Raw genomic sequence first — 115,343 nt, 5'->3', positions numbered from 1 at the left:
GAGGTTAAAGGTTTTATACATCAGGAGTTTGGATGCCCGATAAGCCCTTACGTTCTTTCTTCGATAACTTGCAAAATAAAGCCCAGGAAACGGCCAGTCGACTGGCGGATAAGCACGTCAGACTGGCAGTCACGGGCTTAAGTGGAGCTGGTAAAACGGCCTTCATTACGTCTTTGGTGAATCAATTACTTGAATCTGGCAGTACCGCCAGCCTGCCATTTTTTTCGGTGGTCAAAGAGACACGCCTGATGGGCGTGAAGAGAGTGGCGCAACCCGATCTGCGCTTAGCCCGGTTTGCTTACGAGCAAGGGATGGGCGCGCTGAACAACATGCCACCAGCTTGGCCAGAGCCGACTCGCGGGGTAAGCCAGATCCGTTTGCACATAAAATATCAGCCTGCTGGCGGTTTGAGTAAGCTGTTGTTCGAACATTCTACTATGGTGCTGGATATACTGGACTACCCCGGTGAGTGGTTGCTGGATTTGCCTTTGCTCAGCCTGGATTTTGGCCAATGGAGTGAATTTTGCGTCAGTCAAATGCAGCAAGGTGTTCGTCAGTTATTGTCAGCCCCATTGCGGGAAGCGTTACTGACATTTGACTGGTTTGCCGCTGGTGACGAAGTGAAACTGCTGGCTTTATCTGAACAATTCCGTCTGTACCTCAAGGAGTGTAAAGCAGCCGGTCTGGAACTGGTGCAACCGGGGCGTTTTGTGCTCCCTGGTGAACTCGAGGGTGCGCCGGTCCTGCAATTTGTGCCCTTCTTGGGCGACAAGGCTGACTGGGAGCAGGTTCCAGCCGGCTCTAATCTGGCCCTTCTGATAGACCGATACGAACAATACCGCGATAAAGTGGTCAAGCCCTTTTACAAAGCGTATTTCAGTGGCTTTGATCGTCAGATTGTTCTGGTAGATTGTTTGTCGGCTCTGAACAGAGGCGAACAGGCATTTGATGAGTTGCAGCAGTCGATTAATTGGATTTTGAAAAGCTTTGACTATGGTCAAAACTCCTTACTGAGGCGGTTGTTTTCTCCACGCATCGACAAACTGATTTTTGCTGCCAGTAAGGCCGATCATGTGACACCGGATCAGCAGGACAACCTGATTAGACTATTGGAATCCATGGTGCATCACGCCAGGCAGGACATGCGTTACCAGGGGGTGAAGATTCAAACGACGGCATTGGCATCCGTTAAGGCCTCCAAAGTCGGACAAACTCAATATCAGGGGCAAAAACTCAGTGTATTGTCCGGGCATGACATGCATGGACAGACACTCAGTCTGTATCCGGGGGATGTACCGGCCAGGCGACCTGCTCCCACTTTTTGGCAAACACAGGGATTTGAATTTCCACAGTTTTTGCCACCTCGTCGTGACCCATTGACTGCGTTACCACATATTCGCATGGACCAGATGCTGGAGTTTATGCTGGGGGATAAATTGCAATGAAGGAACAAGGTGCTGTGACCAACCTGATGCCGAGAATTGAAGTAACACTCGCAGGGCATGATGAACTACAGAGCGCTGAAGCTCTGCGCAAGGCCATCAAACTGGATGGTGATGTTGATTTGGAAGAAATGCAAGCTTGTGAGCAGGCAGATATTGCAGCGGACGTTAAAGAAGCCAGCAGACCTGGAAAGTTGTTCTGGCTGTTTTGTGCGTTCTTACTGCTAGGGGGAGTGCAACTGGCGGTAGACATCTGGAACAGTGTGCAATCCTTTGATTGGCTGTCTCTGGCCTGGGCAGGATTGTGGAGCCTGAGCCTGGCTGGCGTTCTGTTTTTACTCGCCAAAGAATGGCGAAGTTATCGCAAACTGGACAAGCGGGAGCATCTGCAGCATTTGTCCGCATCACTCAGCGAAAGCCCGGCGATAGGTGAAGCTCGCGATTTTTGTGAGAATCTGCTGCGACAAATGCCTGCATCGGTTCATCAAGACGCTCAACAATGGCAAACTGCTCTGCAGCAGCATTATTCTGATCAGGAAGTCATGCAGCTATTTGAGCAGTATGTACTGGCACCGGCTGATAAAAAAGCCTTAGCCGAGGTTAGCCGGGAATCTGCCGCTTCTGCCGCTTTGATTGCCGTCAGTCCCTTTGTGGTGTTGGATATGTTTTTGGTGCTTTGGCGAAATCTGCGGATGGTAAATCGATTGTGCGCCTGTTACGGGGTAAAAACCGGTTATCTGGCCAAGGTCACTTTATTGAAAAGAACGGTTCGCACCATGCTATATGCTGGAGCGACAGAGCTTTTGGCTGAAGCCTCGGCCTGGGCATTGGGTGGAAGTCTGACCGCCAAGTTATCCACCAGAATGGCGCAGGGCGTCGGGGCTGGGGTATTGACTGCCAGATTTGGTGTGCAGGCTATTCGAATATGTCGGCCTATGCCATTTATCCATCAGCCAGCACCCCAGGTCAGCCAGATTGCTGCCTCAATTGTTAAACAACTTGGCAGTACCGCGCGGGAGTAACTGATGGACTTCCCACTCCCGCACCCATGTAAAACTAATGTTACAGTTGAAACTATCTGGTAAGAGCGCTGTGGCTTTTTCTTTGCCACTATTTGGGTAGACTCACGTCCAAACTACAGGCCCGGTTATTTTTACATGGGCTGATGAATATAAGCGACAGAGTGTATGAGTAAAACTACCCAGTATGTTTCCCATCAGGCTGATGAGAATGGGGTGATCCATTGGAGTGATGAGGAAAATCAGGTGTGGCACGACTTGGTGCTACGCCAGAAAGATATTATTAAAGATCGGGCTTGCGATGAGTTTATGCATGGACTGGAACTGCTGAATTTACCCAGAGACCGTATTCCACAACTGCATGAAGTCAATGAAGTGCTGGCCAGGGAAACCGGCTGGCAGGTTGCTCAGGTACCGGCGTTAATCAATTTTGATGAGTTTTTTCGTCTGTTGGCCAATAAACAGTTCCCGGTTGCTACTTTTATCCGTACCCGGGAAGAGTTTGATTATCTTCAGGAACCGGACATTTTTCATGAGATATTCGGCCATTGCCCGCTTTTAACCAATAAAGCCTTTGCCCACTTCACCCACACCTATGGAAAACTGGGCTATGCGGCGAATAAACAGGACCGCGTATATCTGGCCAGATTGTATTGGTTCACGGTGGAATTTGGCTTACTTAGGCAAGCCGGTAAGTTACGTATCTATGGGGGCGGGATCCTGTCTTCTCCCGGAGAAACGCTCTATGCTCTCGAGAGTGACGAGCCTGAACGCCATGACATGGAGCCTCTGGAGGCATTCCGTACCCCATATCGCATCGATATCATGCAACCTGTTTACTATATTCTGCAAGAATTGGATGACCTGTTTGGTTTGGCTGAAATGGATATGATGGCATTAGTGGAACAAGCCAAAACACTGGGGTTGCATACACCGAAATTCCCACCTAAGCCACAGAAGATGGCCGGTTGAGAACCTTATTAACGAAATGGAGGAAAATCTTAGTATGACCGAACTTAGTCAACAGAAATGTGAAGCCTGTCGTGCTGATGCGCCTAAAGTGTCAGAACAGGAGTTAGCCGAATTAATTCGTGAAATCCCTGACTGGGTGCCTCAGGTTAGGGACAACGTGATGCAACTTGAGCGTGAATTCAAGTTTAAGAACTTCAAGTTAGCGCTGGCATTTGCCAACCGTGTAGCCGAATTGGCTGAAGCAGAGTTCCATCATCCCTCGATTCTGCTGGAATGGGGGAAAGTGACAATAACCTGGTGGACGCATGCTATTAACGGGTTGCATAAAAATGATTTTATTTGTGCCGCCAAAACCGATGCCTTACTCGACTAAGTAGCGTGCCACTTTAATGTTCGGGGGCCGTTGCCCCCAACATGTCATCACCTTCTACATTCCCTTATTGTAAGACCAGATTTCACTGTTCTCATCACGGCGAATGTCATAAAATGTTTACAACCTTGTCATATTGGATTCGTCTATGCGTCTGGAGATCAGCTGTAAGGATCGCCTTGGGATTACCCAGGATGTGCTGGATATACTGGTTGAATATGAGATTAATCTACGCGGTATAGAAATTGACAGCAGTGGGAAAATCTTTTTGCACTTCCCCAATGTTGAGTTTGCTGAATTTCAGCACTTGATGCCAAAGATTAGGCGCATAGAAGGGATAGAAGACGTAAAAACCACGCCATTTATGCCAATTGAGCGAGAGCAAAATCAACTTAGAGCCTTACTTCGTACCTTGCCAGACCCGGTTTTTTCCATAGACAGTCGAGGCAATATTCTGTTGGTCAACGAAGCCGTGGTATCCAGTCTGGAAAGTTCTTATGAAGAAATCGCCGGCAGGGAAATTACTGACCTGGTCAAGGGATTCAACTTCAGCCGCTGGTTGGATGGTAAGCAGGTTTTAGCACAAACCCAAAAGGTGAAATTTATTGAACAGGATTTCCTGGCTGATATTTTGCCAGTGATGGTGGCAGATGGTGATGCAGATGCTGTCCTGGCAGGCGCGGTGTTGTTACTTAAATCAGAATACCGCTTGGGGCAGCAATTAACCGTGTTTCATCAGGCCAGTAACGATTCCTTTAATGAAATCCAGGCCACCAGTAGTCAGATGAAAAAGGTGGTGCGTGAAGCCAAAAAGATGGCCGAGCTGGATGCACCAATTTTATTGGTAGGCGAGACCGGTGTCGGCAAAGAAATGATTGCCAGAGCGTGCCATCGTGCCAGCCGTCGCAGTAGCCACGAGTTTGTGTTGCTGAATTGTGCGTCTATTCCTGATGACATGGCCGAGCAAGAGTTGTTTGGCTATGGACCTGGGGCCTATGGCCAGAAACAAAGTAAGAGTGGGTTACTGGAGCAGGCCGAAAACGGCACGTTGTTTTTAGATGAAGTAGGGGACATGTCAATGTCCCTGCAAGCAAAATTATTGCGGGTACTGCAAGACGGCTCCTTCCGACGGGTTGGTGATGCCAGGGAAGTGGTGGTTAATGTGCGGATCATTGGCACCACACAAAAAGATCTTGCCCAGATGGTGATGGAAGGGCGCTTCCGCGAAGATCTTTATTACCGTCTGAATGTGTTGAGCCTGGTTGTGCCGCCACTTCGGGAACGTAAAGCTGATATTATTGGTTTAGCAGAGCATTTTCTTAAAAATCAAAGTACTAAACTCGGGAGACGGCCGCCAAAACTCAACAAGTCTTGCGTGGAGTTTCTGCAAAATTATCCTTGGCCGGGTAATGTCAGACAGTTGGAAAATACCTTATACAGGGCTCTGACATTGCTGGAGCGGGATGAGCTGGGTAAAGAAGATATTCAACTGCCAGACAGTGCTATGAGCTCTGGCTATTTTTCGGATGAGCTTGAGGGCACATTAGATCAAGAAGTTAAGCGATTTGAGAAAGATCTGTTACGCCGATTGTATCCGAGTTATCCCAGCACCAGGCAATTGGCCCGGAAGCTGGGGTTAAGTCATACGGCAATTGCCAACAAGCTGAGGGAGTACGGGATCAGTAAGAAGACCGTAAAGGTTTGATGCCATCACTTTATCAAATGACGTAAATTCAGTGTTACGCCTTAGTGGACAGCAAACACGAGCCTGTTTGCAAGGCTAGGCTTTTCATTTGAGGCTGGCTATTGTTTATTAGCAGCATAGATATAAAGCTTAATTGGATAGATAAGAATATTTCATGAAATTAGCAACGTTAAAAAATGGTACACGCGACGGCCAGTTGGTCGTGGTCAGCAAAGATCTTCAATCTGCAGTAGCGGTAACCCATATAGCGCCAACTATGCAGGCGGCTTTGGATAACTGGGATACCGTGTCCATGCATTTGCAAGCAACCTATCATGCGTTGAATATTGGCCAGTTGGACGATGTCATGGCGTTTGACGCCAGCCAATGTGAATCTCCATTGCCGCGCGCTTATCAATGGGCTGACGGCAGTGCCTATGTGAATCACGTGGAACTGGTCAGAAAGGCCAGAGGCGCTGACATGCCTGATACATTCTGGACGGATCCATTAATGTATCAAGGTGGTTCCGATGATTTCATCGGTCCGGAAGATGACATTCTGATGCCAAGCGATGACTGGGGCATCGATTTTGAAGCCGAAGTTGCCGTCGTTACCGGTGACGTGCCAATGGGGGTTAGTGCACTGGAAGCGGGAAATCATGTACGCCTGCTAATGCTGGTCAACGATGTATCGTTGAGAGGCCTTATTCCCGGTGAGCTGGCCAAAGGATTTGGTTTTTTTCAGTCCAAACCGGCCTCCGCGTTTTCTCCTGTCGCCATCACGCCGGATGAGCTCGGTGATGCCTGGCAGGGCTTTAAGGTCGCATTGCCGTTAATGTCCACCCTAAATGGTGAATTGTTTGGTAAACCCGATGCTGGCGTGGATATGACGTTTGATTTCGGCCAATTGATTGCCCATGCAGCCAAGACCCGAAATTTGGGGGCGGGCGCGATCATTGGTTCAGGTACAGTGTCTAACAAGCAGGGTACCGATCATGGTAGTGCTATCAAAGACGGCGGTGTTGGCTATTCCTGTATTGCTGAGGTGCGTATGATTGAAACTATCCGAGATGGCAAGCCCAGCACACCTTTTATGAAGTTTGGTGACAAAATTCGCATCGAAATGCTGGATGCTCAGGGTGTCAGTCTGTTTGGTGCCATTGATCAGCAGGTTAAAGAGTACGGAAAATGAGTATCAAGCTATATGGTTACTGGCGCTCATCGGCCAGTTACAGAGTGAGACTGGCACTTAATTTAAAAAAAATATCCTATCAGTACATACCTGTGCATTTAGTCAAAGACGGTGGTGAACAACATCAGCAAGCTTATTTGGGTTTAAATCCCGCCGAGCTTGTGCCGACGCTGGTGGACGAGGATGAAGATATTATCCTTAATCAGTCGCTGGCGATTATTGAATATCTGGATGAGAAGTACAGCTCTCCGGTAAGGTTGCTTCCAGAGCACAAACTTCAGCGAGCAAGAGTTCGGGCATTGGCACTGGATATCGCAGCAGACATTCAGCCGCTGGCCAACCTACGGGTGCTGCAGCACTTGGAGTCAGCTTATCAGGTGGACACCCAGGGCAAGACAGATTGGAGTCGGCACTGGATTGAGAAGGGCTTTGCAGCCATTGAACGGCGGTTGCAAAATACAGCAGGTAAGTTCTGCTTTGGCTTTGACTTAACCATGGCGGATGTGTGTTTGATTCCACAGGTTTATAACGCGCAACGCTTTGGTGTGGACATGAGCCAGTTCCCACTGATACAGCGCATTCAGGAAAACTGCAATAAGTTACCTGAGTTTGCCAGCGCGCTGCCTGAGAATCAGCCGGACGCGCAATAGGCAGAAAAGGGCTGTCAAATCAGCCCGTCTATTGGTTTTTAATCGGTAATTCAGTGGTGTTCTTAACCTGTTTTAGGGCAAAGGTTGAACTGAGATGATCAACGCATGGTAGGTGTGTGAGTTTGCTTTTCAGCAGTTGTTCGTACTCTTCTATGCTCTCGACCACCACCTTGAGCAGGTAGTCTTTTTCGCCGCTGGTGGTATGACACTCTACTACCTCGGCAATATGCTGGACCGCTGCTTCAAAGCCATTAAGAGATTCTTCGTCATGGTTTTTGAGCGTGACATAGATGAAAACACTGACACCTAAATTGAGCTTCTTACCGTCCAGCAGCGTCACTTTGCGTTTGATGATACCGTCGCTTTCCAGGCGTTTTACTCTTCGCCAGCAGGGGGTGTGCGACAGCCCCACCTTTTGGCTGAGTTCTGCCATTGAGACGGTCGCGTCTTTTTGCAGGACCCGAAGAATTTCACGATCAAATTTGTCTAGTTTCATAAATCACAGTGGGTTTACAAAGTGGCACAAGGATGCTGAAAAACAGAGGGTTTTTCAACTGAATTTACTAGGATGAGCCTCCTATTGAGGTTCGATTTTTAAGATTACTGTTGCGCACGGGTAGGGATGTAGCCTGAAAGTTAGCAAGACATGTCCTCTGGGCGATGCGCTACCATGTGCAACAATTTCCTAACATCCCGCATATTTTAACAGGGTAACGATATGTCTGTTTTTGATCACAAGGCCTACGACAACCACGAAAAAGTGGCGTTTTTCCATGATGCCAAATCTGGCCTTAAAGCCATAATTGCCGTGCATAATACAAACCTTGGTCCTGCCCTTGGCGGATGCCGTATGTGGCCTTACGCAAGCAGTGAGGAAGCCCTTACGGATGTATTGCGTTTATCTAAAGGTATGTCTTACAAATCTGCCATGGCAAATTTGCAGTTGGGCGGCGGAAAATCTGTCATTATTGGTGATCCTCGTAAAGGCAAGTCTGATGACATGATGTTGGCGATGGGGGATTTCGTGCAAAGTCTTGGAGGCAAGTACATCACCGCAGAAGATTCCGGCATTGCGGTGCGCGATTTGCAACTGATGGCGCAGCGCTGCGAGTATATCGCTGGCACTCACGCTAAGTTCCGTTATGACGGTGGTGCAGCAGACGGCAATCCGGCACCGTCAACTGCCTATGGGGTATTTGTTGGCTTACGTGCTTCCGTGCGTCACGCCCTTGGCTCAGATTTAAACGGTGTTTCAGTTGCCATTCAAGGGCTTGGCCATGTTGGCTATCGTTTGGCAGAGCATTTGTATAAAGAAGGTGCCAAGCTCTATGTTACCGATATCTACCCGGACAATCTTGACAAAGCGGTGCAGGAGTTTGGTGCGACAGTGGTATCGCCTGATGAGATTTTCGCATTAGATGTGGATGTATTCGCGCCTTGTGCACTAGGTGCCATTATTAATGACAACAGTTTATCTTTGTTGAAAGCCAAGGTGGTGGCTGGAGCGGCCAATAATCAACTGGCTGAGGAACGTCATGGTCAGATGCTCAAGGAAAAAGGCGTACTCTATGCACCTGACTATGTCATAAATGCCGGTGGCGTTATTGATATTTATCACCAGAAAATGGACAGTAGCGCCGAGGCCATGCGTAAGCATATAGAAGGAATTGGTGACACGCTGCTTGAAATCTATCAGCGTGCAGATGAGCAGGGACTGCCGACCAATCTGGAAGCCAACAAGATGGCTGAGGAGCGGTTTTCTTGATCGGTGCTCCATCCGTGACGAGCACCTAAATCGCTATGGCGAAGTGAATTCGCCTTCGCTTCGCCACAGGCGCACGGTACGTCCATGTACCTTGATCGGTACTCCGTCCGTGACGAGCACCTAAACCGCTGTGGCGAAGTGAACTTGTCCGTATACTTGCCTTGCAAGGTGACGGGTTATCAGGGATAATGCGCGCCGCCTAAGGGTGGCGATGTCATACCTGAGCTTTCTATGGTGGTCCCGTCGGTCCTCCCGCAATGATACTTTATGAACCCGGTCAGGCCCGGAAGGGAGCAGCCGCAGTAAAGGACTCATGTGCCGGGATGTGGCTGGCAGGACCGCCACCTTAATCCGGCCATTTTTAGCAGGGTCAGGATGTTACCGTTATCCCGCCTTTTTCTTTGCATCATCTGACTGCAAATATTTCAGTGCTTTGTCCATAGCTTCCGATACATTCATTTCCATTTGCTGCCGCTCACTTTGTGAAATGTAAAAGGCCATATCTACTTCGAACCGAATGTAGCGGGCTGGGCACTGGTTCAAGGTCAGGCAACTGAGGTCGGCTAGAAAATCATCATCTTGACTGTTGTGCAGCCCTAACTTTTCAATTCTTTCCAGCACCAGATGTTCATAGTAGTTATGAATGTCATCATCCAATTTCATTTTCTGTCCTGTTTGCTTCACGTTTTCAACAGGCTAGTTGAAGTTTGTCCCTTAGGCCAGAGGCTTCTTTGATTTATTGGACTTGAGTACACTTAACCTGTGTCATCAAGCGATTTGTCAATGCGTATGGCCGCTAAGAAAGGGCAAATCCGCTGAGCTCATTTTGTTTAGAAAATGGATAACTTTAATGAAAAAAAATATTGAACCCTGCTATTACGGTGACTACTTACAACTCGACAAGTTGTTAAGCGCGCAAAAGCTGCAAAGTGCCAAGTATGGGCAGGCAGCACACGAAGAAACCCTGTTTATTATCGTGCATCAGGTGTATGAGCTGTGGTTTAAACAGATATTGCACGAACTCTCCTCCATCATAGATGTGTTTTCCGAGCAGGAGGTGCGCGACCAGCAACTTACAACTGTCGTGCACAGATTGAAAAGGGTGATCAGTATTCAGGAATTGCTGAACGATCAAATAAGTGTGATGGAGACCATGAGCCCTCAGGAGTTCTTATCCTTCCGTGATTATTTGGTACCCGCCTCCGGATTCCAGAGCATTCAGTTCAAAATGCTGGAAATCTCGCTTGGATTAAAACGTGAGTTTCGCATTGATTTTGACAAGCAGTCTTTTTATAACCGGCTTGAAGACAGTGATAGAGCGTTTCTTGAGCGCCTGGAGAGCAAAGATAGTTTGTTTGAACTTACACAAAAATGGCTGGAGCGTCTGCCGTTGCTGGAGTTTGATGATTTCCGGTTTTGGCAGCTATATCGCCAGGCCACAGATAAAATGTTGGCAAGTGACGAGGAAATCATTCGAAATAACCCGACCTTATCAGATAAAGAGCTTCGTCAGGAGCTCAAAGAGCTGCAATCTACCCGGGATACATTTGAAGCATTGTGGGACGAAAATGAATACGCAAAGTGGCAGTTGCAAGGGCAATTTCGTTTATCGCAAAAGGCGCTTTTGGCCGCACTTTTCATTAATCAGTATAATGAGGAGCCATTGTTTAATTTGCCCTATCAGTTTATTACCTGCCTGACCGAAGTGGATGAGAAACTAACCATCTGGCGTTACCGTCATGCCATGATGGTACAGCGGATGCTGGGCGGCAAGATAGGTACCGGCGGGTCATCAGGGCATGAGTATTTGAAACGGACTACTGAATCTAACCGCATCTTTAAAGACTTCTTCAACATGGCCACCTTCTTGTTACCCAAAGCGGCTTTACCTGAATTACCGACTAAAGTTAGGCAAAAATTGGGTTTTGCGTTGAGTGACATATAAAAAATCTGTCTCAGGGTTTAATTATACTGGCATCTTCCTGTTACATAGCCGCTGGGAAGGCGTCAGTAAGCCTCTGGATACATTTTCTGATGTGTCCTGCAATCCATAAAAAGTTCCATTCGATTGTTATTTTTAGTGTCTTTTTGTTTTTGTTGTGTACACTAAATGTTACATGTAGGTGCTTTTTTGCTCGTTGTGAGCAGTGTTCAGGCGGGTTACTAGCTAACATCGGTTGACCAGATTAAAGCCCTATGTATATTATCGAATGAGAGGCTCACTACCTCTCATGAAAAATAACCGCTAAAGCGGATAACAAAAATCACTAGATAACAAGTTAGTGGTCCAGGGAGACAAAACATGTATATGAAATCCAGACTAGCTGGAGCTGTGCGCATGGCGCTGGCTCTGGGAGCTACTTCTGTTGCGTTTTCACCCGTTGCCTTTGCTCAAGAAGGTCAAAACACTGAAGGCGCCGAAGCCGTTGAAAAAATCTCTGTAACAGGTTCTCGCATTAAGCGTACTGATATGGAGTCTGCCAGCCCCATTACTGTTCTGACGGCTCAGGACTTGGAAGCAGCTGGTGTACCTACTATCGAAAAATACATCCAAGCGCTGCCAGCGGTGAATGGTTCTGCCCAGGGTTCTAACGTGAACAACGGCAGTAACGGTTCTGCCACTGTATCTCTGCGTGGCTTGGGTTCAGGCCGTACTCTGATTTTGGTGAATGGTCGTCGTACCGCGTTTAGTGATCTGAACTCCATCCCAATGTCATTCGTAGAGCGTGTAGAAGTTCTGCGTGATGGTGCTTCTACTGTATATGGTTCAGACGCTATCGCTGGTGTTGTGAACTTTATTACCAAGCGTAATTTTGAAGGTGCTGAGTTTGTTGCTCAGTACGACTTGTCTGGCAAAGGTGATGGCGAAACATCGAAAGTGGCCGCTACTGTTGGTACCTCAAATGACAAGGGCAACGTGGTGCTGTCATTGGAATACACCAATCGTCAGCCAATTGGTCAGAAAGACCGTGATTTCTCTGAATGCCCTCTTCAGGATGATGGTGCTGGTGGTGTTGAATGCTGGGGTTCTGGTACTACAGCAATGGGCACCTGGACATCATTAACACCTGGTACCACCTTAAAGAGCATGGTGGTTGATCCAAACACCGGTGAAATTCGCAAACTGAACGGCGCAACAGATGCCTATAACTTTGCAACTACCAGCTACATGGTAACGCCGCAGGAAGTGTTCAGTATCAACGCTGCTGCCAGCTATGAAGTGTTTGACGAAACCACGGTATTTCTGGAAGGTGGTTTTACCAACCGTCAGTCAGACCAGTTGATGGGCCCTGAAGGTACTTTCTGGGGACAAATCGTTACTGCTGATCACCCGGACAACCCTATCGGCGAAGAGTTGGTAATCAACCGCCGTTTGACCGAGACCGGTGGTCGTGCCTTTACGCAGGATTTTTCTGATTACCGCATGGTATTCGGTTTCGAAGGCTTCCTGGACAATGGTTGGGCCTGGGATGTGTCCTACAACTACGCGCGCTTCGTAGATGCGCGGGTTGATTTTGGCCGTGCCAACCCCAAACGTTTCGGTAACCTGACCGACCCCACTAAGTGTGCCGCTGATGCGCTGTGTCCTGGGTTGTGGAACCCCTTTGTTATGGACAGTCTGACTCAGGCCCAGCTTGATTATGCGTTCCTGCCTAACTCACCTGTTGTACGTGGTACTACCAAACAGTTACTGGCTAACCTGACTGGCGACCTGGGTGATTTCGAATTACCTGCAGGCCCAGTCGCCTGGGCTGTGGGTATTGAAAAGCGTTGGGAAGACTATCTGTTCCAACCTGATGGTGCAGCACTGATTGGTGAGATTTACTCAGTAGCCGGTGAGAAAACCGAAGGTCAATACGACGTAACGGAAACTTACCTGGAACTGAGCGTGCCTCTGCTGGCCGACCTGCCTGGAGTGGAGTCTCTGAACCTGTCTGCTGCAGTACGTCGTTCAGACTATAACTTCCTGGATGCACAAACCAACACCAAAATTGGTCTGGAATATACCCCGTTTGACGGTTTGTTAATTCGTGCCACTAAGGCGGATGGTTTCCGTGCACCGAGCATCAGTGAACTGTTTGCACCGCAGCAGGAATCTAACCTGAACTACAACGAACCTTGTACTAAGTACGCAACCGGTACTCAGAGTGCTACCGTTAAGGCCAACTGCGCGGCAGACGGCTTACCGGGCGACTTCGAGCTGACCTCTAACCAGTCCAGTTCTATCGTCGGTGGTAACCCTGACCTGCAACCTGAAGAGTCAGAAAGCTTGACCGTAGGTTTTGTGTATACACCTGATTTCATTGAGAACTTCAGTGTTGCAGTAGACTACTTTGATATTGAAATCACCAACGGTATCGGTACCGCAGGGACCAGTAATATCATCAATGGCTGTTATGAAAGTGCCAACTTCAGCAGCCCATTGTGTAGTTTGATTGTTGGTGCAGCAGCTGTTGACCGCGTACCTTATCCAACTTCACCGCGTCGCGATGTGTTAGGTGCCATGGCTGGTATCATGGTAACTAACGCTAACCTTGCGACCTTTGAAACGGCTGGTGTGGATTTTGACGCCAGCTACAGCATGGATATGGGTGAAGGTAGCCTGAAAATGCGTTTAGATGGTACCTGGTTGGACAAATACAACTATGTTCCATTTGATGGTGAAGAGATGATCCATCTGGCTGGTTACTATGGTGAAGACCAGTGGGAGAACAACGTCGCAGCGTTCTCTGAACTGCGTACTAACTTTACCGCCACTTATACTGCAGGTGATTACTCATTCACGTGGATGGCCCGTTTCATGATGGGTACTGACGATGAGACGGTAGAGGACCTGGCTGCCAGTGATAACACCAGTAACCATGCCGGTTCAGTGGTTTATCACGACATTCAGGGTAGCTACTACATGGATAACTACACCTTTACCTTGGGTGCAAGAAACCTGTTTGATAAAGAGCCACCTTACACCACCAACAATGATGATATGAATACTCTGTCATCTTCATACGATACCGCTGGTATGTACTGGTATGCTCGTGTGACTGCCAAGTTCTAAATCGAACTTGCTTAAAGAACCAGCCGAAAGGCTGGTTTTTTTTTGTTAGTCTAATGTGATAAGACTTTTGTGGGTCATAAGGTGAAGTTATGTCTGTTAACGCACAAAAGCTGATGCAACAAGCCGTTGCACTTTATCAGCAACAAAATTACCTGGCTGCGGAGCAAATGCTGAGGCAGTTAATCGGTGTGGGTAATGTCCATCCACTGGTGTGGCATATCTATGCCCTTAGTTTACGTAAACTGGGTCGGCTGCATGAGAGTGAGAGTGCATTCAACCAAGCCATTAAAATTGCGCCTAATGACCCGGAAGTGCACAATAATTTTGGCAATCTGCAAAAGCAAATGGGTAACGTTGAAAAAGCGTTAGCGCTTTTTCAACAAGCGTTGGACCTTAAGCCGGGTTTTGCTGATGCATCCTACAACGCCGGATTATTGCATTTTGAACAGAAGCGGTTTGCTTCTGCATTAGCACTATTTGGTCATGCCTTAGACGCCAAGCCTGCTTTTGTGTCGGCCGCTGTAATGTTTGCCAGTTGTTGTATGGAGTTGGGGCAAATTGACATGGCGCTGGAACGCCTGACAAAGCTCATTAACCTGGTATCAGACAAGGATCGAATACTGTTGTCGCTTGCGCAATGTCACCGAGCGAAAGGGCAGTATCAACTGGCGATAGAGTGCTTACGGGAAAGTCGCTTATCTGCATCCTGCTGCAAAGAATTAGCAACCAATCTGTTTCTAAATGGGAAGTGTGAAGAGGCCGAACAAATTTTACTCGATGCACTCAAACAGGAACCCGGCAATCTGTCCCTACATCAGGGATTGTCAGAAATACGCTGGCTCAATAATGACACTGCGTGGTTGAAAAGTTATGAGGACGCACTGCGTGGTTCGCCTGAAAATTGGGCGCTGCGCTGTGATTTAAGCAACAAACTGCTAAAGGCGGGATGTTTGCCACAGGCCGAAGCCGTGCTGAACGCGACTTCTGCAACGGACTGGCCAACTCAGGCCTTGCTGTTAAAAGGCCACATATTGCGTGAACAAGGTCAACTGGCGGCGGCCAAATCCACGTTGGAAATAGCGGTGAGTCAGTCTAAGAGAGAGGCTCAGGTGCTAAATGAGTTAATGCTTTGCTATTTGGCAACCAAAGATTTTGATGAGGCAAATCAGCTATGCACAGAATTAACGGAAAGGTACAGCGAAAATCAGGCGTGGTGGTCAATGCGGGCGGCCTGTTTGAAGTTATCCGGCAATTTGACCGCATACCGACAGCTTTATGACCTGGACCGATTTGTTAAAGCTTATGAGCTTCCTTGTCCTGACGGTTTCACTGCTATTACCGACTTTAATCTGCAATTACTCGATGATTTGGAAAAGTTACACAGCAGCCGGAATCATCCGCTTGTGCAGTCGTTACGAACGGGCACACAAACCGAAGGACATCTATTTCGCCGTGACGAAGGCAGTATTAAGTTACTTGAACAGCAGTTACGTTATGTCGTTGAGCAACATATCGACACCTTACCTAAAGACCATACGCATCCTTTTTTACAACGTGTCAGCCGGGAAGTCATATTCAGTGGGGCCTGGTCGGTCAGGCTGAATAAAAGTGGATTCCATCGTAACCACTATCATAGCGAAGGGTGGATCAGTGGCAGCTATTACGTTTCGGTTCCTAATGCGGTCAACCAGCAAGGAAACGGCTGGATAAAATTTGGTCAGGCCGAACTGGGACGTCAGATAAGCATGCAGGCTGACTATATGATAAAGCCACAGGCTGGCACTGTGGTGCTGTTTCCCTCCATGATGTGGCACGGCACCGAACCTTTTGATGACAATCAATACCGCGTGACAGTTGCCTTTGATATCGTACCAATTAAAAAATAAATGGAGACCAGCATGTTTTGGGGAAACTTCAGCAATGCACAAAGCAGTGATGATCGTTTAAAGCGCCATCCTGGTGCCATAGAAATGTCTAAAAGTGAGATGTTTCTTGCTTCCTGCAGCAATATTTTACGTAACGCCTACGGCTTTTTTCGTTCCACGGAGCAAGGTGTTGCCGTGGATGAACAGGGCAACTACCTCCCTCTTTACACTTACCCGGCCATTGAGTACCTGATTCAGTTTGACTATCGAAATAAGCGTATTTTTGAATACGGTGCAGGTATGTCAACTTTGTTTTGGATGGAAAGGGCGGAAATAGTGGTCAGTGCCGAGAATAATGCTGAGTGGTACAACAGCCTGATTCCAAAACTCAATGACAAGGTTAAGCTTATACTGGCTCAGGGGGATATGTTTCCTTTCGTTTTAGAACAACAGCAAGGCGAGTTCGATCTTATTGTGATAGATGGCGCTGGATATAGATTTGACTCGGCAGCTGTTGCCTTAACTAAGTTAGCCAGAGGGGGGGCAATAGTACTGGACAATGCTGACTGGCACCCCAATACAGCAAGATTATTGAGAGAGGGGGGGCTGATTCAGGTCGATATGAGTGGTTTTAAACCTTGTGAATGTCATACATCAACGACGTCTATTTTTCTGCATCGAGACTTTAATTTCCCTACCTTGGATAGCAGGCAACCAGCTTATGCAAAAGGCGCTAAGCTTATTCACTCTGAAGATTGGGACAAGCCATATGCCAAGCGTGGATAACCAAGAGGTATCCGAGTACAAAAAAAGAGCTGCACTATGACATCATCACTTTTGTTAACCCAAGCCAGGCAAGAAAGGCAGGCAGGGCGTGATCAGAACGCTGCCGGTTATTATCGGCAATTGCTTGACGTGCCGGAATGGCGTCAGGAAGCACAAGATTTTTTGCTCCAATTCGGCATGAAGTCCGGTAACTATGCTGATGTGGTTTACTTGCTAGAAGTCATGATAAGTGGGGCAAACGCTAAAGTTCAGCTGCATTTATTGTTAGGACAAGCGCTGCAGAAACTGACCGATGCTGATCCAACTGGGACAGCGTTATCAGATATTGTTAAAGGTTTACCTTTCGCCTATTCCAGCCGACTTATTCTGGGGCGGCTTAAGGAAGTGCGCGGTGATGTTGCACAAGCCATGCGCGATTATCTGGTTGCCATCAATACGGCGAATGGCAAAGGGTATTGGCATAATGAGGCTTCAACTCCACCTTGGTGTCGTCCGTTTGTCAGCCACGCTTTGGTCGCCGTTCAGCAATACCGGCAGGAACTTTTTCATACCTGGCTTGAACCTGTTTGGCATCAGTTTGGCCGACAGGACATGAGCAGAGTAGAAAAAGCAGTAAAAATGTACAGCGGCGAGATTCCCAAAGTCCTGGCGGATAGCAGACAGGTGCCGTCTTTTCTCTATGTACCTGATCTACCCATTTGCCCGGTGTTTGAACGGCAAGAACTTGTGTTTGCTGAAGAATATGAAAGTCAGGCGCAGCTCATAAAAGAAGAATTACTTAACTTGCTGAATTCTGGCAATACGTTCAAGCCATTTCAGGAAGGCAAGGCGGGTGAAGGGTTAACCAAAGGAGGCGAATGGAATGCATACTTCTTCCACCGCCATGGGCAGGACTTCGACGTGGCACACCAGCAATGCCCCCACACATCAAAGGCCTTGTCTGGATTGCCTTTAGTTAACATACAAGAGCATGCTCCGGAGGTGTGCTTTTCTATTATGCAGCCAGGGACACATATCCTGCCTCACCGGGGGGTAACCAACAGCCGGGTTGTGCTTCATCTCGGCTTGGTAATTCCGCAATATTGTCGGCTGAATTTATTGGATGTGCAGGAAATTACCTGGCAAGAAGGGCGAACCTTTGCATTTGATGATACATACTTACATGAAGCTTGGAATCGAAGTAATGAGTACCGGGCTGTTTTGTTGGCGGATATCTGGAATCCACATTTAACCGAAGAAGAATGTCTGGCACTGACGACCCTGATTGAGAAAATAGGGGTGTTCAATCAGGAAACTGCCGCAGTTGATAGCGATTGACCAGAATGATCAAACAGTTATATGCTGCTGGTAGTTGAGCAGGCTGTTCTACTCTGTTATCAATCAGGCCGCATCAGGATAGTATCCGTGGTGGAAGCTTGGTTGTTCACCGTGCCTGACCTTGACATATTCGGGCGTTCCATGTGAACATTCGGCGTTCGAGTCTTTGCGGCCTGCCGGTCGCATTGGCCGCAATCCAAAATAAGAACCGTTTTTAAGCCCCTCGCAGTCGGCTAGACCAGGCTGGCTTCGGGGATTCAAGATAAGAAAATTGGTTGGGAACTATGTCCAAAATGAGCAAGAGAAATCTAATTGCTTCTGCCGTTATCGGTGCATTCGCACTAGGTAGCAGCCAAGTTGTCTCTGCAGACCCTCTTAAAGATTTGCAAAACGAAGAAGCAAAGATCCACGCGGCTGCAGCGCAATCCCAAAAGAAAATCGACAAGATTTACGAGCAAACCCAGGAACTGCTGTTTGAATACCGCGGTGTTATTGACGAGACCGAAAACCTGAAGGTTTACAATGATCACCTGGCTCGTCTGGTTGCTTCTCAGGAAGAAGGTATCGCATCCCTTCAGCGTCAAATCGACGGTATCGAAGGTATTAAGCGCGGCGTAGTTCCTTTGATGTACCGCATGATTGATGCGCTGGAGCAGTTTATTGAGCTGGACCTGCCTATCAATTACGAAGAGCGTAAAAACCGTGTTGCTCACCTGCGTGACCTGATGGCCAATGCCAACGTGACGGTTTCTGAACAGTTCCGTCAGGTACTGGAAGCGTACCTGCTTGAGAACGAGTACGGTAACTCTATCCGTGTTTATCAGGAACAGTTGCAATTTGAAGGTCAGAACATTGCTGCCGACTTCTTCAACCTGGGCCGTACTGCCCTGTTGGCACTGTCTCTGGACCAGAAGCAAGCCTGGGTTTGGAATAACAGCAGCCGTAATTGGGAGCAGCTGGGTGACGAATACCTGAGTTCCGTAGTTAAAGTCATCAAAATGGGCCGTAAGCTGGAGCCATTTGACCTTATCAAACTGCCAATTAAAGCTGCGGAGTAATCAGAATGAAAAACCTATTCAAATCTGCCCTGCTTGCCGCTGCGATGGCTGTAAGCGTTGCACCTGCACAAGCTGCAACCAGCTTAGATCAGTTGCTGGAACAAGTTAAGAAAAATCGCGTTTCTGAAGCACGTATTAATGCCCAGCGTGAAGCCGAGTTCAATTCAGCTCGTGCCGATAAGCAGGCGTTGTTGAAAAAAGCCCAGGCTGACCTGAAAGCTGAGCAAGACCGCGGTGATCGTCTGGCTAAACAATACGCTAACAACGAAGTTCGTCTGGCCGAAAAAGAGCAGGAGCTGAAAAATGCTACCGGCACTTTGGGTGAAATGTTTGGTGTGGTTCGTCAGGCATCCGGTGAAGCGTATGGCGTAATCTCCAGCTCTATTGTCAGCGCCCAGTATCCAGGCCGTTCCGCCTTCCTGGAAGGTATGGCATCTGAAAGTAAAGGCTTGCCAAATATTCAGGAACTGGAAGAGTTGTGGTTTGCGCTGCAAACTGAAATGACTGAGTCTGGTAAAGTAGCGCGTTTCGAAACCAACGTTATCAGCCTGGATGGTGGTTCAAGCCGTCAGGAAGTGGTGCGTGTTGGTACTTTCAACCTGGTAAGCAAAGACGGTTACCTGACGTTTAACGCTGAAAAAGCACAGGTTCAGCCATTGGGACGTCAGCCAGACAGCTATATGGTTGATGACGCGTCCAGCTTTATGGATGCCACTTCTGGTTTCAATCCTTTCTATGTGGATCCAACCCGCGGTACCATTCTGGGCCTGCTGACTGCTAAGGCAACTTTGTCTGAGCGTTATCATGCCGGTGGTGTTGTAGGTTATGTCATTACCGCTATGCTGGCTTTGGGCTTCCTGATTGCCATTTACAAGTTTGTTACTCTGACTGCTATCAGCGCTAAAATGCGTTCACAGTTGAATAACACCAGCAATCCTTCCAGCTCTAACCCTCTGGGTCGTATCCTGAAAGTGTATCAGGAGAACAAAGGTGCCGATGCTGAGAACCTGGAATTGAAACTGGATGAAGCCATTTTGCGTGAACTGCCAAGCATTGAGTCTGGTATCAATATCATCAAGATTTTTGCTGCGGTTGCCCCGCTGCTGGGTCTGTTGGGTACCGTACTGGGTATGATCGCAACCTTCCAGCAAATCACGCTGTTCGGTACCGGTGACCCGCGCATCATGGCTGGTAGTATCTCTATGGCGTTGGTGACAACCGCGCAAGGTATTATTGCCGCATTGCCTTTGATTCTTCTGCACAGCATTGTGTCTGGTCGCAGCAAATCCATTGTACATATCCTGGATGAGCAGGCTGCGGGTATCGTAGCGGCTCATGCCGAGGTGGAGAAAGCTTAATATGCTATACCTGATAGAATTATTGGAATCTGTCAGGGATTTTATCGCTACCGGCGGTGACGTACTTTATGTAGTCGCTGCCGCGCTCTTCCTCATGTGGATATTGATGATTGAGCGCTACTGGTACGTCACCAGCGTTTTCCCTAAGGTGATGAAACAAATCATCACCGACTGGGACGCTAGGAAAGACACCACATCCTGGTATGCGCATAAGATTCGTGATGCATGGATTTCGCAAGCATCTGACAAACTCAGTGAGAGAATGTTGTTGATTAAAACCTTGGTTGCCATGTGCCCACTTATCGGATTGTTGGGCACTGTTACCGGTATGATTACGGTATTTGAAATCATGGCGGTACAGGGGACTGGTAACCCTCGCTTAATGGCCGGTGGTATATCCATGGCCACGATTCCCACCATGGCGGGAATGGTTGCGGCGCTTTCAGGTGTGTTCTTCAGTACGCGTCTGGAAGCTAAGGTTAAGATCTCCAAAGAGAAATTAGTCGACAGCTTGCCTCATCATTAAAGAGAGAATTATATGGCTCGTAAACATCGTGCAGAAGAAGAAGAAGCAACGATCGACATGACCCCCATGTTGGACATCGTGTTCATCATGTTGATCTTCTTTATCGTGACTACCTCCTTTGTGAAAGAGGCGGGTATCGAAGTAAACAAACCTAAGGCCGAACAGGCAACCAAGCAGAAGTCTGCCAACATTTTTATTGCCATCAATGAAAATGGTGAAGTATGGATGGACAAGCGAATGGTTGATGTGGAGCGTGTGGCCGCCAACATCGAACGTTTGCTGGCAGAGCAGCCTACTGATGTGGTTATCGTGCAGGCTGACGTTGAAGCCAAACATGGTGTGGTGGTTGAAGTAATGGATCAGATCAAGGCTGCTGGCATTGATAGGATATCGGTAGCAGCAAAGGATAATTAATATGCTTCGTCTAATAGTATCAATACTAGTAGGTGCGGCCATTACCTTTGCCTTGTTTGTGATAATGGCAAAATTGATTGCCAACTCTTCACGGCCTGCTGACGAAGTACCGGAGATTCCGGTTATCGACGTCGTTATGAGCGAGCCTGAAGACAGCACACAAACTCGTTCCAGGGTGCCGCCGCCGCCACCGCCGCCGCCGCAGCAGCCGCCTAAAATGCAGCCTCAGGAGCCTGAAGCTGCAGATCCTGACACTGACAGCATGTCATTTAATCTGCCTGGTGTAGATGTAGGTGGCGCTGACGTGAGTATCGGTGGTCCGGGTGCCTTAATGCGGGATGGTGAAGCGACGCCTATCGTGCGGATTGAACCTAAGTATCCCATTGAAGCTGCCCGTGACGGGAAAGAAGGTTGGGTTAGATTGTCTTTCACCATTAATGAGGTGGGTGGCGTTGAAGATATCGAGGTACTTGATGCAGAACCTAAGCGTATCTTTGACCGCGAAGCTCGCCGTGCCTTAAGCCGCTGGAAATACAAACCAAAAGTGGTTGATGGTAAGCCTGTGAAGCAGTTTAACCAAAAAGTACAGTTGGACTTTAAGTTGGAGCAATCGTAATGAAAATGACGAAAAATCCAATCAGTAAGCTGATAGTGCTCTCCTCTTTGGTGTTGTGTTCTTACTCGGGGACGGTGCTGGCACAGCAGTCAACACCACCCGTGATGTGTCCTGGTTATAAACAAGGGCCGTCCAATATCCCCAGTGAGCGGGTAGGTAAGAAGATTCAGAAGGCATTCGAGGCATACAATAATGACCAGATAAAAGAAGCGCTGGACATTTTGTATGAAATCGATACCTCCGATGCCTTTGATCGTGCTTTTACCGATAAATTTATTGGTCAGTTGCTGGCGGTTCAGGAAGGACAGGCTAAAAAGTCACTGCAATATTTGCGGAACTCGGTCAAGGATAAGCAGCTTACCGATGCCGATCATGCCTCCATTTTAAGGGTGGTAGCTGACGTGAGCTTGCAGGATCAGCAATTCCAGAACGCTATCGACTACTATAAGAAGTGGATGGAGTTCACCTGTAAGGAAGATCCTGAAGTTTATCTTCGTATGGCAAATGCCTATTACGAGTTAAAGCAATGGGACAACGTTATTGGTCCAGCTGATAAAGCGATCGCTTTATATGATAAGCCCAATAAAAACCCTTACGTAATGAAGCTGTCTGCTTATTTTGAACGTAAAATGTGGCCTCAGACTATTGCTGTAGCCGAGGATTTGGTCAGGGTTTTCCCAGACGATCCTCAATGGTGGTCGCAATTGGGTATGTTTTACGCTCAGGTAGAAGACTACAAGAAAGCGTTGGCTATGCTTGAAGTAGCGTATAACAATGGCTTTTTGAAAAAAGAGTCTGAAATACGCGTCTTGTCGCAGTTGTATGCATCCAATGATATTCCTTACAAAGCTGCCTCTATCATGGAAAAACACATGAAAGAGGGGTTGCTGAAGCGTGACGAGAAGAATCTCGCCAGCCTTGCTAACGCCTGGCATTCGGCTAAGGAAATCAAGAAGGCTGCGAACTACTACGGTCAAGCAGCAGCACTGAGCAACGACCCAGACTATTTGCGTAGGCAAGGGACATTGTTGCTTTCCGCTGAGCAGTACAAGGATGCTGTAGCGACACTGGAAAAAGCATTGGAGGCGAATAAAGACGCCAAAGAAGCTGGCAGATTGCATATGGCAATTATGGAAGCCAATTTCTACCAGGGTAATTTCAAAGAAGCTTATAAGCATGTCAAACTGGCGATGAACGACAGTGCGACAGCGCGTAGCGCCAAAAGTTGGGAGCCCTATATCAAAGAAAAGGCTCGCAATCGCGGAATTAAGATCTAGTTAGCTCGATCTTTTAACAGAAGCCCCTTTACAGGGGCTTTTCTTTTTCTGGCCCACCAAGTTATTTGTCGCATTTATCCACATGCCAGTCTAAATTGGCGTTCTTTAATAAGTTGTGAAATATATTTTTCGATGCCTTGGTCTACATTCAGTAGTGCCGTTTGGCCTATTTCACAACGTACAAGCATTGTTTGCATAGGAACTGAATATGAAACAGATTAACAAAACCGGAATCGCCACCGCCTTGGGTGCTGTAGTTATTGGCTCACTTTCAACTGTCAGCATGGCCTCCGAGAATGGTGCCTTTGCTATGCAGACACTGGACAGTGGCTATATGCAATTTGCCAGCGAAGGAAAGTGTGGCGAAGGTAAATGTGGCGAAGACAAAAAAGCCAAAAAAGAAGGTAAATGTGGCGAAGGCAAGTGTGGTGAAGCCAAAAAGGCCATGAAGGAAGGCAAATGTGGCGAGGGTAAGTGCGGTGAAGACAAAAAAGCCATGAAGGAAGGCAAATGTGGTGAAGGCAAGTGCGGTGAAGGTAAAAAAGCCATGAAGGAAGGCAAATGTGGCGAAGGCAAGTGCGGTGAAGGTAAAAAGGCCATGAAGGAAGGTAAGTGTGGTGAAGGGAAATGCGGCGGTGATAAAAAGGCCAAGAAAGAAGGTAAATGTGGTGAAGGTAAATGCGGGGGGCTGCAATAAGTCTCTCTGAGGAGAGGCCGAGTAGGCCTCTCTCCGCCACTACTGAAAATACAAGGAAAACCATGTTGTTGAATACCCCAGGTGTGGGCTTGGGTTTACGCCGTGAAATGCTCGATGAGGTACTGGCTTGTCCATCTGTGCCGGTGGACTTTTGGGAAGTAGCACCGGAAAACTGGATGACTTTGGGGGGGCGTTACGAGAAGCAGTTAACTGCACTGACTAAGTGTTACCCCTTTAAGACGCATGGGCTTTCGCTGTCTATTGGTAGTCCCGATCCCTTGGATACCACCTTTGTCAAAAATGTCAGAACGTTTCTGGACCAGCATGATATTCAACTGTACAGCGAACATCTAAGCTACTGCTCCGCTGCGGGCCACATGTATGATTTAATGCCAATTCCTTTTACCCCCGAAGCTGTGCGGTATGTGGTGGAACGGATCAAGCGGGTACAGGATATTATTCAGCGACCATTGGTGCTGGAAAATGTCTCTTATTATGCTGCGCCCGGTGCGCAAATGAGCGAATTAGATTTTATTCTCAACGTACTCGAGCAAAGTGACTGCCAACTGCTACTGGATGTTAACAACATCTATGTTAACTCGGTCAATCATGGTTACCAGGCCGAACACTTTGTTAAGGCACTGCCAACTAAGCGTATTGCCTATGGGCATATCGCCGGACATTACAACGAAGCCGAAGACCTGATTGTCGATACTCATGGCGCGGACGTGATTGAGCCGGTGTGGAAGTTGCTTGAGCTGGCCTATCAGGTTCATGGTGTTTTCCCGACTTTGTTGGAACGGGATTTCAACATTCCTCCACTTGCGGAATTATTGCTTGAGGTGGAACGTATCAGGGGGCTGCAACAACAATCCCTGCAACTGCAGGAACGTATCGCCTGATGCAACATCAGAAATTACAAATGCAGTTTGCCAGCCATCTTCGCGATCCTGACAACTGCCTTGCACCGGAGGGGCTCGAAGATCGCCGTATGGCGATATACCGCGACCTGTTTTTCAATAATGTGAAAGGCTTTCTGACCAATGGTTTCCCGGTGCTATACAGTCTTTATGCCGAAAACGACTGGTTGATGTTGTGCCGTAGCTTTTTTAAACAGCATGCCTGCCGTTCTCCCTATTTTGTCGATATCAGTAAGGAGTTTGTGGAGTATCTGGCCAACGAATATCAACCCAAAGAGCAGGATCCGTGCTTTCTGGCAGAACTGGCGCATTATGAGTGGGTTGAGCTGGCCCTTAGTATCGCCAAGTGTTCTGGCGAAATTGGCGATGACCAGGCCGATGATAATCTGCATCTTTCCGCCCTAGCCTGGGTATTGAGTTACCAATATCCCGTGCACCAGATAAGTCGTGACTTCCAACCAACACGGCCATCTGGGCCACATTATCTTGTGGTGTTTAGGAATAGTCAGGACCAGGTGAATTTTATTCAGATTGATCAGGTAAATGCCTTTTTATTGAGTACCTTAGAGACACAGTCTATGCGGGCAGATGAATTGATTAGAACCTTGCAGCAAGCTATGCCGCAGCTTGAAAAAGATCAGGTGGAAAGCGGTTGTCTGCAAGCTTTGCAAGCCTTTATCGCGCAAGGTATTGTAGTTCGAAGCTGAGTCTCAGCGGTTTCATCGATATAGGGCGCTGTTAATCCGGGTCACTTTGGATTAAGATTTGCGGCTTCCGGCTAGAAGAGATAGCACTATGCACCACGATGAAAATTTCAAAGATCCCTTTAACGTTAAGTATCTGTTGGCAGCTGTAGTCACCGCTGTTGCATTGCCACTGTTACATGTGGTTTTGGGCTGGTTTGTTTATTATCTTTAAAGAGCTCAAATAGCGTGACAGAAGCAATTATTAAATCTGCCATCAAAACCGTGCCTGATTATCCTAAACCAGGTGTTCAGTTTCGGGATGTTACTTCCCTGATGCAGGACGGTAAGGCATTTTCCACCTGTATTGATATGTTGGCGTCTCACTATCAGCATCATGGCTTTGATAAAATTGCTGGCACTGAAGCCAGAGGTTTTATCTTTGGAGCGCCTTTGGCCAAGGAATTGGGTTGTGGTTTTATCCCGGTTCGCAAGTCGAATAAGTTACCCAGAGCGGTAATTCGCCAAAGCTATCAACTGGAATACGGCGAGGATGTGCTTGAGTTACATCAGGATGCCATTAGCCAGGGTGAGAAAATTCTTCTAATGGATGACTTGCTGGCAACCGGCGGTACGATGTTGGCAACAGCGCAGTTGGTCAGGCAATTGGGTGGGCTGGTTGATCATGCCGCCTTTGTGGTAAATCTTCCTGACTTAGGTGGCCACAAGCGGTTAACCGAGCAGGGTATTCTATGCCACTGTCTGTGTGAATTTGAAGGGGATTAGGTGAGCTACCAGGTTCTTGCTCGCAAGTGGCGGCCAGCCAACTTTGCTCAGTTGGTTGGTCAGGAACATGTGGTAGCAGCCATATCCAATGCCCTGGATAACGACCGGCTGCATCATGCCTATTTGTTTACTGGCACCCGTGGTGTAGGGAAAACCACCATTGCTCGTATTTTCTCGAAGAGCCTCAATTGCGAACAGGGAATGGGTGCGACACCTTGCGGTCAATGCCCCACCTGTGTGGAAATTGACCAGGGTAATTTTGTTGATTTACTGGAAATTGATGCCGCGTCCAGAACCAAGGTAGAAGACACCCGTGAACTGCTGGATAACGTTCAGTACCGTCCCACCCGGGGGCGTTATAAGGTCTACCTGATAGACGAAGTGCATATGCTGTCTAAGCACAGTTTTAATGCGTTGCTTAAGACCCTGGAAGAGCCGCCGCCTCACGTTAAGTTTTTATTGGCGACCACTGATCCCCAGAAGCTACCTGTTACGATACTGTCCCGCTGCCTGCAATTTAACCTCAAGGCCTTGTCCCGAAGCCAGATTGCCCAGCAGTTAACCCATATCCTGCAACAGGAAAGTATTGCTGCCCAGCCTGAGGCCCTGGCTCAGTTGGCCAGAGCCGCGCAGGGCAGCATGCGGGATGCCTTAAGTCTGACGGATCAGGCGATTGCGCAGGGTAATGGACAGGTTAACGTTAAGACCGTGGTAGAGATGCTTGGTTTGCTGGATAAGAATCAGGTATTGAAATTACTTCACGCCCTGCTGCAGGGCGATGCTAATGAAGTGATGCTGCAGGTTGAACAACTTGCCTGTCAGGCACCGGATTATGCTCAGCTGCTGGCAGAACTATGTAGTCTGCTGCATCAAATGGCACTGACTCAGTTTGTGCCTGACAGTTGCAAGTTAGAGACGGTTACCGCTAAGGCCATTTATCAACTGGCAAAAGTCGTTTCCCCCGAACAGGTTCAACTGCTTTATCAGATTGCACTGCAGGGTAGAAAAGACCTTCCCTATGCTGCTGACGGGCGCAGTGGTCTTGAGATGACCTTGCTAAGAATGTTGGCATTCAGGCCTGCGGCGGAAAAAAAAACTCTGGCGCAACTGTGTGAGCTAGCAGAGCAAACTCCCCAACATGAGTTAACAACGGATAGCTCCGATGATCTCTCTGATGAACTGATACAACTGGAACAGAATCAGGCGCTGATCTGGCAACAGGCTGAAGCATTACGTCCTGAGCCTGTTGAAGTGCAGGGTACAAATCCTAATACTGTCTTGCCAGAGCCAGAGCCAGAGCCAGAGCCAGAGCCAGAGCCAGAGCCAGAGCCAGAGCCAGAGCCAGAGCCAGAGCCAGAGCCAGAGCCAGAGCCTGCCCCCGTCACGGAACAACCCATGCGCAGTTCCACCGAAAGTCTGTTGGCACTTAGGCGCAAGTTACGTCAGGACACCCTGAGTGACACTGTGGTTGTGAAAACAGAGGAAAAGCCCCCATCATTTATGCCGCCGCTTGCGATGGAAGCGGAACAAATACAACAACTCCAGGATACTGAGGTTGTTGTCACCGCAACCAATGAGTCTCTTGTGCCACAACACAGCAAGAGTGCACAAGCCGACGATGACGATTGCCCACCCTGGTTAGATGATGAAGCCTATCTGCAGGCTGACATGGAAGACACTGGCCATTTTGAACCTGATCAGGCCTGGTCGCCAAACGAGGTTGTGCCCTGCCAACAGAATCCGGATTTAACGCCGTCAGTCGAAGATGATGCGTCAGACAGTGCGATAAACCAAGGAATGGGTACTGAGTGTCCGGCCGAGCCTCAACCTGCCGTTGATAGCAGTGCTGAAGAGGGGCAGGAAGATATTCTGGCCGCGATTCAGGAAGAAGATCCAGCAGTACTGCTGGTAGACCGGCAAGTACCGGCCTTTCTTGAAAATGGCGATAAAGTATTGCAGGCCGGTCAGCTGGATAAATGGAGTCGGCTTATCGAGCATATGGGTATCAACGGGTTGATCAAGCAATTAGCTTTGCACGCAAGCTGTCAGGTGCAGGATAATGAAGTCAGGCTGCTATTACACGCCAGTAAAGAACACTTGCTTTCTGATTCAGCGCAGCAGCAACTTGAGCAACACTTAAGTGCCGCTCTGAAAAGGCCTGTAGAACTAAAAATCGAATTGGGGTCACCAGTGAATACGCCTTTTGCCCTGGCCAACGCAATACGCCTGGCCCGTCAGGCTCATGCTCAAAAGGTGATTGAAACCGATCCCGGCGTGGTGATGCTACGCAATGAATTTTCCGCGTCGGTCGTGGCGCAAAGTATCAAACCAAGATAGGACAACGCCCTGCGTTGCCTGATAAGTGAAAGAGGTGACTATGTTTAAAGGTGGAATGGGCAACTTAATGAAGCAGGCCCAGCAAATGCAGGAGCGCATGCAAAAGGCGCAGGACGATCTGGCCCGCATCGAAGTGACCGGCGAGGCGGGGGCAGGCATGGTGAAAGTTACGATGACCTGTAATCACAACGTACGTCGGGTGGATATTGATGAAAGCCTGATGGAAGATGACAAGGACATGATTGAGGATCTGGTTGCCGCGGCAATCAACGATGCGGTGCGCCGTGTACAGGAAACCAGCAAAGAGAAAATGGCCGGTGTGACTGGTGGTATGCCATTGCCGCCAGGGTTTAAAATGCCATTCTGATTGGCCTAATGCATGGGGTGGTGTTCACCGCCCCTTTTATTCCCCCTATATAATCGGCATGTGTTGTTATGAAATTCAGCCCGTTACTCAGTGAACTGATCCGCACCTTAAAGTACCTTCCCGGTGTTGGCCAGAAAACCGCACAACGTATGGCGTTTCAGTTGCTGGAACGCAATCGTGAAGGTGCCAAAGAGTTGGCCGGCGCATTGTACAATGCCATGGAGCATGTTCAGCATTGTCAGCAATGCCGCAATTTTACTGAGTCTGTCTTGTGTGAAATCTGCGCCAGTCCTAAGCGTCAGGAAAAAGGTGTCCTGTGTATTGTTGAAAGCCCGCAAGATGTGATGGCCATAGAGCAAACCGCAGAGTTTCAGGGGCTGTACTTTGTATTAATGGGGCATCTCTCGCCTATTGATGGGATTGGGCCTGCTGATATTGGTTTGGACAGTCTGGGGGAATTACTGGATAAGCACCAGATTCAGGAGGTCATACTGGCCACCAACCCCACGGTGGAAGGGGAAGCAACTGCCCACTATATTGCGCAAATGTGTCGAAGCCGCGAGATTAAAGCCAGCCGCATTGCCCACGGCGTCCCTGTGGGAGGCGAACTGGAGTATCTGGATGGCTCCACCCTGATGCATGCTTTCAGTGGTCGTCGGGAACTCTAACCGTAAGCCTCTGTGTCCGCATGATTTGCAATAATTTTCGGCATTCGTCGTTGAATTCAGACAATCCGTCCCTATCTTCTAGTTCGACTTAATTGAAACCACGGCCCTTCTAAAGGGCCTGCAACGATCACAGAACCAGGAGATGTCCGTTTATGGCAGAAGCAGCCCATAAAGAAACCCATGGCTTTCAAACTGAAGTAAAAAAACTGCTTCAGTTGATGATCCACTCCCTTTATTCCAATAAAGAGATCTTTCTGCGCGAGCTGGTGTCAAACGCAGCTGATGCGGCTGACAAACTGCGCTTTCGTGCCCTGTCAGATGACAAGTTGTATGAAAATGACGGGGAACTTCGGGTTCGCCTGATTGTGGATAAAGAAGCCGGTACCCTGACCATTTCCGATAACGGCATTGGTATGAGCCGTGATGAAGTGATTGAGCATCTGGGCACTATTGCCAAGTCAGGCACCGCTGAGTTTTTCAGTAAGTTGTCTGGAGATCAGGCCAGAGATTCGCAACTGATTGGCCAATTTGGGGTTGGTTTCTATTCCGCCTTTATTGTTGCCGATAAAGTCACGGTACGCACCCGTGCTGCTGGTCAGGATGCATCTCGCGGTGTTGAATGGGAAAGCGCCGGGGAAGGTGACTTTACCGTGGCTGATATTGAAAAGGCCGGTCGTGGTACCGATGTGATTCTGCATCTGAAGGATGACGAGAAAGAATTCCTGGATGACTGGCGCCTGCGCTCCATTATTGGCAAATACTCTGACCATATTAGTGTCGCGGTGCAGATGTATAAAGAGGAAGTGCCCGAACAGGATGGTGCAGACGGTGAGAAAACCCCGGCCGTACCTGGGCATTGGGAAACCATCAATAAGGCGACAGCTTTATGGACTCGCGACAAATCCGAAGTCAGTGATGAGGAATATCAGGAGTTCTATAAGCATATTTCCCACGATTTTGGCGATCCTTTGCTGTGGTCGCACAACAAAGTAGAAGGTAAAACCGAGTATACCAGCCTGCTGTATGTGCCCACTAAAGCGCCATTTGATCTGTGGAACCGTGAGCAGAAGCATGGTCTGAAACTCTATGTACAGCGTGTTTTTATCATGGACGATGCCGAGCAGTTTATGCCGGTCTACCTGCGTTTTGTTAAAGGCGTGCTGGATTCCAACGATCTGCCATTAAATGTGTCCAGGGAAATACTGCAGGACAATAAGATTACCCAGGCGATGCGCCAGGGCTGTACCAAGAAAGTGTTGCAGATGCTGGAGCGCCTGGCATCCAATGATAAGGAAAAATATCAGAGCTTCTGGAATGAATTCGGCAATGTCCTGAAAGAAGGCCCGGCCGAAGATTACAGCAATAAGGAAAAAATAGCTGGCTTGCTACGCTTTACCTCCACCCACGAGGACAATGGAGCCCAGTCAGTGTCTCTGGATGAATATCTTGAGCGCATGAAGGAAGGTCAGGATAAAATTTACTACATCACCGCCGATAGCCACCAGGCTGCCAAGTCCAGCCCGCATTTGGAAATTTTCCGTAAGAAGGGCATTGAAGTTCTGTTGATGTCTGATCGTATCGATGAGTGGTTGATGTCGCATCTGAGCGAATACAAAGACAAGTCTTTCCAGTCCATCACCAAAGGCCAGTTGGATCTGGGTGAACTGGAAGATGAAGACAGCAAGAAAGCCCAGGAAGAAGCCGAGAAGCAGGTTGAAGGCCTGACCGAGCGGGTTAAGAACGTACTGGGTGAGCGGGTTAAAGAAGTAAAACTCAGTCACCGACTGACCGACTCGCCTGCTTGTGTGGTGGCCGATGAATTCGGTATGAGCACACAAATGCTGAAGTTAATGCAGGCGGCTGGTCAGACCGTGCCGGAAATGACGTATCATTTTGAACTGAACCCCGAACATGGTCTGGTGAAAACCCTGGCAGACATGCAGGATGAAGTGAAGTTTGCGCAGTTGACCGAGGTCTTGTTTGACCAGGCTGCACTGACTGAACAGGGCAGCCTTAAGGATCCGGCTGCTTATGTGAATCGCCTTAACAAGCTGTTAATGGAACTGGTTAAGTAAGTTTTCAGCTAATCCAACAACAACGGGCCGGCAGGCCCGTTGTTGTTTGTTCAAAACCGCTAACACTATGGTCTGACAACGGCTAATTTCGGCGGTTTTCGGCTTGTATCGCCAGGGCTTAATGTGTAAAGTTCGTGGCTCATTCATCCAATTGTCACAGACCAGATAGAGGACCAGGTATGCGCATTATTTTGCTTGGCGCTCCCGGAGCAGGGAAGGGCACCCAAGCCCAGTTTTTGATGGGTAAATTCGGGATCCCGCAAATCTCCACCGGCGATATGCTAAGAGCCGCCATCAGTGCAGGTACTGAACTGGGATTGGCCGCCAAGAAAGTCATGGACGAAGGCAAACTGGTGTCCGATGAGATCATTATCGGTCTGGTCAAAGAGCGTATTGCTCAGCCAGATTGTCAGAACGGCTTTTTGCTGGACGGATTCCCCCGTACTATTCCTCAGGCAGATGCCATGAAGGAAAACGGGGTGGTGGTGGACCATGTTATCGAATTTGACGTGGCCGACGACATTATTGTTGAGCGTATGAGCGGACGCCGTGTACACCCCGCTTCTGGTCGTGTTTATCACGTGACCTATAATCCGCCCAAGGTAGAAGGTAAGGACGATGTCAGCGGTGAAGACCTGGTTATTCGGGCTGACGATCAGGAAGAGACTGTACGTAAGCGCCTCGGGGTTTACCATGAGCAGACTAAGCCTCTGGTAGATTACTATCGTAATGAAGCCCAGTCTGGTAACTGCGCGTATCACAAAGTTGACGGCACCAAAGCTGTGGATGCCGTAAGTCGCGAACTGGCAGAGCTATTAGCCTGAACGCGTTAAGATTTTAAAAAAGGAGCGTAAGCTCCTTTTTTTCTGTCTGTTTAGAACCCGTTAAGCCGTTGAGTAGTTGATTATGCAAGGTGTTTATATCAGTGGTAACCCACAAGGACCTGCGGTGGTGCTATTGCATAGCTCCATGAGCAGTGCCAGGCAATGGCGTGAGCTGGCAGGCCAGCTCGAACAAGACTTCTATATACTGAATATTGATTTATTGGGCTATGGGCAGGCTCCAAAAGTCAGTCAAACCGGGGCGTTTAGTCTTGCCACTGAAAGCGAACGCATCCGGCAGCACTTGCATGAACTTGGTATAACACGCTTTCACTTAGTCGGACATTCTTTTGGCGGTGCCATTGCGCTTAAACTGGCCTACGAACTGAAACAGATGGTCATGTCTCTGGCAGTGTTTGAGCCAGTCGCCTTTCATTTGCTGGATAAGCAACATCCTGGCTTTTTAGAAGTGCAGGCGCTGGGTAACGAAGTGAGCCAACTCAGTGCCGAGCGGGCTGCCGCCCGCTTTGTCAATTACTGGAACGGCAGTGGCTATTTTAGTGCGATGCCACAGCAGGTCCAGCAAGGCTTTAGCATGCAGGTGGAGAAAGTGCGGCTGGATTTTGTTGGCCTGATGGGTGAGCCGTATGGATTAAATGACTATGCGAAAATTTGCTGCCCCGTACTGCTGTTAAGCGGACGCGATACCCGTGATTCAGCCAAAGCCGTGGCGCAAAGCTTACGCGGCGCATTGCCCCATCTGACCTATCAGCAAGTCAGCGGTGGGCATATGGCCCCAATCAGTCATAGTGCAGAAGTGAATATACATTTACATGCATTTTTAGCTAGTCAGTTGCAATAGGTGTGGCGCATCGCTGATGGATCATTCTTTCAATGTCAGCAAAACGTCCATCCCTGCACAAAAAAGCGGCCACGCGGGCCGCTTATATCCAGGGAGAATGAAAGTTAGGCTTTGTTTTCCAACAGGCTGTTACCTATTTCAATCTTACGGGGCTTTTTCGCTTCAGGGATAACCCTTTCCAGCTCGATATGCAGCAAGCCGTTTTTCAGGTCAGCGCCCAGCACCTTGACGTGGTCGCCAAGCTGGAACTTGCGTTCAAAGTTACGTTCGGAAATGCCCTTGTGCAGGAAGTTTCGCTCTTCTTCCTTGCCCGGTTTATTACCCGTCACATGCAAGGTGTTTTCTACTACCTGGATTTCCAGTTCTGATTCCTCAAATCCTGCAACGGCCATGGTGATACGGTATTTGTCTTCGCCCAGCAATTCGATATTGTAAGGCGGATAAGATGGCTGTTTTTCGTTGCGGCTGGCTGCATCTATCAGAGATGCCAGGTGATCAAAACCGATGAAAGAACGATAAAGTGGAGACAGATCGATATTACGCATAGTCATATCCTCAATTAAGCAATATGGTTTAATGTTGCCCCGTTAATCGGCGGCGTGATTGTCAACCCGTTTGGCGTCGACAACTTCTATGTAGGGTCGTACAGTTTTCTTTCAATGTTTTATCTTTAAAAATATTAGAAAATTTTGTAACCATAAGATATTAAATGATTTTATTTTTATGAAAGGGAGGGCGAATGGCGATAAGCGCGGAACAAGTGAACGAATTCTGGTTTGGTCAAATAGTGAATGAGTTGGCTGAGCCGGGGCGGGAAAGCATCTGGTATGCCGGAGGCGAAGCCGTGGATAATCAGATTCGTCAGCGTTTTTCTCAGGCGCTGGAGATGGCGGCGCGGGATGAGCTTAACCACTGGCTGGAAATGCCGCGGGGAAGGCTGGCGATGATCCTGCTATTTGACCAGTTCAGTCGCAATATTTATCGCGGTCAGGCGCAGGCCTTTGCTTATGATGACAAGGCGCTATGCCTTTGCCAAGAAGGTATCGCTCTGGGACAGGATGTCGCCTTGAGCCTGGTCGAAAGGCTGTTTTTTTACCATCCACTGGAGCATGCCGAAGATCTGAATTGTCAGCAGGACGTGGTGAATAAATTTACCGCCCTTGCTCAGCAATATCCACGGGGACAGCAGCATAACATCGCCCAAAATGCGCTCAAATATGCCGTGGAGCACAGAGATATTATTGCCCGGTTTGGCCGTTTTCCTCATCGCAATGAGATTTTGGGCAGAAACAGTACTGAACAGGAAAAACATTATCTGTCGTCAGGGGGCAAGCGCTTTGGTCAGTAAGCGGGGCTGCGCTGTTGCAATTATTTACAACCACAAAGATTGAGCTTCAGCCTGACTAAGGGTAAATTGGCGCGCTTTCGTATTGGTTGAAAATGCTGTTTATGGATACCTTTGCCCATATCCGTCCTTATCAGGATAACGAAGTCCAGGTTGTATTGCAGCGCTTGCTGAAGGAGCCAGAGCTGCGTGACGCTCTGGTACGCTTTCGCTTTGCCAATTGTCCTAAATGGCTGCGTCGTCCATTGGCCTGGGGCCTGAGTTTCCACCTTAAGCGGCGAGTGGCTGGCATCCGCACGGTACGCGACTTTCAGCGTCAGTTGGAGCCTTTTATTCAACATATGATTGAAACCAGCACCGCAGGGTTGACGGTTAAGGGACTGGAACAGTTAGATCTCAGCCAGCCCTGTTTGTTTATTTCCAATCACCGCGATATCGCTCTGGACCCGGCTTTTGTGAGCTGGGCCTTACACCTTAAGGGGCAGGATACCGTGCGCATTGCCATTGGCGATAACCTGCTGACTAAATCCTGGGTGTCTGATTTAATGCGCCTGAACAAAAGCTTTATTGTGAAACGTTCAGCCAGCAGCAAAAAAGAAAAGCTGCAGGTCAGTAAAGAGCTTTCTGCCTATATTTATCATTCCCTGGTAGCAGAAAATGCCCATATCTGGATAGCACAGCGGGAAGGGCGTGCCAAGGATGGTGTGGACAAGACCAATCCGGCGATTGTATCCATGCTGATGCTGAATAAACCCAAAGAACAAGATTTTGCTGCTTATCTTGCACAGCTTCGCATTGTGCCTGTGGCCATTGGCTATGAATATGATCCCTGCGATCTGGCCAAAGCCAATGAACTGCATCAGCAGGCCCTCACAGGTCAGTATGAAAAACAGGACCATGAAGATGTAGCCAGCATATCCCGCGGTATTACAGGCTATAAAGGCAAAGTCGTGTTGTGTTTTGGGCAGGTCATCCAAGGTGATGCCTTTGCGTCAGCCAGGCAGGTTGCCGACGAAATCGACAGGCAAATTCATACTCTTTACCCTGATATGATCACCACCCGACTGGCGGCTGAAAAATTGGGTATGCAGCCCTGTGCCATAGATAACGGAGTCAGTCGCAATATGCTGGAACAGGAGCGGAATAGATTTGAACAGCGCCTGAATTCCGTGCCGGATGATGTTCGTCAGCGGGTGCTGGCAATGTACGCCGCGCCTCTTTTGCCAAGAAGTCCATCTTTACCCGAATAGCTAGCGGGCCGGATCGATGGCGCCGCCTATACTGGTATTAACCCTGAACCAGCCTGCGATGCTGTAGCGGTCACGCTTTGCGGCTAACACCTCATGGGGAAAACGCTCGCTGAGAAACACCACCATCTGGCCAAACAACGGGGTGATTTTTAAGAAGGCTTCTTTACTGCGTTTCTCATACATCAGTAATTCGCCACCATCCTCACTGGTCCACCCCGGATTCAGATATAACACTGTACTGAGGATGCGGTTGGTGCGACCTTTAAAGGCATCAAGGTGCTTTTTATAGAAGTTTCCGGGCCCGTAATGCGCAAAGTGGCATTCGTAATCGAACAGCCCCATAAACAACCGTCGATTCAATCCCAGCCGTAATTGCTCCATAGTCGCTAAAAAAGCCTGCTGGGCATTACTTTGACCGTTTAGCCAGCGAATTTCATCGGTGCGTACAAATTGGTTTTGTTGTTGCTGCTGTTCCCGGCCAATGCCAGCCTGCTGAAACTGCTGGCTGTTGTATTCCGTCACCTCCAATAACAAGGCCTCTGCGATGCCCATTGGCAGCAGATCAGGTATCACCATAAAGCCTTTGTCAGCCAGGTTATCGGCGAGGTTGTCCAGGCTATGTGAGCTGAGTTCAGACTGAGGTTGGATTAGGGCGCTCAAGGGGGTCTCGACGCAAACAAAAACTGGCGCTTTTTACTCCGTTTTTGTGTTCTTGTCATCTGTTTTTATGCACAAGAACAAGAAAAGGCAGACCAGGGTCTGCCTTAAGCTACGAGCTACGAGCTACGAGCTACGAGCTACGAGCTACGAGTTGATTATTTGCGAATGCCTTCCACATGCAGCTCAAGTTCTACCGTATCGGCCAGGTCGCCAAGTTTATGCTGAATACCAAATTCACGCATGCTGATGGTAGTGCTACCTTCAAAACCGACGCGGTAGCCGCCCCAGGGATCTTTGCCTTCACCGACTTTCTCGACTTCAATCACCACGGGTTTGGTTACGCCGTGCAGGGTCAGCTCACCGTGAATATTCAGTTCGTTGTCATCGTCTTTTACCACTTTAGTGCTGACAAATTTAGCGGTGGGATACTGACCGACATCCAGAAAGTCGCCACTGCGAATGTGCTTGTCACGCTCTGCATGGTTGGAATCAACGCTGGTGGTGTCAATATTCACTTGGATACTGGAGGCTTCAGGTTTGTCAGCGTCATAGCTGAATTGACCATCAAACTTGTTGAAACGGCCAGTCAGCCAGGAAACACCAATATGCTTGACCTTGAAATTGACAGAGGCGTGAGCGCCTTTCGTGTCAATGGTATAGTCAGCAGCCTGAGCCAGTGGTGCAGCGCCCATCAATGCCAGCAAACTGGCGGCAACTAAGTGTTTCTTCATATCTATAATCTCCTTATTTTCAAGGTTTAAGCATTCGGGTTAAGGTTTTGTCTTTGTCTATTACATGGTGCTTAACAGCAGCAACAGCATGCAGGGTGACAAGCCCGATCAATAGCCAGGCCAGCCACTCATGAATTTCACCGGCAATATCTTCCTGGTTGGTGATCCACTCACCAAAACCGGGGACGGCGAACCAGTTAAATACATCAATTGCACGTCCGTCGGCGGTGGAAATCAGATAGCCACTGGTAAAAATGGCCAGCAGCAGTACATACAGCACGCCATGAGTAAGGTGTGACAACCTTATCTCCCAGCTTTTGCCTATGGCAGCAGGCCTTTTATGGCTGACTCGCCAAAGCAGGCGGAATACTGTCAGCATGGCCAGTAATATGCCAATACTTTTGTGAATATGCGGAGCATCCCGATACCACTGGCTGTAGTAATCCAGGTCCACCATCCAGATACCTAAACCAAACAGGCCTAAAATGGCGATGGCGCTGCCCCAATGCAGCAGCACAGTTGTCCAACCCCAACGGGTTGCCGATTCTTGCATACTCTCTCCTTGCTACGAAGCAGCGAACAGTCCGGCTAGCTTATAGCTAATATATAAAAATTAATATGCCTGAATATCGAGAGATTATATCGAAAAAATCGAAGTGTTAAGCCGGGGGGAAGTGTTGAATGAAGCCGGAGTTATTCCGGCTTCTGGTGCCTGCTTTGCAATACCTGAATCACGTCATGTAATGACAGGTTACTGGCTTGCAGTAAAACCAGCAGATGGTAGAGGAGATCGGCGCTTTCGTTTTTTAGCTCATCCAAATCCCCCACCGTGGCGGCCAGCGCCGTCTCAACCCCTTCTTCGCCTACCTTCTGGGCGATTCTCTTGATACCTTTGGCGTACAGGCTGGCAGTGTAGCTGCTGTCTGGCGCAGCTGTCTTACGGGCTGCTATCAGTTGTTCCAACTCTGCGACAAAGGTCAGGCTGGCGGTGGCACCCTGATGCCAACAGCTTGGGTCGCCGGTATGGCAGGTTGGGCCGTTTGGTAAGGCCAGCGCAATCAGGGCATCCTGATCGCAATCACAGCTCAATTCCACCAAATCCAGGGTATGGCCTGAGCTTTCACCCTTGGTCCACAATCGTTGTTTGGAGCGGCTGAAAAAGGTCACGTGACCGGTATCCAGACTTTTTTGCAAGGCAGCACGGTCCATATAGCCCTGCATCTGAATTTTACCCGAGATGGCATGCTGCACTACGACCGGCAACATGCCTGCCATTTTGTCCCAGGCCAGAGTATCAATATTGTCTTGGTTGATAATCATAATTGTCTCATCATTATTAAGCTACGAGCTACGAGCTACGAGCTACGAGCTACGAGCTACGAGCTACGAGCTACGAGCTACGAGCTACGAGCTACGAGCTACGAGCTAGTTTATTCATTAATGCGCCGAGCATTTTTGCTATTTGTTCGGTTTCTGCAGACATTGTGTGGACTATCTCTGAATCAATATATCCAATTTCTGTGGCTATCAGTAACTGGGTTTTTAACTCGCCACAAGAGCCTTTGGCAAAGGATAAAAACCGAACTTTTTCTTTGTCAGTGACTCTTTCCCATCCTTCGGCAATATTACTGGGAATAGAGAGAGCACTCCGAGTGATTTGGTCTCTAAAACCATAATCCTTCAGAGAGCTAAACTGCTTAAAAACACAGACTGTTAGCTTAAAACTGCGTTGCCAAACTTCTAGTTTCTCGTATGTCATAGATACTCACTCTCGTTTGCCCGCAGCTCGAAGCTCGAAGCTCGCTACTAACTCCTCATAGGGATTTGTTGATCACGTAGATACTGTTTTAATGCGGGAATAGCGATAATGCCTTTGTGAAAAACCGAGGCGGCCAGCGCACCGTCCACATCTGCCTGTTCAAACACCGCCTTAAAGTGCTCCATGCTTCCCGCGCCGCCTGAGGCGATCAGCGGCACTTGGCAACTGGCACGAATCGCGGCTAACTGGGCAATGTCATAGCCCTGACGCACCCCGTCCTGATTCATGCAGTTGAGTACAATTTCACCGGCGCCGCGCTGCTGCACTTCCTTTACCCAGTCTGCAGTTTGCCAGCCGGTGGTCAGAGTACGTTTTTCATCACCGGTAAACTGCTTGACCTGGTAAGTATTGGAGGACTGATCAAAATAACTGTCGATACCAATAACCACGCATTGCTGGCCAAATTGGTCATGCAGCTTTGTGATAAGACTGGGATCGGCTAGGGCCGGAGAGTTGATGGAAACCTTATCGGCACCCATTTCCAGTACCTTGCCGGCGTCTTCTACCGATTTAATCCCGCCAGCCACACAAAATGGGATATTAATGACTTCGGCAATCCGGCTTACCCAGCTTTTGTCCACCACCCGTGCATCACTTGAGGCGGTGATATCGTAAAACACCAATTCGTCAGCGCCAGCTAATGCATATTGCTCAGCCAGCGGTACAATATCACCGACAATTTCATGGTTGCGAAACTGCACGCCTTTTACCACTTTACCGTCTTTTACATCCAGGCAGGGGATAATACGTCTGGCCAGCATCAGTTTTGCTCCCATAGTGCAATGGCTTCAGCCAGTTCAAATTTGCCTTCCAGCAGGGCGCGGCCCAAGATCACTGAGTCGACCTGGGTGCCTTTGAGTGCCTGAATATGCTCAAGGTTGCCTATCCCGCCGGATGCCTGCCAGATAATTTGCGGGAAGGCGGCTTTCATTTCCAGATACAAGGCCTGATTGGGGCCTTGCAGAGTGCCGTCGCAGGCAATATCGGTACAAAGTACGTGTTTGGCACCGGCCTCTAAAAAACCATCCAGCAAGGGGGCCAGCTCCACACCGCTGTCCTGTTGCCAGCCGTGCGTGGCAATGCACTTCTTGCCCTGGGTATCAATATTGATGTCCAGGGCCAACACTATGGCATCGCTACCGTATTCACGCAGCCAGCCCTTGACCAGTTCTGGCTGTTTGGCCGCCAGTGAGCCAATTACCACGCGCTCAATTCCGGTACTGAGCAAGTCCTTCACATCTTGTTCGCTGCGAATACCGCCGCCGGCCTGAAACTTCATTAGTTTGCTGTCAGCCAATTCGCGGATAAGGCCAAGTTGGCGTTTGGCCGGGTCTTTGGCGCCGGTCAGATCAACAATATGCAGCCAACTCGCGCCAGCGCTGGCATAGGCTTTAGCTACATCCAGTGGTTTTTGGGTGTAACGGGTTTTTTGTTGGTAATCGCCCTGATAAAGGCGCACCACTTCACCATCAATCAGGTCTATGGCTGGAATTATCATGTTTTCTCTCGCTTTGTTCGGGCCAAAGCCCGATTGACCAGCGGCTGTGCCTGCGGTCGAGTCTGGATCAGCACTGGCTGATGAAATTGTGTAGCAATCGGCTGCCTGCCTCGCCGGAGCGCTCAGGGTGAAATTGCACACCCATAAAATTGCCCTGGCCGATACTGGCACTAAATGGCATGCCGTATTCGCAGCGCGCCAGGGTATAATCACCTACCGACACGGCAAAACTGTGCACAAAATAGAAATAGCTGCCATCCGCAATGCCATCAAATAGCGGGCTGTCTGGATTGGCTGTGATGGTATTCCAACCCATATGAGGTAAACGCAGGTTGCCGACCTGCATGCGTTTAACCTCACTGGCAATCATGCCAAGGCAAGCCACATGACCCTCTTCAGACTGGCGGGTCATTAGCTGCATGCCCAGGCAAATGCCCAGAGTTGGCTGGGTAAGCTCTCTGACCACAGTGATCAGTCCCTTGGCTTCAATTTTTTGCATGGCAGCCGGTGCAGAGCCAACGCCGGGTAGAATGACCTTGTCGGCACTTTTGATAACCTCGGGGTCATCTGAGACCGTCACCGGACACCCCAGGCGTTCAACAGCAAAGCGTACCGAGGCAATATTGGCGCAGCCGGTATCTACAATCACCAGTTCCACTAGAGCGCCCCCTTGCTGCTCGGCAGTACATCACCTTGTTTAGTGATGGCCTGACGCAAGGCCCGGCCGAATACCTTAAACAGACTTTCTACCTGATGGTGGGCATTGCCTTCGGTGGTAGACAAGTGCAGGGAGACCCCCATGGAGTCAGCCAAGGAGCGGAAAAAGTGCGATACCATCTGGGTCGACATTTCACCAACCCGTTCCTGGCTAAACTCAGCATCGAACTTTAAATAAGGGCGGGCCGAAATATCTAACACACACTCGGCGCGGCATTCATCCATCGGCAGGGCAAAGCCAAAGCGACCTATACCGCGTTTATCACCTAGTGCTTTACGCAGCGCATCACCCAGAGCTAAGGCGGTGTCTTCCACTGAGTGGTGGTCGTCAATGTGCAGATCGCCCTTTACCTCAACCTGCATGGTAAAGCCGCCGTGGGTGGCAATTTGATCCAGCATATGGTCAAAAAAGCCAAGGCCAGTGCTAATTTGCGATTTGGCCTGATTGTCCAGGTCCACCTTAATACGGATATGGGTTTCCGAGGTGGTACGAATAACCTCGGCGATGCGGCCCTGACCTTTTAATTGTTTCTCAATGGCCAGCCAGTTGTTGTCCTGCCTGTCATAGCGAATACCGACAATTCCCATATTGTCTGCCAGTTGGATATCGGTGGGGCGATCACCAATCACATAGGAACGGGTAAAATCGATTTTGCCTTGTTGCAAATAGTCTTTAACCAGCCCCAGCTTAGGTTTGCGGCAACTGCAATTGTCTGCATCAAAGTGCGGGCAAATTAACACGTCGTCAAAGGTCACTCCCTGACTGGCGAACAGTTCCATCATTTTATTGTGCGGCGCATCAAAGTCCGCCTGCGGGAAACTATCGGTGCCAAGGCCGTCCTGGTTACTGACGATCACCAGCTTAAATCCTGCTTGCTGCAGACGGGTTAACACTGGAATCACCATAGGTTCAAACACCAGTTTTTCCAGACTGTCTAACTGTTTATCAATGGCCGGTTCTTCTACCAGCGTACCGTCGCGATCGATAAATAAAATAGCTTGCTGGCTCATCTGGCCTTCTCCTCAAAAAAGCGTTGCATGGCGGCCACGAGCCGCTGATTTTGTTCTTCTGTGCCGATACTGATACGCAGGCAATTTTCGAGCCCCAACTGCTTGGACTGGTCACGGATCAAAATACCCTGAGCGACCAGATCATCCATCAGCCCTTGTTTATATTGGCTGCGCAGTAAAATAAAGTTGGCCTGGCAGTCGCCAACCTGGACAAAGTCGCCCAGCGTCTGCAACTGATCTTGCAGCCGTTGTCTTAGCACATTCAGGACTTCGACTTTCTCCTGCATCCATGCCAGTCCTTGTGCTGACAGGGCCTGGGCGGCAATCTGGGCGACAGGCTCAGCCAAAGGATAGGGGGCGATGGCTTTAAGTAGCACCTGAATAATCGCCGGGGAGGCCAGGGTAAAGCCGCAGCGAATGCCCGCCAGACCAAAGGCCTTGGATAAGGTGCGCAGTACTACCAGATTCGGGTAATTGGCTAACTGCCCAGCCCAGCCCTGGCCTTGCGCGAACTCAATGTAGGCTTCGTCTACCGCGACCAGGGCAGAACCGGCAAAAAGCGCCAGCGCCTGCTCGATTTGTTCAGGCGCCACCTGTGTACCTGTAGGATTATTCGGCGAACAGATAAATACTATTTTGACCTTACCGACAAATTCGGCCATGGCATCAAGGTTGAGGCTGAAATCCGCATTAAGCGGGGCTTTATTTACCTTAACGTTAAAGGTCTCGGCGCTGATGGCATACATGCCATAAGTGGGTGGACAGATAAGAATACTGTCCTGCCCGGCATCACAGAAGGCCCGAATTAAGAGTTCGATACCTTCATCGGCACCGCGACTGACCAGTACCTGCTCGCGTGTGACACCAGCGTATGCGGCATAGGCCTGTATAACGGCTTTAGGCTGGCAGTCCGGATAGCGGTTTAGTTTGCGACTGTCCAAGCTGTACTCGCCGACAAAGGGCGATTCATTGGCATTTAACCAGTCTTGTCCGCCTGAGAATAAGCGGCGTGCCGACTCATAAGGCTTTAGATCTCTAAGGTGTTTGGCTTGTAAAGCGTCAATCAGGCTATCGGTCATTTTAAAGCATCCAATCTAAGGGCTACGGCTTGTTTGTGCGCATCCAGTCCTTCGGCATCGGCCATACACATAATGGCTGGACCAATCTGCTTGAGGCCTTCCTGGCTTAGTTCCTGAACGGTATAGCGGCGCAGAAAATCCAGCAGGCCCAGGCTTGAGGTATTTCTGGCATAACCATAAGTCGGCAACACATGGTTTGTGCCGCTGGCATAATCGCCGGCCGATTCTGGCGACCAGGGGCCAACAAAAATGGAGCCGGCATTGGTGAGTTTGTCCAGCCAACTGCGTGGATTGTCCATCTGCAGAATTAAATGCTCGGGGCCGTATTGATTTGATACTTCAACCGCCTCGGCCATATTCCGGGTTAGGATGTAGCGGCCGTGCTGCATACTTTGCCGGGCAATCTCGGCCCGCCCTAAGCGACTAAGTTGCTGCTCAACGGCTTGTTTTACTGCGCAGATTAGCGGTTCTGAATCACTCACCAGCACCGCTTGTGAGTCAACCCCGTGTTCGGCCTGAGAGAGCAGGTCAGAGGCAACAAAAGCCGGATTGGCAAACTCGTCGGCGATAACCAGCACTTCAGAAGGCCCCGCTGGCATATCGATGGCAGGACCGCCTGGAATTCGACTGACCTGCTGTTTAGCCTCGGTGACATAGCTGTTGCCCGGACCAAAGATCTTATCTACCTTGGCAATGCTTGGCGTGCCCAGGGCCATGGCGGCAATGGCCTGGGCGCCGCCGCACAGATAAATTTCGTCTATTTCACAAAGAGTGGCGGCATACAGTATTTCAGCGGCCAGCGAACCTTGCTTGTTCGGCGGGCTGCACAGCACTTTACGCGGACAACCGGCTACCTGGGCAGTTACGCCCAGCATTAATACCGTAGAGGGCAGGGGCGCTGTACCGCCTGGTATGTAAAGGCCCACCGCAGCGATGGGCTGGTGTTTAAGCTCGCAGATGACGCCGGGGCTGGTTTGTACCCTGACATCCTGAGGGCGCTGCGCTGCATGGAACTTACGTATGTTCTGATAAGCAAGTTCAATGGCGGCTTTACGTTCATGGCTGAGTGTAGCGATGGCCTGCTCGACAGCGACATTGGATAACCGTAGCTCGGTGAGTTCTACCCCATCAAAGCGCTTAGCCAGGCTGAATAATGCCTCATCGGCCTCATCGGCAACCTGCTTGATAATATCCGCCACCGCCTGGCTGAGGCGTTGATTATCGGCCAGTGCCGGGCGGGATAATAACTGTGCTTGCTGCTGCAGGGTTAATTGATTCCAGTCTTGCATGCTTAACCCAACATTTTTTCGATAGGGAGCACCAGAATACTGCTGCAACCCAGGGCCTTGAGTTTTTCCATGGTTTCCCAAAACAGGGTTTCGGTGCTGACTACGTGCACGGCGACACTGGTTTCATTACCAGCCAGTGGTAGCAGCGTAGGGTTTTCTGCACCGGGTAGCAGCTGTTTTACCTGCTCAATTTTATCTTTAGGCGCATGCAGCATAATGTATTTACTCTCCCGCGCCTGCATCACGCCATTGATACGGGTCAGCAATTTGTCGATAAGTTGCTGCTTACTGGCGGGCATATCGCCGCCGCGCTGAATCAGCACGGCCTTGGATCGGAAAATGACGTCCTTTTCTACCAGACCGTTAGCTTCCAATGTGGCACCGGTACTGACCAGGTCGCAGATGGCATCGGCCAGTCCGGCACGCGGGGCGACCTCAACCGAACCATTTAACATCACAGCGTTGGCATCCACATTCTGTTCGCGGAAGAAACGCTCAAGCAAAAAGGGGTAGGTGGTGGCGACTTTCTTTCCTTGCAGCGATTGTACGTTCTGGTAATCCATTTCGTTGGGCACTGCCAGAGACAAGCGGCAACCACCGAACTCCAGCCTTTCCAGGGTCTTATACTGAAACTGCTTACCCTGGGCCTGTCGCTCCAGCATTTTCTCTTCCAGCTCATTTTCACCGATAAAGCCCAGATCGACGACGCCATCCATTACCAGGCCTGGAATATCATCGTCACGCACACGCAACAGATCGATCGGCAGGTTGGTGGCATGGGCAATAAGCAAACGGTCGCGAATAGAAAGTTTTACGCCAATCGCTTTAAGCAGTTCCATGCTGCCTTCGCAGAGGCGGCCGGACTTTTGTACGGCAATTCTGAGTCTGTTGCGGTCTGTCATGATTCCTACCTTAATTTTTCACGCGCCCTAAAACGAAAAACCCCCGGAAGTTTCCTTCCGGGGGTATCTAAATCTGGTTCGAGATGCCGCTGGAAGGTAACAATAACCTTCCAGCACGAACCTGAAAGGTTATGCTGTATGGTGATGGTGGTGAACGGCTTTCAGGCTTTGCTTAATCATTTCGTTTGTTAGTGTAATCTCTGTGCGGCTATTAACTTACTGCAAGGCCGGGGCAAAACGCAAGAGTAAATTTTTGAAATATTTAGAGCGTGTTGATCTTTTGAGTATAGATTTTGTTCAAATCCAGCCCCTTCTGGTCACGACGCCGGGCTGCAGGCCTAGTGGGCCTAAGTCAAAGGCCGGCAACACCGAGGCAGGAGGGGCTGGGTTGAACCCTTCGGGCAGCGCTTGTGGGCCCTTTCTACGGCGTTATTACTCACTCATGTAGAATCACTACACCACGTTCGCGCTGCCTTGTTTAAAGGGCCCACAAACTGCTGCAAAATCATACTCAAAAGGTCAGCACGCTCTATTTTTAGCTAAAGCAAAATAGCATTAGGGCTTTATACGGAATGAATGGGCGGAGAGATTGTCCAAGATTAAAGTTGGTTGAAATTTGTACGATATAATATCGAACTGATTAAGCCAGTTAATTTTCGTTGATAGCTGTAGTGAATGGCATACAACAAGGGATCTTGTCTATGGTGAGTGATTTATTGTTTCCCATTTTGCCCAAACAGGGGAAGGTAAACCCCGTTCAGGATGAACAGCGTATTGAACAGGTCAGTAAAGAGGCCAAGTTGCGTTCTTTGGAGGAAGATGAGAAGAATTTAACCGCCGAAGAGCGTCAGCAACGGGAAAAGCAGGAACAAAAGCGTAAAAAGAAAAAGGCCGCTAAAGCGACCTCAGATAAACCTGTAGAAGGTGAAAATCGTGCGGCCCCTGGTCATTTGGATATTTATATTTGACTCAGGTTGTGGCGCATTAAAAACCTCTGAACCTCGCCAGTCTCGCTACCAAGTTGATGACCAACAACGCTGTATAAACAGCAAAAATAATGATCATCCATTGTGGCATGCTCATATCCAGAAGTGACCAGTCTATATTGCCGCAGTCGCCGGTTGCGGCAAATACTTGTGGGATCCATTCGTGCAAAGGTAGCCAGCTTGGGAAGTTGGGTACAATTTCACACACCGTAAAAAATGGATTGGCCGCAGTTTGAATGTCTACATGTTCCACTGCAATCAACAGTCCCCAAACAGCAGAAACTGCCCATAAGGCATAGGATAGCATGCGGCCTACCGGGTAATTATGCAGCAACATGCCCGCCATACCGGCGAACATCAGGCCGAACACTGCGTTACGCTGGTAAATACACATAATACAAGGCTCAAGGCCCATGCCGTATTGGAAGTATAAGGCGGTGGCCTCAAGCAGCACAGAGGAAATAAATAACAAGGCCCAGGGCCAGCGTTTAGCGGGCCATTCGGCCATCCGGGAAAACAATTGCATTGGCATCTCGTATTACAACAGGCGCCTCGAAAGAGGCGCCATTTAAATTAATCGTGCGGTACTTCGCTAGGACTATGATGACTAATCCATTCCATATGGTATAGCCAATCGGTCATTTCCAGCAGGCCGAAGTAAGTGGCGGCCAGACCAATCAAGGTCAGCACAACGGTATAAGGCAAGGCCATATACACCATTCGACCGTATGAAAGTCGTAGTAATGGCGCGAGGGCTGACGTTAACAAAAACAGGAAAGCTGCTTGTCCGTTAGGCGTTGCCACACTGGGCAAATTGGTGCCGGTATTAATGGCTACGGCCAGCATATCAAACTGGTCACGGGTAATATGACCATGTTTTAGTGCAGCACTTACCTCAGTAATATACACAGAACCCACAAACACATTATCGCTGACCATGGATAGCAAACCATTGGCTAAATAAAACATCACCAACTGGGTTTTACCTTCAAAGGTCAGAACCCATTCGATTACCGGTGTAAATAACCCCTGATCGATAATGACCGCCACAACAGCAAAAAACACACACAAAAGTGAAGTAAAAGGCAGCGCCTCTTCAAATGCCTTACCTATCTGGTGCTCGTCGACCACGCCGCAAAACGCAGTGGCCAGTACAATAACTGACAGGCCAATGAGTCCAACAGCCGACAAATGGAAAGCCAGGCCAACCACCAACCAAACGGCAATCAGAGACTGGATGTACAGCTTAGCTGTGTCTTTCTTGGTGCGTTGCTGGTCAACATAGTGGCTATAGTCTGACAATATCGTTCGTACTGTATCCGGCAACTGTGCACCGTAGCTAAACAGCTTGAACTTTTCTAAGAGCACCGTGGTAAGCAAGCCGCCAATCAGTACCGGGAGGGTAATTGGGCTCATACGCATCAGAAACTCGACAAAGTTCCATCCGGCCTTATCGGCAATAATCAGGTTTTGCGGTTCACCCACCATGGTGGTTACCCCCCCCAGGGCGGTACCAATGGCAGCATGCATCATCAGGTTACGCAGGAAACTGCGAAAGCCTTCCAAGTCTTCACGGCTGGGCACCGGCATACTCTCATCAGCAGTATGGTCGTGCTCATGATGGTAATCTTTACCGGAAGCCACTTTGTGGTAAATGGAATAGAAACCTGTCGCCACACTGATAATCACCGCAATTACGGTTAAGGCATCCAGGAAGGCGGACAGCAAAGCGGATGACAACGTAAAAGCCAGAGCCAATGCTACTTTACTACGCAACCGGATAAGTAGCTTGGTGAACAGAAACAGCAGCAGGTCTTTCATAAAGTAGATACCCGCCACCATAAAAATCAGCAGCAGCAACACCTCGATATTTACCACCACCTCATGCTTGATATGCTCCGGGCTGGTCATTCCGATAAATACCGCTTCGATGACCAACAAGCCTCCGGGTTGCAAGGGGTAACACTTAAGCGCCATGGCCAGGGTGAAGATAAATTCCAGTACCAGCGCCCACCCTGCCATGTAAGGGCTGAGCTGAAACAGCAAGGGGTTGATAATTAAAAATGCGATGATGGTTTTTTTATACCAGTCAGGCGCATTACCGAGAAAATTTCTGAACAGTGCGTCGACCATGGATTGTTGCATGCTAAGTGGTCCTTTCGGTGTAGTGGGGTGGATCACCATCGGCCAGCCAGTCGGAGCGCTTTGCCTGCGTCCTGCTCCACAGTTGTTAGTAGGCCGCTGGGTTCTCGATGAGGAAACCGACTACTGTTGTTTTAATGAGAAGTGCCGAAAAAAGCAAGCCAATTCTGATGTTTACCCCTTCTGAGTGCGGGATAATCTGTCATATTCAGTATGGCGAAAGAGGTGAATTGGCGCCACCATGGCCTCTGCAGTAATTTGGTTTAATTAGCATACACATCTGGTACAATCAGTTTGATAACAAAAACTAATCGGTATTAAGCGAGCTTTTGCATGATCTATAAGTCCCAGAGTCCAGCAGGATTTGCCGAAGAATATATTGTTGAATCTATTTGGAGCGGCAGATTTCCACCCGGAACTATCCTGCCGGCTGAGCGGGAATTATCTGAACTTATCGGAGTGACCCGTACTACTTTACGGGAAGTGTTGCAGAGGTTGGCGCGGGATGGTTGGCTAACTATTCAGCATGGCAAGCCCACGAAAGTGAATAACTTCTGGGAAACTTGTGGTCTGAATATTCTGGAAACTCTGGCGCGTCTGGACCAGGATGGTATTCCAGAGCTTGTTGATCATCTATTGGCTGCACGTACCAGTGTCAGTGCGGTATTTATTCGCGGGGCAATTAAAAACTCGCCGGAGCAGGCTGCTGAACTCCTTAAAGGCTATTCGGATGTGCCTGAAGACGGTCAGGCTTTCGCTGATTATGATTACCGCATTAACCATGATCTGGCGCTGGCGTCTGGCAACCGGGTTTATGTACTGATGATGAACGGCTTTCGCGGCTTATACGCCAGAATTGGCGGTTATTATTTCTCTAATAGCAAGTCCCGTAATCTGGCCCGTGATTACTACGCACAGTTATTACAACTTGCACAAACGGGGGCCCATGAGCAGGTTCCAGGCCTGATTCGCAAATACGGGATTGCCAGCGGCAAGATTTGGCATGAAATTCGCGGTGATATGCCGCAGGACTTAGTGGACTGATTGTCTTAGACATAAAAAAAGCGCCAACAGGCGCTTTTTTTGTTTTTGCTGAGATTACTTGGCAAAGTTCTGTGCTGCGAAATCCCAGTTGATCAAAGCCCAGAAACCTTCCAGGTACTTAGGGCGCAGATTGCGGTAATCAATGTAGTAGGCATGCTCCCATAGATCCACCGTCATCAGCGGCGTTACGCCTGCTTCAGTGATAGGCGTACCAGCATTGCTGGTGTTTACAATATCCAGGCTGCCATCGGCCAATTTTACCAACCAGGTCCAGCTTGAACCAAAGTTATTGACTGCCTTGTCATTGAAGGCTTCTTTGAATGCGGCAAAGGAGCCCCATTTTGCGTTGATTGCATCGGCCAGTGCACCGGCTGGTTCACCACCGCCATTTGGACTCAGGCTGTGCCAGTAAAAAGTGTGGTTCCAGATTTGTGCAGCATTGTTAAATACGCCACCCTGAGAACTACGTACAATGTCTTCCAGAGATTTGTTGGCGAATTCTGTGCCTTCAATCAAGCCGTTCAGCTTCACCACATAGGTGTTGTGGTGCTTGCCATAATGGTAATCCAGAGTTTCAGCAGAGATATGCGGTTCCAATGCATTTTTTTCGTACGGCAATGGGGGAAGTTCAAAAGCCATGTAAATTCTCCATGTTAGTCATAAGGTCGACGACGTGGTTGTCATCGTAGTTTATAAAGTTATTGGTTTATTTATTAGTCTAAAGCCAATGCAAATAAATAGCCAGCCAGACAGCTTATATAGATGCGGCCCATCGCAGCAAAATCAAGTTATGTGAACAATGCATGAGTCAAGCCTTGAAAACACGTATAATGGCCGCAAATCCGTTTAACCCTAATTATGAGGCAGTTATTGTGGAAACGTTGGAAAAAATCAAACAGCAAATCGCTGAAAATCCCATCCTAATTTATATGAAAGGCTCACCTAAGCTGCCCAGTTGTGGCTTCTCTGCCCAGGCGTCGCAGGCGCTGATGTCCTGTGGCGAACCCTTTGCTTATGTAGATATTCTGCAAAACCCGGATATTCGTGCAGAACTACCCGCTTATGCCAATTGGCCCACCTTTCCGCAGCTTTGGGTGGAAGGTGAACTGGTCGGCGGCTGTGACATTGTCCTGGAGATGTTCCAGCAAGGTGAATTGCAGCCCTTAATCAAAGAGGCCGCCGCCCGTGCTAAAGCCAATAAAGGTGAAGAGCAGGGCAGCGCTGAATAACTGACACAAAAAAGGGGCGCGTATCGGCCCCTTCTCAATTAATCATCATGCATTTGTGATTGGTTGTAGTTTTCAATGCCCAGTTTGCTGATAAGCTGTAACTGAGTTTCCAGCCAGTCTACATGCTCTTCCTGGCCATCCAGAACGTTGCCGAGTAAGTCGCGACTGACATAATCCTGCACGGATTCTGCACACTGTATGGCACTGCGTAAATCCGGCAGGGCTTTATGTTCAAAGCTCAGATCACAGTTGAGCATCTCTTCGGTGTCTTCACCGATATGCAATTTGCCCAAATCCTGTAAGTTAGGAATGCCGTCTAAAAACAAAATGCGTTCAATCAGATCATCGGCGCGTTTCATTTCCCGGATTGACTCGTGATATTCCTTGTCGGCCAACGCCTTCAGTCCCCAGTTCTTAAACATACGGGAATGCAGGAAATACTGATTGATTGCCACCAATTGATGGCCGAGCACCTTGTTAAGGTGTTTGATAAGGGATTTATCGCCTTTCATCGCCGGGCTCCATGGTAAGCCATTTTTGCCAAGCAACACAAAAACGGCGGGCTAAGATTCATTCATTATAGAGAACAAATACTTATGCGTCACCGGCCAATTTATTCAAACTGTGTTTAGCTGACGTCCTTAAATAAGGACTCATCAACTATAGTGTTATCTATGACCTGTTGGGCCAGTTGTACACATTTCCCGCATTGACTGCCAACACCCAGCTGTTTACGCAGCTCACGCATATTTCCAACGCCTTCCTCGCGGACGGCTTGGGCAATGTGCTTATCGGTAATTCCGTGGCAAAGACAAACGAACAAAGTACAACTCCTATAACACTACAAATGATAATAATTGTTATTAGGTGTTTTGCCAAGAAATTTGTTTGAGATTGATAAGAAATCTCACTTAAATTTAGGTGAAGTCAATGAAGGCCAGTGCAGTAATTCGACATTTAGTGCAGCAATTTTGTTTTTGCTCTTGGTTTGCACTGCATGTGCCCTTATCTTGTGTTCTAGTTTTTCTGAGACTTATTGCGCAGCAAACGCAGTAAGCAAAACATCAACCAATAAATGGAGAAGATGATGAGTGTATTAGTTGGTCGTCCCGCCCCGGATTTCACTGCCGCTGCCGTTCTGGGCAACGGTGAGATTGTTGACAGCTATAACCTGAAAGAGGCCATTAAAGGCAAAAAAGCCGTGTTGTTTTTCTACCCACTTGATTTCACTTTTGTTTGCCCTTCAGAGCTGATTGCTTTTGACAAACGTTACGAAGAATTCCAAAAGCGTGGTGTAGAGGTAATTGGTATCTCTATTGACTCCCAGTTCAGCCACAACGCATGGCGTAATACGCCGGTAAATCAAGGCGGTATCGGGCCTGTGAAGTACACGCTGGTGGCAGACGTAAAACATGAAATCTGCCAGGCCTATGATGTTGAGCATCCTGAAGCTGGCGTGGCGTTCCGTGGCTCTTTCCTGATCGACGAGGAAGGTAATGTACGTCATCAGGTGGTTAATGATCTGCCGCTGGGCCGTAATGTAGACGAAATGCTGCGTATGGTGGATGCTCTGAATTTCCACCAGGAGCATGGTGAAGTATGTCCAGCTGGCTGGCAGCAAGGTAACGAAGGTATGCAGGCAAGCCCCGAAGGTGTGGCCAAGTACCTGGCGGAAAACAGCGACAAGCTGTAAGTCTTTAAGCTAAAACGAAGCCGCGATTATCGCGGCTTTTTTATTTTAAGGCTGAATTGCCATCACATCGGTTTTAAGCAGGGTCAGGATTTGTTCCGCGGTATTACCCAACAGTTTTCCTTTTAGTCCTTTGCGGCCCACGGTGCCTATGGCGACCAGGCCCGCATTGACATCAGCCGCCATACTGGGTAACACCTTGTCTGGTTCACCGGCCTTAATGTGCAGCTGCTTTTCGGAAATAGGGTAGTCACCAGCCATTTCCTGAATCAGCGGCAGATATTGCTGTCTGGCCTGAGTGGCGATTTTCTTGGCGCTTAGCCCCATCAGATCTTTCAGCATGGGGGACATGGGCAGGCAATAAGCCACATGTAATTCGCCGCCAAAATGACGTACCCACTCAATACCTGTGGCCAGTAATTGCCTGTTCAAAGCTTGCTTGCTTTGTAGCTTACTACCAAGATCCAATGTAACCAGCACATTGTGCTGCTTTTTCCATTTTTTCTCAGCTACTAGTAAAACCGGCGCACTGCTGGTTCTGAGCAAATGCCAGTCTGTTGGCGTGTAAAACAAGTTCTCAGTGCGATGTCCGGTTTTAATAATCAGGTCATGGCGATGACGCCGACCGTAAGCTTCCACCCACTGGGCAATGTTTTTCTCCCAGATCACCTGAGTCTGTACACTGGCATCGTTCAGTCCGGTATCTTTGAGTTGGCGTTCCAGCCATTGCTGACGCTGCTCAATCAGGCTTTGCTGAACTTCCTGTTGTTGCGCATTGCTAAGGTTGTCGGGTAGATGTTTAAGTTGTTCATGCACAAAGCTCAACACCGTTACCTGAGCATCTAATGCCTCTGCAACTAATTTGGCTTTCGCCAGGGCCTTGGGCTTGTTTCCCGGGAGATCTGCAATGACTAGTATCTGTTTCATCCACGCCTTCCTTTTCAGCTAAGTAGCATAAATCTAGCACGAGAATTAACCAATGCTTTGATTTATATCAGAAAGGCTATGCCAAATACATCAGGTATTTAATTCTGTCAGTTCTCTACCGTCGTTAGCGGCCAGCCACCCAGTTGTTGCCACTTGTTGACGATAATACAGAATAGATCTGCGGTTTTCTCTGCGTCATACAAAGCGCTATGTGCCTCGGCCTGATCAAAGCTCAGTCCCGCCGTGCGGCAGGCCTTAACCAATACGGTTTGACCGAAAGCCAGGGCTGACAGGCTGGTGGTATCAAAGGACACGAAAGGGTGGAATGGGGTGCGCTTTATACTGGAGCGCTCAACGGCGGCATTAACAAAGCCCTGATCAAAGGCCGCATTGTGGGCAACAATAACACTGCGCTGGCAATCCGCATCTTTCTGCTTTTTACGGATTTGTTTGCACAGTTCCTTCATCACTTCCGTTTCCGGCAGGGCGCCACGCAAGGCACAATGTGGGTCGATGCCATTAAAATCCAGTGCAGCCTGTTCCAGGTTCGCACCTGCAAATGGCTGGACATGAAAATGAAAGGTTTCGTCTCTGACAAGCTGACCTGTTTGGTTTAACTTTAAGGTAACTGCAGCAATTTCCAGCAAAGCGTCGGTGCGTGGATTAAAACCGGCGGTTTCCACATCTATTACTACGGGAAAATATCCCCTGAATCTTTGCTTGAGTTGTTGCGTATCTGCTGTCATCTTTTACTCTATCGGTCTTGAACTAAATGGTCGTGCTGGTCTGGGCCGCGATTATGACAAGTCTGGCCGAGGCTATCCAGTGTAATGGAATTGATGTGACTGCCGATATCTTGGTAAGGAATTGGACAGAGATGTTATGAACAGACTCCTTTATGCTTTGCTCGGTATGCTGATAACGCCCGCTCAGGCCGGCTTGCGTCATTATGCAGCGCCCGTTGAAACCTCCAGTTGGCAGTTAAGCAGCCAAACCCGACTGCAATGTACTCTGAAACATCAGGTACCCGGCTATGGCGATGCGTTGTTTACCAGTCTGGCCAGTAAGCAACTCAATATGGAGTTTGAGCTGGATATGCTGCAGTTGCCCAAAACTTATGGTGTGGCTTCGGTTTACTCGGTGCCACCGAGCTGGATGCCTGGGGCCATGCAACGGCAAATTGCCGACATGCCCATTCGTAAACAATATAATGGCGATCTACCGGAACAAGCGGCCTGGACCATTCTGTCTGAGTTGGAAAAAGGGTTCTGGCCGACCATCTATTATCGTGATTGGTACAATGAAGCCGACAGAGTGGCTGTGGGGCTAAATGCCAGCAACTTTATTGACCAATACCGGCAGTTTTCCCAATGTGTGGCTAATTTGCTGCCCTACAGCTTCGAGGATATTGCCTACACTGTGCTGTCGTATCAGAAAAACTCCGATGAATTTACCCGAGGCTCACGCAAAAAACTCAGCATGATCAGTGACTACCTTAAAGAAGACAGCAATATTGAACTGGTGTTACTGGATGCTTATACCGACAGTTATGGCGGCCGTTGGAGCAATGAGCAATTGTCATTGCGACGTGCCGAGCGGGTAAAGCAGTTTTTCCAGGAGCAAGGGGTTGAGGGCGACAGGATCAGTATCACCGGCCATGGGGAAAAACGGCATATTGCAGAAAACAGCAATGAACTGTCCAGAGCCAAGAACCGTCGGGTGATTATCCGTATGGAGAAAGGGTTGTAATCACATCAGGATTGTCAAAAGGGCGCTAGGCGCCCTTTTTACTGTGTGGCGTTGTAGGCCACGACCTTATCCGGGAAGTCGGTAAAAATACCATCAACTTTCAGCCAGTCAAATAGCAATGCCATGGTGCTCTGCCAGTCCATACCTTGCGGTAGTTGGTCTGCACGAAGAGTATAAGGATGTATTTGTAATCCCAATGCCTTGGCTTGTGTAAACAGCGTGGTTGGGGCTTTGTTGTCAAAGTTAACCAACTGCGGGATCCAGGGGCCAATCCCATCCGCTACCTTGGCAATCTCCTGCAAACCCGGCGGGGATTTTAAATAGTCGTAGTCTGAACCTGACTCCTGCCAGCTGTTTTCTGCCAAAAGCTGTATCAGCGGCGCTTTCAGGCCCAGCTCCTGGCGTAAACGGCGGGTTTCGGCAAAGTCGAAACATTGCACATATACCTTGGCATCTGCCTTATTCAGACCATGCTTTTCCAATTGGGCCATGAAAATCTTGCTGATATCTTGCCCAGCAGCACGGTGAAATGCCGGGGATTTTATCTCCGGATAAATGCCAATATTGACGCCACGGCTGCGATTCAGCTCTTGAATCAGAATGAGCTGCTCTTCGAAGGTTGCAATGCGAAAGAAGTCCGCATTGGTCTTATGCCCTTGGTAACGAAGGGCAAACACTTGCTGATTCTGTTCATTGCGTCTTTCGTGTACCCGCAGGCTCTTCAATTCCTCAAGGGTAAAGTCGATGGCATAAAAGCGTCCATCGGCCCGTTTCCGTTGTGCAAAGCGCTCTGCCACATCGGTCACGGTATCCAGGTGGATATCATGCAGTACCACCAACACACCATCCTTGGATAACACTAAATCCTGCTCGATATAATCGGGGTTCATGCCATGGGCCAGAATAACGGCTGGCAGCGTATGCTCCGGCAGGTAGCCCGATGCGCCCCGATGCGCAATGACCAAAGGTTTGGCCAACAGGTTAGTGCACAGGGTTGACAGCAGAATGCCGGTAAGCAGCGTCCTTATCATATTTTAATCTCAGTCTTGAATCAGCTCCACGGCATAACCGTCAGGGTCGCGCACAAAGGCGATAACGGTACTGCCACCTTTGACCGGCCCAGGTTTGCGGTAGACATCTGCACCTTGCTGTTCCAGGCGTTCACACAGCGCATAGATATCTTCTGCACCTATGGCGATATGCCCATAGGCCGTACCCATATCGTAGCTGTCTTGATCCCAGTTGTAGGTCAGTTCTAGTACGGTATGGCTGTGTTCTTCGCCATACCCCAGAAATGCCAGGGTATATTGATATTCCTGGTTTTCACTGGTGCGTAACAGCGTCATACCCAGTAACTGGGTATAGAATTCAATAGAACGTTCCAGGTTACCAACGCGCAACATGGTATGCAGTAATCTCATACTTCTGGTCCTTTTTGGTCAGGGGTGAGTGTAATCTTATTATGTTTCAGTTTTATCTCTGAACTCACAGAGATCTTCAATCAGGCATGCGCCGCAACGGGGTTTTCTGGCAACACATACGTAACGACCGTGCAGAATCAGCCAGTGGTGTACATCGACTTTAAACTCGGCAGGCACAACCTTAAGTAGTTTATTTTCCACTTCAAGCACATTTTTGCCAGGCGCCAGCCCCGTGCGGTTGCTGACCCGGAAAATATGCGTATCTACGGCAATGGTGGGCCAGCCGAAAGCGGTGTTCAGCACCACATTGGCGGTTTTGCGGCCAACGCCGGGCAGTGCCTCTAATGCCTCGCGACTTTCTGGCACTGCAGAACCATGCTGATTTACCAGAATGTGGCAGGTCTTAATCACATTTTCTGCTTTGGCATTAAACAGGCCAATGGTTTTAATGTATTCCTTCAGGCCATCCACACCTAATGCCAGAATCGCTTCCGGGGTATTGGCAACCGGGAACAGTTTGTCGGTGGCTTTATTCACGCCCACATCTGTGGCCTGCGCTGAAAGGATCACGGCAATCAACAGTTCAAACGGGGAACTGTAGTTGAGCTCGGTGGTGGGGTGAGGGTTGTCATCCCTCAGGCGTTGTAATATTTGTTTGCGTTTGCTCTGGTTCATCCTGGTCTGTCTTTGTTGGCCACCATGCTGAGTATTCTGTCAGGAAGACTCCGCCGTGATTCTGGCGCGCTGCACTACTTTGGCCGGTTGTTTATTAAGTTGTTCCAGCCGCTTATCCAATACATTTTTCAGGGCGATAAGCAAACCCATACCGATAAAGGCGCCCGGTGGCAAAATGGCCAGTAGGAACTTATGCTCGGTTACATAAAGCGTTAGGGTTAGCTGTTTGGCCCAGTCGCCAAACAGGAACTCTGCACCGCTGAACAGGGTGCCGCTCCCCAGTATTTCCCGCAATCCGCCCAGTGTCACCAATACCAGTGTGAAGCCGACGCCCATCATCAAACCGTCAAAAGCGGCAAACTTTACCGGATTTTTTGATGCATAGGCTTCTGCCCGGCCAATAATGGCGCAATTGGTCACAATTAAAGGAATAAAAATACCCAGGGCCTGATAAAGGGTGAAGGTGTAGGCGTTCATCAGCAATTGGATAATGGTGACAAACGCGGCTATCACCATCACAAAAATAGGGATGCGTATCTCTGCCGGTACCAGATTGCGTACCAGGGAGACTGTAGTATTGGAACCAATCAGCACCGCCGTGGTAGCCAGCCCCAATCCCAGGCCATTAATAAAACTGCCGGTCACCGCCAGCAACGGGCATAAGCCCAGCAGTTGTACCAGGGCCGGATTGTTTTTCCACAGCCCTTGCCAAGACAGGGTTTTGTATTCACTCATGGGCTTCCTCCTTGGTACTCACCTTGCTCACCTTGCATAAGTTAGGTGCATCATACAGTTGTTGCTGCATGCTATTGCTGAGTTTCAGTGCATCACGCACCGCGCCGACAACCGCTCTGGGGGTAATGGTGGCGCCGGTAAATTGGTCAAACTGTCCGCCGTCTTTTTTGACTGCCCAGTTTTTTTCATCACCATTGCCCAGCCCTTTACCATTAAAGCTCAGAATCCAGTCACTGATACGCACATCAATTTTATCGCCAAGGCCTGGGGTTTCCTGATGCTTAATTGCGCGGACGCCGGTCACTTTTCCTTGTGCATCAATACCTACTAAAAGCTCGATATTGCCGCTATAACCGTCCGGCGTTATGGTTTGAATAACCAGGGCGGCAGGCTCACCAGCCAGACGCGCACGATACACCTTTTTGGCGTCGCTATTGCCTAAAAACTCAGGATGGCTGACTTCTGTGCAGTCATGCTCAATATCATTGTCATGCAGATTGGCCGGGACAATACTGCCAAGCAGTTTCTGCAGCTGTTGTTGCTGCTGACTTTTGATTTTGTCATCAGTGAACTGATGGGTCAGCGCAATCAGACCGGTGGTGACCAGCGCAAAAGCGGTCAGGGTTAAGCCGTTGCGCTTGAGGCTGTCTTTCATGGTTTTCCTCTTTGACGCTGGTGGCCATAAGTGCGGGGCCGGGTGTAATAGTCTATCAGCGGCACGGCCATATTCATCAGCACGACGGCAAAGGCAATGGCATCGGGGTAACCGCCCCAAGTCCGAATGACCACTACCAGCAGGCCAATACCTGCGCCGAAGAGCAAGCGGCCGCGGTCAGTTGTACTGGCGGAAACCGGGTCGGTAGCAATAAAAAAAGCCCCCAGCATGGTGCCGCCGCTAAGCAGATGGAACCAGGGTGATGCGAATAGATCCGGGGCGCTAAGGTGCATGATGCCGGCCACCAGCAATATGGTCCCCAGCATGCTGACGGGAATCTGCCATTTAATTGCACGTAACTTCAGTAAAACCAGACCACCTGCCAGATAGGCCAGGTTAATCCAAAACCAGCCAATACCCAGGCCATTGGAAAATTGTCCTTTGCTGGTTGCTTCTTCCAGCGTCAGGCCGAGACTTAAATCGGTTTTCACTGCGTCCAGGGGCGTAGCCATGGTAAAGCCGTCGGCATCACTGCGAAGCTGGGTCAGGCTGTAACCTTCACCGGTAAAGCCGGTAAAGATCACGCTCAAAGCATCGACCAGATTATAAGGATGCGCTGCTAAATGTTGCGGTGGCAGCCAGGATGTCATGGCAACCGGAAACGACACCAGCAAGGTTACATAAGCCACCATGGCGGGGTTAAACAGGTTAGATCCCAAGCCACCATAAAGTTGTTTGGCGATGCCGATGGCGAAAAACGCACCGATAGCCGTAATCCACCAAGGCGTAAGCGGTGGCAGACAAATTGCCAGCAGCAAAGCGGTTAATAGCGCGCTGCAATCGGACAGGGCCTTTTCAAAATCTTTTTTGCGCAGTTCCAGAATCAGCGCTTCGGTGCCTAATGCGACCACGGCCGCAATCAAGAACTGTAGCAGGCTGCCCCAGCCGAAAAACCAGCATTGCAGGGCAAAACCGGGCAGGGCGCAATAACAGACCAGGCGCATAAGCTTGGCGGTACTACGTTGACTGCGCTGGTGAGGTGAACTGGCAATTCGAAGGCTCATTCGTCTGTTTTATCCTGCTGATTATCTGCGCTACTTTGCATATCAAGTTTGGCTTTTCTGGCCTTCGCCTTGGCGATAGCCGCTGCAACACGTTGTTTTTTCTGTTCGTCTACTTCCACCAGAGGCTGAGCGACTTTTTCTGCAGGCATATCTGCTGTGGAAGAAGCTTGCTGACGATCTTTCTGTGCTTTTTGTTGTTTGGCCTTGGCAATGGCTGCCGCGACGCGTTGCCTTTTCTGTTCTTCCCTATCGTCAGCTGGCGCTGGCTTAACGCGGGTATCGGCGGTTGTGACTTGGGTTGACACCTTGTCTTTCGGCTTAACTTGTTTTGTGGTCTTGCTTTTGCTGGCAGTGGCCTCTTTGGCCTGTTTATCTTCTGCTGCAGTATCTGCTGTGTCGATGGGCGCGGAGTCACCTTGCTGCGTTGCGGCTTTTCTGGCCTTGGCACGCGCCACGGCAGCGGCTACTTTGGCCTGTTTATCTTCTGCTGCAGTATCTGCTGTGTCGCTGGGCGCGGAGTCACCTTGCTGTACTGCGGCTTTTCTGGCCTTGGCACGCGCCACGGCAGCGGCTACTTTGGCCTGTTTATCTTCTGCTGCAGTATCTGCTGTGTCGCTGGGCGCGGAGTCACCTTGCTGCGTTGCGGCTTTTCTGGCCTTGGCACGCGCCACGGCAGCGGCCACTTTGGCTTGTTTATCTTCTGCTGCAGTATCTGCTGTGTCGCTGGGCGCGGAGTCACCTTGCTGTACTGCGGCTTTTCTGGCTTTAGCACGGGCAATAGCGGCTGCGACTTTATCCGCGGTCTCTGGGGCTGCCGTTGTCTCATCGCTGGTCTGCTGTTTCCGTGCTCTGGCCAGCGCTGCAGCAACCTTAGACTTTGGATCGTCGCCCTGTTTATGCATGGCTTCACGTCTGGCCTCGGCTGCCTGCTGATGTTTTAACTCGCGCTCGGCCTTTTCTTCTTCCAAACGCTGTTTGCGCGCTTCAAATCTGTCTCTGGCCTTGTCGGCTTTCTGCTTTTCTTCTTCCTGTTGACGGATTTGTGCCTTGGCAACGCGGTAGTAATGCACCAGCGGAATCTGGCTTGGGCAAACATAAGCACAGGCACCGCACTCGATGCAGTCAAACAGGTTATAATCCTGGGCCTTGTCCAGCTCTTTGGCTTTGCTATGCCAATACATTTGTTGCGGCAGCAAATTCACCGGGCAAGCATCAGCACAAGCGCTGCAGCGAATACAGGCCTGCTCTTCCTCGGGCAGCGTCATTTCTTGTTGGGTTGGCGCTAAAATACAGTTAGTACTTTTCACCACAGGTATTTGTTCTGAAGCCAGGCTGAAGCCCATCATCGGTCCGCCCATTATCAGACGCTGAACCCCCTGCTGTGCTTTTTCGTAACCTGCATGTTTTAGCAAATGAGATATCGGTGTACCCAGTAGAGCCCAGACGTTGCATGGCTTTGTCATGGCTTCGCCTGTGAGGGTGACAACACGCTGAATCAACGGTTTGCCGGTAAAGATAACATCTGCTACGGCAAAACAGGTGCCGACGTTTTGCATAATAATGCCCACGTCTATGGGCAGGCGGCCATGAGGCACTTCACGACCGGTCAGCACCTGAATAAGTTGTTTTTCGCCGCCGGCTGGATACTTAGTGGGAATAGGGCAGATGATATAGTCAGGCTTTTCCTGACAAGCTACCTGCATGGCCTGAATGGCCTCGGGTTTGTTGTCTTCAATGGCGATAAGCACATGGCCCGGGTTGAGCAAGTGGCAGAGTACATCAATACCTTGTCGTATCTGCCAGGCATGTTCGCGCATCAGTCGGTCATCGGCGGTAATATAGGGCTCACACTCGGCCCCGTTGATTACCAGAAACTCCACATCTTTTTTCGGACTGACTTTAATATGAGTGGGGAAACCCGCACCACCCATACCGGCAATCCCCGCATCACAGATCGCTTCAATAATGCGGGTTTTAGGCAATTGCTGATAATCCGGTATGGGCGTCAGTTCAATCCACTTATCTCGTCCATCCGGGGTTATTTCCACGCTCAGCTCTGCCAGGCCGGATGGATGCGCCGATACATGCGGCGCGATAGCGGTAACCTTGCCGGATGTTGGTGCATGCACGGGTAAGGCAAAAGGATTTGTGCTGCGTGTTAAGGGCTGCCCTTTAAGCACCTCGTCACCCACTTTTACCTGCAACTGTCCCGGGGCGCCTATATGCTGTTTAACTGTCAGGTAGAGGTGCTCAGGCAAAGTACACTTGCCGATTACATCCTGATTGGACAGGGTCTTGCGACCTGGCGGATGTACACCGCCAGGAAAATCAAAAAAGCGTCCCTGGCGAATTTTGTCTATCAATGATTGCAACTGATTCGCCCTTCTAATCTATGGTTTTTACCGGGATGGCGTCTAATTGCCAGCGCCAGGAAGAGGCTGTGACTTTCACCGGCACCATGTCAATACAATCCACCGGGCAGGGGTCTACACATAAGTCACAACCGGTACATTCTTCGCTGATAACCGTGTGCATCTGCTTTGATGCACCGACGATGGCATCCACCGGACAGGCCTGGATACATTTAGTGCAGCCAATGCATTCGTCTTCACGAATAAACGCCACTTTCTTTACGTCGTTACTGCCATGTGCATCATCAAGGGGCTTGGCTTCTACACCCATTAAATCAGCAAGCTGGCGGATGGTGGACTCACCGCCTGGCGGACATTTATTAATTTCATCGCCATTGGCAATCGCTTCGGCGTAAGGACGGCAACCTGGGTACCCGCATTGCCCACATTGGGTTTGAGGTAAAATAGCATCGATTTGTTCAACCAGCGGATCGCTTTCCACCTTAAAACGCACGGCGGCATAACCTAAAATCAGACCGAACAGCAGTGCTAACAAGCCAATGGCTAAGAGCGCATACAACAATGACATCAGAGTTTGACCAAACCGGTAAAGCCCATAAAGGCCAGAGACATTAATCCAGCGGTGATCATGGCGATGGAAGCGCCCTTAAATGGGGAGGGCACATCTGCTGCTGCAAGGCGTTCACGCATGGCTGCAAACAGGATCAACACCAAAGAGAAACCAGCAGCGGCACCGAAGCCATAGACTACTGACTGGATAAAATTATGTTGTTCACGAACATTTAGCAGAGCAACACCTAATACTGCACAGTTAGTGGTAATCAATGGCAGAAAAATACCCAGCAGACGATACAGGGTCGGACTGGTTTTATGCACGACCATCTCGGTGAATTGTACCACCACCGCGATAACCAGGATAAAACTCAGAGTGCGCAGATAGCCGATACCCAAAGGTAGTAATATGTAATGCTCAACAAGATAGCTGGAAAGGGAGGCCAGGGTCAGAACAAAAGTCGTGGCCATAGACATCCCGATGGCGGTTTCCAGTTTGCCTGACACCCCCATAAAAGGGCAAAGGCCAAGAAAATTCACCAATACGAAATTGTTTACCAGCACTGTGCCTAATAGCAGCAGGAGATATTCAGTCATGCCTGTAAGGGAAGATGGATTGCTGGGCGCTATTATCCGATTTTACGACCAGATTAACAACTTGATATTCTTAGGGTTATTCTAGCTGGATTAGGGGCTGTACAAGGGCTGTAAGCCAATTTTGACAGTATCTGGAAGTTGGCTCCCCCTCCCCGACTCGAACGGGGGACCTGCGGATTAACAGTCCGTCGCTCTAACCAACTGAGCTAAGGGGGAACAGAAAGACTAGGTGAATTTGGCTCCCCCTCCCCGACTCGAACGGGGGACCTGCGGATTAACAGTCCGTCGCTCTAACCAACTGAGCTAAGGGGGAGCAGATATTCACATTAAAAACAGGATTCAGCTTGGTGGCTGGCTGTTTTCAACGGAGGCGAATATTAATGAGCTGCCTGATAGGTGTCAACAGCGGAATCGATAAATTTTACCACTTTATGACTGTTTGGTTATTTGCTAGGCAAAGAGAGTGTTTGCTGCGTCTCGGTGGATAATACTTATGTGGTTATTGTGACCCACAAAAACGTACTCTTTTAGGTTGCTTATCCTACAAAAAGAGGGAATAAAAAACGTTCAGTTATCCCAATTTGTTCTTATGAAAGCCTTGCCTACTGGATCTAAGGACAGTGTTTAACAAAAATGCAACATAAGAATGAGTCTCAGCAGGTTAGTAGTAACTTACCATTTTTTGTCCACATGCTGGTGAAAAAGGCGGCGTGATTGGCCGGGCCGGACTTATCCACTAAATCTGTGGATAACTATGTTGATGAATCGGGAGGAAATGCCGTCAGGGCAGTAAAAATGCTGTCAAGGGGGCGACTTAAGAAATTAGGAATAAAATGAATTATTATATAAAAAACAATTGGTTAAGTAGTGGTTAGGTCGCTGATTGGACATCTTGGCGGATTTTTGGCCGGGTTGGTGTTGACCTTGTTAGTTGTTTTTTGTTGGGGAAAAAAAATTTACCAACAAATCAGGTGATTAAATCAGTGCATTAAGTTCAATGAAGATAGGTTCTTGACTTGTCACGATGTGCTGGATCTGTATTAAATAGAACGATCTGAATCATATTTCCATACAAAAGCGCAGCGCTTTGCCATGGCCTTCTCATGACCAGTCTTTTATCATGAGTCCTTTCCCACTCAATGAGCTATGCCGTGCAAGCCAGTGCTAAACCCGATCTGCTAAACAGTCCCATCGCCAGTACATTACGGCAGATGACAGTGCCGATGATTCTGGGCATGGTGATGCTGATGACCTTCGGGTTGGTGGATACCTTCTTCGTGAGTTTGTTGGGTACCGAAGAGCTGGCTGCGATTAGCTTTACCTTTCCGGTTACCTTCACCTTAATTAGCCTCAATATCGGTTTGGGGATTGGCACGTCTGCCACTATTGCACGGTATCTGGGCGCTGGCCAATCGCATCTGGCCAGGGAGTTTGGCACTGGTGCCTTGATGTTGTCATTTTTATTAGTGGGGCTGCTGGCGACAGCCGGTTTTTTAACTATCGATCCGGTTTTCAGAATGTTGGGGGCCACCGAATCACAGCTTGTACATATTCGTGACTATATGCATATCTGGTATGTGGCCGGCGTTTTTCTGGCGTTGCCTATGGTGGGAAACTCGGTACTACGAGCTGCAGGTGATACCAAAACACCCAGCATCGTGATGGCGGCAGGCGGCTTGATCAACGCTATTCTGGATCCGTTGTTGATCTTCGGGTTAGGCCCGATACCGGCCCTGGGCATCCAGGGCGCTGCGATTGCGACTATGGTGGCTTGGGCGGTGGGCTGTGGCTATATCCTGTATTTATTAGTAATCAAACGTGGTTTGGTACTTCCCAGACTGTTGACCTTTTCTGAATTCCGTATGACCAGCCGGGCTGTATTGAAAATCGGCTTACCAGCGGCGGGTGCCAACATGTTAACCCCAATTGCCAATGGTGTGCTCACTGCTATCGTCGCGACTTATGGGGCCGAGGCAGTGGCGACCTGGGGGGTTGGCAATAGGTTAGAATCCATTGCCTGCATCGTGGTGCTGGCGTTATCCATGAGCTTACCGCCTTTTATCAGCCAGAATTTTGGAGCCGGACGCATGGACAGGGTGCGAGACGGCTACATGTTGTGTATGCGCTTTGTGATGCTCTGGCAACTGGGGATTTTCCTGCTGTTGTGGTTGTGCTCACCATTGATTGCCATGGTGTTTGCTGAAGAGAAACAGGTGGCAGAGCTAATTCAGTTGTTTCTGATGATTGTGCCTTTAGGTTACGGTTTGCAGGGCATTATTATTCTGACCAATTCATCCTTTAACGCCATGCACAAGCCTATGAGTGCACTGCTGTTAAGTTTGTTGCGCTTATTCGTATTTTTTGTACCTATTTCTTACCTGGGCAGCCTGCTTTATCACCTGCCAGGTATGTTTGCGGCTGGGGTGCTGGCGAATTTGTTGACAGCCGCTTGCGCGTTTCTATGGTTCCGTAAGTTATTGGATGAAGAGTGTCAGTTGCAGCAAGCTCAGGAGGTAACGGGATGAGCAGGGGATTTGAACTTAAAGCCAGTTATCAACCCGCAGGTGACCAACCTAAAGCCATTGAAGCGCTGGTGGATGGCCTGGACAGCGGTCTGGCCTGCCAAACTTTACTGGGTGTCACGGGATCGGGCAAAACTTTTACCATGGCCAATGTGATACAGCAGGTGCAACGACCTACACTGATCCTCGCGCATAACAAAACACTGGCGGCCCAGTTGTATGGGGAGATGAAAGAGTTCTTTCCCAATAATGCGGTGGAGTATTTCGTTTCCTACTACGACTATTACCAGCCGGAAGCCTATGTGCCTACCACGGACACTTTTATCGAGAAGGACGCCTCCATCAACGACCATATCGAGCAGATGCGCTTGTCAGCCACTAAAGCCTTGATGGAGCGCCGTGATGTGGTAATCGTGTCCAGTGTGTCTGCCATTTATGGTTTAGGCGATCCCGAATCCTATATGAAGATGCTGCTGCATTTGCGCCAGGGGGATTTGATGGATCAACGGGATATTCTGCGTCGTCTCGCCGAATTGCAATACAGCCGTAATGACGTCAGCTTTGAACGCGGTACCTTTCGTGTGCGGGGCGATGTTATCGATATTTTCCCCGCCGATTCAGATCGTCAGGGTATCAGGGTGGAATTGTTCGATGAGGAAATTGAAAAAATCAGCCTGTTTGATCCACTTACCGGTGCCATCGAAAAATCTGTGGCCAGGGCCACGGTGTTTCCTAAAACCCATTATGTTACGCCCAGAGAAAAGATCCTCGATGCCATTGAACATATTAAAGTGGAGCTTAAAGAGCGCAGGGAACAGCTCAAAGGGGTAAACAAACTGATTGAAGAGCAGCGTATCGCCCAGCGCTGCCAGTTCGATATCGAAATGATGTTGGAGCTGGGTTATTGCTCGGGTATCGAAAACTACTCCCGCTATCTGTCCGGCCGTGCGCCGGGGGAACCACCACCGACCCTGATCGATTATTTTCCGGCCGATGGCCTGTTATTTATCGATGAGTCTCACGTCACGGTGTCGCAAATCGGTGCCATGTATAAAGGTGATCGCTCGCGCAAGGAAACCCTGGTTGAGTATGGCTTTCGGCTACCTTCAGCGCTGGATAACCGGCCCCTGAAGTTTGAGGAGTTTGAGCAACTGTCTCCCCAGACCATTTATGTGTCGGCCACACCTGGCAAGTACGAGCTGGAAAAATCAGCGGGGGATGTGGTGGAACAGGTGGTCAGACCGACAGGTTTGGTGGATCCCGAACTTGAGGTACGCCCGGTGACAACCCAGGTCGATGATTTGCTCTCCGAAGTGCACAAGCGTGTGGCCTTGGATGAGCGCGTGCTGGTGACGACCTTAACCAAGCGCATGGCCGAGGATCTCAGCGATTATCTGGATGAACATGGGGTTAAGGTGCGTTATCTGCACTCAGACATTGATACTGTGGAACGCATGGAAATCATCCGCGATCTGCGTCTGGGTAAATTTGATGTGTTGGTGGGCATTAACTTGCTGCGGGAAGGACTGGACATGCCGGAAGTGTCTCTGGTGGCGATACTGGATGCTGATAAAGAAGGCTTTTTGCGTTCTGACCGTTCATTAATTCAAACTATTGGCCGGGCCGCCCGTCACCCCAATGGTCGGGCAATTCTGTATGCCGATGTGATTACCGGTTCTATGCAGCGCGCCATGGAGGAAACCCAGCGGCGTCGTGAAAAACAGCAGGCCCATAACCTCGAACACGGCATCGTCCCGCAGCGTCTGCTCAAGCCTGTCACCGATGTGATGGACCTGGGGGAGCGCAGCCGGCGGGAGCGCCAGGCTAAGGTCGCGGAGAAAGGTAAGAAATATCAGGCCAAAACGCCGGATCAACTTCTGCATGACATCAATGAGCTGGAAAGCCGCATGTTTAAGCATGCCAGAGAGCTGGAGTTCGAGCAGGCCGCGGCCCTGCGCGATCAGGTGGAAGAGCTGCGGCGGCAATTGGTGGCATTGTCATAAAATCGCTGAACAACAGGAAAGCTCGGGGTAACGGCCAGGAAAATATACCTGCAACCGATAAAATGGGGTTTGCCAGTCTGGACCAAAGGGGTGTAGTATCTTTTAGCATACCTATAAGATCTGGACCCTTATGCTGAACAGACTGCAAGAATCCGATATCAAACTGCTGCGCGTGTTTTATGCGGTAGCGTCCTGTAATGGTTTCACCGCTGCTGAGCCTGTATTACGTATGCAGCGTCCCAATATCAGTGCGGCCATCAAGAAACTGGAAGAACGCCTGGATTTGGTTTTGTGTCACCGCGGTCGTGGTGGTTTTCAGATGACCAAAGAAGGTGAAGTGGTTTTTCAGGAAACAAAACGTATTTTTAATGCCTTTGATAACTTTGTGTTTAACCTTAAGAGTTTGCACGACGATTATTCCGGGCATATCACACTGGTGCTGATGTCCAGCCTGCCGCTGAATTTGTCACAAGCGGTGAGCCAGGCAGTTAAGAGCACCATGCAAAAGTTTGACGATATCCACTTTAATATCCAAACCCGCTTGTATAACGAAGTGGAACATGTGGCATTGTCTGGCGAATGCCATTTGGTGGTGTCCAGCTATGACATGGTTAAACCAGAGTCTTTGGTGTTTCATCCATTAGGTGTGGCCAGTATCGGTGGTTTATATTGTCACGAATCCCATCCTTTGGCGAAGTATCACGACAGTTTTCCGGATAAGGTGAGATTGGAAGATTATGCTTCGATTGGCATTACCGGTATGTCGTCATCCAATTACATTGGCGAAGACCAGCGCATGTCTATTCATACCTTTTCTGACTCCTATGAGTCCTGTCTGGCCGCCATCCTGACCGGTAACTATTTGGGGCTGTTGCCGCACTCACTGGCCAGTAATCACAAGGAGTTGGGTCTGGTGCAGGTAGGTGGTAAAGACTTCAGTTTTAAACATGAGTTCTTTGCCATTAATGGTAAAAACACCATTCTTAACCCTGTGCTGAAACACTGTATTCGCGAGTTGGCGTATTTCGCTACGAAGTCAGTGTAAACAAGACAAAAGGCCGCAAATGCGGCCTTTTGTCTGCCAGCTTATTCGTAGGGCAGTGGGTCCTGCACGCCATTTTCTGCAAAAGCTTCCAAACGCTCATTACAGGCGCCACATTTTCCGCAGGCTTTGTCGCGGCCGTTATAGCAAGTCCAGGTTTGACTGTAATCAAGCCCCATCGCCAGTCCGTCGGCCAGAATGTCGATTTTACTGTCATGCAGGTAAGGGCTGACAACCTCGACGGGCTCGTAGTTGGCAATCGCGCAGACATCGTTCATTTTCAGCACGAACTCAGGCCGGCAATCCGGGTAGATATTGTGGTCCCCCGAATGGGCACCATAGTACACCTTGCTGGCACCCAACGAGACCGCATAACCCACAGCCATCGACAGTAAAATCATATTGCGGTTGGGGACCACGGTGTTTTTCATATTTTCCGCCGCATAGTGGCCTTCGGCAACGTCGATATCACTGGTCAGGGAAGAGCCGCCCACCAGCTGATTAATGGCAGTGATATCCACTATCTTGTGCACTACGCCCAGGCTTTGGCAAACGCTGGCGGCATATTGCAGCTCTTTTTTGTGTCGCTGACCATAGTCAAACGACAGCGCATACAGCTCAAAACCCTGCCGATGTGCTTTATGCAGTACCGTAAAGGAATCCATACCGCCGGAAAAAATCACTACTACTTTTTGTGCCATCTGGCTGCCTTCTCTATAATCTGCCAACTTAGTACTAATCATATCAGTTTTGCCCCGACCGGCTCTATGTTCACAGACCGCCGGGGCAATTCATTCAACGCAGGATAGCCCCTTGAGCGACAGCCTTAAAATTAACGAAATGTTTGAAACTATTCAGGGGGAAGGCAGTTTTACCGGTGTGCCTTCTATTTTTATTCGCCTGCAGGGGTGTCCGGTGGGCTGTCCCTGGTGCGATACCAAGCATACCTGGGAGATTCTTCCTGAGCGTCGCCAAAGCGCACAACAGATATTGGTCAAAACCGAAGCGGACGATGGCTGGTTTGAGGGTTCCCCAGACAGTTTACTGGCCCTGTTCAGCCAACAAGGCTATCAGGCCAGGCATGTGGTGATTACCGGTGGTGAGCCAGCGATGTATGATTTAACACCGCTTACGACCGCTTTGATAGAAAAGGGGTATTCTGTACAGATAGAGACCAGCGGCACATTTACCATTCAGGTACATGATAAGACCTGGGTGACCTTGTCACCTAAGGTGAATATGAAAGGGGGCTATACCATTCTCGACCAAGCCCTGGCCCGTGCCGATGAAATTAAACACCCCATTGCCATGGAACGGCATATTGAAGAATTGGATGAATTGTTGGCCCGGCCCGCAGTGAATGCAAAAGCACTGATTTATCTGCAACCTATCAGTCAGCAGCAACGTGCGACCGAGCTGGCCGTTAGCACCTGTATTCGCCGTAACTGGCGATTGTCACTTCAAACCCACAAATATATCGGCATAGAATAAGCTGACAGCGTGACAGAAGAAGAAAATGATGCTTAAGACTAAACTGATATTGATGCTAGGCGGATTGTTGTTGGGCATATCTGTTCAGGCTGCCACCTGGAACATCGTTTATCCCCGTCCTATGTCGGAACAAGATGACCGTACCCGTTATCCGGTAGAGCTTCTGACCCTGGCCTTAGAGCATACCGGGGTCAACTTCAAGCTCAGCGCCAGCGACCGGATTATGCTGCAGGGCAAGGCCATCAACCAGCTCAAGTCCAGTCGCGAGATCAATGTATTGTGGAGTATGACCGACAATCAGCGGGAAGAAGATCTGCTGCCGATCCGAATTCCCATCTATAAAGGGCTGATTGGGTTGCGTCTGCCGCTTATGAAACCTGGTGGAAACAGTGATTTCTCGCCGGTAAAAGACCTTGAAAGCCTGCTGCACTTTAAGCCGATATCGGGGCGCGACTGGCCGGATACCAAGATTCTGCAGGCCAATGGTTTTGATGTTGTCACTGCAGAAGACTACGAAGAGCTTTTTGTGGCGTTGGAGCACAAAAGGGGCGATTTTCTGCCCAGATCGGTAGTTGAGATCTGGCACGAAATTGGGCTGTATCAGTCGCAGCATAGCTTCGATGTGGATGCCAATCTGGCACTCTACTACCCAACCGCCACCTACTTTTTTGTCAATCGTAAAAATGTTGTACTGGCGAGATTGATCGAAAGTGGACTGGAAAAAATTATCGCTAACGGCAAATTTGATGAGCTGTTTTTGTTTGAGCATCAGGCCATGTTGGACAATGCTAACCTGCCACAGCGACAGATATTGCGTTTAAACAACCCTATTCTGCCACCACTGACCCCGTTAGATCGCAACGAGCTGTGGTATCAGATTAAATAACACCGGAGCAGATTTTGTGCCGACCACCAGGGATGGTGGAAGTGACGAAAACGCAGGAGCAGTCTTTCGTCCCGTTCATCCATGAACATCGCCGTTCTTTCACATCCATGTGACCACGGCATACCGTTCATCCATGAACATAAAAGGCGCTGAAAGCGCCTTTTTTAAATCAGTTGAAACCGTCCTGGTGTTAACTGTCCATTCCCAGACTCATCTTGGCGTAATCCATCAGACGCTTAAACAGACCGCCTTCCTGAACCTCCTGCAGAGTCACCAGTGGATATTGAGCGACGTCTTCGCCGTCCAGTTGCAGATACAGGGTACCTACCACTTCACCTTTGGCCAGTGGGGCCTCCAGCTTTTTGTTAAGTTCAAAATTAGCCTGCAGGTTCTTGCGTTGACCACGTGGAATGGTGATGGGGGTATCTTCAATAATGCCCAGATCCACTGTGTCTTTGTCACCCATAAAGATTTTGTGCGCAACAAAACTTTCGCCAGCCTTGTATGGCACCACAGTTTCAAAGAAACGGAAGCCGTATTTAAGTAACTTGCGGTTTTCTTCCTTGCGGGTGCGTTCACTGTCTGTACCCATTACCACAGAAATCAGGCGCATATCGTCCTGGGTGGCAGAGGTAATCAGGCTATAGCCTGCTTCATTGGTATGGCCGGTTTTAATGCCGTCAACATTAAGGCTCTTGTCCCACAATAAGCCATTACGGTTGTATTGTTTGATACCGTTATATTCAAACTCTTTGACTGAATAAACGGAGTAAACTTGGGGTACGTCTCTGATCAACGCGGCAGACAGAATGGCCATATCGCGGGGAGAAGTGTAATGATCCGCATCATCCAGACCATGGCTGTTCATAAAGTGGGTAGCGGTCATCCCCAGTTTCTCGGCATAGCTGTTCATCATGCTGGCAAATGCTTCTTCACTGCCGGCAATATGTTCGGCCATGGCTACGCAGGCATCATTTCCAGATTGCACGATAATACCGTGAATAAGGTCTGATACTTTGACCTGTTTCCCTACCTCGATAAACATCTTCGATGACTCGGGAAAATTTTTAGCCCAGGCATTTTGCGAAATCGTGACCATGTCATCCATTTTAATGGCGCCGCTTTTCAGCTCCATGCCGATAACATAGGCCGTCATAATTTTGGTCAGGCTGGCGGGTGCCAAGCGCATGTCGGCATTGGTTTCACCTATGATTTTGCCAGTGCGAAAATCCATTAGCACATATCCTTTGGCTGCGACCTCTGGGGGACTTGGGATAACGACGGCTGCCTGAGATAGAGCGCTAAAAATAAGGAGAGCGAAGCTGACGAGCAAGGTCGTCGGAGAAAGTCTGGTTTTATGCATTACCTGTCCACTTTATTATCTGTCATAGTCTGCTGACTGCCGATAAGGTGATAACCAATCTGCTATTCAACAGATTGGCGATTAACAACCACAGCCGGGCAACAATATAACATTAATCCACATGAATGTGCCGCCCAGTTGGCGAGTTTTAGAGTGCAATTATCCTAAAAAGTGCCCTGAACTTTTAGAGCGTGTTGACCTTTAGAATATAGATTTTGTGCAAATCCAGCCCCTTCTGGTCTCGACGCCGGGCTGCAGGCCTAGTGTGGAGCCAACAATGGGTAGGCTTTCTCATAGCCATTACGTTTAAGTTGCTCAGATACCTGCCTGGCGTGTGTTTCGTCATTCAGCGGGCCAAGCCGCAAACGGAAAATACCATTATCCTGAGGAATGTGGCTGGGTAACTGATATAAGTTTTCCAGGCCTTTGGCTAATTGCTCAGCACGTTGGCCATCTGACAATGCTGCGACCTGTACAAACCAGGATTGCGGCATATTGCTAACTGGCTGCAGTGGTGGAAGTTGAGGTTCACCGGCAATCAGTATGGTGCCATCCGGCTCAACATGAATCGCGTCCAGTTTTACCCTGGCGGTACCGGTTTTGAGCATGTCCAGTTTCATCGCGGCGGCATAAGACAAGTCAATAATTCGACCACCATGAAAAGGCCCCCGATCGTTGACTCTGACAATTACCTCTTTGTTATTGGCCATATTGGTCACTCGCACAAAGGAGGGCAATGGCAGAGTTTTATGCGCGGCCGTCATGGCGTACATGTCATAGATTTCCCCGTTTGAGGTAAGGTGGCCATGAAATTTTTGGCCATACCAGGAGGCATCACCCTCCTGCTGGAAATCTTTGGCGCTGGTCATAGGTGTGTAGTGGCGACCAAACACCTGATAGGGGGCATTACCACCCCTGCTAAAGTCTTCGTATGCTGGAATGGCATCTTCAAGAGAGATCTGCGAGGGCAGGCGCTTGGGGGCTGAATCATGTCGTTGGCTGTAGCGACCACTATTGAGGGTACAACCAGCCATTAATATCAGCAACAGGGTCGTGGCCAGAAGCTTAATATTGTTATTGTTTATAAACATAATACCTGGCGTTAATATGTGTTAAACATTTACATAAGGATACAGCCGACTGCCCCGTTAGCGAGACAGCAGCCGTCGCTGCGTACCTATTGCCATCAGCATGCCAAAACCAGCTAACAATGTCACCATGGAGGTGCCTCCGTAGCTGACCAGTGGCAGGGGGACGCCTACTACAGGCAAAATACCTGACACCATACCCATATTAACAAACACATAGACAAAAAACGTTAACGTCAGACTGCCCGCCAGCAACTTACTGTAGGCTTCCTGAGCGCGGGTGGCAATGAGCATACCCCGTACAATAATAAAACAATACAACACCAACAGCAGCAGGATGCCGGTGAAACCAAACTCTTCACTAAACACAGCAAATATAAAGTCAGTATGGCGCTCGGGTAAAAACTCCAGTTGCGACTGCGTGCCATGTAACCAGCCCTTGCCGGAAAAGCCGCCTGAGCCAATGGCAATCTTGGACTGGATGATATGATAACCAGAGCCCAAAGGATCGGACTCAGGATTTAGAAACGTCAGCACTCTTTGTTTCTGGTAATCCTTCATCAGGAAGAACCACATCACCGGGGCAAAAGCTGAACCCAGTATTGCCACACTGCCAATTAACTTCCAGCTCATGCCAGCCAGAAACAATACAAATAAACCCGAACTGGCGATTAATAATGATGTACCCAGGTCTGGTTGTTTGGCAATAAGCAAGGTGGGCGCTACCAGGAGCAGGAAGCCGCCGATAATATGCAACAACCTGGGTGGCAGGTTAAAACGACTGATGTACCAGGCCATCATCATCGGCACGGCCAGTTTCATAATTTCCGACGGCTGAAAACGCATAAAACCGAGATCCAGCCAGCGCTGCGCGCCTTTCCCTACGGTTCCCATCACCAGTACTGCTACCAGCATCAGTATGCCAACCACATAGAAATGTACCGACAGGCGCCGGTAAGCCAATGGCGGAACTTGTGCTACGGCTAACATCACGGTTAATGCCAGGGCCAGGCGAATCAACTGGCGTTCGATCAGATCCCAGTCACGCCCACCGGCGCTGTAGATAACAAACAGGCCGACTCCCATGAGGGTGAGCAAACCCAATAGCAACGGCAGGTCAATATGCATCTTCTGCCAGATGCTGCGTTTATTGGGGTCTAATTTACTGCGCAGCATAAGACTCCACCGGCTGGTTCTCAAAAAAATAATCCATCACTTTACGGGCGATGGGGGCCGCCTGTGAACTGCCTCCACCGGCGTTTTCCATGGCCACGGTCACGACGATCTGAGGGTTGTCATAAGGTGCATAGCCGATATACATGGCGTTATCGCGATGGTGCTCAGCGATTTTCTCTGCATCGTATTCTTCGTCCTCGGCGATGCTGATAACCTGAGCGGTACCGGTTTTACCTGCCGAAATATATTTGGTGTCTTTAAATGCTTTGCGCGCCGTACCGTGCTCCCGGTTAACCGTGCCGTACATGGCATCCAACACCACATCCCAGTTCTGCGGGTGTTTAAGTACCAGCGGCGACAACTCTCTGGGGGCATTTAACTGCATTTCACCATCCACGTAACGGCCGCGCATTAACTGAGGCACATAGCGGGTACCGTGATTGACCAGCACGGTGACTGACTTAGCCAGTTGCAGCGGTGTGGTGGTCCAGTAACTCTGGCCTATACCGACAGAGATAGTGTCGCCTATATACCAGGGCTGATTATGTTTCGCGCGTTTCCAGCCGCGGCTGGGCATATTGCCGTCAGATTCTTCGTAAAGGTCAATCCCGGTATAATCACCAAAGCCAAACTTCACCATCATTTCGCTGATACTGTCGATACCCAGCCGGTAGGCCAAATCATAAAAAAAGGTATCACAGGATACTTCGATAGACTTGGTGACATCTACCCAACCATGCCCCCATTTTTTCCAGTCCCGCCAGGGGCGTTCCACATTTTTAAGGCGATAAGTGCCACGGTCAAACATACGGGTTTGCGGAGTAATTACTTCTTCGTCTAAACCCAGTAAGGCCAGATGCGGCTTAACCGTGGACGCTGGCGGATACTGGCCTTGCGTGGCCCGGTTAATCAGCGGTCTGTCTGGCGACTGCAATAAGCGGCGGTAATCTTTGCTGCTGATGCCATGCACAAACAGGTTCGGGTCATAACTGGGATTGCTATACAGAGCCAGCACAGCCCCGTTGTTGGGGTCGATAACCACCACCGAGCCCCGGTAGCCCTGCATCAGCCCCTGGATCACCCGTTGCAGTTTGACATCCACATTCAGGATAATATCTTCGCCCGGGGTCGGAGGCTGAAATTCCAATGTGCGGATAATACGGCCCTGGTTATTAACCTCCACTTCCTGATAACCCACCTGGCCATGCAGACGGTCCTCATGAAACTTCTCCACTCCTTGTTTGCCGATGTTGTAGGTGGCGGCGTAGTTATCTTCCTGGCCCGCCTCCACCAGTTTTTGCAGGTCTTTTTTATTGATTTTGGCCACATAGCCCAGCATATGCGTGAGGGTTTCGCCATAGGGATAATAGCGGGTCAGGCGCGCTTCCACCGAGACGCCGGGATATTTATGCTGGTTGGCGGAAAACTGCGCAACCTCTTCGTGACTGAGGCGGGTTTTAAGGGCAACGGGTTTAAAACGCCGCTGGCTTTTCAATTCCTGGCGAAAATCTTCCAGGTCCTCATCGGATATCTGCAACAAGGCAGCCAATTCAGACAGGGTCTGATCTAAATCTTCCACTTGTTCCGGGACCACTTCCAGTGTGAAAGAAGGACGGTTTTCTGCCAATAATTCGCCGTTTCTGTCATAGATGAGGCCGCGATTGGGAGCCACCGGCAATACCTTAATGCGGTTGCCATTGGAGCGGGTCTGGTAATCCTGAAAGCGGGTTACCTGCAGGTAATATAAGTTGCTTATCAGCACGCACAACAAGCCGACAATGCCCAATAGGGTAATGACGGTGCGCCGAGCGAACAAGTTGGCTTCGGCGCTGTGGTCCCGGATTGTAATGCGTTTTGGTGGCATCAGTTACAACTTCTTCACACCTCACTCCCTATGATAGGGGTGATTATTATTTAACGACCAGGCCCGGTAAAGGCTCTCTGCGAGCAGGATGCGAACCAGTGGATGCGGTAGAGTCAAGGCTGACAGTGACCATTTTTGCGAAGAAGCGGCGATACATTGTGGCGCCAGGCCTTCTGGACCGCCGATCAGCAGGCTGACATCCCGCCCGTCCATCTGCCAGCGCTGCATTTGTTTGGCAAGCTGCGGGGTGTCCCAGGGTTTACCTGTGACTTCCAGGGTAACGATATGGTTACCTTTACCCACTGCTGCCAGCATTTGCTCGCCTTCTTTGTGCAAAATGCGTTGGATATCGGCATTTTTACCCCGCTTACCTGCGGGGATTTCCACCAATTGCAATGGCATATCGGTGCTGAATCGCCTGGCATATTCGTTGTAGCCGCTATCCACCCAATCCGGCATTTTCGTCCCTACAGCAATGAGTTGTAGTCGCACAATCAGCCCCAGAGTTTTTCCAACTGATAAAAATCCCGGGTTTCGTCCTGCATCACATGCAGAATAATTTCACCGAAGTCGACCAGTACCCATTCTCCGCTATCCTGTCCCTCAATGCTCAGAGGTGTAATTCCTGCCAGCTTGGCTTCTGTTACAACCTTCTCGGCAATAGACACCACATGGCGCTTGGAATTGCCTGAGCATACCAACATGGTATCGGTAATGCTGGATTTGTCGCTGACATCCAGATCCACAATGTCACGTCCTTTTAAATCCTCAATCTTGTCAATGACAAACTGTTTGAGTTGTTCGTGTTGCAAAGGTTCTCCTCGATACGATATTAAAAATCAATTGACCGTTCAGTCAGCCAAAGGGCGCGCATTCTAGCATGGGCGACCTGATGCGGGCGTTTTTTTGCATCCCTGATACAACTGATGTTGCTGAATATAGGCCAGAACGCAGGCGGGTAACAATGACGGTGTGTTTCCTTGCATCAGTGCCTGGCGCACCTGGCTGGAAGATTGACTGATTATACTGGTGTCGGCCAGCAGAATGTGGCCGCATGGCTGACGCTTTAGATGTTCAGGGTCTTGAGTTTGATGCCTGGCGAGCAATGCCTGAATATCCAGATTAAAGTCTTCCTCACAATTACCGCGCCGGCATACCAGCAAATGGCAAAGGCTCATCAGTTCCTGCCATTGAAACCAGGTATTCAGGTTTTTCAGAGAATCCATACCAAGGATAAAAATAATCGGCCGATGTGAATCCTGCTCGCGGCACTGGCGCAGGGTTTCGACCGTATAGGACGGCCTGTGCTGTCTGAGCTCGCGGTCATCTACCTCGAACAAGGGCCATTCCTGGCAAACCCGCTGCAGCATGGCCAGTCTGTGGGCCGGGCTGGCGTGTGGACCGGCTTTGTGCGGCGGGATATGGCAGGGCAGTAGATACACTTTATCCAGGTCGGCTTGTCGGGCGGCTTCTGTGACCACCTGTAAATGTCCCAGATGCACCGGGTCGAAGGTGCCACCAAACAGAGTCAGCGGCGCTGTCACAGATACTCCAGAGGCAGGCCGGTCAGTGGCATGGGAATAAACAGCAGACATAGATGGCAAAGCTCAACATAAGGGCGGGCAATAGCGGATTGTTTTAGTGCCTGGTCAAGGCTGGCCAGTTTGCCCTGCATCTGTGCCAGGTGTTGATGGTCAAGGCGCTGCAGGGCTTGCTGGTAAAGCCCCTGCTTATTACTCCAGATTTTATACTTGGCCCACAGCCCACTGAGATTCTGCCCTTGACTGCGGGCAAATTGCAGCGCGGCCAGGGTTTGCCATTCCCGTACCAGCGCCCATAGTATGATTGTTGGTTCAACCCCTTCATTTTCCAGGCGATACAGCATTTTCACCGCTTTTTGCCCGTCACCGGCCAACAGTACGTCAACCAGTTGAAAAACATTAAAGCGTGACTGGTCAACCAAAGCCTGCTCTGCCTGAGCTATGCTCAGTTGTCCCTTAGGATAGAGCAGGGCCAGTTTCTCGATTTCCTGCCTGGCGGCGAGCAGATTGCCCTCGCAATAATCGCTAAGCAGCCTGACCAAGTCCGGGCTTGAACTCAGGCCACTGCGTCTTAAGCGGTCATTCACCCAACCTTGCAGTTGTTTGCCTTCCAGAGGATAACAAGGAATATAAGCGCCCCGTTTATCCAGGGTTTTAAACCATTTGCTGTTTTGCACATCTTTACCGATACGCGGCCCATGCAGCACTAACAGCACATCGGGGTTGGCCTGTTCGGCCATTCCTTGTAATACCTTGGCGCCTTCCACTCCGGGTTTACCTGTTGGCAGCTCAAGTTCTATCAACTGACGGCTGGCAAATAATGACAGACTCTGACTGGCTTCCAGCAACTGATTCCAGTTGAAGCTGTTTTCAGCCACTAATGAGGTGCGTTCATCAAAACCTTGTTGGCGGGCAAATTGGCGGATTTGCTCCAGGCATTCGAGCTTCTGTTGGGGCTCGTCACCAAAAATCAGGTAGCAACCAGCCAGGCCTTTGCTCAGGGCATCCTCTAGTCTGTTTGGATAAATCTGCATCACAGAGGGGTTTGTGACAGTTGACCCAACTGGCGGATAATACGATCAGCTGCCTGCTTTCGCATTTCATCCAAAATCAGGTTCATTTCCCTGGATTTGGCCAGCACGGCATTAGGATCGTCCTGATATTCACGGCTCAAATCGAATGAATACAACCTGGCTTCCTGTCCGGGTAATTTTACCTCAAAGGTCACCTGGTAATTCAGTTCATATTCTGCCACCTGGCCCGTGGAAAACAGCGACAACAGGCTGCGGTCCATTTTCTCAGGATGCAGGTATAGAATGGTGGCCTGTTCCTCGGGGGTATCTAACAGCGCCACCTTATGGCTTTTCAGCCTGTCCCGCAGTGTGCGGGACAAAGGAGCATGGATGTTGTCACTGCTGACATATACGTTGTTGATGCTGTCGCCCAGGGCACCCGCGCCGCGCAGATGAAATCCGCAGGCGCTTAGCAGCAGAGTCGCGATGACTAACAGGCTCAGATGACGCATCAGTTGGCCACTATGTTTAGCAGTTTGCCCGGCACATAGATCACCTTGCGCAGGGTTTTACCTTCGGTGTGCTGGCACACGTTATCCTGCTGCAATGCCAGGGCTTGTACCTGCTCCTGGCTGGCATCGGCGGCCACCGTCAACTTTGCCCGTACTTTGCCGTTGACTTGCACAACAATGAGTTTTTCCTCTTCCACCAGGGCTGATTCATCTACCTGTGGCCAGGGGCTGTACTCAATGTCCTGCTTGCCTAATTGCTGCCATAAACTGTGGCAGATATGTGGCGTAATGGGGTTAAGCAGTGCCAGGATCACTTCAATACCTTCACGCACCACGGCTTTGCCCTGATCGTCTGCCTGTTCGGCTTTTTGCAGGTGATTGAGCAATTCCATCACTGCAGCAATGGCCGTATTAAAGGTCTGGCGACGGCCAATATCGTCGGACACCTTGGCAATGGTTTTGTGAATTTCGCGGCGCAGGGCTTTTTGGTCGCCGCTCAATGCAGCTTTGTCCAGAGTGACAACGTCACCCAGGAGCAAATGGTCCTGCACCAGTTTCCACAAGCGCTTCAAGAAGCGGTTTGCTCCCTCAACACCGGATTCTACCCACTCCAGGGTTTGCTCCGGCGGCGCAGCGAACATGGTAAACAAACGAATGGTATCGGCACCGTACAGGTCAATGACTTCCTGCGGGTTAATACCGTTGTTCTTGGACTTGGACATTTTGGTCATGCCGCCATGGATAACTTCCTGACCATCACTGCGCAGCACCGCACGCACCACACGGCCTTTGTCATCTTTTTCCACCTCTACATCGGCAGGGGAAAACCAGGTTTTGGCACCTTTGGCATCTTCACGATAGAAGGAGTCGGCCAGTACCATACCCTGACACAACAGACGCTTAAAAGGCTCGTCTGACTGCACCAGACCTTCATCACGAAGCAGCTTGTGGAAAAAGCGCGAGTACAATAAATGCAAAATGGCGTGCTCGATACCCCCGACATACTGGTCGACCGGCAGCCAGTAGTTGGCTTCATCAGGATTCAGCATGCCTTGGTTAAACTGCGCGGAGCAGTAACGGGCATAGTACCAGGAGGATTCCATAAAGGTATCAAAAGTATCGGTTTCCCGTTCTGCGCTTTGGCCCTGATAGGTGGTTTTACGCCATTCCAGGTCCGCCTTAATCGGGGACGTGACACCGTTCATCACCACATCTTCGGGTAATCGTACGGGCAGCTCTTCGGCTGGGACCGGCACTGACTGACCATTTGCCAGATTCAACATAGGGATAGGCGCGCCCCAGTAACGCTGACGGGACACACCCCAATCGCGCAGACGGTAATTAACCCGGCGCTGCCCCTTACCCTCTGCTGCAAGCTGGTCAGCAATGGCGTCAAAAGCCTGCTCTGAAGTTAAGCCGTCGAATTGACCGGAATTCACTAACTGGCCTTTTTCGGTGTAAGCGGCGTTGCTTAAATCAACAATGGTGTCATCGGTGGCAGCAATAACCTGCTTGATGGCCAGGCCATATTTAGTGGCAAACTCCCAGTCGCGCTGATCATGACCGGGTACCGCCATGACTGCACCGGAGCCGTAATCCATCAACACAAAGTTGGCGACCCACACCGGTACGTCTTCACCACTGATGGGGTGAATGGCGGTGATGCCGGTGGCGCAGCCTTTTTTCTCCATGGTGGCCATATCGGCTTCGGCCACCTTAGTGTTTTTGCATTCTTCGATAAAGGCTGCCAATTGCGCATTGTGCTTAGCTGCTTCCAGGGCCAGCGGGTGCTGAGCTGCCAGCGCCACATAGGTCACGCCCATCAGGGTGTCCGGACGGGTGGTGTAAATGTCGAATTCCTGCTCGCTGTCTTTGACCTTGAAGGTCATTTCAATGCCTTCGGAGCGACCAATCCAGTTACGCTGCATGGCCTTTACCTGATCCGGCCAGCTTTCCAGCTTGTCCAGGTCACTCAGCAATTGTTCGGCATAGTCGGTGATCTTGATAAACCACTGCGGAATTTCTTTTTGTTCCACCAGTGCACCAGATCGCCAGCCGCGACCGTCGATCACCTGTTCGTTGGCCAATACGGTCTGATCGATGGGATCCCAGTTAACCGTGGCATTTTTCTTATACACCAGGCCTTTTTCGTACAAGCGGGTAAAGAACCATTGTTCCCAGCGATAGTAGTCGGGCTGACAGGTGGCCAGTTCACGATCCCAGTCATAGCCGAAACCCAGCGATTTCAACTGGTTTTTCATGTAGTCGATATTGGCGTAGGTCCATTTAGCCGGGGCGGTTTTGTTGTCAATGGCGGCATTTTCCGCTGGCAGACCAAAGGCATCCCAACCCATAGGTTGCATGACATTTTTGCCCTGCATGCGCTGGAAGCGGCTGATCACATCGCCGATGGTGTAGTTGCGTACATGCCCCATATGCAGTCTGCCGCTGGGGTAGGGGAACATGGAAAGGCAGTAGAACTTTTCTTTGTCGTTATCTGGCAGCGCCTTGAACAGGCCACTGTCCTGCCAGTACTGCTGGGCGTCTTTTTCTATCTGCTGAGGATTATACTGTCTTTCCATCAATGTCGGGTTCCGGGCTAACTAAAGGTGATAAAAGGATTAGCGCCATAGAATACTTCACCGGAGCAGTCTGGAACAATAGTGCATGGCACATTTGCTGCCAGCTATACTGGTAAATACTGGATTGTAGAACGAGAGAGGCAACCAAGATGGCTAAAAGTGACGCCCGCTACAGCAAACTACTGGAGCAGATTTCCGACTGGATAAGGCATTCTGTTGAACAGGATGTGATCAGTCTTATGCAGGTGCAAGATAAAGCCCGGGCATACTTGCAGGCCGCCGGAGACCTGAGCCGTGAAGAAATACGTTTGCTGGAAAACACCCTGAGCCGGGATCTGGAAACCTTTGCACACCATTGGCAGCAAGATGCTGCTGCCTCGCCATGGTGGCAGGCGACCAAAGATAAACTCTGGTCATTGCTGGCGGATGCCTCAGATAAAAGCGGCCTGGCGATGCAGGAATCATGGCGGGATATTCAGCATCAGGGTATCTATCATGCCGGTGAATTAGTGGCATTGGGGGAACTGGAATGCACGCAATGCCATCACCGCCATCAAGTGACACATGTTGAACGTATTCTGCCTTGTCTGGAGTGCGGCCACAGCCGTTTTTCCAGGGTGTTAGACACGTCCTCTCAATAAACATTGCTGCCGGTAAAGCCCTTAAACAGGGTCATAAAAATGATGCGCAGGTCAAAACCGACCGACCAGCGGTGGATGTAATCCAGATCATATTCCACCCGCTTGATCATTTTGTTGATCGTCTCGGTTTCACCCCGAAAGCCGTTGATTTGGGCCCAGCCGGTTATACCTGGTCGTACTTTATGTCTGAGCATGTAACCTTCGATGAGTTTACGATACTCCTCATTATGGGCCACTGCATGGGGGCGTGGTCCAACGATGGACATACGTCCCTGCAACACATTAATAAACTGCGGCAGCTCATCCAGTGAAGTGCGACGGAGAAAGGCACCAAGTGGGGTGATTCTGCTGTCGTTGCGGCTGGCTTGCTTTACCTTATTGCCATTGTCCTGACAGGACATGGAACGAAATTTGTAGACTAAAATGGGCTTGCCGCCCAGACCGTAACGAACCTGCTTAAAAATAGCCGGACCCGGGGAAGTGAGCTTGACAGCCAACGCAATCACCAGCATCGGTACTGCAATCAGGGTCAGAATCAAGCTGGACAACAGGATATCTTCAATACGTTTGAGGGCATTGTTGGCGCCTTCAAACGGTGTATCGAAAATGCTTAGGGTTTGAATGGACCCAACATTCTGCCAGCGGGCATTGAGCAAGTTATAAATAAAGAAATTAGGAATAATGTAAACATTGGCGGTGGTATCGCTGCAGCGACCAAGCAAGTCCATAATACGCTGTTCAGCGCTCATGGGCATGGCAATGTAGACATAATCCACCTTACGCGATTTAGCCAGCGCGATACCTTCATCTATAGTGCCACAAATCAGTTCCCGAAGTTCGTACGGCAGGCGTTGTTTTTCCCTGTCGTCAAAGAAACCTTCAAAGCGAATACCCAGTTCGTCGTGTTGGCCCAACTGTTTGACCAGATTGTAAGACAGTTGGTTGGCCCCCAGCACTATAGCGCTGCGGCTGTTGTGGCCGTGCCGTCGATAACGGGACAGCACCAGCCGAAACACCATGCGCCAGCTTGTCAGCACTGGCAGGCCTGCGAACAACCAGAACAGCACGGCCTGTTTGCTAACTGACTGCGCCGGTGCAAACAAAAATAAGCTGCAAATGGTCAGCAGGCTGGTTAGCAGCCAGGCCCAGCAGACGGCTTTGAGCATTAGTGAAGTTGCATAGGTGCGCCAGGAGCGATAAATATCCAAGGCTTCAGCACAAATCATATAGATAATCAGGCCAACCAGTAATAATGCGGCATTGAAACTGTTGACGGGGAGCTGCATAACAAGCAGTACAATCAGGTAGACCAGGCTAATAAGAAACATATCCGTTAATCTGTAGGCCGTCGCAAAGCCATTTTGATAAGACTGGATAACGCCTTTATCTGCCAATGATGCTGTTACATGTTCTGTCATTTTACCTTCTCCTTGACCCGATGGTGATACTGCTCAAGCAGACACTGTCGCGAACTTGCGACAACCGGATAATACCCCTGCAACGCAGTCTAACTGGGCGATGTAAAGGTTTTACATCGCACACTAAGACCCGGTGTCGTTAATCATTTAGTCGCTACGCCTTATTTCGTCCCCCAAAGGGGACAAAAATCAGCCAGATTTCCTATTGAATTCTTTGCTGTTCGACGGGAAATCAACGCCATCTCTCGCCCGCCGGGCCTGTGTCTTGCTGCTCTATACGGCATAGAGCAATGCCTATACCAACTGGACAGTTGTTACTGGCATGTAACTGGCATAGGTCAGTCGCAAGCCCTAAGGACAAAGACTAAAGGGGGAAACCTGATGCAATCAGCAGATCAAAATGCAGTGTGGCGGAGTATCTACTTTCTGTTGTGCCTGATGCTGTTCACTCTGTCGGCAATGGGGGAGGAAAAGCCGCCCATGGAGATGGGGCAATACCAACTGGATTCAGGTGATGTGATTCAGATTACGGTGTTTGGCCAGGCCGATCTGTCCCTGCGTCGTCGCCTTGGCGAAACGGGGGTGATCCATTACCCCTTTCTGGGTGATCTGCATGTGGCTGGATTGACCGCCAGGCAACTGGAATCGCAAATTTATCAGGGACTGAAAGGGGATTACCTGGTTTCACCCTCGGTTTCTGTGTCCATTGAAGACTATCGACCGTTCTTTATTGACGGCGAAGTTAAACGACCAGGTGGCTATCCATTTCAGCCAGGTCTGACCGTGGATAAGGCGGCGGCCCTGGCCGGCGGCTATACCGAACGGGCATCTCGCAACAAGATTCAAATTTTGCGCAGTGATGCGCAAGGCCAGCATCACCTGGATGGGCAACCTCAAAGCCGCGTTTTTCCAGGTGACATTATTACCGTCGAACAGCGCTTTTTCTAATCAGGATGGAATCGTCTATGTGTTACAAACAAACCGCAGGAATGCTTTATGTCCAGGGATGACCGGGGGCAATTACAGGCCAGTTTGCTGGAACCCGGCAGACTGGATTTTACGCAGCATATTCAAACCTTAAGTCGTTGCAAGTGGCAGATTCTGGCATTTGCAGTATTGGGGGCCGGCGTGATGGCTGTTCTGATGCTGTTTGTGACGCCAAGTTACAAAGCCTCCGCCACCCTGATGATTGAAGCCCAGGAAAATAAGGTACTGTCCATTGAAGAAGTCTATGGCGTGGACTTTAGCCGTAAGGAATATTTTCAGACTCAGCATGAAGTATTGCGCTCCCGGCATATTGCTGAACGGGTGGTGGCGCAGCTTGGGCTGGCCAGCCACCCCTTGTTCGACCCGTTGCAGCAACCCGCCAGCCTGATCCCTGTTGGGCGCTGGCTAAGCGAGTTGCGGCAATGGCTTAAGCTGCAGTTACCGGGTTTGCCATCCGCACCTGCAGGCCCTGCAGGCGTTTCAATCGACAGCGAAAAACAGCAGCAAATAAACAAGAAAGTCGTGGATAACTTTCGTGCCAACCTCAGTATTACCCCGGTTAAAAACACCCAGATGGTGATTATTTCTTACGAGAGTCCTTCGCCTCAACTGTCGGCGCAGATCGCTAACAAGGTGGCGGAGGTCTATATAGAAAACTATCTGCAAGCCAAGCTGGATATGACGAGTAAGGCCACGACCTGGCTGAATGACAGCCTGGCCGGTCTGAAAACTAAGCTTAGCGCGGCCGAGAAGCGCTTAGCTGAATTTTATGAGCAGGAAAAACTGGTTGATCTGGACGGCGTCGTGGGACTGGCCGCCGAAGCGCTGCAGGAACTCAGTGAACAACTGTTACAAGCACAAAATCGCCTGGCACAAAGCCGCGCTATCTACCAGCAGGTTAACCTGCAAAGCAGTGATATGCAGGGCCTGACCAGCCTGCCGGAAGTGCTGAATCACCCGTCCATTCAAAATGTGCGCAGGGCGGAAATCGAAGCCGAGCGTAAGGTATCCGATCTGAGCAAAGTGTTTGGTCCTAAGCACCCACGCATGGTATCTGCTCAGGCAGAGCTTGAGTCGGTAAAGAAAAACTTTTTCAATCAGGTGAGGGCGTTGGTCTCAGGGATCAACATGGAATACCAGTCTGTGCAGTCCAGAGTGGCAGAACTGGAAACTTCGGTTGAGCAGGCAAAACAGGATTACCGACGCCTGACCGCTCTTGAAACCCGCCATAAGGCACTGCAGCGTGAAGTGGATATCAATCAGCAACTTTACAATGCATTTTTCACCCGTTTAAAAGAAACCAGTGAACTGGAAGGCTTTGAAAGTGCGAATGCCCGGGTATTGGATGAAGCCCTGCCACCTTCCAACCCAAGTAAACCCAGCAAACTATTGATGGTACTGGCCGCTTTACTTGTATCTGCTGGGTTTGCCGGACTTACTGCCATAGTCGCCGATGCACTATACAGCGGCATCCGCTCTGTTGGAGATGCTGAGCGCAAACTGGGCTATCGGGTATTGGGCGTGATCCCCAAGCAGAAAAAGCCCCGTCGCAAGGATCTGCCCTTGCGGCATTATTTTGCGCCTGATCAGGCCTTGTTTGCTGAAGCATTTCGTACCCTGCGCACGAATCTGATGATGTTGACAGTGGAACACGAGCAACGTACCTGGATGGTCACATCCAGTCTGCCAGGTGAAGGAAAAACCATGACGTCCATCAATCTTGCCTTTGCCATGGGGCAACTGGGCAGAACGTTACTGGTGGACACTGATTTGCGTCGCAGCAGCCTGGCCGATCAATTTGGTCTGCCGAACTTCCAGCCTGGTTTGGCCAACATCATGTCCGGCACGCATAAATTGGACGAATGCCTGGTGCAGATTCCGGATGCTGATATTCATTTGCTGGCCGCCGGGACTCCACCTGCAAATCCTCAGGAGCTACTGGCCTCAGAACGATTCCGCCAGATGATGCGCAAACTCAAAGATCATTACCAGTTCATTATTCTCGACACCGCACCGGCCCTGGCGGTCAGTGATGCCTTGGTGGCATCACGACAATGTAATGCCCTGGTTTATGTGGTGAAGGCCGAAGCGGCGGCTGATAAGCAAATCAAGGCCGGGCTGAGTCGTTTTATGCAAAGCGGCTGCCGGGTAGATGGCGTGATACTGAATCAGCTTGACGTTAAGCGGGCTAAAAAGGTGGACGGTTATCAAACCGCGTATGAGCAATATGGTTACGGCGCATAGGTCTATGTGAACCGCGTTGTCGCTGACCATTGACACATAAACAGGAGTGCAGCCATGAGACTGGAAGACGTGACCTTTACCCAGGTTGGGGGACTGAAGACAGCCTGTATTACCCGTGCAGAGCTGGTGGATGTCATTGCCAGGCGCATCACGGCATATCGCTGGCGCCAGCGGTTGGCGGATGAATTGGCACCTATGCTGATTTTTGACTCGAATGGACAGGGAATTTCCATCGCCAACAGTAATCCCAATTTTATGGCGATTCTGCGCCAGGCTGACCTGATTCATGCTGACGGGCAAAGCGTGGTGAATTTCTCCCGTTTGTTTGCCGATCATGAGATCCCCGAGCGTTCTGCTACCACCGACACAATTCACGATATTCCGACTTTCCACCATGGCCCGTTGCGGCACTTTTTATTGGGCGGACATAAACGAGTAGTCGAAGAATGTGCAAAGCGCCTACAAACGCGCTATGCCAACTTCTGTGTGGCCGGGACTCATGACGGGTACTTCTCACTAAAACAGGAAAAGCAAGTATTAGCCGAAATTAACCGGGTACAGCCTGATGTGTTGTGGGTTGGGCTGGGCAAGCCTAAGGAGCAGGCGTTTTGTACCCGCAACAAGCTCTGGTTGCATGTGCCGGTGATTATCACCTGTGGTGGTTGTTTTAACTATGTCACCGGCGACTATAAACGGGCCCCCCAGGTGATGCAGCAACTGGGACTGGAATGGCTGCATCGGGCGTTGAGTGAACCGCGCAAGCTGTTGTGGCGCTACCTGACCACCAGTCCCCATGCTATTTATTGTGCGTACAAACACCGCATCCGACGCTGGGCTGGGGAGTAAAAATGGCAAGCCGGGTGATGTTTTTACATAAGTTCTTCTTCGCAGGCGGTGGTATCGAAAGAGTCTCGCAAAATCTGGCCAGGGGACTACAGGCGCAAGGAGATCGTTGCAGTTTTTACGTCTGGCATACGCAGGGTGACGCCGCCCCTGGCTACCAGTGTCTTGCCCGACAATTTGCGGCATCCAGCCCAAACCAAAGCGCCAGTTTGCTTACCCGGCTTGCGCAACTTCGGCGCCATATCCAACGTCAGCGGGTGGATGTACTGATAGCGGCCACAGAGAAGGCCAATATGCTGGCCTTTCTTTGTAAACTATGGATGCCCTCTGTGCGGGTGATCTTTACCCGGCACAGTGCCTTTGATACCCGTGAGCAGCGACTTCCGGTTTGGGTGGTGAAGCTGCTTTACAATCTATACGCCTTGCAGCGCGGCACTATTGTCGCCGTGTCCAAGACACTGCGTGAACAGCTGCGCAGTGCGGTGTTATTTGGTGCGTCCCGAATTCAGTATGTTCCCAATGCGGTGATCAGTGACGAGCTATTCAGTTTGGCCGAGCATGCGACAACTCCGTTGCCGGATGGCGCATATTTTTGCGCCGTGGGCCGACTGGTTGAAGAAAAGGGCTTTGATCTGTTGTTGCAGGCCTATGCCATTGCGCTGCATCGGCAACCTGCGTTACCAGAGCTGGTTATTGTGGGTAGCGGAGAGCTGGACTGCGCTCTTAAGCAGCTTGCCAATCAGCTGGGTCTGGCACAAAAAGTGCGCTTTACCGGTTTTGTCTCAAATCCCTATGGGCTGATGCGCCACGCCAGTGCCTTTATTTTGTCCTCGCGCCATGAAGGTATGCCGACGGTAATGATTGAAGCCATGGCGCTGGGATGCAATGTGATTGCCTTCGATTGTCCCACCGGGCCTGCTGAACTGCTGAACCAGCCAGGGTCTGGGACCTTGGTGAATGCCGGGGATATTGAAGCACTGGCCGATGCATTAGTCACAAACCAAGCCACCTCGGTGCAAGACGATTCAGTCGTGCATCAGTTTCATCAAAGTCAGGTAGCACAAACCTACAGGCAGTTTTTTCAGGAGCAGGTATGGCGCGAATAGTCATTATTTTACAGGACTTGGGCGGCGGCGGCGCCGAGAAAATGATGGTGCGTCTGGCCAATCAACTGGTTGAAGACGGCGATGAGGTCAGCATGCTGCTGCTGATGGCCGGTGGAGAAAATCTGCAATGGCTTAACCCCAGGGTTAATTTGTTGGAAATCTGCGCCACTCGCAGTGTTAAAGCGTTGCCCACACTCAGACGATGGCTGAAACAGCTGCAACCTAATGCGGTGCTGTCGGCACTGACCCATGTCAATGTTATCAGTATTCTGGCATGCGCCAGTCTGGGCTGGCTGGCCAGATTGTCGGTCAGTGAACGCAACACCTTTTCGTTGGATCGCGGCGTTAATTCCAATTGGCAGGTTCGCACAGCTTACGCTGTGGCACCGCTATTGTATCGCCTGCTGAAAAAGCCGGTCATAGCGGTATCAAAGGGGGTCGCCATGGATCTGGTGGCGTCTGCTCATATCAATGCCAAGCAGGTTACCACAGCGCCCAACCCGGTGATTCACCACGATTGGCTTGTACAGGCCAGGGCGGCTTCCCATCATCCATGGCTGCAGAACAAAACCACTAAGGTGATAGTGGCAATGGGCCGCTTAGTACCACAAAAAGGCTTTGACTGGCTGATCGAGGCCTTTGCCAAACTGGCTTTACAACAGAACTGTCGCCTGGTGGTGTTTGGTGAAGGGCCGTTACGGGCTGAACTGACCAAGCAAGCCGCTATTCTGGGGGTGGCCGACCGTGTTGACTTTCCAGGTTACAGCAGTAATCCATTGGCCGAGATCCGTGTGGCGGATTTGTTCGTGCTGTCTTCGCGATTTGAGGGCAGCCCCAATGCCCTGGTAGAGGCCATGGCTCTGGGTACGCCAGTCGTGGCTTTTGACTGCCCACACGGTCCGCGGGAAATTCTCGCCGACGGCCAATTAGCCCCGTTGGTGGATTTAGGTGATGTGGAAGGACTATATCAAGCCATGCTGGCCAGCCTGCAGTTACCTATTAGTGAACAGGGAAGGCAGCGCCTGGTTCAGGGCGTCAGCCGCTTTGAGGCCGCTACAGCCACGCGTCACTACCGGCAATTGCTGCTCGGAGCCTGACGAATGGCAGTGCATATTGACAGTCTAAAACGACTTTGTTTACTGCTGACTCTCATTTACTACTGCGGGTTGCTGGATTTTGCCACCCGACTTGTCAGTGGCCGGGCAACGGATGTTTTGGCCGCGCACGCCGCAGGCGATCCGGCCAGGCAGTTTGTCGGCGTTTTGCTGTTGTTGCTGGCCATCTTTGTGCTTTGCTATGAACGCGATAACCGGGTAACGACCTCTTTCAACAAGGACCTGATCTGGTGGGCTTTGTTGGGATATTTGATGCTGTCGGTTCTGTGGTCCTATGTGCCAGCCATCACACTGCGCCGGGTCGTGGCTTTCAGCACCCTGGTACTCAGTGCCTACGTGCTGGTACAGAGCTTTTCACCTTTGTCATTGCTGCGTTTTTTTGCCCGCGCTGTAGGGGTTATCACGTTGCTCGGATTATTGCTGGTCCCCCTGCTACCTGAACTGGTTCTGGTTGGAGGCGGCATTCGTGACCAAGCGTTCGTTGGCTTATTTGCAGATAAAAACGCCGGAGCCAGAAATTGCGCATATGCCTTCTTACTGCTGTTTGGTTTGGTTTCGACTAAAACCGGATTGGACAAAGGGTTGATGCTGATATTACTGGTGGCCATTGCCTTTGCCAATTCTGCTACTGCATGGGTGATGCTGCTGGCTGGAATCGGGCTGATTACGCTGTTGCGTTACTTACACGCAACCAGCGCACAAACCAGTTTTAACCGGCTGATGTTGTTTGCCGTGCTGCTTATTTTGGGCTGTCTGCTTTGTTATTGGTTGTATGAACAGTTGCTGGGTTTACTGGGACGGGATCCCACCTTAACCAACAGGATGGTGATATGGCAGTTAATGGACGGCTTTATCGACATCGAACCTTATTGGGGATACGGCTTCGGTGCGTTTTGGGCCAGCGATGCTGCCGACGCATTTGTCAACCGCTGGGGATACATAGGTAATGCCCATAGTGGTTACTACGAAGCAATGTTACATGGTGGCTGGGCTTGTCTGCTGCTGGTCGTGGCGTTGATGGCCACTGGCCTGTGGCATGCCGGTAATGCTTATATCCGCTTATCTCAGGGGCAGAGTATGGCTGCGCCCCTGGCGATCCTGTTGTTGATGATCCCCATTAACGCCGTGGCTTTTGCGGTTTTGAACCACAACAGCTTTGACATGTTTTTATTTGCCCTGATGTGTTTTACCGCCTCGCGCCTGGCCGCTGAGGCTCAGCCTGATAATTGGAGAGTAGTATGATTTACACCACAACAGATATTGCTGTCATTATTCCTGTATACAATAGTGCTGCCTTTCTCGAAGACACCTTGCATGCATTGTTCAGGCAACGCGAATTGCCGGGCGAAGTGATTATTGTCAATGACGGGTCAGTTGACGGCTCCGAGCGGGTGATCCGCAATAGCCCATATGCTGCTGACATCACTTATCTTGAAATTCCTAACAGCGGTCCCGGCGCTGCCAGAAACCATGGTCTGGCACATACCAGTAAGCCCTGGGTGGCCTTTTTGGATGCCGACGACCAGTGGAGCGATTGGCATAAGCTGCAGATGCAGATAGAACTTGCCAACCTGCACCCTGACGCTGTGCTGATTGACAGCTTCGCCGAGGTAGATTGGGGAGGTGAGCTGCCGCTGGTTGTACAGCGGGTTAAGCAGGGCAGGGTATTCGAGCAGTTTCTGCACCACAATGTGGTCAATGCCACATCCTCTGTTTTGGCCAAAACCATTGCTGTTCGCCAGGTGGGTGGTTTTGATGAGGATTTGCGTTTCGGCGAGGATCGGTTGCTGTGGGCCCGATTGGCAAAAATTGGTGAAGTACACACCTTGCAGGAAGTGACAGTACGCAAGGTCAACCACAATGCCAACCTGACTGCCCATGGTTATCGCAATTATTATTATCGCCTGTTATGTGTACAGCGTTTGCTGGAAATGGCCTCCCTTAACCAAGGTCAGACTCATCAGATCTGGTACGAGAATATGCAGGAATTCTTGCGTGAAGCCTTTAAAGCCAATGATGTAAGAGGCTATCGCAAATTGTTCCGCCGCACCATGCAGTTGTCTGGGGGACGTGGCCGCCTGAGCCGTTACGCGTTAATCAACCTGTATGGCAGTCTGTTCGGGCAGTTTACACCACTTAACCAGATGGCCTGAACGATGCGTCATCGACTGGTTAACCTGGCCTGGATTTTTTACGAGAAGTTCAGCCTGATTGGGCTGTCAATCGGCTCTTTTATGGTGTTTGCGCTGTTGCTTGGACCCGAGCAGTTTGGCCTCGGCGTATTGGCTGTGACGCTGGTAGAAGCGATAGGCATTATTTACTGCAGCATAATTGAAGATCCGCTGGTCAGGCGTACCAGGTGTAGCAAAAGTTTGTATGCCTCTGTGTTTTGCTTTGGCGGCTTACTGGCTTTGGGCAGTGCCACAATGCTGGTGGCAGGCAGCTTGTTGCTTGGGGCATCAGAGCTGTTTATCGGTTTGGTGGCATTGGCCGGTGTCAAGCTGGTGGCAACAGTACTAAGCCGCCCCTTTGTTGCGGAGCTGCGTCGCAAGCGCAATTTTAAGTCACTGGCAAACCGCACTCTGGCAGGAAAGCTGATAGGCACCACCGCCGGGATACTGGCAGCTTTTTGGGGGGCAGGAGCCTGGGCCGTGGTGTTACAGGCTGTCATGATGGAGACAGTGTCGCTGATATTGTTGCTGTATTGGCATCACGACCTGGTCAGCAGCAAAGCAGATATACACAGATTTGGCCTGATTTTTCGGGCCGGATTACCGCTTGGGGTAAAAATGTTCAGTCGTGGCATGTTAGTCAGGGCTATCACTTTAGTACTGGGTATGGTCAGTGATGCAACCACGGTAGGCTATTTTGCGTTTGCTAACCGACTGGTGGATTTGCCCAGGCTCGCCCTAAGCGATGGGCTGCTGAGTTATGCGCTGCCAGCTATTGCCAAACGTGCTAATCAGGGGCCGGACGTGGGACGCTTTGTCTCATCTATCAGTCTGAGCACGACAACGTTGCTTGCTCCTCTGTTCCTCGGCGCCATGGTGTTGGGGGGCGATCTTATTCATCTGCTGTTTGATGCCAAATGGCAATTGGCTATCACCCCCTTTCAATGCTTGTGTTTATTGGCGGCGCTGCGTTGTCTGGTGCTTTATGTGCCGGCCACGCTAATTGCGCTGGGCAAGGCCAGGTGGGGAATGGAAGCGGATTTGTTGCTGTTGCTAGGTGCGTTGTTAATAACCTGGTTGTATGGCAGCGAATGGGGGGCGATGGCCGCGGTAGCCGCAATGGCACTGCAACTGTCAGGAGATCTGCTGATTAAATTGTATCAATTGCATAAGTTGTTCAGTCCCCGCTGGCAGCCTGTATTGCGCGACTACGGCTTTGTGGCACTGGCGGCTGTATTGATGATGGCCAGCATTGAGTTGTTAAGAGTTCCACAATTTTTACCTTTGCCTGACGTGCTGATGGCAATCGCGACCGGCGCAGCGGTGTATTTTCTCGGCTTATTCACACTCAGACCTGGCTGGGCCAGGGGCTTGATAAACAGTATCAAACAGGGGTAGAACATGCGGATTTTCTATTGGCAATCCAGTAAAGCACAGGAAGGAAATTTCGGCGACGACCTAAACGCCTGGTTATGGGACGCCTTGATGCCAGGGGACTGGCCGCGCAATGATGATGTGATGCTGGCTGGGGTGGGAACAGTGCTGACCCGTCAGTTACCGCCTGCCAAACGCCTGTTGATTTTAGGTTCAGGGGCTGGTTACGGGGAATTGCCCCAAGCGGTTTTCCAAGCTCACTGTCATTGTTATGGTGTGCGAGGCCCTCTTACAGCGGCGCTGTTGGAATTGGATGATCGCAAGGTGCTGGCCGATCCGGCGATACTGATCCCTGAAGTGTTTGACGTTCCACCACTGTCACCACTGGACAGGCCGGTTGTGTTTGTACCACATCTGGACAGTGCCCGGCGTTCTGACTGGGCAAGTGTCTGCCAACTAGCCGGGGTGAGCCTGGTGGACCCCAGGCATGAATCCAAAGAGGTTATTCGGCAGCTAGCCAGGGCGAGATTAGTATTGGCAGAATCCATGCACGCTGCCATTATTGCTGATGCCTACCGGGTGCCCTGGATACCGGTGTGGAGTTCCTGCGAGATCAATAAGTTCAAGTGGGCTGATTGGGCACTGGCTGTGGGGGCAAGAGTGATTCCTGAGAGTATTGCACCACCCTCCAGAGTGGCCTGGCTGGATAACCGCTTTGCCGCCAGAGCACAAGCGGATCTTGCTCTGGTGCCCGGCCTGGATTTTACTCTCGGCTTGAGTATCAGTCAGGCGCTGGGGGACATTCGTGCCCGACAGGCTTTGAGCCGGGATCCCAAAGCCCGCAAACGCAAAGAGCGCTATCTTAGACTAAGGCGGAAACTGTTGGTGCCTGCGATGAAAATGCTGGGTAACCATCCAGACGCCATGTTGCAGCAATGTGCCGAGCAATTAAACAGGCTTGCTGAGCGGCAGGGTTATTTGAGTGATGATCAGCAACTGCATTTTGCCAGGGAACGTTTGTATGTTGCTGTTGAGGCATTGAAAGCAGACCGTCGTGATGGATTTTCACAACAGGGAAAGGTTCGCAGTTTGCGGCTAACGCAGAGCCAAATGAAACGGCAACCAGTTCAGGTTTCTTACAAGCACTCTTAGCAACTGACGATTCCATTTCAGGTTAGTAAAATGCCTTAAGGTGAGTCTGTCGTCAGTTGCCGTTGCGTGATCGCGCTGCATAGCTTGTAACAGGATTTGATAAACCAGAATGCGGGCACGAAGGTGCTGCACCGACTCGATGTCATCCGCCAATAACTGTTCATGACGCTGTAACACACGGATGCTGTCCTGGTATAGCTGCTGACTGGTATCGGCGGTCATATTCTGGCCATGACAATGATAACGAAAACCGGGTCCGAAGGCCTGAGCTACCCGACACTGACCGCTGATCTTCAGCCAGCAGTCGGTATCTTCGGCAAAGGTCAGGTCAGTGTCAAATCCACCCACTTGTTGCCATAGATGGCGGTTAACCAACACTCCCTGAGTCATGACAAAGCCGCTGTAACACAACAAACGCTGAAAACGTTGTGGGTTGAACAGTCTGCCCCAATTGCACAGGCGTTCGGTGGCATCCTTAAGTCCCTGCTCTATGCCCAGGCGGGTAAAAAAGCCTTGGTGAAGCTCTTGTCCGTTTATTACTTTGCGATTGTCGGTAAAGACCATACCTACGTTATAGGTCCTAAAAGCCAACAAGGTCTGCATTTGGGATGCTAATTGGTCTGGCGGCCATTCGTCATCTGAGTCAAGAAAAGCCAGCCATTCGCAACGGGCGAGTTTTACCCCGGCGTTCCTGGCTCTGGAGGGTTTGCCGCTGTTCGCCTGCTTGAAATAACGAAATCGCCAATCCTGCAGATAAGGGGCGATGATTTTGTCACTGCCGTCGGTAGAGCCGTCATCCACAATGATCACTTCATAGTCACTGAAAGACTGCCCGCGAATGCTGTCAAGGGCGCGCGCAACAGTAGCTCGACGGTTGTATACTGGCAGCACAATGGTGACGGCGGGAACGCCCAGTGGCGTGAGCGATTGCATGATGTTTAACTCCCCAGCCAACGCCGAACCAAGGTGCGAACGCCAGATGCACCTGGCTGTAACCTGTCATTTTTCCCCTTATGCATTTGTACAAACTTCTGCTGCCAATTGTCGCTCAGTTCATCCGCCTGACGGCGGGTTATTTCGCGGATATCGCTAATGGGCAGCAATATATCCATGGCGGATGCAATACGCCGTATACCGCTGGTCAGGTCTTCCCGCAGGCTTTCATACTCAAGCTCCAGATAACGGCACCCCTGGGCCGCAAGAAGATAGCGCCAACTGGCGGTGTCTTGGATGACTTTTTTCAGACACTGGTTAATATCCTGGTAGTCAAAGCTTGGGGCGGTGCGCATCGCCTTTTGTCCGGTGATCCACACGCCAGTCTGGCGAGCCTTGGAAAAAGACACCGCCTGTTTTAGCACATCGCGACGATGCAGCAAGACAAACAAGGCATTTGGAAAGCGTTTTATCAACTTGTCAAAGCCGCCGAACACCTGCAGATGGTCGTAATGCACTTTGATGGAAAACACGCCATTGGCGGAGGTGCGCCTTAATTGCAGCAAGTCCAGTACATTGTCCAGGCCTGAGACACCCAACTGCTTCTCCCATTCGCGCAAATTTACCGGATTGGCGTATTCCAGAGGAAAGCCGAACAGACCGGTACTGTATAGCGCATGGCCGAGCATATGACTGCCGCATCGCTGGGTGGAAGCGATAACCAGAAAATTATTGGCCTTAGTACCGGGGGCGAAGTCATGTTCTCGACTGAATTGATCCTGATAAAGCTGCATAGGGCCTCCTTGCTATTCAAACTGATAGTGGAACAAATTGATTTCTCTGGCATAACAGGTTGCCACCCGATCTACATCCTCACTGCTGAAAGCTAGGCGATAATCGCGGTTGTCGCCGCTGATTTCATGGGGCAGGGCAAGGGACGACAGACCAAGTCGCTCAAGCACAACGTCAAAGGACGCCTGCAGGTGTTCAAACTTACCGACGTAGTCCACCGCCAGGTCGCCTTCAAAGTTGGTTAGCCAGCTTAACTGCGGACGTAAAAAGCCGGTGCCGATGAAACGTTGCAGAAAATGACTGAAGGGAATATCCGCATCTATGCCCAACCAGCGACGGTGATAGTCGTCGCGAATGGCATTGCGGTACCAGGAATAGGCTCTATCCCAGGGATTTCTGACAATACTGAATTTGAAATACTCCTGATACTGGCGTTGGTTAACCTGTTGTTTATTGGCCGGATTGCGGTGTCTGTACCACTGATGTTTAGTACGTCTCAGCCATTCCAACAGGTTGTCGCTATTGCGCCAGGCCTGCTTCAGGGGCAGAGGTTGCTGCAACATACGCAGGCTTCGGTGGTCTTGCCCGTCTCGGCCTGAGTGATGGTCAAAATGGCCCAATGCTTTTTCAATGCTGGTGCCTGCGCATTTGGGGATATGAATGAAAATACACTGGTGCTGGTGGGAAATCATGTGACCTCACTGTGACGGACTTGCAGATAGCTGGGCGCCAATCAAGACCAACCCGGCCTGGTTCAGACGGGAAAAGTTGTCAATTTGCCACGCTGGAGGAATGGCCATAGCGACCGGAGAATCACTCTGACTCAGCATCCGCGCGGTGGCATCGTTGACCTGCTCGCTAAAGGCGAAACCCTGATCGATATGGGCGCGGAATTCCGGCTGACCGGTGGCCAGATTGAACATGTAATTGTTGGTGTAGGACGACGCGTCCAGTGGCATTTCATCAAAAATGCTGTAGCCCATAACCTGCCAATATCTGTCGTGGATCAGAATGTTGTTTCTGGCATCTACCCAGAAACTACTGTCGCCCTTAAATTTGGCGGCGGCGATGCCATTGCTGCGACTGACAATTAAGTTTTCAAAAATCAGGGTTTTGCCCATTGGCGCACTTAACAAACCGCCAAGCTTGATTGCGGCCCAGGCCCGCTGGCGCTGATCACCGAGATTGTGAATATAATTCTGGAAGATATAACTGGGGCCGCGTCGGTTAGGGATAGCGCTGACGCCGGTATAGCCCTGCTGCAGATCATTGTTATATACCAGCACATTATGCTGACCGCCATCCAGCTCGATTAAATCATCATTGGCATAGGCAAGAACATTGTCGTGGATAGCGGAGTGTTGCATAAACCCACCCCAGGGCTGACCATTGCTGCGGCTTTCGATAACATCATTGAATCTGTGCTGATCTGAGCCAATGAAGTGGTTATATCTAAGCACTAGCTGACCGGCAAATTCGGACTGTGGATGATTGCCGGAAGCAAGGAAAGCCGTAGCGCCATGGGGGTGCCCCTGGCCCCAATGATTGGCGGCCGGAATGGGGGAATGCACGCGACAATGTTCCACTACAATGACGCCACTTTGCACCAGGTTGAATCCGGCATCGTAATTGATCGGCTGTGCGGCCTGCTCATTCTCGTAGGCGATTCCGTCGCGTATGTCACCAGCCTGTCTGCCCCAGGCTGACACGTCGCAGCCGCTAAACCAAAGGTGGTGTGCATTCAAACTGACGATGGCATGTCGCCGCCCACCTTTGACCTGAATATTCTCAAAATAGATATAGTTGTTATCGCCAATGTTAATTGCAATATCGTCGTCTGGACCAGCTTCGATAACCAACTCATCATTGCCAATAATTTTAGCCCAGCCACTTTCCTGTCCTTCGATACCCAGGGCTTCTAAATCCAGCGTGCCATGCTGGTAAATATCTGCCAGTTGATAAACCTTGTTTGGGTCGACCGGGGGCTGTGCCTGGCGGGTACGAAAGCTAGTGGTCTTGGTTTGCACAAGCTGGTCATTCGAGTAAAGCTGAATGCGCAACTGATATTCAGTATCGGCGGATAACCCCACAATACTGCCGGATTGGAGCAAAAATACCGGCTCTGGCTGTAAGTCCATTGCGGCTGACCATTGGTTGTCGGCTGTTTGTTTGAAACTCACCCGGGCATGATGTTGGTCACTGACATTGCTGATTGATACCGCGGCTGAGTGAAATAAAGGTTGAATTTGAATCTGCAGATCGTTGCTGCTTTGCGACACCCCTTGCGAAGGAGAGTTGCTGCTGGCTGATTGATGGTCCGAGGCCCCGGCTGCCGTAGCTTCAGTCGGAACAGATAAAGGTAGTTGACTATTATCTTGCTGGGGGGAGACGTTCCCGGCACAGGACGTTAGCAGGCAAAGCGTTGCTAACTGGAGACAGATAACGAGAAAGTTAAACCTTAATGTGACCATTTTGCCATCGTCCTGAAGTGCCGCCCTGCCGCTAAGCTATTGAATATACTGGTCAGTAGTACCTCTAATGCAGGACGCAAAGTGAATTTGCACAGAGATGTAACGCAAAGTCCGTGCCGACAAGAAAAACACATGACAAAATCAAGAATAAAAACTGTACAAAGGGAAAAAGTCTGGTAAAGTGGTAACCGGCCTGTAACGTCAGACCTATTATTTACACAACAGTTTTCTGCTTTATCTTCGCTACATCTACCATTTGCGTTTTTGTCATGAAGTCTTTGCTCCCTTGTTGCTCTAATAATCAAGTTTGCAGGCGATACTCGCATTCGTGCGTTTGTTAATTTATTTGTTTTTGGAGACATTCATGTCTAACACAACTGGTACCGTTAAGTGGTTCAACGAAGAGAAAGGTTTTGGTTTTATTACGCCTGAGAACGGTGGCAAAGATGTATTCGTACATTTCCGCGCCATTGCTGCTGAAGGCTTCAAAACTCTGGCCGAAGGTCAGCGCGTTTCTTTCGGTGTTGAGCAAGGCCAAAAAGGCCCTCAAGCCGTTAACGTTGTTCCTGTATAAGTAACAGCGAATTTAGAAAAAGCCGCATTAAGCGGCTTTTTTTATGTCCAGGGATGGACGGTATGCCGCGGTCGCATGGAGGCGAAGGAGCGGCGATGTCCAGGGATGGACGGTATGCCGCGGTCGCATGGAGGCGAAGGAGCGGCGATGTCCAGGGACGGACGGTATGCCGATGTGGCAGGGAGTATTCATCGGCGATGTCCAGGGATGGACGGGCAGAAAAGCCGCTCCTGCGTTTTCTGCACTTCCACCATCCCTGGTGGTCGGCAGAAAACCTGCTCCTGCGTTTTCTGCACTTCCACCATCCCTGGTGGTCGGCAGAAAAGCTGCTCCTGCATTTTCTGCACTTCCACCATCCATGGTGGTCGGCAGAAAAGCTGCTCCTGCATTTTCTGCACTTCCACCATCCATGGTGGTCGGCAGAAAAGCTGCTCCTGCATTTTCTGCACTTCCACCATCCCTGGTGGTCGGCAGAAAAGCTGCTCCTGCATTTTCTGCACTTCCACCATCCATGGTGGTCGTATTCCGCGGTCGCATGGGCGCGAAGGAGCGGCGATGTCCAGATGGTAATAATTTAATCTTCGGTCCAGGGCCTGAGCTGCGCAACCTGCATCTGATACGCTGCGGTGGCCACGTCATTCTCCATCAGCTCCGTGCTAAGCTGGCCTGAAATCCAATAAGCCTGATAAATGTCGTCAACCTGGTATCCTGCCGGAAATCGCAAAAAGATTATCTGATTAGGTGGCGGGGGTGGCATATGAATACAGGCGCCAAAGTAAGGCACCAGAAAAGCGCTTTGCACCGATTGGTCTGCATGATATTCCAAAGGCACAACAAAACCCGCCAGACGGACTTTCTGTTGATTGAACTCTGCGCGAATGCGGGTGGAGGCCAGGGCCTCTTTAACCCGTTGACGTTTAATTTCATCTATCTGTTGCTGGATACTGTCGGCCTCACTCTGGTCAGCCAACGGCACAGCATAGGTTTCGTCACCGTGATTAATCGGTGGCGCTTCATTGAAGGCTTTTAAATCTTGTTCTGGTAACAGGGCGTCCCACTCAATGGTGCGATACTCCTCCTTGGCCAGGACCAATGGCGGAATTAGAAAGATAAGCAAAATTGCAAGTCGCATGGGAATTCTGGAGAATAGCACTAAGAATGTTACATCATAACAAAACTAAACCAGGGAAAATATGGCAGATCATCGACTCGATACGGTTATTCATCTGGATAAGGTGCGCTTTGGCTGGGCACAGAACCCCTTGCTGGACATTGCAAACTGGCGGGTTGAGCGTGGTCAGAAAGTATTTTTGTATGGGCCATCAGGCAGCGGTAAGTCCACCTTATTAAATTTGTTGTGCGGTATTATCAAACCCCAGAGCGGCTGTATTCGACTGCTGGATACAGATATCACGCAGATGAGTGCAGGTAATCGGGATCGCTTTAGGGCTAAACATATCGGTATGATTTTTCAGCAGTTTAATTTGCTGCCGTATTTAAGCGTCAAAGAGAATATCAATCTGGCCTGGGAGCTGGGCGGCACTGGCCAACGGGATGAGAATTTTCTTGCCCATATGCTGGAAAGGTTGGAACTGGGCAATGAGCTGCTCATACGCCGCGCCGATAGCCTCAGTGTTGGTCAGCAGCAACGGGTGGCCGTGGCCAGAGCATTGTTAAATAAACCGGAATTAATTATTGCCGATGAGCCTACCTCAGCACTGGATTCAGAGCTGCGTGACCAGTTTCTGCATTTGCTGTTAAGTTGTGCGGAGGAAAGTCAGGCCACAGTGGTATTTGTCAGCCATGATAAGAGCCTGAAAAGTTATTTTGATATCCATCAGGATTTGCGTGCTCTATCCGCCATGAGGGAGGATGCCTGATGTTACTGCGAATTGCTTCAGCCAGTTTATGGAATCGTCGCTTAACCGCATTATTGACTGCGTTCTCTATCGCCGTATCGGTGTTTATTATGCTGGGTGTCGATCATCTTAAGAATGAAATGAAGTCCAGTTTTGGCCGCACCGTGTCGGGGGTGGACTTGATTGTCGGCGCCCGTACCGGGTCAACTAACCTGCTGCTCTACTCAGTATTTCGTATCGGTAATCCCAGTAACAATCTGTCCTGGCAAACTTTCCAAGCCCTTAGTCAGGCCAAGGAGGTGGACTGGGCGGTACCTATTTCCCTGGGGGATTCTCATAAAGGATATCGGGTCATGGGCACCACCCCAGGGTATTTTGAGCACTTTAAGTACGGCAGTCGTCAGGACCTGACCTTTAGGCAAGGACAAAGCTTTACCACCACGCAGGAAGTGGTACTGGGCAGTGACGTCGCAGCAAAACTGGACTATCACTTGGGCGATGAACTGGTTATTTCCCATGGCACCGGTGAGGTGAGTTTTACCCATCATGACGCTTATCCATTTAAGGTGGTGGGCATTCTAAGTGCCACCGGTACGCCTGTAGATCAGACACTGCATGTGAATCTGGCGTCCATTGAACTGATTCATCTGAGCGGCGGACAGGGTGACCATGCCCATCCCCAGGTGCAAAGGCACGCCGCTATCACAGATCAAACCGAAGACCATCATGATGACCATGACCATGACCATGACCATGACCATGGCCATGTAACGGAAGGTACTGGTCATCATCTGCAGCCAGGTTCGGTTACTGCCATGCTGGTAGGGCTGAAGTCCCGTATTGGTACCCTGACATTTCAGCGTAAAGTGAATGAATATAAAGACGAACCCCTGTTGGCAATCATTCCTGGTGTGGCCCTGGCTGAGCTGTGGCAGATGATGGGCATGGTAGAAAAGGCACTGGCACTGATTGCGTTGTTAGTACTGGTGGCAAGTTTGTTGGGCATGACCACTATGCTGCTGGCTTCCATGCGCGAACGCGAAAGAGAGATTGCCGTATTGCGGGCTATTGGTGCACACGCCAGCTTTGTGTTGTTGCTGATTGAACTGGAAGCGGTGCTGATTGCCCTGGCTGGCGCAGTGGTGGGGTATCTGGGGCTGGCGGGCTTGCTAACCTTGCTTAAAAACTGGATCAGCAGTGAATATGGCTTGTTTATCAGTGGGTTGCCGTTATCCGGCTCTACCCTGGGTTATTTGGGGTTGATTGTTGGTTTGGCGGCGTTATTGGCATTGATCCCGGCGGTGCTGTCTTATCGTACCGCGCTGAGCAGAGGCCTTAGTGTGCGTTTGTAAGCTTGCATCAGGCTAAATAAGCTTGGCACGCAGTGCTTTAACCCGGGTGCGTCCTACTGGCAGTCGGACGCCATTTTTCAGCTCCAGTTCGTAGCTGCTGCCAACAAACGCTTGTAGTGTTTTGCACTGGCTTAAAGGCACCATATAGGAACGATGAATTCGCTGAAATTCCTGTGGCAACAAGTGCTCCAATCGCTCCAGGCTTTTGTCGTGCAATATTGTGGGACCCGAAGACGGATAGACTTCGGTGTAGTGACCACAGGCTTTCAGGTAAACAATGTTTTTGACATCCAGTAAGGCCAGATTACCGGCCTGTCTGTAGCTCAGATATTTGCATGGTTGCATGGCCTGGCTTTGTGTCAGGCGTGTCAGGGCTTTGACTATGCGCTCCTGACTGAAAGGCTTGGGGATAAAGTCCAGTACACCCAGCTCGAACGCTTCAATGGCTCTGTCGGTGTTGGCCGATACGACAATAGTGTGGAAACTTTGTGCCAATTGTTCCCGCAGCAATTCAAAGCCATCCTGACCGCTTAGATTCAGATCCAGAAACAGGATATCAGTGCCTCGCTCTGCCAGGTGGTCCCTGGCATCATCCAGATTGTCGAACAGACGGATTTGCCGTGGCTGGTTTGCCAGGGCCTGTTCGACAAAGCGCAGCAAGCGCTTGGCCACCATGGGCTCGTCTTCTACTATTAGCAGCTTCACAGGATATCTCCCGAGGCTAGCGGCAAACGCAGTTGGACCTGCCAGTCTGTAGATGACACATGACTCTGCATTTGCCAGTTGTCTGCATAACTTTCACGCAGTCTCGATTCAACATATTGGTTGCCTGTACCTGTTTGCAGCTTACTGCTGGGGCGACCACTGACCACCGGCGCCATGAAGGTCAGGCACATAGTTTTATCTTCACGCTTTTGTTGCACAGTGAAGACAAACTTACCGTGGCGGTAATGATTATGGCTAATGGCGTTTTCCAGTAACGTCAGCAGGATACCTGGGGGGATCATCTGCTTGGGGTGACTGATATGGATATCCAGCGACAGTTGAGTGCCAGCCCGGTAACTCATGACGTTCAGGTGGGCCTGACAAAGCTGAAGTTCATCCTCCAGGCTAACGGCCGATTGAGACGATAAGGATGCCATCTGGCGAAATTCCTCGGCAAGCGCCTGAATAAACGCAATGGCGGTGGGGGGATCCTCATCAATCCATTCTTCCACGGCGGTCAGGGTATTAAGAATAAAGTGCGGCTGCACATTGCGCTTTACCAATTCAAGCTCCAGTCGGCTTAGCCGCAGTTCTCGCTGTATCAGAGTATGTCTGTTGTGTTCGATGCTGCGGCTTAGAAAGTACAGCATCAGACAAATCAAAATAGTAAAGGATAAGAAGAAATACTGGTCCATGTAGGCGTAGGCATTGAAGGTCACCGGCGCGATAAACAATATAAGTGCCGCCAGCAGCGCCGCTGAATTAGACTGCTTTTGCCACATGCCCTGTGCACAGATAAGTACCGAAATTGCCGCACCCGCCAGAAACACCAACAGGCTGCGGCTATCAAAACCGCCGATAAACAGCACAATAAGCAACTGCAGCAAGGCTGCAAGACCCAGCCAGGTCAGTGTCTGTTTGAGTCCTAAGCGCAATAAACTGGCAAATAGCGCAGGCAACAGCAGAGCGATCACGCAGGACAAGGTCAACACTATCTGCATGCGGGTGGTATGCCAGTCGTAACTGTAACCCCACAAACCTCGCCAGGACTCAGCAACGATTAGCATCAGCATGGCCAGACTCAGCAACCCGAACAGCAGATAAGGTCGCCCGGCCCGGTTGTTTGTGGCCAGCAACAGGCAGAGCAATCCTATTACCAGTAAGGCACTGGACATTAACAAGGGCGGGACCGCGCGTTTGAACGTCATCATCAGCAGATCGTTGTAGGCACCGGCAAATACCCAGATATTGGCATTTTCAATAAAGGCTGGATTGTGCTGAGCCGAAATACGCAGGCGCAGGCTATGGTGCCCTGCATCGCTGTGTGTCGATGGCAGCAATAACACATTGTCGATGGGCGCGGGTATTTCTTGCTCTTTGCTGCGACCCACTATACCTGCACCACCGATAGGCACATCGTCCCAGTAAGCTTCAAATGACCCAAGCACAGATACAAACAAACCGGCGGGTTGTTCCAGAGGTTGGTTGAAATCAAAGGTCATCTGCAGCCAGACATTTTTTGTCCCTGCAGGCAGCGTTGTGGTGCTGGCTTGTCTGTCGCCAGGCACATAAGGACCACCAGGATCGGGGCTAAGCCAGTATTGCTGGCTCCACTGTAAATTACCTATGGCACTTTGTTTACTCTGCCAGACAGACAGCCCGGCCACCGCTAACATGGCGGCAAGCATGGTAAGAAGAAAACGCAAATCCAGGCTCCCGGCTTTTTGTTTCATCATATCAAGCTTTTATGCCAGCGATGAGCCGTTAGTGAGATCTGCGAGCCGTTGATGCATTAACCGCCGGGTTGGTATGCCATGCTCGGTTAATCTGCCGCCTTCACTAACTTCAGGGAGCGCAACATGCGTTTTATCTTGCTACTGGTATCATTGTTTATCTCTGTTTTTGGTCAGGCTGACGAGGGTGACCTGTCTTCTCAGACTGACTATCAGACGCTTCTGCAGCAGTTCCATCTGACCGGACTGAGTGTTGCGGTGGTGGATGACTTCCAACTGGTCTATCAGCATCAGGCGGGTGAGAAAGTCTATGGCTCAGGTCAGTTGATTGGGCCGGATACGGCATTCTCCACCGCATCCATGTCTAAGCCTGTCACGGCGACCTTGGCCTTTATGCTGGCGGAGGCCGGAAAGCTGGATATGGACGCGCCTGTAGAGCGCTATTTAAAGCGCTGGCACTTGCCGGCATCAGATTTCGATATGCATCGCCAGTTGAGTATCCGCCAGTTACTGAGTCATACCGGTGGTACTAACCAAAGCGGTTTTGCTGATTTTTATCAGGGCGATGACATTCCCACCCTGTTGGAGAGTCTGAATGGCATTAAACTGCCGCGTTACAAAGAGCCTCTGCACCTGACTTTTGCGCCAGGTAGTGACTGGAATTATAGTGGCGGCGGCTATGTTTTAGTGCAGGTGGCACTGGAAGATATTACCGGTAAGTCACTAGCGCAACTAGCGAGAGAGATGTTGTTTGTGCCGCTGAATATGCAGCATACCACTATGGTACAACCGGGCGATGAGGGCTTTTTAACGGATGTGGCCAAAGTACATGATGAGCAGCAACAGATCATTGGCAGTGGTTTGCCTATCTGCCCTCAGATTGCGCCGTCTGGTATGTGGAGCTCTGCGGCAGATTTAAGTCGCTTTCTGCTTGATTACCAACTGGCACTGGCAGGCAAGCCGTCTAAGGTGATTAGCCGCAATGTAGCCCGTCAGGCCACCCAGATTCAGACTCTGAAAAAAATGGGCGGCTGGAGTGCAGGTTGGATGCGATTCGAGGCTAGCGGTAACCTGGACTGGTTTTCGCATGGCGGTTCAAATACCGGTACCGGAGGCACCATGATGGCCACTATGCAGGATGGCAAGGCCATTGTGATTCTGGCTAACGGACCGAATCCTGCGCGTTTGCCGGTAATCAACCTGCTGATTGAAGATATTATTGCCCGCCGGGACTGGCGCAAGCCTTTGCCATCCGGTGGCCAGCAACCTGGTCCTGAGGTATTACAGGCGGTACTGGGGGAATTCCAACCACCCTATAGTGAAACGCCGCTGAAGATTTATCAGCAAGATGGTCGACTGTATTATCAGGGTACTATCACGCCATGGAGTGCTAAGCGCAGTGGTGAGCTTATTTACCAGGGTAACGGTTTGTTTGCCAGTGATGACCAGCCTAATTTGCTGGGTGTACAGCGCCACGCTGCCGATGGACTGACTTATCTCACCATTCGTCGCGGTATGAATGGCATGCCTGAACCACTCATGCCTAAGCGATAAATATTCCAATTACAAGGGGAGGGGAATGTCTAAGGTAATAGCTGTTGTGTGATGCTGACCTGACCCCGGTCAATACGGATATCGGCCAGCGCGCCATTTAGCAGAGTCATATTAGGCGGCAGATGGCCGATATCGGCATCATAAATCACCGGAAAAGGCGCATCGCTGAATAGCTGCGCCAATATTGTTTTATCGCTAAAGTCGGCCTGCCGCTGTCCTGCATTTCGCCCCATCAGTAAGGCATTAACGCCCTTAAATATGCCGCGGTATTTCAGCCCTTGCAGCGCCCTGAACAGGGCCGTGGGGCTTAACTCTGCATTTTCCAGACAGTGCTGCCTTTTTGCAGTGGTTTGGGGTATTTAATCATCATTGTCCCAGTAATACCTGCACAGTGGTTTGTCCCAGCGCCTGTGCTTGCAGGGCTTCTTGGCGCTCCTGCTCGTTTAAGATGCCAACCAGTGGTGTTTGACGGCGTAGCTTGCGCATGCGGGGGCTGTCTTCAAGAAGCGCCTGATACATCTTATCTGGTGCATCGGTTAACTGCTCCAGTGCGCAGTACCAAGTCAGATAGGCACCATGTCCCAGCCGGCCTAGCTCTTTGCGTTTTTCCAGGGTGTCCAGCACGCCAGACAGAAGGTCGGGGTTGGCACAAAGCTTGTCCAACATGGCTTTGTGCAGCACCAGGATCTGCCGGTCAATATTTTCATCCTTGATACCGGTCTTTCTGATTTGATGAGGGCGGTCTTTTTTATGGCGGCTACGCATAATTTATCAATCTTATGACCTTAACAATGGCCTGAGCATGTTTTCCAGACCATTGACTTTAATTTCGTGCACTAATGCCAATTGCTCCCCCAGTTTGCCAGCCGGGAAACCTTGTTGTGCAAACCAGACCAGATAAGGTTCGGGTAGTTCGAGCAATTTGCGTCCGGCGTACTTGCCAAAAGGCATGGTCTGATTAATGGCTTCCAGCATCTGCTGCTCAGCGCTCATGGGGTGACCTCTTGTTCTTCCTGCTGCTGAATCTGCCAAAGCCTGGCGTAATGGCCATTGGCGGCAAGTAGTTCAAGATGGCTGCCCTGTTCGACTATCTGCCCTTGCTGCATCACCAGAATGTTATCGGCATCCACAATGGTGGACAGGCGATGGGCTATCACCAAGCTAGTATGGCCTTTGGCCACGCTGCGTAAGGCCGACAGTATCGCCCCTTCGGACTGGCTGTCCAAAGAGGATGTCGCCTCATCAAACAATAAAATAGGCGGGCGTTTGAGGATGACTCTGGCAATGGCCACCCGTTGTTTTTCACCGCCAGAGAGTTTCAGGCCGCGTTCACCCACCATGGTCTGATAACCGTCCGGCAGGCTTTCCACAAATTGCTGCAGATGGGCCAGGCGAATGGCCTGTTTGACCTCTTCTTCACTGGCATCCGGGCGGGCGTAATGTACATTTTCAAACAAAGTGTCGTTAAACAGCACGGTATCCTGAGGCACAATGCCCATGGCTTTGCGTAGGGACTGCTGACTCACATCACGAATGTCCTGACCATCCACTAAAATACTGCCCTGGCTGACATCGTAAAAGCGAAACAACAGTTTCACCAGGGTCGACTTACCCGCGCCAGAGTCTCCCACCACGGCTACCCGTTGACCGGATTCAATAACGAAATTCAGGTTGCGCAGGATGGGGCGGTCCGGCCGGTAATGAAAATCCACCTGACAAAACTCAATTCGTCCTTTACTGACAACGAGGTCCTGACAGTCGGGTTTGTCGTTAATACTTGGGGTTTTATCCAGCAAGATGAATAAGTTCTCAATATTGGCCAAGGCGCCGCGAATTTCCCGGTACACAAAACCCAGGAAGTTGAGTGGCATAAAAATCTGCATGGTAAAGGCATTAATCAGCACAAAATCCCCAATGCTCATATGGCCTTTCGCCACCTGGCTGGCGGCCAGCCACATCATAGTGGTCATGGCGGTGGCAATCACCAGGGCCTGGCCGCCATTGAGTACAAATAGCGACAGGCGGTTTTTACGCCTGGCCTGTTCCCAATCGGCCAGGTCCTGATCGTAACGCTTAGCTTCATAGCTTTCGTTATTGAAATACTTAACCGTTTCGTAATTCAGCAGGCTGTCGATAGCGCGCGAGTTGGTTGATGAATCCGCTTGATTGACTTCGCGCACATAGCGGGTACGCCAGTGCGTGGCCTTAACCGAAAACCACACATAGGCCACGACCGATGACAATATCACTGCGGCGAAGCTGAAGCCGTATTGATAGAACAACAGGCCGACCACCAGGGCGATCTCCAGCAGGGTGGGTACTATATTAAACACCATAAATCGCATCAGAAAGCCGATGCCAGTGGTGCCCCGTTCGATATCGCGGGATAAGCCACCGGTTTGGCGATTCAGGTGAAAATCCAAATCCAGCCTGTGCAGGTGTTCAAACACGCTCAGGCCGAGACGGCGCATGGCCCGCTCGGTGACGCGACCAAACAGGGTGTCACGTATTTCGCCGGCCAGCACGCTGAAAAGGCGCAATAGTCCGTAGGCCAGAATTAATGCCAGTGGTACTACAAGCAATAGTTCGGTGGGCTGTTTTAAATTCAGGTCATCCACCACATGCTTAAGAATAAACGGCATACCAACGGCGGCCAGCTTAGCCCCAACCAGACACAATAAAGCCAGCACTACCCTGGATTTAAACTCACCAAGGTAAGGAATAAGTTGTAAAAACACCGACCAGTTGACCGGTTGATCGTTTTCCAGCGGAAATTTGTTGCGACGCATGCAATACCAGGGTTGCGGCTAAGGTTTGGGGGATTGTAACAAGCTATACTGCTTCTTCCAGGAAGCTTTTCACTTTCATATAACGCTCCTCCTGCTCTTCACTGAGTTTGCCGTTTTCAATGGTCAGGATACAACGACGTACCATATTACTGGCATTCTCAGACAAGCCCTGCTCGCGGGATTTCATGGCAATGGCTTGCAACAAATTCAGGGCAATAGAAGGATTCTTCGGCATCAGGCTATAGGCCTGGCGAAAGGTTTTCAACGCATCATCCAGTTGGCCACTCTGATAGAAGTCCACGGCGTTGTTGTTGAGCTCTTTGGGGGAATACAGAATATCGGCTCGTTCCTGTTTTTCCTGGCGAACATAACGCAGGAACAACTCACCATGCTCTGGATTATGTTTACAGCGCTTCTCTATTTCTTCCAGTACAGACTGGCAGCGGTCATATAACCCCAGGGCGTGAAAAACCTTGGCTTTATCCAGCAGGTCCTCCAGATCCTGACCTTCGTAATGTTCCTCGCTTATCTGTTCAACCAAGGCTCTGGCCCGCTCCTTTTCATCCTGTAAATAAAGCAATCGGGCATTCACCACTTTCATTTGTTCCTGCAGCTCGGTTTTGGGAAAGGCCTGCTGAAACTGGCGAATATAGTCGTTGGCCTGCTTAACCAATTGTGCGGTTTCCTGCTCGTCGGCAGTCATGGCATAGTCAATGCCAGCGCGGGCCACATTGATGTAGTTTTGCGGTTTGTCGTGAATAGAGTGCTTGGCAAATTTCACGATACGTTTAGCGGCTTCGAACTGGGTTTCGTAATCGTGGGTGAGACGCGACAAGTTGATCGCCATCCGGTGGCGGCGCAAATTACGCGGCGAAATCTCTGCCGCCATCAATACGGCTTCCAGGGCTGATTCAAAATCCTGTTGTTTGACATGCAAACCGCATAGCAGATCATAGGCGACTAACTGTGAGTCCGGCTTAAACGCAAGCTGCAAAATCAGCTTTTCTGCTTCCTCGTCTTCGTCCAGTTTAATCAGTGCGTTGACCAGCCCTAGCTTGGCCCAGGTAAAAGGCTGGACATTGATAATGGCAAAATAGAATTCTTTGGCATCTTTTGCCCTGTCACAGGCCAGTAACAGCTCGCCTTTGGTTTTCAGGGCCAGCGGGAAAAACTCAGCGTGTTCAGGGCGGGTCAGAAACTCTTCTATGGCATCCAATGCCCGAATGAAGTCGTCTTTATCCATTAACTCATAAATGGGCAGCAGCGCTTTTTTTCGTTTAAGCACCCGGCTCAGGCGTTTGTCCAGGTCCTTAACACTAAAGGGCTTGGCCAGAAAGTCGTCCGGTTGCAGCTCAATAATGCTGTGTACCAATTCCGAGCTGGTATCGGCACTGATAAAGATAAAGGCGGTGGTAAGGGGCAGGGCATGGCTGTTTTTCAGCTGGTCGTAGAGGTAGTAACCATCCTGATCTTTTTTCAGGTTATAAGAACAGACTATCAGGTCAAAATGCTCTTCCTCGATTGTGTTCAGGGCGGCGTTGGCCTTATCCACGTAGGTGATATCGCGGAATCCCAGTTCTTCCAGTGAATATTTAATGTATCCCTGTGCCAGTACCTGCTCATCAATAATCAGCACACGACAGGCTTTGGCCAGCTTTGAATCCATACCGCTCTGCACCGTTGAATAACTTATGCTTAGCTTATCGCATATTTGTGTGGATGCTTAAACCCTTTAACAGCGATTTAACTTAAGGTAGTGGATAAAGGGAGCCTACACGATGTGAAGACGGTTTAGCTGGCAGCACAGCAGTAGGGCTGACAAGTTTGAGTTTCAAGCGCTTTAAAGTAGTGATACCCGCACAAAGAGGCAACCTGTATTGGCTTATTCAAACCACAGAGACAATTTAGCAAACTTGGAATATGGTGGATGGTACTGGGTTCGAACCAGTGACCCCCGCCTTGTAAGGGCGGTGCTCTCCCAGCTGAGCTAACCATCCAGGGAGGATATGTGTTTACTTCACTAAGTGAAGTGGTGGATGGTACTGGGTTCGAACCAGTGACCCCCGCCTTGTAAGGGCGGTGCTCTCCCAGCTGAGCTAACCATCCAGAGAGATATTGCCCACATATTAAGGTGAAGTGGTGGATGGTACTGGGTTCGAACCAGTGACCCCCGCCTTGTAAGGGCGGTGCTCTCCCAGCTGAGCTAACCATCCATTATTTCACCTTGCCGCAATGTGCTTGGCAAGTGGGGGCGTATTATAGGGGGGCGAGCTTGGCTGTCAACAGTAATTTTAGCGCGATGGTTTGACTGCGCAAAAAGCCATCGCCCTGATGGCGTTTTAGGCATACCAGCCTGAATTATCTCATGTTAAATGCCGCTCAGCAGCGGTCTTAGGGTTCAGGATGCCTTTGGTTTGAACAAAGTTAATCCGCAAAAGCTTTATACGTCTCAACTGGGTGCCATGATAGGTTTCTGACTTCAAGGCTGGTAAAATGCCGCCACTTTTTTGTTAGACAGGACAGACTATGACAGTGGTGACCCGTTTTGCGCCCAGCCCTACTGGTTATTTACACGTGGGTGGTGCCCGCACCGCGCTTTATTCCTGGCTCTATGCCAAGAGCCAGGGCGGCAAGTTTGTATTGCGTATTGAAGACACCGATATTGAACGGTCAACCCAGGAAGCTATGGATGCCATTTTAGAGGGCATGCAATGGCTGGGATTGGATTGGGATGATGGCCCTTATTACCAGACCAAACGTTTTGACCGCTATAACCAGGTGATAGATTCTCTGCTCGCCGAGGGTAAAGCCTATAAATGTTACTGTTCCCGTGAGCGACTGGATACCTTGCGTGAAGAGCAGATGGCGGCGGGCCTGAAACCCAAGTACGACGGCAAATGTCGCCATGGGGTTGAGCAGGAAGGCCCTTTTGTGGTGCGATTCAAGAATCCGCAGGATGGTTCGGTAGTGATTAATGACCATATTCGAGGTCGTATTGAGATTGCCAACAGCGAACTGGATGACCTGATTATACGCCGTACCGATGGCACACCGACGTATAACTTTTGTGTGGTGGTGGACGACTGGGATATGGGTATTACTCATGTTGTACGTGGTGAAGATCATATCAATAACACGCCCAGACAGATGAATATTCTGGAGGCCCTGAACGCGCCTTTACCTGAATATGCCCACGTATCCATGATTCTTGGCGATGATGGTAAGAAACTGTCGAAGCGCCACGGCGCCGTGAGCGTTATGCAATACCGTGATGATGGCTTTCTGCCTCAGGCTCTGTTGAACTACCTGGTGCGTTTGGGTTGGTCTCATGGTGATCAGGAGATCTTCAGTCGCGAAGAAATGATCAAGCTGTTCAGTCTGGACGCCATCGGCCAGTCCGCTTCCGCGTTTAATACCGACAAGTTGATTTGGTTAAACCAGCACTATATTAAAACCTTACCTGGCGCAGAAGTAGCTGAATATGCCAAGTGGCATTTTGACCAGCAAGGTATTGATATCAGCCAGGGGCCAGCTCTTGAGCAATTACTGGCCATACAGGCGGACAGGGTAAAAACGCTGAAAGAGCTGGCTGAGACCAGTCGTTATTTCTATCAAGAATTTGATGACTTTGATGAGAATGCTGCCAAGAAGCACTTGCGCCCTGTGGCTAAAGAGCCACTCGAACTGGTGAAACAGAAGCTACTGGCTGTTGTCGATTGGAATCCAAGCCAAATTCACGATGCCATTAATGCCACAGCTGAAGAGCTGGGGGTGGGGATGGGCAAAGTGGGTATGCCACTGCGGGTGGCGGTAACTGGCTCTGGTAATTCCCCTTCACTGGATGTCACTCTGGCTTTGTTGAAAAAAGACCAGGTTGCACAGCGATTGGACAGAGCGCTCATTTATATAGCAAACAGATCTGAATCTTAAAAAAAGCGTTGACAGGGAATAGGGGCGTGCCTAGAATGCGCCCCGCTGTCACACAACAGCAACCTGTTAGAAATAATGGGGCTATAGCTCAGCTGGGAGAGCGCTTGCATGGCATGCAAGAGGTCGGCGGTTCGATCCCGCCTAGCTCCACCAAATTTTAGGTTACAGCCAAGCGTTGTAACTAGTTACCAAGCCTAGTTGGTAGCGCAGAATAGATTCAGTAAGGAAAAGGTCGCTCGGTTCGCTGGCTCACCTCGCCTTACAGAATTTTAGCGAAGCAGCGCTTCGCTGACAAAAATTCTGTCCCCTTCGTCTAGAGGCCTAGGACACCGCCCTTTCACGGCGGTAACAGGGGTTCGAATCCCCTAGGGGACGCCATATTTAGAACCAAATGGTTACGCTGTATGTGACAGCGGCACCGACGGGGTGAAAACCCCTGGTTCGACTAAAACGCTGAAGCGTTTAGAACAGCCGGAAGGCTGGCCCAAAGGGTGAAAGGCAGGAGCCTGGAATGATCCCCTAGGGGACGCCATATTAAGTTTGCAGATGTTAGTTGACAGTTTGCAGAAGGAATGCCGAAAATCGGCTGTAAGGATATAGTTGCCAAGCCTAGTTGGCAAAGACAGAGAGTACTGTAAGAGAAGAATAAGGCCGTTCACTTCGCATGGCTACGTTCACCTTACAGAAAATCTGCGAAGCTTGCTTCGCAAAGAAGATTTTCTGTCCCCTTCGTCTAGAGGCCTAGGACACCGCCCTTTCACGGCGGTAACAGGGGTTCGAATCCCCTAGGGGACG

The 115,343-nt window shown here is 50.1% G+C and carries 112 protein-coding genes, 8 tRNA genes, 1 other RNA gene and 1 other annotated feature; of the genes, 61 read left to right on the top strand and 60 right to left on the bottom strand.

Annotation, left to right across the window (positions count from 1 at the left end; all coding sequences use genetic code 11):
* Positions 1–32: 32 nt before the first annotated feature.
* The 7 genes from ABD028_RS16065 to maiA all read left to right on the top strand — a co-directional run bounded on the left by ABD028_RS16065 (position 33) and on the right by maiA (position 7,329).
* Positions 33–1,445 carry a YcjX family GTP-binding protein gene (locus tag ABD028_RS16065; protein WP_343846234.1) on the top strand — a complete coding sequence of 471 codons (1,413 nt, stop codon included), beginning with the start codon at positions 33–35 and terminating at the stop codon, positions 1,443–1,445.
* Positions 1,442–2,464: a YcjF family protein gene (locus ABD028_RS16060; protein ID WP_343846233.1), complete on the top strand. Its 1,023-nt coding sequence runs from the start codon at positions 1,442–1,444 to the stop codon at positions 2,462–2,464. The genes ABD028_RS16065 and ABD028_RS16060 overlap by 4 nt, the downstream gene beginning before the upstream one ends.
* A 165-nt stretch (positions 2,465–2,629) precedes the next feature.
* Complete coding sequence (gene phhA / locus ABD028_RS16055; RefSeq protein WP_343846232.1) at positions 2,630–3,433, top strand: phenylalanine 4-monooxygenase; 804 nt, start codon at positions 2,630–2,632, stop codon at positions 3,431–3,433.
* 34 nt (positions 3,434–3,467) lie between these two features.
* Positions 3,468–3,806, top strand: a complete 339-nt coding sequence (locus ABD028_RS16050) for a 4a-hydroxytetrahydrobiopterin dehydratase (RefSeq protein ID WP_102796648.1) — start codon at positions 3,468–3,470, stop codon at positions 3,804–3,806.
* 145 nt (positions 3,807–3,951) lie between these two features.
* Positions 3,952–5,508 (top strand): transcriptional regulator TyrR, encoded by a 1,557-nt coding sequence (tyrR, locus tag ABD028_RS16045; protein WP_102796649.1) that lies wholly within the window; start codon positions 3,952–3,954, stop codon positions 5,506–5,508.
* Between the two features lie 154 nt (positions 5,509–5,662).
* A complete protein-coding gene (locus ABD028_RS16040) occupies positions 5,663–6,679 on the top strand; it encodes a fumarylacetoacetate hydrolase family protein (protein ID WP_102796650.1) in 1,017 nt (338 codons plus the stop codon).
* Positions 6,676–7,329, top strand: a complete 654-nt coding sequence (gene maiA / locus ABD028_RS16035) for a maleylacetoacetate isomerase (protein WP_343846230.1) — start codon at positions 6,676–6,678, stop codon at positions 7,327–7,329. Before ABD028_RS16040 ends, maiA begins: the two co-directional genes overlap by 4 nt.
* Before the next feature lie 28 nt (positions 7,330–7,357).
* Here the strand turns inward: maiA and ABD028_RS16030 are convergent, their stop codons facing one another.
* Positions 7,358–7,825: an Lrp/AsnC family transcriptional regulator gene (locus ABD028_RS16030; protein ID WP_102796652.1), complete on the bottom strand. Its 468-nt coding sequence runs from the start codon at positions 7,823–7,825 to the stop codon at positions 7,358–7,360.
* 222 nt (positions 7,826–8,047) lie between these two features.
* Here ABD028_RS16030 and ABD028_RS16025 point away from each other — a divergent pair, with 222 nt between their 5' ends.
* Positions 8,048–9,094: a Leu/Phe/Val dehydrogenase gene (locus ABD028_RS16025; RefSeq protein WP_102796653.1), complete on the top strand. Its 1,047-nt coding sequence runs from the start codon at positions 8,048–8,050 to the stop codon at positions 9,092–9,094.
* Between the two features lie 241 nt (positions 9,095–9,335).
* An RNA gene (gene ffs, locus ABD028_RS16020) (signal recognition particle sRNA small type) lies at positions 9,336–9,432 on the top strand.
* 46 nt (positions 9,433–9,478) lie between these two features.
* On the opposite strand, the gene ABD028_RS16015 is transcribed toward ffs, so the two are convergent.
* Complete coding sequence (locus tag ABD028_RS16015; RefSeq protein ID WP_343846228.1) at positions 9,479–9,757, bottom strand: late competence development ComFB family protein; 279 nt, start codon at positions 9,755–9,757, stop codon at positions 9,479–9,481.
* A gap of 187 nt (positions 9,758–9,944) precedes the next feature.
* Here ABD028_RS16015 and ABD028_RS16010 point away from each other — a divergent pair, with 187 nt between their 5' ends.
* The 21 genes from ABD028_RS16010 (at position 9,945) to ABD028_RS15910 (ending at position 33,583) form a co-directional block, all read left to right on the top strand.
* Positions 9,945–11,039, top strand: a complete 1,095-nt coding sequence (locus tag ABD028_RS16010) for a tryptophan 2,3-dioxygenase family protein (protein ID WP_102796655.1) — start codon at positions 9,945–9,947, stop codon at positions 11,037–11,039.
* A 363-nt stretch (positions 11,040–11,402) separates the two neighbouring features.
* Entirely contained in the window at positions 11,403–14,150 is a 2,748-nt protein-coding gene (locus tag ABD028_RS16005) for a TonB-dependent receptor domain-containing protein (RefSeq protein WP_245921585.1), read from the top strand.
* Between the two features lie 89 nt (positions 14,151–14,239).
* A complete protein-coding gene (locus tag ABD028_RS16000; RefSeq protein WP_343846227.1) occupies positions 14,240–16,036 on the top strand; it encodes a tetratricopeptide repeat protein in 1,797 nt (598 codons plus the stop codon).
* Between the two features lie 12 nt (positions 16,037–16,048).
* On the top strand, positions 16,049–16,801 hold the full coding sequence (locus ABD028_RS15995) for an O-methyltransferase (RefSeq protein ID WP_102796658.1): 753 nt from the start codon (positions 16,049–16,051) through the stop codon (positions 16,799–16,801).
* A gap of 36 nt (positions 16,802–16,837) precedes the next feature.
* Complete coding sequence (locus ABD028_RS15990) at positions 16,838–18,118, top strand: aspartyl/asparaginyl beta-hydroxylase domain-containing protein (protein ID WP_343846226.1); 1,281 nt, start codon at positions 16,838–16,840, stop codon at positions 18,116–18,118.
* A 293-nt stretch (positions 18,119–18,411) separates the two neighbouring features.
* Entirely contained in the window at positions 18,412–19,176 is a 765-nt protein-coding gene (locus ABD028_RS15985) for a DUF3450 domain-containing protein (protein WP_102796660.1), read from the top strand.
* 5 nt (positions 19,177–19,181) lie between these two features.
* Positions 19,182–20,534: a MotA/TolQ/ExbB proton channel family protein gene (locus ABD028_RS15980; protein WP_102796661.1), complete on the top strand. Its 1,353-nt coding sequence runs from the start codon at positions 19,182–19,184 to the stop codon at positions 20,532–20,534.
* 1 nt (position 20,535) lies between these two features.
* Positions 20,536–21,060 carry a MotA/TolQ/ExbB proton channel family protein gene (locus ABD028_RS15975; RefSeq protein WP_102796662.1) on the top strand — a complete coding sequence of 175 codons (525 nt, stop codon included), beginning with the start codon at positions 20,536–20,538 and terminating at the stop codon, positions 21,058–21,060.
* A 12-nt stretch (positions 21,061–21,072) separates the two neighbouring features.
* Positions 21,073–21,474, top strand: a complete 402-nt coding sequence (locus ABD028_RS15970) for an ExbD/TolR family protein (protein ID WP_102796663.1) — start codon at positions 21,073–21,075, stop codon at positions 21,472–21,474.
* 1 nt (position 21,475) lies between these two features.
* The gene (locus tag ABD028_RS15965; protein WP_102796664.1) at positions 21,476–22,090 is read left to right on the top strand and encodes an energy transducer TonB; all 615 of its coding nucleotides are present in this window, start codon (positions 21,476–21,478) and stop codon (positions 22,088–22,090) included.
* Entirely contained in the window at positions 22,090–23,367 is a 1,278-nt protein-coding gene (locus ABD028_RS15960; RefSeq protein WP_343846225.1) for a tetratricopeptide repeat protein, read from the top strand. Before ABD028_RS15965 ends, ABD028_RS15960 begins: the two co-directional genes overlap by 1 nt.
* 208 nt (positions 23,368–23,575) lie before the next feature.
* Positions 23,576–24,064: an HvfA family oxazolone/thioamide-modified RiPP metallophore gene (locus ABD028_RS15955; protein WP_102796665.1), complete on the top strand. Its 489-nt coding sequence runs from the start codon at positions 23,576–23,578 to the stop codon at positions 24,062–24,064.
* A gap of 62 nt (positions 24,065–24,126) precedes the next feature.
* Positions 24,127–24,966, top strand: a complete 840-nt coding sequence (locus ABD028_RS15950) for an HvfB family MNIO-type RiPP peptide maturase (RefSeq protein ID WP_343846224.1) — start codon at positions 24,127–24,129, stop codon at positions 24,964–24,966.
* Positions 24,966–25,691: an HvfC family RiPP maturation protein gene (locus tag ABD028_RS15945; RefSeq protein WP_343846223.1), complete on the top strand. Its 726-nt coding sequence runs from the start codon at positions 24,966–24,968 to the stop codon at positions 25,689–25,691. Before ABD028_RS15950 ends, ABD028_RS15945 begins: the two co-directional genes overlap by 1 nt.
* Before the next feature lie 225 nt (positions 25,692–25,916).
* Entirely contained in the window at positions 25,917–26,453 is a 537-nt protein-coding gene (gene apt / locus ABD028_RS15940) for an adenine phosphoribosyltransferase (RefSeq protein WP_102796668.1), read from the top strand.
* Positions 26,454–28,790: a DNA polymerase III subunit gamma/tau gene (gene dnaX, locus ABD028_RS15935; protein WP_343846221.1), complete on the top strand. Its 2,337-nt coding sequence runs from the start codon at positions 26,454–26,456 to the stop codon at positions 28,788–28,790. It begins immediately after the preceding gene.
* A 40-nt stretch (positions 28,791–28,830) separates the two neighbouring features.
* Entirely contained in the window at positions 28,831–29,157 is a 327-nt protein-coding gene (locus ABD028_RS15930) for a YbaB/EbfC family nucleoid-associated protein (RefSeq protein ID WP_102796670.1), read from the top strand.
* Between the two features lie 68 nt (positions 29,158–29,225).
* Positions 29,226–29,825: a recombination mediator RecR gene (gene recR / locus ABD028_RS15925; protein WP_343846219.1), complete on the top strand. Its 600-nt coding sequence runs from the start codon at positions 29,226–29,228 to the stop codon at positions 29,823–29,825.
* Positions 29,826–29,977: 152 nt separating this feature from the next.
* Positions 29,978–31,900 (top strand): molecular chaperone HtpG, encoded by a 1,923-nt coding sequence (htpG, locus tag ABD028_RS15920; protein ID WP_102796672.1) that lies wholly within the window; start codon positions 29,978–29,980, stop codon positions 31,898–31,900.
* 179 nt (positions 31,901–32,079) lie between these two features.
* Positions 32,080–32,724 (top strand): adenylate kinase, encoded by a 645-nt coding sequence (gene adk / locus ABD028_RS15915; protein WP_102796673.1) that lies wholly within the window; start codon positions 32,080–32,082, stop codon positions 32,722–32,724.
* Positions 32,725–32,806: 82 nt separating this feature from the next.
* Positions 32,807–33,583 carry an alpha/beta fold hydrolase gene (locus ABD028_RS15910; RefSeq protein WP_343846217.1) on the top strand — a complete coding sequence of 259 codons (777 nt, stop codon included), beginning with the start codon at positions 32,807–32,809 and terminating at the stop codon, positions 33,581–33,583.
* Between the two features lie 104 nt (positions 33,584–33,687).
* Here the strand turns inward: ABD028_RS15910 and ABD028_RS15905 are convergent, their stop codons facing one another.
* Complete coding sequence (locus tag ABD028_RS15905; RefSeq protein ID WP_102796675.1) at positions 33,688–34,128, bottom strand: Hsp20 family protein; 441 nt, start codon at positions 34,126–34,128, stop codon at positions 33,688–33,690.
* A 194-nt stretch (positions 34,129–34,322) separates the two neighbouring features.
* On the opposite strand from ABD028_RS15905, the gene ABD028_RS15900 reads away from it, so the two are divergent.
* Both ABD028_RS15900 and ABD028_RS15895 read left to right on the top strand, forming a co-directional pair.
* Positions 34,323–34,931, top strand: coding sequence for a DUF924 family protein (locus ABD028_RS15900; protein WP_343846214.1), 609 nt, complete (start codon positions 34,323–34,325; stop codon positions 34,929–34,931).
* A 92-nt stretch (positions 34,932–35,023) separates the two neighbouring features.
* Positions 35,024–36,178, top strand: a complete 1,155-nt coding sequence (locus ABD028_RS15895) for a 1-acyl-sn-glycerol-3-phosphate acyltransferase (RefSeq protein WP_343846213.1) — start codon at positions 35,024–35,026, stop codon at positions 36,176–36,178.
* Here the strand turns inward: ABD028_RS15895 and ABD028_RS15890 are convergent, their stop codons facing one another.
* From ABD028_RS15890 to hisG, 12 genes are all read right to left on the bottom strand, one after another.
* The gene (locus ABD028_RS15890; protein ID WP_343846340.1) at positions 36,179–36,754 is read right to left on the bottom strand and encodes a 2OG-Fe(II) oxygenase; all 576 of its coding nucleotides are present in this window, start codon (positions 36,752–36,754) and stop codon (positions 36,179–36,181) included. It abuts the gene before it with no gap.
* A 239-nt stretch (positions 36,755–36,993) separates the two neighbouring features.
* Positions 36,994–37,569, bottom strand: coding sequence for a YceI family protein (locus tag ABD028_RS15885; RefSeq protein WP_102796677.1), 576 nt, complete (start codon positions 37,567–37,569; stop codon positions 36,994–36,996).
* A 19-nt stretch (positions 37,570–37,588) separates the two neighbouring features.
* Positions 37,589–38,122 (bottom strand): cytochrome b, encoded by a 534-nt coding sequence (locus tag ABD028_RS15880; RefSeq protein WP_102796678.1) that lies wholly within the window; start codon positions 38,120–38,122, stop codon positions 37,589–37,591.
* 140 nt (positions 38,123–38,262) lie between these two features.
* Positions 38,263–38,889 (bottom strand): bifunctional phosphoribosyl-AMP cyclohydrolase/phosphoribosyl-ATP diphosphatase HisIE, encoded by a 627-nt coding sequence (hisIE, locus tag ABD028_RS15875; protein ID WP_343846210.1) that lies wholly within the window; start codon positions 38,887–38,889, stop codon positions 38,263–38,265.
* Positions 38,890–38,980: 91 nt separating this feature from the next.
* Positions 38,981–39,328, bottom strand: a complete 348-nt coding sequence (locus tag ABD028_RS15870) for a four helix bundle protein (RefSeq protein ID WP_343846208.1) — start codon at positions 39,326–39,328, stop codon at positions 38,981–38,983.
* Positions 39,329–39,375: 47 nt separating this feature from the next.
* The gene (hisF, locus tag ABD028_RS15865; protein ID WP_343846206.1) at positions 39,376–40,149 is read right to left on the bottom strand and encodes an imidazole glycerol phosphate synthase subunit HisF; all 774 of its coding nucleotides are present in this window, start codon (positions 40,147–40,149) and stop codon (positions 39,376–39,378) included.
* Positions 40,149–40,886: a 1-(5-phosphoribosyl)-5-[(5-phosphoribosylamino)methylideneamino]imidazole-4-carboxamide isomerase gene (hisA, locus tag ABD028_RS15860; RefSeq protein WP_343846204.1), complete on the bottom strand. Its 738-nt coding sequence runs from the start codon at positions 40,884–40,886 to the stop codon at positions 40,149–40,151. The genes hisF and hisA overlap by 1 nt, the downstream gene beginning before the upstream one ends.
* Before the next feature lie 67 nt (positions 40,887–40,953).
* Positions 40,954–41,544: an imidazole glycerol phosphate synthase subunit HisH gene (gene hisH, locus ABD028_RS15855; RefSeq protein WP_343846202.1), complete on the bottom strand. Its 591-nt coding sequence runs from the start codon at positions 41,542–41,544 to the stop codon at positions 40,954–40,956.
* Positions 41,544–42,614, bottom strand: a complete 1,071-nt coding sequence (hisB, locus tag ABD028_RS15850; protein ID WP_343846200.1) for a bifunctional histidinol-phosphatase/imidazoleglycerol-phosphate dehydratase HisB — start codon at positions 42,612–42,614, stop codon at positions 41,544–41,546. The genes hisH and hisB overlap by 1 nt, the downstream gene beginning before the upstream one ends.
* Positions 42,611–43,693 carry a histidinol-phosphate transaminase gene (hisC, locus tag ABD028_RS15845; RefSeq protein ID WP_343846198.1) on the bottom strand — a complete coding sequence of 361 codons (1,083 nt, stop codon included), beginning with the start codon at positions 43,691–43,693 and terminating at the stop codon, positions 42,611–42,613. Before hisC ends, hisB begins: the two co-directional genes overlap by 4 nt.
* On the bottom strand, positions 43,690–44,982 hold the full coding sequence (gene hisD / locus ABD028_RS15840; RefSeq protein WP_343846196.1) for a histidinol dehydrogenase: 1,293 nt from the start codon (positions 44,980–44,982) through the stop codon (positions 43,690–43,692). The genes hisC and hisD overlap by 4 nt, the downstream gene beginning before the upstream one ends.
* A gap of 2 nt (positions 44,983–44,984) precedes the next feature.
* Positions 44,985–45,884, bottom strand: a complete 900-nt coding sequence (gene hisG, locus ABD028_RS15835; protein ID WP_102796685.1) for an ATP phosphoribosyltransferase — start codon at positions 45,882–45,884, stop codon at positions 44,985–44,987.
* 31 nt (positions 45,885–45,915) lie between these two features.
* Positions 45,916–46,038: a sequence feature (His leader region), on the bottom strand.
* A gap of 547 nt (positions 46,039–46,585) precedes the next feature.
* Between hisG and ABD028_RS15830 the strand changes: the two genes are divergently transcribed.
* The gene (locus ABD028_RS15830; RefSeq protein ID WP_102796686.1) at positions 46,586–46,852 is read left to right on the top strand and encodes a hypothetical protein; all 267 of its coding nucleotides are present in this window, start codon (positions 46,586–46,588) and stop codon (positions 46,850–46,852) included.
* A gap of 16 nt (positions 46,853–46,868) precedes the next feature.
* On the opposite strand, the gene dsbB is transcribed toward ABD028_RS15830, so the two are convergent.
* Together dsbB and nhaB are read right to left on the bottom strand one after the other, a co-directional pair.
* Positions 46,869–47,396, bottom strand: a complete 528-nt coding sequence (dsbB, locus tag ABD028_RS15825) for a disulfide bond formation protein DsbB (RefSeq protein ID WP_343846193.1) — start codon at positions 47,394–47,396, stop codon at positions 46,869–46,871.
* A gap of 47 nt (positions 47,397–47,443) precedes the next feature.
* The gene (nhaB, locus tag ABD028_RS15820; protein WP_343846190.1) at positions 47,444–49,015 is read right to left on the bottom strand and encodes a sodium/proton antiporter NhaB; all 1,572 of its coding nucleotides are present in this window, start codon (positions 49,013–49,015) and stop codon (positions 47,444–47,446) included.
* 330 nt (positions 49,016–49,345) lie between these two features.
* On the opposite strand from nhaB, the gene fadR reads away from it, so the two are divergent.
* Positions 49,346–50,056 (top strand): fatty acid metabolism transcriptional regulator FadR, encoded by a 711-nt coding sequence (gene fadR / locus ABD028_RS15815; protein ID WP_102796689.1) that lies wholly within the window; start codon positions 49,346–49,348, stop codon positions 50,054–50,056.
* Positions 50,057–50,110: 54 nt separating this feature from the next.
* On the opposite strand, the gene ABD028_RS15810 is transcribed toward fadR, so the two are convergent.
* Entirely contained in the window at positions 50,111–50,695 is a 585-nt protein-coding gene (locus ABD028_RS15810; protein ID WP_102796690.1) for a Fe-Mn family superoxide dismutase, read from the bottom strand.
* A 233-nt stretch (positions 50,696–50,928) separates the two neighbouring features.
* Between ABD028_RS15810 and ABD028_RS15805 the strand changes: the two genes are divergently transcribed.
* Positions 50,929–51,285, top strand: coding sequence for a Grx4 family monothiol glutaredoxin (locus ABD028_RS15805; protein ID WP_343846338.1), 357 nt, complete (start codon positions 50,929–50,931; stop codon positions 51,283–51,285).
* Between the two features lie 38 nt (positions 51,286–51,323).
* Here the strand turns inward: ABD028_RS15805 and bfr are convergent, their stop codons facing one another.
* Both bfr and ABD028_RS15795 read right to left on the bottom strand, forming a co-directional pair.
* Entirely contained in the window at positions 51,324–51,797 is a 474-nt protein-coding gene (gene bfr, locus ABD028_RS15800) for a bacterioferritin (RefSeq protein WP_343846188.1), read from the bottom strand.
* A 116-nt stretch (positions 51,798–51,913) separates the two neighbouring features.
* Complete coding sequence (locus tag ABD028_RS15795; protein ID WP_102796692.1) at positions 51,914–52,108, bottom strand: bacterioferritin-associated ferredoxin; 195 nt, start codon at positions 52,106–52,108, stop codon at positions 51,914–51,916.
* Between the two features lie 264 nt (positions 52,109–52,372).
* Between ABD028_RS15795 and ABD028_RS15790 the strand changes: the two genes are divergently transcribed.
* The gene (locus ABD028_RS15790; RefSeq protein WP_343846185.1) at positions 52,373–52,978 is read left to right on the top strand and encodes a peroxiredoxin; all 606 of its coding nucleotides are present in this window, start codon (positions 52,373–52,375) and stop codon (positions 52,976–52,978) included.
* Between the two features lie 45 nt (positions 52,979–53,023).
* Here the strand turns inward: ABD028_RS15790 and ABD028_RS15785 are convergent, their stop codons facing one another.
* Complete coding sequence (locus ABD028_RS15785; RefSeq protein WP_343846183.1) at positions 53,024–53,902, bottom strand: universal stress protein; 879 nt, start codon at positions 53,900–53,902, stop codon at positions 53,024–53,026.
* A gap of 107 nt (positions 53,903–54,009) precedes the next feature.
* Positions 54,010–54,648, bottom strand: coding sequence for a ribonuclease T (gene rnt / locus ABD028_RS15780; RefSeq protein WP_343846181.1), 639 nt, complete (start codon positions 54,646–54,648; stop codon positions 54,010–54,012).
* A 136-nt stretch (positions 54,649–54,784) separates the two neighbouring features.
* Between rnt and ABD028_RS15775 the strand changes: the two genes are divergently transcribed.
* Positions 54,785–55,651, top strand: a complete 867-nt coding sequence (locus ABD028_RS15775) for a flagellar protein MotY (protein ID WP_343846179.1) — start codon at positions 54,785–54,787, stop codon at positions 55,649–55,651.
* A 38-nt stretch (positions 55,652–55,689) separates the two neighbouring features.
* On the opposite strand, the gene glpQ is transcribed toward ABD028_RS15775, so the two are convergent.
* From glpQ to ABD028_RS15720, 11 genes are all read right to left on the bottom strand, one after another.
* Positions 55,690–56,682, bottom strand: a complete 993-nt coding sequence (glpQ, locus tag ABD028_RS15770) for a glycerophosphodiester phosphodiesterase (RefSeq protein ID WP_343846177.1) — start codon at positions 56,680–56,682, stop codon at positions 55,690–55,692.
* A gap of 9 nt (positions 56,683–56,691) precedes the next feature.
* Positions 56,692–57,072: a lactoylglutathione lyase gene (gloA, locus tag ABD028_RS15765; RefSeq protein ID WP_343846175.1), complete on the bottom strand. Its 381-nt coding sequence runs from the start codon at positions 57,070–57,072 to the stop codon at positions 56,692–56,694.
* 39 nt (positions 57,073–57,111) lie between these two features.
* The gene (gene nth, locus ABD028_RS15760) at positions 57,112–57,747 is read right to left on the bottom strand and encodes an endonuclease III (RefSeq protein WP_102796700.1); all 636 of its coding nucleotides are present in this window, start codon (positions 57,745–57,747) and stop codon (positions 57,112–57,114) included.
* Positions 57,748–57,786: 39 nt separating this feature from the next.
* A complete protein-coding gene (locus tag ABD028_RS15755) occupies positions 57,787–58,482 on the bottom strand; it encodes an electron transport complex subunit E (RefSeq protein ID WP_102796701.1) in 696 nt (231 codons plus the stop codon).
* Positions 58,475–59,137, bottom strand: a complete 663-nt coding sequence (rsxG, locus tag ABD028_RS15750) for an electron transport complex subunit RsxG (protein WP_343846172.1) — start codon at positions 59,135–59,137, stop codon at positions 58,475–58,477. Before rsxG ends, ABD028_RS15755 begins: the two co-directional genes overlap by 8 nt.
* Positions 59,134–60,201, bottom strand: coding sequence for an electron transport complex subunit RsxD (rsxD, locus tag ABD028_RS15745; protein ID WP_343846170.1), 1,068 nt, complete (start codon positions 60,199–60,201; stop codon positions 59,134–59,136). The genes rsxG and rsxD overlap by 4 nt, the downstream gene beginning before the upstream one ends.
* Entirely contained in the window at positions 60,198–62,573 is a 2,376-nt protein-coding gene (gene rsxC / locus ABD028_RS15740; RefSeq protein ID WP_343846169.1) for an electron transport complex subunit RsxC, read from the bottom strand. Before rsxC ends, rsxD begins: the two co-directional genes overlap by 4 nt.
* A gap of 13 nt (positions 62,574–62,586) precedes the next feature.
* Positions 62,587–63,141: an electron transport complex subunit RsxB gene (gene rsxB / locus ABD028_RS15735; protein WP_343846167.1), complete on the bottom strand. Its 555-nt coding sequence runs from the start codon at positions 63,139–63,141 to the stop codon at positions 62,587–62,589.
* On the bottom strand, positions 63,141–63,722 hold the full coding sequence (gene rsxA, locus ABD028_RS15730) for an electron transport complex subunit RsxA (RefSeq protein WP_102796706.1): 582 nt from the start codon (positions 63,720–63,722) through the stop codon (positions 63,141–63,143). Before rsxA ends, rsxB begins: the two co-directional genes overlap by 1 nt.
* 139 nt (positions 63,723–63,861) lie before the next feature.
* A tRNA-Asn gene (locus tag ABD028_RS15725) sits at positions 63,862–63,938 on the bottom strand.
* Positions 63,939–63,958: 20 nt separating this feature from the next.
* Positions 63,959–64,035, bottom strand: a tRNA-Asn gene (locus ABD028_RS15720).
* An 826-nt stretch (positions 64,036–64,861) separates the two neighbouring features.
* Here ABD028_RS15720 and ABD028_RS15715 point away from each other — a divergent pair.
* The 3 genes from ABD028_RS15715 to ABD028_RS15705 all read left to right on the top strand — a co-directional run bounded on the left by ABD028_RS15715 (position 64,862) and on the right by ABD028_RS15705 (position 69,292).
* Positions 64,862–66,247, top strand: coding sequence for an MATE family efflux transporter (locus tag ABD028_RS15715; protein WP_343846166.1), 1,386 nt, complete (start codon positions 64,862–64,864; stop codon positions 66,245–66,247).
* Positions 66,244–68,247: an excinuclease ABC subunit UvrB gene (gene uvrB, locus ABD028_RS15710; protein ID WP_102796707.1), complete on the top strand. Its 2,004-nt coding sequence runs from the start codon at positions 66,244–66,246 to the stop codon at positions 68,245–68,247. The genes ABD028_RS15715 and uvrB overlap by 4 nt, the downstream gene beginning before the upstream one ends.
* A gap of 130 nt (positions 68,248–68,377) precedes the next feature.
* A complete protein-coding gene (locus ABD028_RS15705) occupies positions 68,378–69,292 on the top strand; it encodes a LysR family transcriptional regulator (protein ID WP_102796708.1) in 915 nt (304 codons plus the stop codon).
* A gap of 41 nt (positions 69,293–69,333) precedes the next feature.
* On the opposite strand, the gene queC is transcribed toward ABD028_RS15705, so the two are convergent.
* On the bottom strand, positions 69,334–69,990 hold the full coding sequence (gene queC / locus ABD028_RS15700) for a 7-cyano-7-deazaguanine synthase QueC (protein WP_102796709.1): 657 nt from the start codon (positions 69,988–69,990) through the stop codon (positions 69,334–69,336).
* A gap of 139 nt (positions 69,991–70,129) precedes the next feature.
* Here queC and queE point away from each other — a divergent pair, with 139 nt between their 5' ends.
* Positions 70,130–70,780 carry a 7-carboxy-7-deazaguanine synthase QueE gene (gene queE, locus ABD028_RS15695; RefSeq protein WP_102796827.1) on the top strand — a complete coding sequence of 217 codons (651 nt, stop codon included), beginning with the start codon at positions 70,130–70,132 and terminating at the stop codon, positions 70,778–70,780.
* 25 nt (positions 70,781–70,805) lie between these two features.
* The gene (locus ABD028_RS15690) at positions 70,806–71,666 is read left to right on the top strand and encodes an amino acid ABC transporter substrate-binding protein (protein WP_343846164.1); all 861 of its coding nucleotides are present in this window, start codon (positions 70,806–70,808) and stop codon (positions 71,664–71,666) included.
* Positions 71,667–71,856: 190 nt separating this feature from the next.
* On the opposite strand, the gene ABD028_RS15685 is transcribed toward ABD028_RS15690, so the two are convergent.
* The 10 genes from ABD028_RS15685 to leuS all read right to left on the bottom strand — a co-directional run bounded on the left by ABD028_RS15685 (position 71,857) and on the right by leuS (position 82,808).
* Positions 71,857–73,029, bottom strand: coding sequence for a serine hydrolase (locus ABD028_RS15685; protein ID WP_102796710.1), 1,173 nt, complete (start codon positions 73,027–73,029; stop codon positions 71,857–71,859).
* Positions 73,030–73,289: 260 nt separating this feature from the next.
* A complete protein-coding gene (locus ABD028_RS15680) occupies positions 73,290–74,120 on the bottom strand; it encodes a septal ring lytic transglycosylase RlpA family protein (RefSeq protein ID WP_343846163.1) in 831 nt (276 codons plus the stop codon).
* A 57-nt stretch (positions 74,121–74,177) separates the two neighbouring features.
* Complete coding sequence (gene rodA / locus ABD028_RS15675; RefSeq protein WP_343846161.1) at positions 74,178–75,293, bottom strand: rod shape-determining protein RodA; 1,116 nt, start codon at positions 75,291–75,293, stop codon at positions 74,178–74,180.
* The gene (gene mrdA, locus ABD028_RS15670) at positions 75,280–77,157 is read right to left on the bottom strand and encodes a penicillin-binding protein 2 (RefSeq protein WP_343846159.1); all 1,878 of its coding nucleotides are present in this window, start codon (positions 77,155–77,157) and stop codon (positions 75,280–75,282) included. Before mrdA ends, rodA begins: the two co-directional genes overlap by 14 nt.
* Before the next feature lie 21 nt (positions 77,158–77,178).
* Positions 77,179–77,649, bottom strand: coding sequence for a 23S rRNA (pseudouridine(1915)-N(3))-methyltransferase RlmH (rlmH, locus tag ABD028_RS15665; RefSeq protein ID WP_343846157.1), 471 nt, complete (start codon positions 77,647–77,649; stop codon positions 77,179–77,181).
* Between the two features lie 2 nt (positions 77,650–77,651).
* Positions 77,652–77,969, bottom strand: coding sequence for a ribosome silencing factor (rsfS, locus tag ABD028_RS15660; RefSeq protein WP_102796715.1), 318 nt, complete (start codon positions 77,967–77,969; stop codon positions 77,652–77,654).
* A gap of 63 nt (positions 77,970–78,032) precedes the next feature.
* Positions 78,033–78,701, bottom strand: coding sequence for a nicotinate-nucleotide adenylyltransferase (gene nadD, locus ABD028_RS15655; protein ID WP_343846155.1), 669 nt, complete (start codon positions 78,699–78,701; stop codon positions 78,033–78,035).
* Positions 78,698–79,732: a DNA polymerase III subunit delta gene (gene holA / locus ABD028_RS15650; RefSeq protein WP_343846335.1), complete on the bottom strand. Its 1,035-nt coding sequence runs from the start codon at positions 79,730–79,732 to the stop codon at positions 78,698–78,700. The genes nadD and holA overlap by 4 nt, the downstream gene beginning before the upstream one ends.
* The gene (locus tag ABD028_RS15645; RefSeq protein WP_343846153.1) at positions 79,732–80,223 is read right to left on the bottom strand and encodes an LPS-assembly lipoprotein LptE; all 492 of its coding nucleotides are present in this window, start codon (positions 80,221–80,223) and stop codon (positions 79,732–79,734) included. The genes holA and ABD028_RS15645 overlap by 1 nt, the downstream gene beginning before the upstream one ends.
* On the bottom strand, positions 80,223–82,808 hold the full coding sequence (gene leuS, locus ABD028_RS15640; protein WP_343846152.1) for a leucine--tRNA ligase: 2,586 nt from the start codon (positions 82,806–82,808) through the stop codon (positions 80,223–80,225). The genes ABD028_RS15645 and leuS overlap by 1 nt, the downstream gene beginning before the upstream one ends.
* A 146-nt stretch (positions 82,809–82,954) precedes the next feature.
* Here leuS and ABD028_RS15635 point away from each other — a divergent pair, with 146 nt between their 5' ends.
* A complete protein-coding gene (locus ABD028_RS15635) occupies positions 82,955–83,446 on the top strand; it encodes a zinc ribbon-containing protein (RefSeq protein ID WP_102796720.1) in 492 nt (163 codons plus the stop codon).
* Here ABD028_RS15635 and ABD028_RS15630 read toward each other — a convergent pair.
* Positions 83,440–84,864, bottom strand: coding sequence for an undecaprenyl-phosphate glucose phosphotransferase (locus ABD028_RS15630; protein WP_343846150.1), 1,425 nt, complete (start codon positions 84,862–84,864; stop codon positions 83,440–83,442). The genes ABD028_RS15635 and ABD028_RS15630 overlap by 7 nt on opposite strands.
* A 381-nt stretch (positions 84,865–85,245) precedes the next feature.
* On the opposite strand from ABD028_RS15630, the gene ABD028_RS15625 reads away from it, so the two are divergent.
* The 9 genes from ABD028_RS15625 to ABD028_RS15585 are packed head-to-tail and all read left to right on the top strand — an operon-like array spanning position 85,246 to position 95,856.
* A complete protein-coding gene (locus ABD028_RS15625) occupies positions 85,246–85,812 on the top strand; it encodes a polysaccharide biosynthesis/export family protein (RefSeq protein WP_425542121.1) in 567 nt (188 codons plus the stop codon).
* A 48-nt stretch (positions 85,813–85,860) separates the two neighbouring features.
* Positions 85,861–88,095, top strand: a complete 2,235-nt coding sequence (locus ABD028_RS15620; RefSeq protein ID WP_343846148.1) for a GumC family protein — start codon at positions 85,861–85,863, stop codon at positions 88,093–88,095.
* Positions 88,096–88,149: 54 nt separating this feature from the next.
* On the top strand, positions 88,150–88,941 hold the full coding sequence (locus tag ABD028_RS15615) for a WecB/TagA/CpsF family glycosyltransferase (protein ID WP_343846146.1): 792 nt from the start codon (positions 88,150–88,152) through the stop codon (positions 88,939–88,941).
* Between the two features lie 2 nt (positions 88,942–88,943).
* The gene (locus tag ABD028_RS15610) at positions 88,944–90,044 is read left to right on the top strand and encodes a glycosyltransferase (RefSeq protein ID WP_343846144.1); all 1,101 of its coding nucleotides are present in this window, start codon (positions 88,944–88,946) and stop codon (positions 90,042–90,044) included.
* Positions 90,032–91,141: a glycosyltransferase gene (locus ABD028_RS15605; RefSeq protein ID WP_343846143.1), complete on the top strand. Its 1,110-nt coding sequence runs from the start codon at positions 90,032–90,034 to the stop codon at positions 91,139–91,141. Before ABD028_RS15610 ends, ABD028_RS15605 begins: the two co-directional genes overlap by 13 nt.
* Positions 91,142–91,144: 3 nt before the next feature.
* The gene (locus ABD028_RS15600) at positions 91,145–92,401 is read left to right on the top strand and encodes an O-antigen ligase family protein (RefSeq protein WP_343846142.1); all 1,257 of its coding nucleotides are present in this window, start codon (positions 91,145–91,147) and stop codon (positions 92,399–92,401) included.
* Positions 92,398–93,312, top strand: a complete 915-nt coding sequence (locus ABD028_RS15595; RefSeq protein WP_343846141.1) for a glycosyltransferase family 2 protein — start codon at positions 92,398–92,400, stop codon at positions 93,310–93,312. Before ABD028_RS15600 ends, ABD028_RS15595 begins: the two co-directional genes overlap by 4 nt.
* A 3-nt stretch (positions 93,313–93,315) precedes the next feature.
* Positions 93,316–94,728, top strand: a complete 1,413-nt coding sequence (locus tag ABD028_RS15590) for an oligosaccharide flippase family protein (RefSeq protein WP_343846140.1) — start codon at positions 93,316–93,318, stop codon at positions 94,726–94,728.
* A gap of 3 nt (positions 94,729–94,731) precedes the next feature.
* On the top strand, positions 94,732–95,856 hold the full coding sequence (locus ABD028_RS15585; protein WP_102796729.1) for a polysaccharide pyruvyl transferase family protein: 1,125 nt from the start codon (positions 94,732–94,734) through the stop codon (positions 95,854–95,856).
* Here the strand turns inward: ABD028_RS15585 and ABD028_RS15580 are convergent.
* The 4 genes from ABD028_RS15580 to ABD028_RS15565 are packed head-to-tail and all read right to left on the bottom strand — an operon-like array spanning position 95,800 to position 99,860.
* Entirely contained in the window at positions 95,800–96,789 is a 990-nt protein-coding gene (locus ABD028_RS15580; protein ID WP_343846139.1) for a glycosyltransferase family 2 protein, read from the bottom strand. The two genes, ABD028_RS15585 and ABD028_RS15580, sit on opposite strands and share 57 nt — an antisense overlap.
* A gap of 5 nt (positions 96,790–96,794) precedes the next feature.
* On the bottom strand, positions 96,795–97,583 hold the full coding sequence (locus tag ABD028_RS15575) for a Stf0 family sulfotransferase (RefSeq protein WP_102796731.1): 789 nt from the start codon (positions 97,581–97,583) through the stop codon (positions 96,795–96,797).
* A gap of 12 nt (positions 97,584–97,595) precedes the next feature.
* On the bottom strand, positions 97,596–98,273 hold the full coding sequence (locus tag ABD028_RS15570) for a sulfotransferase family 2 domain-containing protein (protein ID WP_102796732.1): 678 nt from the start codon (positions 98,271–98,273) through the stop codon (positions 97,596–97,598).
* 6 nt (positions 98,274–98,279) lie between these two features.
* On the bottom strand, positions 98,280–99,860 hold the full coding sequence (locus ABD028_RS15565) for a hypothetical protein (RefSeq protein WP_343846136.1): 1,581 nt from the start codon (positions 99,858–99,860) through the stop codon (positions 98,280–98,282).
* Between the two features lie 556 nt (positions 99,861–100,416).
* Here ABD028_RS15565 and cspE point away from each other — a divergent pair.
* The gene (gene cspE / locus ABD028_RS15560; RefSeq protein WP_102796734.1) at positions 100,417–100,626 is read left to right on the top strand and encodes a transcription antiterminator/RNA stability regulator CspE; all 210 of its coding nucleotides are present in this window, start codon (positions 100,417–100,419) and stop codon (positions 100,624–100,626) included.
* Positions 100,627–100,823: 197 nt separating this feature from the next.
* Entirely contained in the window at positions 100,824–101,204 is a 381-nt protein-coding gene (locus ABD028_RS15555) for a hypothetical protein (protein WP_343846135.1), read from the top strand.
* On the opposite strand, the gene ABD028_RS15550 is transcribed toward ABD028_RS15555, so the two are convergent.
* Complete coding sequence (locus ABD028_RS15550) at positions 101,201–101,758, bottom strand: DUF3299 domain-containing protein (protein WP_343846133.1); 558 nt, start codon at positions 101,756–101,758, stop codon at positions 101,201–101,203. The genes ABD028_RS15555 and ABD028_RS15550 overlap by 4 nt on opposite strands.
* A 61-nt stretch (positions 101,759–101,819) precedes the next feature.
* Here ABD028_RS15550 and ABD028_RS15545 point away from each other — a divergent pair, with 61 nt between their 5' ends.
* Together ABD028_RS15545 and ABD028_RS15540 are read left to right on the top strand one after the other, a co-directional pair.
* Positions 101,820–102,506 (top strand): ABC transporter ATP-binding protein, encoded by a 687-nt coding sequence (locus ABD028_RS15545; RefSeq protein WP_343846132.1) that lies wholly within the window; start codon positions 101,820–101,822, stop codon positions 102,504–102,506.
* Positions 102,506–103,837, top strand: coding sequence for an ABC transporter permease (locus tag ABD028_RS15540; protein WP_343846131.1), 1,332 nt, complete (start codon positions 102,506–102,508; stop codon positions 103,835–103,837). Before ABD028_RS15545 ends, ABD028_RS15540 begins: the two co-directional genes overlap by 1 nt.
* 12 nt (positions 103,838–103,849) lie before the next feature.
* On the opposite strand, the gene ABD028_RS15535 is transcribed toward ABD028_RS15540, so the two are convergent.
* Positions 103,850–104,542 carry a LytR/AlgR family response regulator transcription factor gene (locus ABD028_RS15535; RefSeq protein ID WP_102796738.1) on the bottom strand — a complete coding sequence of 231 codons (693 nt, stop codon included), beginning with the start codon at positions 104,540–104,542 and terminating at the stop codon, positions 103,850–103,852.
* Positions 104,539–106,278, bottom strand: coding sequence for a histidine kinase (locus ABD028_RS15530; protein WP_343846128.1), 1,740 nt, complete (start codon positions 106,276–106,278; stop codon positions 104,539–104,541). Before ABD028_RS15530 ends, ABD028_RS15535 begins: the two co-directional genes overlap by 4 nt.
* Before the next feature lie 123 nt (positions 106,279–106,401).
* On the opposite strand from ABD028_RS15530, the gene ABD028_RS15525 reads away from it, so the two are divergent.
* A complete protein-coding gene (locus ABD028_RS15525) occupies positions 106,402–107,829 on the top strand; it encodes a serine hydrolase domain-containing protein (RefSeq protein WP_343846126.1) in 1,428 nt (475 codons plus the stop codon).
* A gap of 29 nt (positions 107,830–107,858) precedes the next feature.
* On the opposite strand, the gene ABD028_RS15520 is transcribed toward ABD028_RS15525, so the two are convergent.
* From ABD028_RS15520 to ABD028_RS15485, 8 genes are all read right to left on the bottom strand, one after another.
* Complete coding sequence (locus ABD028_RS15520) at positions 107,859–108,155, bottom strand: S66 peptidase family protein (RefSeq protein ID WP_343846331.1); 297 nt, start codon at positions 108,153–108,155, stop codon at positions 107,859–107,861.
* Positions 108,156–108,195: 40 nt separating this feature from the next.
* Positions 108,196–108,594, bottom strand: coding sequence for a hypothetical protein (locus ABD028_RS15515; protein WP_343846124.1), 399 nt, complete (start codon positions 108,592–108,594; stop codon positions 108,196–108,198).
* A 12-nt stretch (positions 108,595–108,606) separates the two neighbouring features.
* Positions 108,607–108,822: a DUF3820 family protein gene (locus ABD028_RS15510; RefSeq protein WP_343846122.1), complete on the bottom strand. Its 216-nt coding sequence runs from the start codon at positions 108,820–108,822 to the stop codon at positions 108,607–108,609.
* Positions 108,819–110,618 (bottom strand): ABCB family ABC transporter ATP-binding protein/permease, encoded by a 1,800-nt coding sequence (locus tag ABD028_RS15505; protein ID WP_343846120.1) that lies wholly within the window; start codon positions 110,616–110,618, stop codon positions 108,819–108,821. Before ABD028_RS15505 ends, ABD028_RS15510 begins: the two co-directional genes overlap by 4 nt.
* Positions 110,619–110,661: 43 nt before the next feature.
* Positions 110,662–112,284 (bottom strand): response regulator, encoded by a 1,623-nt coding sequence (locus ABD028_RS15500; protein WP_343846118.1) that lies wholly within the window; start codon positions 112,282–112,284, stop codon positions 110,662–110,664.
* Positions 112,285–112,539: 255 nt separating this feature from the next.
* Positions 112,540–112,615: transfer RNA gene (locus ABD028_RS15495), tRNA-Val, on the bottom strand.
* A 33-nt stretch (positions 112,616–112,648) separates the two neighbouring features.
* A tRNA-Val gene (locus ABD028_RS15490) sits at positions 112,649–112,724 on the bottom strand.
* A gap of 31 nt (positions 112,725–112,755) precedes the next feature.
* Positions 112,756–112,831: transfer RNA gene (locus ABD028_RS15485), tRNA-Val, on the bottom strand.
* 313 nt (positions 112,832–113,144) lie between these two features.
* On the opposite strand from ABD028_RS15485, the gene gltX reads away from it, so the two are divergent.
* From gltX to ABD028_RS15465, 4 genes are all read left to right on the top strand, one after another.
* Entirely contained in the window at positions 113,145–114,548 is a 1,404-nt protein-coding gene (gene gltX, locus ABD028_RS15480; RefSeq protein WP_343846116.1) for a glutamate--tRNA ligase, read from the top strand.
* Between the two features lie 77 nt (positions 114,549–114,625).
* Positions 114,626–114,701: transfer RNA gene (locus tag ABD028_RS15475), tRNA-Ala, on the top strand.
* Positions 114,702–114,850: 149 nt separating this feature from the next.
* A tRNA-Glu gene (locus tag ABD028_RS15470) sits at positions 114,851–114,926 on the top strand.
* Between the two features lie 344 nt (positions 114,927–115,270).
* A tRNA-Glu gene (locus ABD028_RS15465) sits at positions 115,271–115,343 on the top strand.

Source organism: Bowmanella denitrificans (assembly GCF_039522935.1).
Lineage (GTDB): Bacteria > Pseudomonadota > Gammaproteobacteria > Enterobacterales > Alteromonadaceae > Bowmanella > Bowmanella denitrificans.
The sequence above is the reverse complement of the archived record's forward strand: the minus strand, read 5'-3'. Positions and strand labels throughout refer to the sequence as shown.

Coding starts and splice junctions, on each gene's coding strand:
- ABD028_RS16065 (WP_343846234.1), top strand. CDS start 33: ATGCCCGATAAGCCCTTACGTTCTTTCTTCGATAACTTGCAAAATAAA.
- ABD028_RS16060 (WP_343846233.1), top strand. CDS start 1,442: ATGAAGGAACAAGGTGCTGTGACCAACCTGATGCCGAGAATTGAAGTA.
- phhA (WP_343846232.1), top strand. CDS start 2,630: ATGAGTAAAACTACCCAGTATGTTTCCCATCAGGCTGATGAGAATGGG.
- ABD028_RS16050 (WP_102796648.1), top strand. CDS start 3,468: ATGACCGAACTTAGTCAACAGAAATGTGAAGCCTGTCGTGCTGATGCG.
- tyrR (WP_102796649.1), top strand. CDS start 3,952: ATGCGTCTGGAGATCAGCTGTAAGGATCGCCTTGGGATTACCCAGGAT.
- ABD028_RS16040 (WP_102796650.1), top strand. CDS start 5,663: ATGAAATTAGCAACGTTAAAAAATGGTACACGCGACGGCCAGTTGGTC.
- maiA (WP_343846230.1), top strand. CDS start 6,676: ATGAGTATCAAGCTATATGGTTACTGGCGCTCATCGGCCAGTTACAGA.
- ABD028_RS16030 (WP_102796652.1), bottom strand. CDS start 7,825: ATGAAACTAGACAAATTTGATCGTGAAATTCTTCGGGTCCTGCAAAAA.
- ABD028_RS16025 (WP_102796653.1), top strand. CDS start 8,048: ATGTCTGTTTTTGATCACAAGGCCTACGACAACCACGAAAAAGTGGCG.
- ABD028_RS16015 (WP_343846228.1), bottom strand. CDS start 9,757: ATGAAATTGGATGATGACATTCATAACTACTATGAACATCTGGTGCTG.
- ABD028_RS16010 (WP_102796655.1), top strand. CDS start 9,945: ATGAAAAAAAATATTGAACCCTGCTATTACGGTGACTACTTACAACTC.
- ABD028_RS16005 (WP_245921585.1), top strand. CDS start 11,403: ATGAAATCCAGACTAGCTGGAGCTGTGCGCATGGCGCTGGCTCTGGGA.
- ABD028_RS16000 (WP_343846227.1), top strand. CDS start 14,240: ATGTCTGTTAACGCACAAAAGCTGATGCAACAAGCCGTTGCACTTTAT.
- ABD028_RS15995 (WP_102796658.1), top strand. CDS start 16,049: ATGTTTTGGGGAAACTTCAGCAATGCACAAAGCAGTGATGATCGTTTA.
- ABD028_RS15990 (WP_343846226.1), top strand. CDS start 16,838: ATGACATCATCACTTTTGTTAACCCAAGCCAGGCAAGAAAGGCAGGCA.
- ABD028_RS15985 (WP_102796660.1), top strand. CDS start 18,412: ATGAGCAAGAGAAATCTAATTGCTTCTGCCGTTATCGGTGCATTCGCA.
- ABD028_RS15980 (WP_102796661.1), top strand. CDS start 19,182: ATGAAAAACCTATTCAAATCTGCCCTGCTTGCCGCTGCGATGGCTGTA.
- ABD028_RS15975 (WP_102796662.1), top strand. CDS start 20,536: ATGCTATACCTGATAGAATTATTGGAATCTGTCAGGGATTTTATCGCT.
- ABD028_RS15970 (WP_102796663.1), top strand. CDS start 21,073: ATGGCTCGTAAACATCGTGCAGAAGAAGAAGAAGCAACGATCGACATG.
- ABD028_RS15965 (WP_102796664.1), top strand. CDS start 21,476: ATGCTTCGTCTAATAGTATCAATACTAGTAGGTGCGGCCATTACCTTT.
- ABD028_RS15960 (WP_343846225.1), top strand. CDS start 22,090: ATGAAAATGACGAAAAATCCAATCAGTAAGCTGATAGTGCTCTCCTCT.
- ABD028_RS15955 (WP_102796665.1), top strand. CDS start 23,576: ATGAAACAGATTAACAAAACCGGAATCGCCACCGCCTTGGGTGCTGTA.
- ABD028_RS15950 (WP_343846224.1), top strand. CDS start 24,127: ATGTTGTTGAATACCCCAGGTGTGGGCTTGGGTTTACGCCGTGAAATG.
- ABD028_RS15945 (WP_343846223.1), top strand. CDS start 24,966: ATGCAACATCAGAAATTACAAATGCAGTTTGCCAGCCATCTTCGCGAT.
- ABD028_RS15930 (WP_102796670.1), top strand. CDS start 28,831: ATGTTTAAAGGTGGAATGGGCAACTTAATGAAGCAGGCCCAGCAAATG.
- recR (WP_343846219.1), top strand. CDS start 29,226: ATGAAATTCAGCCCGTTACTCAGTGAACTGATCCGCACCTTAAAGTAC.
- htpG (WP_102796672.1), top strand. CDS start 29,978: ATGGCAGAAGCAGCCCATAAAGAAACCCATGGCTTTCAAACTGAAGTA.
- adk (WP_102796673.1), top strand. CDS start 32,080: ATGCGCATTATTTTGCTTGGCGCTCCCGGAGCAGGGAAGGGCACCCAA.
- ABD028_RS15910 (WP_343846217.1), top strand. CDS start 32,807: ATGCAAGGTGTTTATATCAGTGGTAACCCACAAGGACCTGCGGTGGTG.
- ABD028_RS15905 (WP_102796675.1), bottom strand. CDS start 34,128: ATGCGTAATATCGATCTGTCTCCACTTTATCGTTCTTTCATCGGTTTT.
- ABD028_RS15900 (WP_343846214.1), top strand. CDS start 34,323: ATGGCGATAAGCGCGGAACAAGTGAACGAATTCTGGTTTGGTCAAATA.
- ABD028_RS15895 (WP_343846213.1), top strand. CDS start 35,024: ATGCTGTTTATGGATACCTTTGCCCATATCCGTCCTTATCAGGATAAC.
- ABD028_RS15890 (WP_343846340.1), bottom strand. CDS start 36,754: ATGGTGATACCTGATCTGCTGCCAATGGGCATCGCAGAGGCCTTGTTA.
- ABD028_RS15885 (WP_102796677.1), bottom strand. CDS start 37,569: ATGAAGAAACACTTAGTTGCCGCCAGTTTGCTGGCATTGATGGGCGCT.
- ABD028_RS15880 (WP_102796678.1), bottom strand. CDS start 38,122: ATGCAAGAATCGGCAACCCGTTGGGGTTGGACAACTGTGCTGCTGCAT.
- hisIE (WP_343846210.1), bottom strand. CDS start 38,889: ATGATTATCAACCAAGACAATATTGATACTCTGGCCTGGGACAAAATG.
- ABD028_RS15870 (WP_343846208.1), bottom strand. CDS start 39,328: ATGACATACGAGAAACTAGAAGTTTGGCAACGCAGTTTTAAGCTAACA.
- hisF (WP_343846206.1), bottom strand. CDS start 40,149: ATGCTGGCCAGACGTATTATCCCCTGCCTGGATGTAAAAGACGGTAAA.
- hisA (WP_343846204.1), bottom strand. CDS start 40,886: ATGATAATTCCAGCCATAGACCTGATTGATGGTGAAGTGGTGCGCCTT.
- hisB (WP_343846200.1), bottom strand. CDS start 42,614: ATGAGCCAGCAAGCTATTTTATTTATCGATCGCGACGGTACGCTGGTA.
- hisC (WP_343846198.1), bottom strand. CDS start 43,693: ATGACCGATAGCCTGATTGACGCTTTACAAGCCAAACACCTTAGAGAT.
- hisD (WP_343846196.1), bottom strand. CDS start 44,982: ATGCAAGACTGGAATCAATTAACCCTGCAGCAGCAAGCACAGTTATTA.
- hisG (WP_102796685.1), bottom strand. CDS start 45,884: ATGACAGACCGCAACAGACTCAGAATTGCCGTACAAAAGTCCGGCCGC.
- ABD028_RS15830 (WP_102796686.1), top strand. CDS start 46,586: ATGGTGAGTGATTTATTGTTTCCCATTTTGCCCAAACAGGGGAAGGTA.
- dsbB (WP_343846193.1), bottom strand. CDS start 47,396: ATGCAATTGTTTTCCCGGATGGCCGAATGGCCCGCTAAACGCTGGCCC.
- nhaB (WP_343846190.1), bottom strand. CDS start 49,015: ATGCAACAATCCATGGTCGACGCACTGTTCAGAAATTTTCTCGGTAAT.
- fadR (WP_102796689.1), top strand. CDS start 49,346: ATGATCTATAAGTCCCAGAGTCCAGCAGGATTTGCCGAAGAATATATT.
- ABD028_RS15810 (WP_102796690.1), bottom strand. CDS start 50,695: ATGGCTTTTGAACTTCCCCCATTGCCGTACGAAAAAAATGCATTGGAA.
- bfr (WP_343846188.1), bottom strand. CDS start 51,797: ATGAAAGGCGATAAATCCCTTATCAAACACCTTAACAAGGTGCTCGGC.
- ABD028_RS15790 (WP_343846185.1), top strand. CDS start 52,373: ATGAGTGTATTAGTTGGTCGTCCCGCCCCGGATTTCACTGCCGCTGCC.
- ABD028_RS15785 (WP_343846183.1), bottom strand. CDS start 53,902: ATGAAACAGATACTAGTCATTGCAGATCTCCCGGGAAACAAGCCCAAG.
- rnt (WP_343846181.1), bottom strand. CDS start 54,648: ATGACAGCAGATACGCAACAACTCAAGCAAAGATTCAGGGGATATTTT.
- ABD028_RS15775 (WP_343846179.1), top strand. CDS start 54,785: ATGAACAGACTCCTTTATGCTTTGCTCGGTATGCTGATAACGCCCGCT.
- glpQ (WP_343846177.1), bottom strand. CDS start 56,682: ATGATAAGGACGCTGCTTACCGGCATTCTGCTGTCAACCCTGTGCACT.
- gloA (WP_343846175.1), bottom strand. CDS start 57,072: ATGAGATTACTGCATACCATGTTGCGCGTTGGTAACCTGGAACGTTCT.
- nth (WP_102796700.1), bottom strand. CDS start 57,747: ATGAACCAGAGCAAACGCAAACAAATATTACAACGCCTGAGGGATGAC.
- ABD028_RS15755 (WP_102796701.1), bottom strand. CDS start 58,482: ATGAGTGAATACAAAACCCTGTCTTGGCAAGGGCTGTGGAAAAACAAT.
- rsxG (WP_343846172.1), bottom strand. CDS start 59,137: ATGAAAGACAGCCTCAAGCGCAACGGCTTAACCCTGACCGCTTTTGCG.
- rsxD (WP_343846170.1), bottom strand. CDS start 60,201: ATGAGCCTTCGAATTGCCAGTTCACCTCACCAGCGCAGTCAACGTAGT.
- rsxB (WP_343846167.1), bottom strand. CDS start 63,141: ATGTCATTGTTGTATGCGCTCTTAGCCATTGGCTTGTTAGCACTGCTG.
- rsxA (WP_102796706.1), bottom strand. CDS start 63,722: ATGACTGAATATCTCCTGCTGCTATTAGGCACAGTGCTGGTAAACAAT.
- ABD028_RS15715 (WP_343846166.1), top strand. CDS start 64,862: ATGAGCTATGCCGTGCAAGCCAGTGCTAAACCCGATCTGCTAAACAGT.
- uvrB (WP_102796707.1), top strand. CDS start 66,244: ATGAGCAGGGGATTTGAACTTAAAGCCAGTTATCAACCCGCAGGTGAC.
- ABD028_RS15705 (WP_102796708.1), top strand. CDS start 68,378: ATGCTGAACAGACTGCAAGAATCCGATATCAAACTGCTGCGCGTGTTT.
- queC (WP_102796709.1), bottom strand. CDS start 69,990: ATGGCACAAAAAGTAGTAGTGATTTTTTCCGGCGGTATGGATTCCTTT.
- queE (WP_102796827.1), top strand. CDS start 70,130: ATGTTTGAAACTATTCAGGGGGAAGGCAGTTTTACCGGTGTGCCTTCT.
- ABD028_RS15690 (WP_343846164.1), top strand. CDS start 70,806: ATGATGCTTAAGACTAAACTGATATTGATGCTAGGCGGATTGTTGTTG.
- ABD028_RS15685 (WP_102796710.1), bottom strand. CDS start 73,029: ATGCATAAAACCAGACTTTCTCCGACGACCTTGCTCGTCAGCTTCGCT.
- ABD028_RS15680 (WP_343846163.1), bottom strand. CDS start 74,120: ATGTTTATAAACAATAACAATATTAAGCTTCTGGCCACGACCCTGTTG.
- rodA (WP_343846161.1), bottom strand. CDS start 75,293: ATGCTGCGCAGTAAATTAGACCCCAATAAACGCAGCATCTGGCAGAAG.
- mrdA (WP_343846159.1), bottom strand. CDS start 77,157: ATGCCACCAAAACGCATTACAATCCGGGACCACAGCGCCGAAGCCAAC.
- holA (WP_343846335.1), bottom strand. CDS start 79,732: ATGCAGATTTATCCAAACAGACTAGAGGATGCCCTGAGCAAAGGCCTG.
- ABD028_RS15645 (WP_343846153.1), bottom strand. CDS start 80,223: ATGCGTCATCTGAGCCTGTTAGTCATCGCGACTCTGCTGCTAAGCGCC.
- ABD028_RS15635 (WP_102796720.1), top strand. CDS start 82,955: ATGGCTAAAAGTGACGCCCGCTACAGCAAACTACTGGAGCAGATTTCC.
- ABD028_RS15630 (WP_343846150.1), bottom strand. CDS start 84,864: ATGACAGAACATGTAACAGCATCATTGGCAGATAAAGGCGTTATCCAG.
- ABD028_RS15625 (WP_425542121.1), top strand. CDS start 85,246: ATGCAATCAGCAGATCAAAATGCAGTGTGGCGGAGTATCTACTTTCTG.
- ABD028_RS15620 (WP_343846148.1), top strand. CDS start 85,861: ATGTCCAGGGATGACCGGGGGCAATTACAGGCCAGTTTGCTGGAACCC.
- ABD028_RS15615 (WP_343846146.1), top strand. CDS start 88,150: ATGAGACTGGAAGACGTGACCTTTACCCAGGTTGGGGGACTGAAGACA.
- ABD028_RS15610 (WP_343846144.1), top strand. CDS start 88,944: ATGGCAAGCCGGGTGATGTTTTTACATAAGTTCTTCTTCGCAGGCGGT.
- ABD028_RS15605 (WP_343846143.1), top strand. CDS start 90,032: ATGGCGCGAATAGTCATTATTTTACAGGACTTGGGCGGCGGCGGCGCC.
- ABD028_RS15600 (WP_343846142.1), top strand. CDS start 91,145: ATGGCAGTGCATATTGACAGTCTAAAACGACTTTGTTTACTGCTGACT.
- ABD028_RS15595 (WP_343846141.1), top strand. CDS start 92,398: ATGATTTACACCACAACAGATATTGCTGTCATTATTCCTGTATACAAT.
- ABD028_RS15590 (WP_343846140.1), top strand. CDS start 93,316: ATGCGTCATCGACTGGTTAACCTGGCCTGGATTTTTTACGAGAAGTTC.
- ABD028_RS15585 (WP_102796729.1), top strand. CDS start 94,732: ATGCGGATTTTCTATTGGCAATCCAGTAAAGCACAGGAAGGAAATTTC.
- ABD028_RS15580 (WP_343846139.1), bottom strand. CDS start 96,789: ATGCAATCGCTCACGCCACTGGGCGTTCCCGCCGTCACCATTGTGCTG.
- ABD028_RS15575 (WP_102796731.1), bottom strand. CDS start 97,583: ATGCAGCTTTATCAGGATCAATTCAGTCGAGAACATGACTTCGCCCCC.
- ABD028_RS15570 (WP_102796732.1), bottom strand. CDS start 98,273: ATGATTTCCCACCAGCACCAGTGTATTTTCATTCATATCCCCAAATGC.
- cspE (WP_102796734.1), top strand. CDS start 100,417: ATGTCTAACACAACTGGTACCGTTAAGTGGTTCAACGAAGAGAAAGGT.
- ABD028_RS15555 (WP_343846135.1), top strand. CDS start 100,824: ATGTCCAGGGATGGACGGGCAGAAAAGCCGCTCCTGCGTTTTCTGCAC.
- ABD028_RS15550 (WP_343846133.1), bottom strand. CDS start 101,758: ATGCGACTTGCAATTTTGCTTATCTTTCTAATTCCGCCATTGGTCCTG.
- ABD028_RS15545 (WP_343846132.1), top strand. CDS start 101,820: ATGGCAGATCATCGACTCGATACGGTTATTCATCTGGATAAGGTGCGC.
- ABD028_RS15540 (WP_343846131.1), top strand. CDS start 102,506: ATGTTACTGCGAATTGCTTCAGCCAGTTTATGGAATCGTCGCTTAACC.
- ABD028_RS15530 (WP_343846128.1), bottom strand. CDS start 106,278: ATGATGAAACAAAAAGCCGGGAGCCTGGATTTGCGTTTTCTTCTTACC.
- ABD028_RS15525 (WP_343846126.1), top strand. CDS start 106,402: ATGCGTTTTATCTTGCTACTGGTATCATTGTTTATCTCTGTTTTTGGT.
- ABD028_RS15515 (WP_343846124.1), bottom strand. CDS start 108,594: ATGCGTAGCCGCCATAAAAAAGACCGCCCTCATCAAATCAGAAAGACC.
- ABD028_RS15510 (WP_343846122.1), bottom strand. CDS start 108,822: ATGAGCGCTGAGCAGCAGATGCTGGAAGCCATTAATCAGACCATGCCT.
- ABD028_RS15505 (WP_343846120.1), bottom strand. CDS start 110,618: ATGCGTCGCAACAAATTTCCGCTGGAAAACGATCAACCGGTCAACTGG.
- ABD028_RS15500 (WP_343846118.1), bottom strand. CDS start 112,284: ATGGATTCAAAGCTGGCCAAAGCCTGTCGTGTGCTGATTATTGATGAG.
- gltX (WP_343846116.1), top strand. CDS start 113,145: ATGACAGTGGTGACCCGTTTTGCGCCCAGCCCTACTGGTTATTTACAC.